This is a genomic window from Pseudodonghicola flavimaris, from assembly GCF_030164425.1.
Taxonomy (GTDB): domain Bacteria; phylum Pseudomonadota; class Alphaproteobacteria; order Rhodobacterales; family Rhodobacteraceae; genus Pseudodonghicola; species Pseudodonghicola flavimaris.
The window spans coordinates 1-113,494 of record NZ_JASNJD010000007.1; the positions used below are offsets into that span (position 1 = coordinate 1).

The 113,494-nt window shown below is 65.6% G+C and carries 105 protein-coding genes and 1 tRNA gene (1 of these 106 cut by a window edge); 59 read left to right on the plus strand and 47 right to left on the minus strand.

Annotated elements, in window-relative coordinates; genetic code table 11:
* From QO033_RS10875 to QO033_RS10890, 4 genes are all read right to left on the minus strand, one after another.
* The coding region (locus QO033_RS10875; protein WP_284480997.1) for a hypothetical protein at positions 1-877 on the minus strand (877 nt) is incomplete at its 3' end.
* Between the two features lie 716 nt (positions 878-1,593).
* A complete protein-coding gene (locus QO033_RS10880) occupies positions 1,594-2,829 on the minus strand; it encodes an NAD(P)/FAD-dependent oxidoreductase (RefSeq protein ID WP_284480998.1) in 1,236 nt (411 codons plus the stop codon).
* A gap of 13 nt (positions 2,830-2,842) precedes the next feature.
* Positions 2,843-3,190 carry a RidA family protein gene (locus tag QO033_RS10885; protein WP_284480999.1) on the minus strand — a complete coding sequence of 116 codons (348 nt, stop codon included), beginning with the start codon at positions 3,188-3,190 and terminating at the stop codon, positions 2,843-2,845.
* 100 nt (positions 3,191-3,290) lie between these two features.
* A complete protein-coding gene (locus QO033_RS10890) occupies positions 3,291-4,025 on the minus strand; it encodes a TetR/AcrR family transcriptional regulator (protein WP_284481000.1) in 735 nt (244 codons plus the stop codon).
* Positions 4,026-4,240: 215 nt separating this feature from the next.
* On the opposite strand from QO033_RS10890, the gene QO033_RS10895 reads away from it, so the two are divergent.
* From QO033_RS10895 to QO033_RS10915, 5 genes are all read left to right on the plus strand, one after another.
* The gene (locus tag QO033_RS10895) at positions 4,241-5,521 is read left to right on the plus strand and encodes a TRAP transporter large permease (protein WP_284481001.1); all 1,281 of its coding nucleotides are present in this window, start codon (positions 4,241-4,243) and stop codon (positions 5,519-5,521) included.
* Positions 5,522-5,534: 13 nt separating this feature from the next.
* A complete protein-coding gene (locus QO033_RS10900; RefSeq protein ID WP_284481002.1) occupies positions 5,535-6,080 on the plus strand; it encodes a TRAP transporter small permease in 546 nt (181 codons plus the stop codon).
* Positions 6,081-6,117: 37 nt separating this feature from the next.
* A complete protein-coding gene (locus QO033_RS10905) occupies positions 6,118-7,104 on the plus strand; it encodes a TRAP transporter substrate-binding protein (protein WP_284481003.1) in 987 nt (328 codons plus the stop codon).
* A gap of 133 nt (positions 7,105-7,237) precedes the next feature.
* The gene (locus tag QO033_RS10910; protein WP_284481004.1) at positions 7,238-8,731 is read left to right on the plus strand and encodes an amidohydrolase family protein; all 1,494 of its coding nucleotides are present in this window, start codon (positions 7,238-7,240) and stop codon (positions 8,729-8,731) included.
* Positions 8,728-9,657, plus strand: coding sequence for a CobW family GTP-binding protein (locus QO033_RS10915; protein ID WP_284481005.1), 930 nt, complete (start codon positions 8,728-8,730; stop codon positions 9,655-9,657). The genes QO033_RS10910 and QO033_RS10915 overlap by 4 nt, the downstream gene beginning before the upstream one ends.
* Before the next feature lie 4 nt (positions 9,658-9,661).
* Here QO033_RS10915 and QO033_RS10920 read toward each other — a convergent pair whose 3' ends face one another.
* The 3 genes from QO033_RS10920 to QO033_RS10930 are packed head-to-tail and all read right to left on the minus strand — an operon-like array spanning position 9,662 to position 12,952.
* Entirely contained in the window at positions 9,662-10,375 is a 714-nt protein-coding gene (locus tag QO033_RS10920) for a DUF1028 domain-containing protein (RefSeq protein ID WP_284481006.1), read from the minus strand.
* 12 nt (positions 10,376-10,387) lie between these two features.
* Positions 10,388-12,181: a gamma-glutamyltransferase family protein gene (locus QO033_RS10925; protein ID WP_284481007.1), complete on the minus strand. Its 1,794-nt coding sequence runs from the start codon at positions 12,179-12,181 to the stop codon at positions 10,388-10,390.
* Positions 12,182-12,211: 30 nt separating this feature from the next.
* The gene (locus QO033_RS10930; RefSeq protein ID WP_284481008.1) at positions 12,212-12,952 is read right to left on the minus strand and encodes a GntR family transcriptional regulator; all 741 of its coding nucleotides are present in this window, start codon (positions 12,950-12,952) and stop codon (positions 12,212-12,214) included.
* A gap of 85 nt (positions 12,953-13,037) precedes the next feature.
* Here QO033_RS10930 and QO033_RS10935 point away from each other — a divergent pair, with 85 nt between their 5' ends.
* The 16 genes from QO033_RS10935 (at position 13,038) to QO033_RS11010 (ending at position 33,293) form a co-directional block, all read left to right on the plus strand.
* The gene (locus QO033_RS10935; protein ID WP_284481009.1) at positions 13,038-14,030 is read left to right on the plus strand and encodes an ABC transporter ATP-binding protein; all 993 of its coding nucleotides are present in this window, start codon (positions 13,038-13,040) and stop codon (positions 14,028-14,030) included.
* Positions 14,027-15,025 carry an ABC transporter ATP-binding protein gene (locus tag QO033_RS10940; RefSeq protein ID WP_284481010.1) on the plus strand — a complete coding sequence of 333 codons (999 nt, stop codon included), beginning with the start codon at positions 14,027-14,029 and terminating at the stop codon, positions 15,023-15,025. Before QO033_RS10935 ends, QO033_RS10940 begins: the two co-directional genes overlap by 4 nt.
* Before the next feature lie 36 nt (positions 15,026-15,061).
* A complete protein-coding gene (locus QO033_RS10945) occupies positions 15,062-16,834 on the plus strand; it encodes an ABC transporter substrate-binding protein (protein WP_284481011.1) in 1,773 nt (590 codons plus the stop codon).
* Positions 16,835-16,906: 72 nt separating this feature from the next.
* On the plus strand, positions 16,907-17,854 hold the full coding sequence (locus QO033_RS10950; protein ID WP_284481012.1) for an ABC transporter permease: 948 nt from the start codon (positions 16,907-16,909) through the stop codon (positions 17,852-17,854).
* On the plus strand, positions 17,854-18,735 hold the full coding sequence (locus tag QO033_RS10955) for an ABC transporter permease (RefSeq protein WP_284481013.1): 882 nt from the start codon (positions 17,854-17,856) through the stop codon (positions 18,733-18,735). The genes QO033_RS10950 and QO033_RS10955 overlap by 1 nt, the downstream gene beginning before the upstream one ends.
* Positions 18,736-18,842: 107 nt before the next feature.
* On the plus strand, positions 18,843-20,492 hold the full coding sequence (locus QO033_RS10960; protein WP_284481014.1) for an amidase: 1,650 nt from the start codon (positions 18,843-18,845) through the stop codon (positions 20,490-20,492).
* Between the two features lie 89 nt (positions 20,493-20,581).
* Entirely contained in the window at positions 20,582-22,120 is a 1,539-nt protein-coding gene (locus QO033_RS10965) for an ABC transporter substrate-binding protein (RefSeq protein WP_284481015.1), read from the plus strand.
* A 100-nt stretch (positions 22,121-22,220) separates the two neighbouring features.
* Positions 22,221-23,162 (plus strand): ABC transporter permease, encoded by a 942-nt coding sequence (locus QO033_RS10970; RefSeq protein ID WP_284481016.1) that lies wholly within the window; start codon positions 22,221-22,223, stop codon positions 23,160-23,162.
* Positions 23,159-23,992: an ABC transporter permease gene (locus QO033_RS10975; protein WP_284481017.1), complete on the plus strand. Its 834-nt coding sequence runs from the start codon at positions 23,159-23,161 to the stop codon at positions 23,990-23,992. Before QO033_RS10970 ends, QO033_RS10975 begins: the two co-directional genes overlap by 4 nt.
* A complete protein-coding gene (locus QO033_RS10980; RefSeq protein WP_284481018.1) occupies positions 23,992-25,815 on the plus strand; it encodes an ABC transporter ATP-binding protein in 1,824 nt (607 codons plus the stop codon). The genes QO033_RS10975 and QO033_RS10980 overlap by 1 nt, the downstream gene beginning before the upstream one ends.
* A gap of 17 nt (positions 25,816-25,832) precedes the next feature.
* Positions 25,833-26,783, plus strand: coding sequence for an acetamidase/formamidase family protein (locus QO033_RS10985; RefSeq protein ID WP_284481019.1), 951 nt, complete (start codon positions 25,833-25,835; stop codon positions 26,781-26,783).
* 16 nt (positions 26,784-26,799) lie between these two features.
* Positions 26,800-27,762, plus strand: a complete 963-nt coding sequence (locus QO033_RS10990) for a Gfo/Idh/MocA family protein (RefSeq protein ID WP_284481020.1) — start codon at positions 26,800-26,802, stop codon at positions 27,760-27,762.
* Between the two features lie 369 nt (positions 27,763-28,131).
* Positions 28,132-30,318: an adenylate/guanylate cyclase domain-containing protein gene (locus tag QO033_RS10995; RefSeq protein WP_284481021.1), complete on the plus strand. Its 2,187-nt coding sequence runs from the start codon at positions 28,132-28,134 to the stop codon at positions 30,316-30,318.
* Positions 30,305-31,009, plus strand: coding sequence for a methyltransferase domain-containing protein (locus QO033_RS11000; protein ID WP_284481022.1), 705 nt, complete (start codon positions 30,305-30,307; stop codon positions 31,007-31,009). Before QO033_RS10995 ends, QO033_RS11000 begins: the two co-directional genes overlap by 14 nt.
* Positions 31,006-32,652: a transporter substrate-binding domain-containing protein gene (locus QO033_RS11005; protein WP_284481023.1), complete on the plus strand. Its 1,647-nt coding sequence runs from the start codon at positions 31,006-31,008 to the stop codon at positions 32,650-32,652. The genes QO033_RS11000 and QO033_RS11005 overlap by 4 nt, the downstream gene beginning before the upstream one ends.
* On the plus strand, positions 32,649-33,293 hold the full coding sequence (locus QO033_RS11010; protein ID WP_284481024.1) for a hypothetical protein: 645 nt from the start codon (positions 32,649-32,651) through the stop codon (positions 33,291-33,293). Before QO033_RS11005 ends, QO033_RS11010 begins: the two co-directional genes overlap by 4 nt.
* Before the next feature lie 16 nt (positions 33,294-33,309).
* Here QO033_RS11010 and QO033_RS11015 read toward each other — a convergent pair whose 3' ends face one another.
* From QO033_RS11015 to QO033_RS11040, 6 genes are all read right to left on the minus strand, one after another.
* Positions 33,310-34,545 carry a histidine kinase dimerization/phospho-acceptor domain-containing protein gene (locus QO033_RS11015; protein WP_284481025.1) on the minus strand — a complete coding sequence of 412 codons (1,236 nt, stop codon included), beginning with the start codon at positions 34,543-34,545 and terminating at the stop codon, positions 33,310-33,312.
* Entirely contained in the window at positions 34,542-35,195 is a 654-nt protein-coding gene (locus tag QO033_RS11020; RefSeq protein ID WP_284481026.1) for a response regulator transcription factor, read from the minus strand. The genes QO033_RS11015 and QO033_RS11020 overlap by 4 nt, the downstream gene beginning before the upstream one ends.
* Before the next feature lie 187 nt (positions 35,196-35,382).
* Complete coding sequence (locus QO033_RS11025; RefSeq protein ID WP_284481027.1) at positions 35,383-36,027, minus strand: flavin reductase family protein; 645 nt, start codon at positions 36,025-36,027, stop codon at positions 35,383-35,385.
* 5 nt (positions 36,028-36,032) lie between these two features.
* A complete protein-coding gene (locus QO033_RS11030) occupies positions 36,033-36,971 on the minus strand; it encodes a carbon-nitrogen hydrolase family protein (RefSeq protein ID WP_284481028.1) in 939 nt (312 codons plus the stop codon).
* Positions 36,968-37,909 (minus strand): fumarylacetoacetate hydrolase family protein, encoded by a 942-nt coding sequence (locus QO033_RS11035; protein ID WP_284481029.1) that lies wholly within the window; start codon positions 37,907-37,909, stop codon positions 36,968-36,970. Before QO033_RS11035 ends, QO033_RS11030 begins: the two co-directional genes overlap by 4 nt.
* Positions 37,910-37,924: 15 nt before the next feature.
* Positions 37,925-39,046: a cupin domain-containing protein gene (locus tag QO033_RS11040; RefSeq protein ID WP_284481030.1), complete on the minus strand. Its 1,122-nt coding sequence runs from the start codon at positions 39,044-39,046 to the stop codon at positions 37,925-37,927.
* A gap of 167 nt (positions 39,047-39,213) precedes the next feature.
* Here QO033_RS11040 and QO033_RS11045 point away from each other — a divergent pair, with 167 nt between their 5' ends.
* Positions 39,214-39,900, plus strand: a complete 687-nt coding sequence (locus QO033_RS11045) for a GntR family transcriptional regulator (protein ID WP_284481031.1) — start codon at positions 39,214-39,216, stop codon at positions 39,898-39,900.
* Positions 39,901-39,918: 18 nt separating this feature from the next.
* Here QO033_RS11045 and urtE read toward each other — a convergent pair whose 3' ends face one another.
* The 5 genes from urtE to urtA all read right to left on the minus strand — a co-directional run bounded on the left by urtE (position 39,919) and on the right by urtA (position 46,171).
* Positions 39,919-40,614 carry an urea ABC transporter ATP-binding subunit UrtE gene (gene urtE, locus QO033_RS11050; protein ID WP_284481032.1) on the minus strand — a complete coding sequence of 232 codons (696 nt, stop codon included), beginning with the start codon at positions 40,612-40,614 and terminating at the stop codon, positions 39,919-39,921.
* 43 nt (positions 40,615-40,657) lie between these two features.
* Positions 40,658-41,410 carry an urea ABC transporter ATP-binding protein UrtD gene (urtD, locus tag QO033_RS11055; RefSeq protein ID WP_284481033.1) on the minus strand — a complete coding sequence of 251 codons (753 nt, stop codon included), beginning with the start codon at positions 41,408-41,410 and terminating at the stop codon, positions 40,658-40,660.
* Entirely contained in the window at positions 41,407-42,639 is a 1,233-nt protein-coding gene (gene urtC, locus QO033_RS11060) for an urea ABC transporter permease subunit UrtC (protein ID WP_284481034.1), read from the minus strand. Before urtC ends, urtD begins: the two co-directional genes overlap by 4 nt.
* A 175-nt stretch (positions 42,640-42,814) precedes the next feature.
* Positions 42,815-44,809: an urea ABC transporter permease subunit UrtB gene (gene urtB / locus QO033_RS11065; RefSeq protein ID WP_284481035.1), complete on the minus strand. Its 1,995-nt coding sequence runs from the start codon at positions 44,807-44,809 to the stop codon at positions 42,815-42,817.
* A 78-nt stretch (positions 44,810-44,887) separates the two neighbouring features.
* Entirely contained in the window at positions 44,888-46,171 is a 1,284-nt protein-coding gene (urtA, locus tag QO033_RS11070; RefSeq protein ID WP_284481036.1) for an urea ABC transporter substrate-binding protein, read from the minus strand.
* A gap of 471 nt (positions 46,172-46,642) precedes the next feature.
* Between urtA and ftsH the strand changes: the two genes are divergently transcribed.
* Complete coding sequence (ftsH, locus tag QO033_RS11075; RefSeq protein ID WP_284481037.1) at positions 46,643-48,454, plus strand: ATP-dependent zinc metalloprotease FtsH; 1,812 nt, start codon at positions 46,643-46,645, stop codon at positions 48,452-48,454.
* 6 nt (positions 48,455-48,460) lie between these two features.
* On the opposite strand, the gene QO033_RS11080 is transcribed toward ftsH, so the two are convergent.
* The 7 genes from QO033_RS11080 to QO033_RS11110 form a co-directional block, all read right to left on the minus strand.
* Positions 48,461-48,883 (minus strand): PaaI family thioesterase, encoded by a 423-nt coding sequence (locus QO033_RS11080; RefSeq protein WP_284481038.1) that lies wholly within the window; start codon positions 48,881-48,883, stop codon positions 48,461-48,463.
* Between the two features lie 177 nt (positions 48,884-49,060).
* The gene (locus tag QO033_RS11085; RefSeq protein WP_284481039.1) at positions 49,061-49,309 is read right to left on the minus strand and encodes a formate dehydrogenase subunit delta; all 249 of its coding nucleotides are present in this window, start codon (positions 49,307-49,309) and stop codon (positions 49,061-49,063) included.
* On the minus strand, positions 49,299-50,117 hold the full coding sequence (fdhD, locus tag QO033_RS11090) for a formate dehydrogenase accessory sulfurtransferase FdhD (RefSeq protein ID WP_284481040.1): 819 nt from the start codon (positions 50,115-50,117) through the stop codon (positions 49,299-49,301). The genes QO033_RS11085 and fdhD overlap by 11 nt, the downstream gene beginning before the upstream one ends.
* Positions 50,118-50,121: 4 nt before the next feature.
* Entirely contained in the window at positions 50,122-53,022 is a 2,901-nt protein-coding gene (fdhF, locus tag QO033_RS11095; protein ID WP_284481041.1) for a formate dehydrogenase subunit alpha, read from the minus strand.
* Positions 53,023-53,125: 103 nt separating this feature from the next.
* Positions 53,126-54,643, minus strand: coding sequence for a formate dehydrogenase beta subunit (locus QO033_RS11100; RefSeq protein WP_284481042.1), 1,518 nt, complete (start codon positions 54,641-54,643; stop codon positions 53,126-53,128).
* Positions 54,640-55,116: a formate dehydrogenase subunit gamma gene (locus QO033_RS11105; protein WP_284481043.1), complete on the minus strand. Its 477-nt coding sequence runs from the start codon at positions 55,114-55,116 to the stop codon at positions 54,640-54,642. The genes QO033_RS11100 and QO033_RS11105 overlap by 4 nt, the downstream gene beginning before the upstream one ends.
* Positions 55,117-55,223: 107 nt before the next feature.
* Positions 55,224-56,111: a LysR family transcriptional regulator gene (locus QO033_RS11110; RefSeq protein ID WP_284481044.1), complete on the minus strand. Its 888-nt coding sequence runs from the start codon at positions 56,109-56,111 to the stop codon at positions 55,224-55,226.
* A 505-nt stretch (positions 56,112-56,616) separates the two neighbouring features.
* Here QO033_RS11110 and cyoA point away from each other — a divergent pair.
* From cyoA to QO033_RS11135, 5 genes are all read left to right on the plus strand, one after another.
* Positions 56,617-57,687: a ubiquinol oxidase subunit II gene (gene cyoA / locus QO033_RS11115; protein WP_284481045.1), complete on the plus strand. Its 1,071-nt coding sequence runs from the start codon at positions 56,617-56,619 to the stop codon at positions 57,685-57,687.
* On the plus strand, positions 57,677-59,671 hold the full coding sequence (gene cyoB, locus QO033_RS11120; protein WP_284481046.1) for a cytochrome o ubiquinol oxidase subunit I: 1,995 nt from the start codon (positions 57,677-57,679) through the stop codon (positions 59,669-59,671). The genes cyoA and cyoB overlap by 11 nt, the downstream gene beginning before the upstream one ends.
* Entirely contained in the window at positions 59,668-60,303 is a 636-nt protein-coding gene (gene cyoC, locus QO033_RS11125) for a cytochrome o ubiquinol oxidase subunit III (RefSeq protein WP_284481047.1), read from the plus strand. Before cyoB ends, cyoC begins: the two co-directional genes overlap by 4 nt.
* On the plus strand, positions 60,303-60,671 hold the full coding sequence (cyoD, locus tag QO033_RS11130; RefSeq protein ID WP_284481048.1) for a cytochrome o ubiquinol oxidase subunit IV: 369 nt from the start codon (positions 60,303-60,305) through the stop codon (positions 60,669-60,671). Before cyoC ends, cyoD begins: the two co-directional genes overlap by 1 nt.
* Positions 60,672-60,737: 66 nt before the next feature.
* The gene (locus tag QO033_RS11135; RefSeq protein WP_284481049.1) at positions 60,738-61,454 is read left to right on the plus strand and encodes an SURF1 family protein; all 717 of its coding nucleotides are present in this window, start codon (positions 60,738-60,740) and stop codon (positions 61,452-61,454) included.
* 164 nt (positions 61,455-61,618) lie between these two features.
* On the opposite strand, the gene QO033_RS11140 is transcribed toward QO033_RS11135, so the two are convergent.
* Positions 61,619-61,708, minus strand: a tRNA-Ser gene (locus QO033_RS11140).
* 124 nt (positions 61,709-61,832) lie between these two features.
* Between QO033_RS11140 and QO033_RS11145 the strand changes: the two genes are divergently transcribed.
* The 8 genes from QO033_RS11145 to QO033_RS11180 all read left to right on the plus strand — a co-directional run bounded on the left by QO033_RS11145 (position 61,833) and on the right by QO033_RS11180 (position 68,837).
* Positions 61,833-62,729 (plus strand): DUF2059 domain-containing protein, encoded by an 897-nt coding sequence (locus tag QO033_RS11145; protein ID WP_284481050.1) that lies wholly within the window; start codon positions 61,833-61,835, stop codon positions 62,727-62,729.
* A 3-nt stretch (positions 62,730-62,732) separates the two neighbouring features.
* Positions 62,733-63,554 carry a DUF2059 domain-containing protein gene (locus tag QO033_RS11150; RefSeq protein ID WP_284481051.1) on the plus strand — a complete coding sequence of 274 codons (822 nt, stop codon included), beginning with the start codon at positions 62,733-62,735 and terminating at the stop codon, positions 63,552-63,554.
* Positions 63,555-63,783: 229 nt separating this feature from the next.
* Positions 63,784-64,365 carry a 50S ribosomal protein L21 gene (locus QO033_RS11155; protein ID WP_284481052.1) on the plus strand — a complete coding sequence of 194 codons (582 nt, stop codon included), beginning with the start codon at positions 63,784-63,786 and terminating at the stop codon, positions 64,363-64,365.
* A 12-nt stretch (positions 64,366-64,377) separates the two neighbouring features.
* On the plus strand, positions 64,378-64,647 hold the full coding sequence (gene rpmA / locus QO033_RS11160) for a 50S ribosomal protein L27 (RefSeq protein WP_284481053.1): 270 nt from the start codon (positions 64,378-64,380) through the stop codon (positions 64,645-64,647).
* A gap of 184 nt (positions 64,648-64,831) precedes the next feature.
* Positions 64,832-65,368 carry a GNAT family N-acetyltransferase gene (locus QO033_RS11165; protein ID WP_284481054.1) on the plus strand — a complete coding sequence of 179 codons (537 nt, stop codon included), beginning with the start codon at positions 64,832-64,834 and terminating at the stop codon, positions 65,366-65,368.
* Positions 65,369-65,404: 36 nt separating this feature from the next.
* On the plus strand, positions 65,405-66,439 hold the full coding sequence (gene obgE, locus QO033_RS11170; RefSeq protein ID WP_284481055.1) for a GTPase ObgE: 1,035 nt from the start codon (positions 65,405-65,407) through the stop codon (positions 66,437-66,439).
* Entirely contained in the window at positions 66,427-67,533 is a 1,107-nt protein-coding gene (gene proB / locus QO033_RS11175) for a glutamate 5-kinase (protein ID WP_284481056.1), read from the plus strand. The genes obgE and proB overlap by 13 nt, the downstream gene beginning before the upstream one ends.
* Before the next feature lie 38 nt (positions 67,534-67,571).
* The gene (locus QO033_RS11180; RefSeq protein WP_284481057.1) at positions 67,572-68,837 is read left to right on the plus strand and encodes a glutamate-5-semialdehyde dehydrogenase; all 1,266 of its coding nucleotides are present in this window, start codon (positions 67,572-67,574) and stop codon (positions 68,835-68,837) included.
* Between the two features lie 68 nt (positions 68,838-68,905).
* Here QO033_RS11180 and QO033_RS11185 read toward each other — a convergent pair whose 3' ends face one another.
* A complete protein-coding gene (locus tag QO033_RS11185; RefSeq protein WP_284481058.1) occupies positions 68,906-69,514 on the minus strand; it encodes a histidine phosphotransferase family protein in 609 nt (202 codons plus the stop codon).
* 16 nt (positions 69,515-69,530) lie between these two features.
* Here QO033_RS11185 and QO033_RS11190 point away from each other — a divergent pair, with 16 nt between their 5' ends.
* The 5 genes from QO033_RS11190 (at position 69,531) to tsf (ending at position 73,368) form a co-directional block, all read left to right on the plus strand.
* Positions 69,531-69,713, plus strand: coding sequence for a DUF3553 domain-containing protein (locus QO033_RS11190; protein ID WP_284481059.1), 183 nt, complete (start codon positions 69,531-69,533; stop codon positions 69,711-69,713).
* Positions 69,714-69,830: 117 nt separating this feature from the next.
* Positions 69,831-70,595 carry a GNAT family N-acetyltransferase gene (locus QO033_RS11195; RefSeq protein WP_284481060.1) on the plus strand — a complete coding sequence of 255 codons (765 nt, stop codon included), beginning with the start codon at positions 69,831-69,833 and terminating at the stop codon, positions 70,593-70,595.
* The gene (locus QO033_RS11200; protein WP_284481061.1) at positions 70,592-71,431 is read left to right on the plus strand and encodes a lysophospholipid acyltransferase family protein; all 840 of its coding nucleotides are present in this window, start codon (positions 70,592-70,594) and stop codon (positions 71,429-71,431) included. The genes QO033_RS11195 and QO033_RS11200 overlap by 4 nt, the downstream gene beginning before the upstream one ends.
* A gap of 196 nt (positions 71,432-71,627) precedes the next feature.
* Entirely contained in the window at positions 71,628-72,413 is a 786-nt protein-coding gene (gene rpsB / locus QO033_RS11205; protein WP_284481062.1) for a 30S ribosomal protein S2, read from the plus strand.
* A gap of 79 nt (positions 72,414-72,492) precedes the next feature.
* Positions 72,493-73,368, plus strand: coding sequence for a translation elongation factor Ts (gene tsf, locus QO033_RS11210; RefSeq protein ID WP_284481063.1), 876 nt, complete (start codon positions 72,493-72,495; stop codon positions 73,366-73,368).
* Positions 73,369-73,939: 571 nt separating this feature from the next.
* On the opposite strand, the gene QO033_RS11215 is transcribed toward tsf, so the two are convergent.
* The 3 genes from QO033_RS11215 to QO033_RS11225 all read right to left on the minus strand — a co-directional run bounded on the left by QO033_RS11215 (position 73,940) and on the right by QO033_RS11225 (position 76,480).
* Positions 73,940-74,695, minus strand: coding sequence for a helix-turn-helix transcriptional regulator (locus tag QO033_RS11215; RefSeq protein ID WP_284481064.1), 756 nt, complete (start codon positions 74,693-74,695; stop codon positions 73,940-73,942).
* Positions 74,696-74,941: 246 nt separating this feature from the next.
* Entirely contained in the window at positions 74,942-75,418 is a 477-nt protein-coding gene (locus tag QO033_RS11220) for a MaoC family dehydratase (protein ID WP_284481065.1), read from the minus strand.
* Positions 75,419-75,472: 54 nt separating this feature from the next.
* A complete protein-coding gene (locus QO033_RS11225) occupies positions 75,473-76,480 on the minus strand; it encodes an NADP-dependent oxidoreductase (RefSeq protein WP_284481066.1) in 1,008 nt (335 codons plus the stop codon).
* A gap of 96 nt (positions 76,481-76,576) precedes the next feature.
* On the opposite strand from QO033_RS11225, the gene QO033_RS11230 reads away from it, so the two are divergent.
* Entirely contained in the window at positions 76,577-77,233 is a 657-nt protein-coding gene (locus QO033_RS11230) for a histidine phosphatase family protein (protein WP_284481067.1), read from the plus strand.
* 51 nt (positions 77,234-77,284) lie between these two features.
* Here the strand turns inward: QO033_RS11230 and QO033_RS11235 are convergent, their stop codons facing one another.
* Positions 77,285-78,280 carry an NADPH:quinone oxidoreductase family protein gene (locus tag QO033_RS11235; protein ID WP_284481068.1) on the minus strand — a complete coding sequence of 332 codons (996 nt, stop codon included), beginning with the start codon at positions 78,278-78,280 and terminating at the stop codon, positions 77,285-77,287.
* 165 nt (positions 78,281-78,445) lie between these two features.
* Here QO033_RS11235 and QO033_RS11240 point away from each other — a divergent pair, with 165 nt between their 5' ends.
* The 12 genes from QO033_RS11240 to QO033_RS11295 all read left to right on the plus strand — a co-directional run bounded on the left by QO033_RS11240 (position 78,446) and on the right by QO033_RS11295 (position 90,492).
* Entirely contained in the window at positions 78,446-79,597 is a 1,152-nt protein-coding gene (locus tag QO033_RS11240) for an acyl-CoA dehydrogenase family protein (protein WP_284481069.1), read from the plus strand.
* Positions 79,598-79,602: 5 nt separating this feature from the next.
* Positions 79,603-80,718: an acyl-CoA dehydrogenase family protein gene (locus QO033_RS11245; protein WP_284481070.1), complete on the plus strand. Its 1,116-nt coding sequence runs from the start codon at positions 79,603-79,605 to the stop codon at positions 80,716-80,718.
* Positions 80,719-80,732: 14 nt separating this feature from the next.
* A complete protein-coding gene (locus QO033_RS11250) occupies positions 80,733-81,551 on the plus strand; it encodes an SDR family NAD(P)-dependent oxidoreductase (RefSeq protein ID WP_284481071.1) in 819 nt (272 codons plus the stop codon).
* Positions 81,552-81,572: 21 nt separating this feature from the next.
* Positions 81,573-82,502, plus strand: a complete 930-nt coding sequence (locus tag QO033_RS11255; protein WP_284481072.1) for an SDR family NAD(P)-dependent oxidoreductase — start codon at positions 81,573-81,575, stop codon at positions 82,500-82,502.
* A gap of 7 nt (positions 82,503-82,509) precedes the next feature.
* Positions 82,510-83,169 carry a histidine phosphatase family protein gene (locus QO033_RS11260; protein ID WP_284481073.1) on the plus strand — a complete coding sequence of 220 codons (660 nt, stop codon included), beginning with the start codon at positions 82,510-82,512 and terminating at the stop codon, positions 83,167-83,169.
* Positions 83,170-83,178: 9 nt separating this feature from the next.
* Positions 83,179-84,210: a phosphotransferase family protein gene (locus QO033_RS11265; protein WP_284481074.1), complete on the plus strand. Its 1,032-nt coding sequence runs from the start codon at positions 83,179-83,181 to the stop codon at positions 84,208-84,210.
* 4 nt (positions 84,211-84,214) lie between these two features.
* Positions 84,215-85,003: an IclR family transcriptional regulator gene (locus tag QO033_RS11270; protein WP_284481075.1), complete on the plus strand. Its 789-nt coding sequence runs from the start codon at positions 84,215-84,217 to the stop codon at positions 85,001-85,003.
* A gap of 410 nt (positions 85,004-85,413) precedes the next feature.
* Positions 85,414-86,658 (plus strand): branched-chain amino acid ABC transporter substrate-binding protein, encoded by a 1,245-nt coding sequence (locus tag QO033_RS11275; protein WP_284481076.1) that lies wholly within the window; start codon positions 85,414-85,416, stop codon positions 86,656-86,658.
* Positions 86,659-86,752: 94 nt separating this feature from the next.
* Positions 86,753-87,709: a branched-chain amino acid ABC transporter permease gene (locus QO033_RS11280; protein ID WP_284481077.1), complete on the plus strand. Its 957-nt coding sequence runs from the start codon at positions 86,753-86,755 to the stop codon at positions 87,707-87,709.
* Positions 87,706-89,001, plus strand: coding sequence for a branched-chain amino acid ABC transporter permease (locus QO033_RS11285; RefSeq protein ID WP_284481078.1), 1,296 nt, complete (start codon positions 87,706-87,708; stop codon positions 88,999-89,001). The genes QO033_RS11280 and QO033_RS11285 overlap by 4 nt, the downstream gene beginning before the upstream one ends.
* Positions 88,998-89,786, plus strand: a complete 789-nt coding sequence (locus QO033_RS11290; protein ID WP_284481079.1) for an ABC transporter ATP-binding protein — start codon at positions 88,998-89,000, stop codon at positions 89,784-89,786. Before QO033_RS11285 ends, QO033_RS11290 begins: the two co-directional genes overlap by 4 nt.
* 4 nt (positions 89,787-89,790) lie before the next feature.
* On the plus strand, positions 89,791-90,492 hold the full coding sequence (locus QO033_RS11295) for an ABC transporter ATP-binding protein (RefSeq protein ID WP_284481080.1): 702 nt from the start codon (positions 89,791-89,793) through the stop codon (positions 90,490-90,492).
* Positions 90,493-90,507: 15 nt separating this feature from the next.
* On the opposite strand, the gene QO033_RS11300 is transcribed toward QO033_RS11295, so the two are convergent.
* Together QO033_RS11300 and QO033_RS11305 are read right to left on the minus strand one after the other, a co-directional pair.
* Positions 90,508-91,110 carry a 2-hydroxychromene-2-carboxylate isomerase gene (locus QO033_RS11300; protein WP_284481081.1) on the minus strand — a complete coding sequence of 201 codons (603 nt, stop codon included), beginning with the start codon at positions 91,108-91,110 and terminating at the stop codon, positions 90,508-90,510.
* Between the two features lie 18 nt (positions 91,111-91,128).
* Positions 91,129-91,737, minus strand: a complete 609-nt coding sequence (locus QO033_RS11305; RefSeq protein ID WP_284481082.1) for a glutathione S-transferase family protein — start codon at positions 91,735-91,737, stop codon at positions 91,129-91,131.
* 86 nt (positions 91,738-91,823) lie between these two features.
* Between QO033_RS11305 and QO033_RS11310 the strand changes: the two genes are divergently transcribed.
* The 4 genes from QO033_RS11310 to QO033_RS11325 all read left to right on the plus strand — a co-directional run bounded on the left by QO033_RS11310 (position 91,824) and on the right by QO033_RS11325 (position 96,425).
* Positions 91,824-92,300, plus strand: a complete 477-nt coding sequence (locus tag QO033_RS11310; RefSeq protein WP_284481083.1) for a winged helix-turn-helix transcriptional regulator — start codon at positions 91,824-91,826, stop codon at positions 92,298-92,300.
* A complete protein-coding gene (locus QO033_RS11315; RefSeq protein WP_284481084.1) occupies positions 92,297-93,058 on the plus strand; it encodes an enoyl-CoA hydratase/isomerase family protein in 762 nt (253 codons plus the stop codon). Before QO033_RS11310 ends, QO033_RS11315 begins: the two co-directional genes overlap by 4 nt.
* Positions 93,059-93,216: 158 nt before the next feature.
* Complete coding sequence (locus QO033_RS11320) at positions 93,217-94,458, plus strand: serine hydrolase domain-containing protein (RefSeq protein WP_284481085.1); 1,242 nt, start codon at positions 93,217-93,219, stop codon at positions 94,456-94,458.
* Entirely contained in the window at positions 94,455-96,425 is a 1,971-nt protein-coding gene (locus tag QO033_RS11325; protein ID WP_284481086.1) for an acetoacetate--CoA ligase, read from the plus strand. The genes QO033_RS11320 and QO033_RS11325 overlap by 4 nt, the downstream gene beginning before the upstream one ends.
* 134 nt (positions 96,426-96,559) lie before the next feature.
* Here QO033_RS11325 and QO033_RS11330 read toward each other — a convergent pair whose 3' ends face one another.
* The 5 genes from QO033_RS11330 to QO033_RS11350 all read right to left on the minus strand — a co-directional run bounded on the left by QO033_RS11330 (position 96,560) and on the right by QO033_RS11350 (position 103,531).
* Positions 96,560-97,333, minus strand: coding sequence for an SDR family oxidoreductase (locus tag QO033_RS11330; protein WP_284481087.1), 774 nt, complete (start codon positions 97,331-97,333; stop codon positions 96,560-96,562).
* A 10-nt stretch (positions 97,334-97,343) separates the two neighbouring features.
* On the minus strand, positions 97,344-98,114 hold the full coding sequence (locus QO033_RS11335; protein WP_284481088.1) for an SDR family NAD(P)-dependent oxidoreductase: 771 nt from the start codon (positions 98,112-98,114) through the stop codon (positions 97,344-97,346).
* Positions 98,111-99,859, minus strand: a complete 1,749-nt coding sequence (locus tag QO033_RS11340) for a class I adenylate-forming enzyme family protein (RefSeq protein WP_284481089.1) — start codon at positions 99,857-99,859, stop codon at positions 98,111-98,113. The genes QO033_RS11335 and QO033_RS11340 overlap by 4 nt, the downstream gene beginning before the upstream one ends.
* A 412-nt stretch (positions 99,860-100,271) precedes the next feature.
* On the minus strand, positions 100,272-102,038 hold the full coding sequence (locus tag QO033_RS11345) for a SulP family inorganic anion transporter (RefSeq protein WP_284481249.1): 1,767 nt from the start codon (positions 102,036-102,038) through the stop codon (positions 100,272-100,274).
* 275 nt (positions 102,039-102,313) lie between these two features.
* Positions 102,314-103,531: an acyl-CoA dehydrogenase gene (locus QO033_RS11350; protein WP_284481090.1), complete on the minus strand. Its 1,218-nt coding sequence runs from the start codon at positions 103,529-103,531 to the stop codon at positions 102,314-102,316.
* A gap of 103 nt (positions 103,532-103,634) precedes the next feature.
* On the opposite strand from QO033_RS11350, the gene QO033_RS11355 reads away from it, so the two are divergent.
* On the plus strand, positions 103,635-104,546 hold the full coding sequence (locus tag QO033_RS11355; protein ID WP_284481091.1) for a LysR family transcriptional regulator: 912 nt from the start codon (positions 103,635-103,637) through the stop codon (positions 104,544-104,546).
* A 234-nt stretch (positions 104,547-104,780) separates the two neighbouring features.
* On the opposite strand, the gene phoB is transcribed toward QO033_RS11355, so the two are convergent.
* The 9 genes from phoB to QO033_RS11400 form a co-directional block, all read right to left on the minus strand.
* Entirely contained in the window at positions 104,781-105,470 is a 690-nt protein-coding gene (phoB, locus tag QO033_RS11360; protein ID WP_284481092.1) for a phosphate regulon transcriptional regulator PhoB, read from the minus strand.
* 2 nt (positions 105,471-105,472) lie between these two features.
* On the minus strand, positions 105,473-106,183 hold the full coding sequence (phoU, locus tag QO033_RS11365; RefSeq protein WP_284481093.1) for a phosphate signaling complex protein PhoU: 711 nt from the start codon (positions 106,181-106,183) through the stop codon (positions 105,473-105,475).
* A 17-nt stretch (positions 106,184-106,200) separates the two neighbouring features.
* Positions 106,201-106,998 (minus strand): phosphate ABC transporter ATP-binding protein PstB, encoded by a 798-nt coding sequence (pstB, locus tag QO033_RS11370; protein WP_284481094.1) that lies wholly within the window; start codon positions 106,996-106,998, stop codon positions 106,201-106,203.
* Positions 106,999-107,015: 17 nt separating this feature from the next.
* Entirely contained in the window at positions 107,016-108,368 is a 1,353-nt protein-coding gene (gene pstA / locus QO033_RS11375; protein WP_284481095.1) for a phosphate ABC transporter permease PstA, read from the minus strand.
* The gene (gene pstC / locus QO033_RS11380; protein WP_284481096.1) at positions 108,365-109,843 is read right to left on the minus strand and encodes a phosphate ABC transporter permease subunit PstC; all 1,479 of its coding nucleotides are present in this window, start codon (positions 109,841-109,843) and stop codon (positions 108,365-108,367) included. Before pstC ends, pstA begins: the two co-directional genes overlap by 4 nt.
* Before the next feature lie 93 nt (positions 109,844-109,936).
* Positions 109,937-110,977: a substrate-binding domain-containing protein gene (locus QO033_RS11385; protein WP_284481097.1), complete on the minus strand. Its 1,041-nt coding sequence runs from the start codon at positions 110,975-110,977 to the stop codon at positions 109,937-109,939.
* Positions 110,978-111,184: 207 nt separating this feature from the next.
* On the minus strand, positions 111,185-112,231 hold the full coding sequence (locus tag QO033_RS11390) for a sensor histidine kinase (RefSeq protein ID WP_284481250.1): 1,047 nt from the start codon (positions 112,229-112,231) through the stop codon (positions 111,185-111,187).
* A 63-nt stretch (positions 112,232-112,294) separates the two neighbouring features.
* A complete protein-coding gene (locus tag QO033_RS11395; protein WP_284481098.1) occupies positions 112,295-113,485 on the minus strand; it encodes a trans-sulfuration enzyme family protein in 1,191 nt (396 codons plus the stop codon).
* Positions 113,482-113,494, minus strand: the end of a protein-coding gene (locus tag QO033_RS11400) for a gamma carbonic anhydrase family protein (protein WP_284481099.1). It continues 512 nt past the right edge of the window; 13 of the gene's 525 nt are visible here — the last part of the coding sequence; the start codon falls outside the window, past its right edge — the gene reads right to left on this strand; the stop codon is at positions 113,482-113,484. Before QO033_RS11400 ends, QO033_RS11395 begins: the two co-directional genes overlap by 4 nt.

Below are 113,494 nucleotides of genomic sequence, written 5' to 3' on the forward strand. Positions count from 1 at the left end.
CGTTGTCATCGGCATCGAGCAGCTTGATGACCACGCCGGCCCAGCCGGGATCGCCGGCATCGCGCACGCCGTCACCGTCCAGATCCTCGAACTTGACGCCGGAGATGTCGAATTTCTCGAAATTCCCGAAATCGTAGCTTTCGACCGAGCCGAGCTCATAGCCATTCGCGCCCTCGACGATGACGTAGCTGCTGCCGACGTCTTCGCGCACGACCGCATCGGGATCGTCCCATTCGTCCTGAGTGATCGCCGAGATGGTCCAGCTGCCGTCCGCGGCGGTGAGGGCGGATTTCTCATCGGCATCGAAGACGCCGTCATTGTCGGCGTCGATGAAGATGCGGATGCCCGCCAGACCGGGATCGCTTGCGTCCTGGCTGCCGTCGCCATCCTGGTCGATGTATTTAACCCCGGAGATTTCATAGAGCTTGGGCGAGGTGCCGACCTGTTTGTCGGACCCGCCACCATCGCCGTCGCCATCGCCGTCGGCATCCGGGCCGATCGACTGGATCCGGACCCCGAACTGCTGTTCCGCGAAATCGTTCAGCGACAGGTCGCGCAGCGAACTGGAAATCGTCAGCGTCACGGTGGCGTAATCGTCATGCAGGTCGGGCGGCGCATCCAGCGTTATCCCGTAGTCGAAGCCGCCGCCTTCGATCGGCAGCGGGTTCAGGCCGGGATCGACCGAGTCATCGCCGCTTTCGATGGATTCGATCGGGTCATGACCGTCCTCCAGAGCGCCGGTGATCGAAAGTGTCCCCAGCAATTCTTCGTTCACGTCGAAGTAGAGCCGGCTGAAATCGCCGATGTCAGCGCCACCGACTCCCACCTGGGTGAATTCCATGGTGATCGACCCATCTGGATTTTCAGTCAGGGTCACGATTGTATCAATGGTGCTGCCGGCGACGGCCTGAGAAAGCGTAAAAGAAAACGAGGACATGACTAAAACTCCGGATTGGGCTGTGAAAACAGATCAATCGATTTCAGCCTGCGTCTGGGGAGTGTGAGATTGTTGCGTTTCCTGTGCAGGGAACCGCTGGGGCTCTGTGACCCCGGTCTCATTGCCAGTGCCTCTTGGTGTCATGTGCCGTGACGCGGGCGCACCGGTTCCGCCGTTAATTCAGGAACAGGGAGCGCACAAAAATTATACTTTTGGTAAAAATAATGTCAAGTTTTAGGGGGTTACGCTGCGGTGCAGTAACAGTCATAGGTTGAATATGCTGGGGCGGGGCGTTTGCTCCTATTGTCCTGCGCGGGATTTATTCATGAACGGGGCCGGGGTAACACCTGCGCTGGTTCGACAATGCCGCGAAGTGATTTTCTTTTTTTCGCAGTCCTTTCGGTCCTGCCCGAAGAAACCGGTTTGGGGGTGGTATTTCCAGGGAGGTGGATCCGGATGACCGCCCGGGGCACTCGCGTTTGCAGATAGTTCGGGTAGCCGGGAAAAAAGCCGGCGCTGGAGTGCAGCATGGGGATTTCCCGCATTGTGGGCGGTAAGGAGGCGGCGAATCGCACCTGTCCCCGGGGGCCCATCGGGGAGGCGGCGCACCCGAATGCTGAGGGGATGCCGCCGCCGACGGGCCGAGCGCAGCCGGTTCAGTGGATCGCCTGGTCCGGGTGCAAAGCGCTTGCCAGATCTGAGGGGACGCCGGCCATCGTCTCGGCCAGCAGCTCCGCGGTCACCGGCCCGAGGGTGAACCCCTGATGGCCGTGGCCGAAATGAACCCAGAGGCCGGGAGTGCGCCGCAGCTCTCCCAGCACCGGCAGCATCCCGGGCAGGCAGGGCCGGGTGCCGACCCAGGGGGTCGCCTCCACTGCGTCCCCCAGATCGAACATCCGCCGGGCCCGCGCTTCGGCACGGGCGATCTGACTGCGGTTGACCGGTGCCGACATCGGCACCAGTTCGGCGCCGGTGGCGATACGCAGTCCGGCCCGCATCGGCGACATCACAGAGGATACGGTCGTGTCCATCAGCGGCAGGTTCAGCGTGGGGGCGCCCCGCAGATGCAGGTGATAGCCGCGCTTGGCCACCGTCGGTGCGCGGTAGCCGAAGCGTTTGAGCAGCGCCGGCGTCCAGGGGCCGAGCGCCAGCACCACCCGCGCCGCCTCGATCGGACCGTCGGGGCCGGTCACCCGCCAGCCGGCGCCGGCGCGGGTCAGGCTCTCGGCCTCGGCGCGGGTCACCTGACCGCCACGTCGGGCGAAGAGATCGGCGTAGCCGGCGACCAGCGCGCCGGGATCGCTGCAGGCCCAGCAATCGGTCCATTCGATGGCGCCGGGATAGCGCAGCCGCAGACCCGGTTCGGCCCGCGCCAGCGCCGCCCCGTCGAGCAGCCTGAGCCCGCGGTCATAGCTCTTTGCCAGCCGTTCGGCCTCCGGACGGGCGGCGTCGAAGGCACGCGCGGTCTCGAAGGCCACACGGAAACCATGCGGTCGCATCAGGGCGGCGGCACCGGATGCCGCGACCAGCGGTTCGTGTGCGGCGATGGCGCGGGCGGTCAACCGGGCATAGACGGCGGAGATCGCCCGATGCCGCGCGGTGCGGGAGTTGTTGAGGTAGCGCAGCAGCGCCCCCGCCTGGCCGAGCACCCCGGCGGCGGTCAGCCGCACCGCATTCTCCGCCCCCAGCGCCAGACGCAGCAAGGTCAGGGGATTTGTCGGCAGACCATAGGGTTCGGCGGCCTCGCCCTGGATCACCCCGGCGTTGCCGTAGCTGGTTTCCTGTCCCGGCGCGCGGCGGTCGGCGAGGACCACGTCATGACCCCGTGCCTGCAACGCCAGAGCCGTCGCGGTGCCGACCATGCCGGCGCCGAGAACCAGAATTTCGGCCATCTTCCCGCCGCTCTCAGGACAGATCGGCGATGACGGTGATTTCGACCCGGGCCTCCGGCAGTGCCAGACCGGAGATCACGGTGGTCCGCACCGGCAGCGGATCGCTGAAGAATTCGCTGTAGGCGGCATTGAAGGCGGCGAAATCGGCGGCGTCGGTCAGATAGCAGGTGCAGCTGATCACCTTGCTGAGGTCGAGCCCTTGCGCCTTCAGCGTCTCGGCGATGCGCGACAGGGCCAGCCGGGTCTGGGATTGCACATCGCCGGTCACCCGGCCATCGGCATCGAAGCCCAGTTCGCCGGAGAGATAGAGCGTATCGCCCAGGCGGCGGGTCTTGGAAAAGGGCAGGGCGGGGATGGACATGGGAGGACTCCTTTTGGTTCCCGGCAGCACGGCCGGACCTCATCAGGTTAATTGAACGCCGTCCAATAACGCAAGAATTATCCGCTGTTCAATAGATTCGTCAGCCTTCGTGCCCGGGTTTGCGGCTGCGCGCCGAGAGGCCCTCGATCAAAGTGTCGACAAGCATCCGGAACCCGGTGTCGAGCGGCGCTTCCGATCCGTTCTTCCAGCGGGTGACGAAAGCCCGGTTGCGCATCTTCGGATAGAGCGCGGTCAGATGCGGGTATTCCTCGGGCGACAGGGCGTTCATCTTCTCGTCGAGGCTCTGTTCCCATTCCTCCTTGGAATCCGGGGCACCGCCCAGTTCCATGGTGGTGAAGCCGACGGCGCCGCCGACCAGTGCGTTGAAGGCATCGATGGCCTCCTCGCCTTCGAGCCCGCCTTGATGCAGCGCGTCCAGGATGATCTCGACCCAGGGCGCGTTCGGGGCGCCGTTGGAGCGCATCTGAGCCCCGATCATCGGCGCCACATGCGGATGCGCGTGCATCCGGGCGCGGTAACGGTCGAACAGGTCGCGCAGCGTGTCGCGCCAGTCGTCGCTGACCTCGTCGCGGGTCATCAGATCGGCCATCACGCCGCCGCAAATCTCGCTGAAGAGATCGGATTTCGAACCGCCGATGTGCCAGTAGATGGCCGCCGGATAGACCTTGAGCCGGCGACCGAGATCCCGGATCGAGAAGCTGTTCAGCCCGTTTTCGTCGATCATCTGAATCGCCTCGGCGACGATCTTTTCCTTCGTCAGGCCGATGGCCGCTGCCCGCCCGAGGGGCTGTTTGGTCTTTTTCGCGCCGCCCATCTTTTCACCCTTCCGCTGCGTCCCGTCCGGCGGGACGGAACCAGAGTCGAAATAATTCACCACCGGACAATTGACAGGTGAATGATTTGTTGATCACTGTACAATTAATCGAGACGCAGACCCGGTCCCGCACAGACATGCTCCGCATGTTATAGCGGCCGGGCGGCAAAAAACACAACGCGGGCCGCGGCCTGCCCAAGGACAGGACCGATCTCTTGCCCGTTGTCGTCATCTCCGTTTTCTCTCTGGCGCTGCTGATCGGGGGCGCGGTGCTGTCCCATATCATCGGCACTGCCTCGATCCTGTCGTTCATCGCGCTGGGGCGGGATCGGTTCCTGGCCGCCGCGCCGCAACGCATTCTCGCCAACATTGACCTGTTCTCGCTGATGTCCATGCCGCTGTTTATCCTCGCCGGCGAGATCATGAACCGCGCGGGAGTGACGCAGGCGTTGCTGGATCTCGCCTCGGCGATGATGGCGCGGTTGCGGGGCGGGCTGGGCCATGTGAACGTGCTGACCTCGGTGTTCTTCGCCGGCATCTCGGGATCGGCGGTGGCCGATGCGGCCTCGGTCTCCAACACGCTGGTGCCGGCGATGCGGAAATCCGGCTATCCGATGGCCTATGCCTGCGCGATCACCGCCGCCTCCTCGGTGATCGGGCCGATCATCCCGCCGTCGATCACGCTGATCTTCTATGGCGCGCTGATGCAGACCTCGGTCACCGCGCTGTTCATCGCCGGCATCGTGCCGGGGCTGCTGATGGCCTTGGTTCTGTTCGGGCTCAACGCCTATATGGCGCGCCGCCACGATCACCCGCGCGGTGAACGGGTGGCGTTCGGGGTGTTCCTGCGCCGGGTCTGGGTGGCGGCGCCGGCGATGCTGATCCCGGCCATCATCATGGGCGGCATCGTCTTCGGCATCATGACCCCGACCGAGGCCGCCGCCGTCGCCGTGCTCTGTGCCATCGTCGCCGGGCTGATCTACCGGCAGATGTCGATCGAGGTGATCTTCCAGTCGCTCTATCGCACCGCCGTCATGTCGGGGTCGATCTTCATCCTGCTGGCGGCGGTGGCGATCTTCGGCTACCTCGCGGGGATCGAACAATTGCCGCGCGCGATCTCCGGGCTGATCACCGATCTGGGGCTGGACGGCTGGCGCTATCTGCTGCTGTTGAACCTGATATTCCTGGTGTTCGGCACCTTCCTCGACGTGCCGGTGGCGCTGGCGCTGTTCGTGCCGCTGCTGGTGCCGCCCGCGATCGAGATGGGGGTGGACCCGGTTCATATGGGCATCGTTATCCTCGTCAACCTGATGCTGGGGATCGTCACCCCGCCGCTGGGGGCGGCGCTCCTCGTGGTGTCGACGGTGACCAAGGTGAATTACTGGACCATCGCCCGCGCCGTGCTGCCGTTCCTGCTGGTGCAGATCGCGCTTCTGATGCTGCTGACCTTCGTGCCGGCACTGTCCACCGCGCTGCCGCGCGCCTTCGGATACTGAGAGGAGAGAGCGGATGAGAATATTCGCCAGGCTGTTCGAGGCGCTCTACGCGCTCACCCGTGGGGTCAATACCGTCGCCGGCATCTTCGCGGTGATCTGTTTTGGCGCCATGCTGCTGGTGGTGTTGCTGCAGGTGGTAGCGCGCTATGTCTTCGCCGCACCGCCGTTCTGGACCGAGGAGCTGGCCCGCTGGCTGATGGTCTGGGGCGGCATGATAGGGGCGACGGTAGCCTTTCACACCCATACCGATCCGTCGCTGGTGACGCCACGGCCCGACAGTCAGGCCCGCACCGCCATCCGCGCGGTGGCGCGGGCGGTGGCGGCCTGGGGTTTCTTCCTGCCGGTGCTGCTCTATTCCTACCCCTTCGTGCTGCGGCAGGTCGGGCGCACGTCCGAGGGGCTGGGGATCTCGACCGCCTTCATGTCGGTGGCGCTGCCGGTGGCCTGCGTCATCATCTGCCTGCATGCGGTCTCCGGCATCGGCATCTTGTTTTCCGCCCGGGTCCGCGCCCGCGAGGCGGCGACGCTGACCGAGATCGTCACCGCCGAACCCGCCTGATCCATCACAACAACACCATCCAACAGAGGACCTTTTCATGACCCTTCGTCTGCCCATTGCCGCGGCCCTCGTGGCGCTTGCCGGCACCCCCGTCTTCGCCCAGAGCGTGACGCTGGCCGAGGATACCGTGCCGGATCTGAAGAACTCCGGCACCGCGCTCTGGTCGCATACCTTCATCGAGGCGCTGAAGGCCGATGGCTGGAGCACCGAGGTCTTCCCCTACAACACCATCGGCGGCGAGGATGAGCGGCTCGACCAGATCCGCTCCGGCATCCTCGACGTGTCGATGTCGGATTATCGCGTCGCGGTGGAGTTCAACCCCGAGATGCGGGTGCCGCAGTTGCCCTATCAGTTCCAGAACGAGGCACATTATACCCGGTTCATGGAGGAGTCCGGTTTCCTGGCCGGGGTCAACGAGACGCTGGTGCCGGAGGGGTTCCAGGTGCTCTCCAGCATCCCGCTGGGGCCCTTTGCCGGCCTCTTCAACAACAAGCATGCGGTGAAGACCGCCGCCGACATGTCGGACCTGCGGATGCGGGCGCTCGACACCATGCAGATGGATCTGTTCGGTGCCCTCGGGGCCTCCGGCGTGGTGGTGCCCTGGACCGAGGTGCCCAATGCGATCCAGACCGGCATCGCCGACGGCTACATCAACCCGGTGGGGGTGCCGGTGACCTTTGGTCAGGCCGATCTCTTCGACTATTTCACCGACTTCAAGGCGGCGCCGGGGGTGCGGATCTCCATCGCCTCCACCACTTGGCTCGACGGTTTGTCGGAGGCGGAAAAGGCCCAGGTCGCGGCGGCGGTGAAAGCCGCGGATGAGGCGGTGAAGGCCTGGCTTCCCGACGTCGACGAACGGCAGAAGGCAGAGGTGGCGGCCGCCGGCATAGCGGTCTATGAACCGACTGCTGCCGAACTGGCCACCTTCGCGGAGGCCGCCGCGCCGATTGCCGAGGCGGTCGACGGTGTCGCGCCGGAGCGGTTGAAAGCCATCCTTGAGGATATCAAGTCCTACGCGGAATGATCGGCGACCCGGTCCGGGGCGTCGCAGCCTGCTGACCCCGCGCGCCGGCGACCGGCGCGCGAACCCACTTCCCGGCCGGGCGCGAAGGCGCGCCCGTGTCGGATCCTCTCTTCGGATTATCAGGAGCATCCATATGTCCGCGCAATACGACATCGTGATCCGCAACGGCCGTGTCATGGACCCGGAAACGGGCCGTGACGAGGTGGCAGATGTGGCCATCAAGGGCGATACCATCGCCGCCATCGGCCAGGGGCTGGGGGCGGGCGAGACCGAGCTCGACGCCAGTGGCAAGATCGTCTGCCCCGGCTTCATCGACCTGCACGGTCACGGCCAGTCGATCCCGGCAGACCGGATGCAGGCCTTCGACGGGGTGACAACCTCGCTCGAACTCGAGGTTGGTGCCATGCCGGTCGGCCCCTGGTACGATCTGCAGGCGGAACGCGGACGGGTGCTGAACTATGGCGCCGCCGCCGCTTGGATCATCGCCCGCATGGCGGTGATGACCGATTTCCCGCTGGAGGAATGCGTGGAGCCGCTGATGGCGATGGGCAACGCCAGCAAGGACACCCGCTGGTCGACCGATGCAGCCACCAACGAACAGGCCCATGCGATCGCCGACATGGTCGCGGCGGAACTGGCCGACGGGGCGATCGGTGTCGGCATTCCCAACGGCTATGCCATGGGCACGGGCATCAAGGAACTGGTATGGGTCTGTGATGCGGCAAAGGCGGCCGATTGCGCCACCTTCACTCACGTTGCCTTTGCCCGCAACACCGATCCGCAATCGGCGGTCGAGGCCTATGTGCGCATCATCGGTCTGGCCGGGGCGACCGGCTGCGACATGCATATCTGCCACCTCAACTCGACCTCGCTGCTGGATATCGAACATGCAGTGACGGTGCTGAAGAAGGCGCAGGATCAGGGGCTGCCGGTCACGGTCGAGGCCTATCCCTATGGCACAGGTTCCACCGTCGCCTCGGCCTCCTTCCTGCGGTCGGAGAACTTCACCGATGTGACCGGCTCGCAATATTCCGACATCGAGACGGTGCGGAACCGCCGCCGCTTCACCTCGCGCGAGGACTTCCTTGAGGTCGGTGACGAAAGCCCGTCCGAGCTGATCATGTGGCACTTCCTCAATATTGCAGAAAAGCCGGAACATCAGGACCTGCTGGATATGTCGGTGACCTATCCGGGCGGCGCCATCGGCTCGGACGCGATGCCCTGGATCAAGCCGGACGGATCGCTCTACACCGGAGAGGAATGGCCGCTGCCCTCGGATGTCTCGGCACACCCGCGATCGGCCGGCTGTTTCACCAAGTTCATCCGCGACTATGTCCGCGAACGCCAGCTGGTGCCGCTGATGGAGGGCATCGCCAAATGCACCATCATCCCGGCCTCGGTGATCGAGAAGGGCACACCGCAGATCGCCCGCAAGGCGCGGCTGCAGGAGGGGATGGACGCCGATATCCTGGTCTTCGACCTCGAGCGGCTGACCGACAAGTCCGATTTCTCCAACATGGTGCAGCCCTCTGAGGGGGTGGAGCATCTGCTGGTCAATGGCGCACCGGTGATCCGCGACGGGCTGCTGGTGGAAGAGGCGCGGCCCGGGCGGGCGATCCGGCGATGAGCCTGCCGGTTCTGGTTCTGACCGGCGCCCTCGGCGCCGGCAAGACCACGCTGATCAACCGGCTACTGACCGGCGCCCACGGGCGCCGGATTGCCGCCATCGTCAACGATTTCGGCTCGATCAACATCGATGCGGAGCTGATCGCCGGCCAGACCGAGGAAATCCTCGGGCTGCGCAACGGCTGCATCTGCTGTTCGCTGCAGGGCGATTTGCTGCGCAGTCTCAAGACGCTTCTCGATCGCACACCGCTGCCGGAGCTGATCGTGGTGGAGGCCAGCGGCGTCTCCGATCCGGCGGGGATCATCGAGGCGCTCTACGATCCGGTGCTCTTCGGTCACGTCACGGTGGAGGCGGTGGTCTGCGTCGTCGACGCCCAGGCGATCACCGACGACGGGACGGTGACCCACGATCCCCTGTGGCAGGCGCAGGTGGCCGGCGCCGATCTGCTGGTGCTGTCGAAGGCCACGGGACTGAGCGAGGCGGAACGGACCCGGCTGCATGCGTTGATGGCGGCACAGGGCAAATCGCGGCTCTATGATCCCGACCGCGATGCGGAGGAGCTGGAGCTTCTGCTGCTGGCGCCGGAAACGGTGCAGAGCGGTGCCGCCGCGCGTCTCGCCGGGCTGCCGCGGGCGCCGGTCACGGCCGACCGCTTTGCCACGCTGGAATGGACCCGGGACGGGGCCCTGTCGATGCCGCGGTTCCAGCGGGCGATCCAGACGCTGGCGCCGGGGCTGCTGCGCGCCAAGGGGTTCATCGACAGCGTCGATCACCCCGGTACGCCGCTGCTGTTTCAGCTGGTCGGCCGTCGCGCCACGGTGGAGCGCGCCGATCCCGCCACCGCGCCGGGCTGTCGTCTGGTGCTGATCGGGCGGGCGGGGCTGTTCGATCCCGACGCCGCGCGCGCCCTGCTGGAGGGCTGCTGAGCCCTCAGCGCGCCTGCAGCTCGCGTTCCCGCGCGGCGATGGCGCGGTCGATCTCGGTGCGGTCGGTGGTGCCCGAGAAATTGTCGCGGGTGCCGAAGGCCCGCGAGAAGATCAGATAGCGCTCCGAGGCCACCTCCAGCAGCCGCTCCAGCTCGCTCAGCGGATCGGGGTGGTCGTCCGAGCGGATGTCGAGCCAGGGGTAATCCTGACCGTGATGGATGCGCAGGGCGGCGGACTGGCGGCCGCGCTTGTCGCCACCGGCGGCCTCACCGGCGCGCATCGCCAGCAGCAACCGCTCGGCAAATGGGCGGTCGGGATTGTCGAGATAACAGGCCAGCGTATCCTCGATCACCGCTGGTCCCGCCAGCATGTTGCCGGCGACCGAGATGCCCTCGGCGCAGCAGTGACCGGCCCAGTCGACACAGTCGGCGCCGGTGTGGGCGGCGATCCGGTTGTCGGCGTCGATCATATGCGCCTGCCGCTGCCGGTGACCGGTATCGCGAGCGATGAAATCGGCCAGAACGGTGGCTGCGCTTTCCCCCGCCTTCAGCCGCTCGGCCCCCTCGACGCCCCACATCGGGTTGACGAAGGCCTGGGTGGCGACGGCGCCGCTGGCGTGGAGATGGGGCACGACGGCGCCGACCGCGAAGAACCGGCTGGCGACGGCGATGCCCAGATGCCCGGTGGCGGGATCGCGCGCGACGATGGAATAGGTCATCCTCTGCTCCTCCTAGCGGCCGACGGCATAGGCCTGCATCAACCGCGGCGTGGCCGCGGCGCGCAGCAGCCCGTTGGGATCGCGGGCGGCGGCGGTCAGCCGGCCGATCGCCCAGGGGTCGGAGACATCGACATCGTGGCCACGCGCGCGCAGCTCGTCGATCACCTCGGCGCCGGCGGTGGGTTCGATCATCATCCGGCCGGGGGTCGCAACCCGCGGATAGAAGGAGCCGGTGAAGTGCTGCGAGTGGAACAGCGGCGCGTCGATCACCTCCTGCATGTTCTGCTGGCCGTGGACCAGGCGCAGGAAGAAGATCAGCTGCCACTGGTCCTGCTGGTCGCCGCCCGGGGTGCCGAAGGCCAGATGCGGCCGGCCGTCCTTCAGCGCCAGCGACGGGGTCAGCGTGGTGCGCGGGCGCCGGCCCGGGGCCAGGCTGGTGGGCAGGCCCTCGTCGAGCCAGAACATCTGCGCCCGGGAGTTCAGCGCGAAGCCGAGGCCGGGGATCACCGGCGAGGATTGCAGCCAGCCGCCGGAGGGCGTCGCCGAGACCATGTTGCCCCAGCGGTCGATGACGTCGATGTGAACGGTATCGCCGCGCCGGTTCGACAGATGCGCCATGGTCGGCTCGCCGGCATCGGCTCCCACGGCGACGCTGGCGGCACCGGCGGCGCGGTCGATGGCGGCCTGGGCCAGATGCTCCAGTCCCGGGATCAGCCCCGGTCGCTGCTCAAGCGAGGCCTCGGGGCCGATCAGCGCGCTGCGCGCGGCAGCGTAGTCGTCCGAGAGGAGTTGTGCCATCGGGATATCGGAGAACAGCGGATCGCCGTAATAGGCCTCGCGGTCTGCATAGCTGAGCTTGATGGCCTCGATCACCGTGTGGATGAAATCCGCCCCCATCAGCGGCATCCCGGCGATGCCGGCGTGCTTGAGCAGTTGCAGGCTCTGGAGCAGGACCGGGCCCTGACCCCAGGGGCCGGTCTTGCAGACGGTCCAGTTGCCATAGTCGAGGGTGAGGGCGTCTTCCCAGCTGGCGCTCCAGCCGGCCAGATCCTCGGCCGTCAGCACAGCGCGGCGCCGGGCGCCGGTGCCATCCATGACGCAGGCGTCCTTCAGGTAGGCCTCGATCGCCTCGGCGATGAAGCCGCGGTAGAAACAGTCGCGTGCCTTGTCGATCTGCGCCTCGCGGCCGGAGACGGTCTCCGCCTCGCGCAGAACGCGATCCCAGGTGTCGGCCAGCGCCGGGTTGCAGAACAGGCTGCCGGGGGCAGGGGCCTTGCCACCGGGCATCCAGGTCTCTGCCGAGCTCGGCCATTCCTGTGTGAACAACTCCTCCAAGCTCTCGATCGCGCCGGAGACCCGCTCCAGCACCGGATGACCATGGCGGGCATAGGAGATCGCCGGTTCCAGCACCTCGCGCAGGGACAGGGTGCCCTTGTCGCGCAGCATCAGCATCCAGGCGTCGAAGGCGCCGGGGATCACCGTGGCCAAGAGCCCGGAGCCCGGGATCAGCTCCAGCCCCTCGTCGCGGTATTTCGCGATCGTCGCCCCGGCCGGTGCCGTCCCCTGACCGCAGAGTACCTGAACCTTGTCATCCTTCGCAGTGTAGACGATGGCGGGCACCTCGCCGGCCGGACCGTTCAGATGCGGTTCGACCACCTGCAGCACGAAGCCCATGGCGACGGCGGCATCGAAGGCATTGCCGCCCTTTTCCAGCAGTCCGAAACCGACCGAGGAGGCCAGCCAGTGGGTGGAAGTGGCAACGCCGAAGGTGCCGGCGATCTCGGGGCGGGTGGTGAATGCGGCCATGTGGGCTCCCGTCTTGGTGGTCTTGTGGTCTTAGCGTTTGCGAAGGTCGGTAAAGACCGATGGGCCCACCGCGTGATAGAGCGACGGGGTCCAGCGGCTGAGGACATGGGCGAGGTGGGTGGAAATCGCCCGTTCGGCATGATCGGCATCGCCTGAGGTCAGCTCGGCCAGCAGCGCGCGGTGCTCTGCATCGACGCCGGCCTCCTGATAGAACTGGCGCGGCACCTCGACACTGCCGAGTGTGAAGCGGTGGATATGCAGCGCGCAGCGCAGCAGCAGCGGCGACAGCAGGTCCATGCCGGCGGCGGAGGCCAGCGCGCAGTGAAATGCGCGGTCGAGCTCGCTGCCCTGATAGAGGTCGTCCTTGCGATGCGCCTCTGCCATCTGCTCGATCACCTTGTCGAGCTGCGGCTGATGCGGGGTGAAGTCGATTTCGGCGATCTTGCGGGCGACGCCGCGTTCGATGGACAGCCGGATCCGCACCATCTCGACCGCTTCGCCAAGGCTGGTTTCGGTCACCCGGGTGCCACGATAGCCGGACCGCTTGACCAGCCCGTCGTCGTCGAGCCGCAGCAGCGCCTCGCGCACGGTGCCCTGACTGCACCCGAACCGCCCGGCCAGATCCTGTTCGAGAAGCTGTGCATCGGGCGGCAACTGCCGGAACAAGATCGCCCGTTTCAGGGCCAGATAGATCAGGTCCGACTTCTTTCCGCCCACATTGGGCAGGTCCGCAGTCAATTCCCTCAGGGCCGATTGAGTGATGGTTGACATATTTTCGAGCTTCCCTCTAGTATCAATATCGATAATGATAAAAGCTCAGGCTGTCTAGGCATTTGGGTAGGGAAGCACAAAGAAAATGACGCTCCTTCGCGTTGAAAACCTGGCAATTGACGTTGCCCGCGACGGCGGCTCCTGCCGTCTGGTGCATGATGCGCATTTCTCGGTGGATCGTGGCGAAACGCTTGCCGTGGTTGGGGAATCCGGGTCGGGCAAGTCGCTGACCGCGCTGGCGGTGATGGGGCTGCTGGGCGAGGGGCTGTCGGTCTCCGGCGGCCGCATCCTGTTTGGCGACGAAGACCTGGCGCAGATGTCGCCGCAGGCCCGCAACGATCTGCGTGGCAGCCGAATCTCGATGATCTTTCAGGAGGCGATGACCTCTCTGAACCCGGTGCGGTCGATCGAACATCAGCTCATCGAAGGGATGCGCCTAAAAAAGAGGCTGAGCCGTCGGGCCGCGCGGGCGCGGGCGCTGGAGCTCTTGGCAGAGGTCGGGATCTCGGACCCGGAGCGTCGGTTGAAACAATATCCCCACCAGCTCTCCGGCGGGATGCGGCAGCGGGTGATGATCGCTATCGCCCTGGCCTGCGACCCCGAACTGATCCTGGCGGATGAACCGACCACGGCGCTGGATGTGACCATTCAGGCCCAGATCCTGGCGCTGACCTCGCGGCTGTGCCGTGATCATGGCGTCGGGCTGGTGCTGATTACCCATAACCTGGGGATCGTGGCGCGCTACGCCCAGAAGGTGGCAGTAATGTATGGTGGCCGGGTGGTCGAACGCGCCAGCGCCCGCCAGCTCTACCGTGCCCCGCAGCATCCCTATACCCAGGGGCTTCTGGCCTCGGTGCCGCGACTGGACCTGCCGCGCGACACGCCCTTGCGCCCGATCCCCGGGGCGCCGCCGGATCCGACGGTGCGCCTGGGCGGCTGCCGGTTCCATCCCCGCTGTCCCCGCGCCAGCGATCTCTGCGCCACGGAGGTGCCGCCCTTCGTCACCGATGGCGGACATGAAGTGGCCTGCTTGCATTCCGGCAGCCAGAGCTCCAAACCGAAGGGGGCCGCCGCATGAGCGAGGATCAGCCGCTTCTCGAGGTCGAAAACCTCCACGTCAGCTTTCCGATCCGCAAGGGGTTCTTCCAGCGCACCGTCGGCGCGGTGCAGGCGGTCAACGGGGTGTCCTTTTCGGTGCCGCGGGGCACGTCCTTCGGGCTGGTCGGGGAATCCGGCTGTGGCAAGACCACCGTGGCGCGCGCCGTGCTGCAACTGGTCGAGCCGACTGCCGGGGCCATCCGGTTCGACGGCGAGGATGTCGCGAAAATGGATGCGGTGGCGCTGAACCGGTTCCGTGGCCGGGTGCAGGCGGTGTTCCAGGATCCCTTCTCCTCGCTGAACCCGCGGATGAGCACCGGACGCATCATTTCCGAACCGCTGCGGGTGCACCGGCTGACCCCGGAGAGCCAGATCAAGGCTGAGGTGGCACGGCTCCTGGACATGTGCGGCCTGCCGGCGCGTTTCGCCGATCTCTACCCGCATGAGATGTCGGGTGGCCAGCGGCAACGCGTCGGCATCGCCCGCGCCCTGGCGATGAAGCCGGAGCTGATTGTCTGCGACGAGGCGGTCTCGGCGCTCGATGTGTCGATCCAGGCGCAGATCATCAACCTGCTGGAAGACCTGCAGAAAGAGCTGAACCTAACCTATTTGTTCATCGGCCACGACCTGTCGGTGGTGCGTCACATCTGTGATCAGGTGGCGGTGATGTATCTGGGGAGGATCGCGGAAACCGCCCCCTCAGACCCGCTCTTCGCGGCGCCGCGCCACCCCTATACCCAGGCGCTGATCGATGCGGTGCCCAACCCCGACCCGGATTACGAGGCCGGCCGCCATATCGCCCCGCTGGAAGGCGAGGTGCCGAGCCCGGCCAATCCGCCTTCGGGCTGTTTCTTCCATCCGCGCTGCCCGCTGGTGACGGACCGCTGCCGTCAGGAGGCCCCGCACCTCGACCCGGTGGCGCCGGCGCATTTCGCAGCCTGCTGGGAGACGGCACAGACCGTCCCCGCCGAATAAGATCACCTACGGAACAAGACCAACAGGGAGCCCAAGATGAAATATTCCGGGAAATTGACCAAGAAGATGCGCCAGCTCTGGGATGAGGCGCATGACTTCGATCCCAGCGACCCGATGCTGGGGCTGACCGGCAAGGAGCTGTCGGGGCCGAAACTGTCGCGCCGCGCCACGCTGCGACTGCTGGCCGCCGGCGGCACGCTGACCGCGGCGCATCTGATGCCCGGGTTCTCGGGCATGGCGCAGGCCTCCGGCGCGCCGGGCGGCACGCTGAGCTGCGGCTGGGCCGGCGTGGCCGAAATCCAGACGCTGGATCCGGCCAAGATCGGCCAGGTGCTGCAATTCCAGATCACCTCCAACGTGCTGTCGGGGCTGATGCATATCGATGCCTCGCTGGTGGCTCAGGGCGATCTGGCCGAGACTTGGACGGTGTCCGACGACGGGCTGGAATATACCTTCAAGCTGCGCGAAGGGGTGACCTTCCACAATGGCGATCCGTTCAGCGCCGACGACGTGATGTATACTTTCGAACGGTCGTCCAACCCCGAAATCTCGATCCACTCCAAGAACCTCGCCAATGTTGAGAAGCTTGAGAAGCTCGGCGATTACGAGGTGAAATTCACCCTGAAGAAGCCGCAGGCCTCGTTCCTGACCAAGACGCTGGAACGCGCCTCCGGCCGGGCCATGACCATCGTCTGCAAGGGCGCGCTGGAGCAGATGGGCGATGCGCAATACGGCCTCACCCCGGTGGGCACCGGCCCCTTCAAGGTGACCGAACATGTTCTGGGCCAGGGTGTCGTGCTGGAGAAATTCGCCGATTACTACGATCCCGAACGGCCGAAGCTGGACAAGGTGGTGATCAAGCCCATCGACGGGGTGGAGCCGATCGCAGCGGCGCTGGAAGCCGGCGACATCCAGTACATCGGGGGCAATCCGCTGGCAGCCCAGCTGATCGACCGGTTCAAGGCGAACTCCGACCTGATCGTCGACATCAAACCGGCGCCGGGGTTCCAGTCGGTCTGGATGAACCCGTGGCGTGAGCCGATGAAGGTCACCGATTTCGACAAGCCGATGGAAGAGTTGCTGAAGGACAAGGGCTTCATGGTGCGGCTCGCGCTGGCCAAGGCGCTGGATCGCGACACCTATGTCAAACAGGCGCATTTCGGCTATGCCGTGCCGGGCTACGGCACCATCAACCCCGCCATGGCGTTCTACTACGACGAGGCGATTGCCGATAAGTCGCAGCAGGCCTTCGACCCCGACGGCGCCCGCGCGCTTCTGGCCGAGGCCGGCTTCCCGGGCGGCAAGGGCTTCCCGGAGCTGGAGCTGATCACCACCCCGGCGCAGAAACGCAACGGTCTGGTTCTGGCCAATATCTACAAGCAGGTGCTGGGGATCACCGTCAAGGTGGTGCCGAAGGAATTCTCGGTCGGCATCCAGGACTTCAACAACTGCGAATACGACATGCGCCTGGGCGGGTCGGGCGGCGACTACGATCCCGACGACGGCATCGTCGACTGGATGATGACCGCCTCGAAGTTCAATGGCCGGACCCGGGACAAGGAGAAATACGCCTTTGGCTATTTCAGCAACGCCGAGGCCGACGGGTTGATCGAGAAACAGTCGGTCACCGCGGGTCTGGAGGCGCGCAAGGCGCTTGTGCAGGAGGCCAACCAGATCACCTCGGATCGCGTCGCTTGTGGCTTCCTCTATCACCCTGTCGACGTCCAGGTACGCCACAAGTCGGTGAATTACCCGGCCGAAAGCCGCATCCCCGGGCTGCACGATCTCGATCGTGTGACGCTGGGCTGAGGCCGAACCGATCTTCCGGGCCGGCCGCTGGGGCCGGCCCGGACCCCCTGGACTTCTGAAAGGACGGCTTCCGTGGCAAGCTATATGCTGCGTCGATTTATCGGGTCGATCATCGTCATGTGGGCGGTGGCGACGCTGGTGTTTTTCATGCTGCGGTTCGTGCCGGGCGATCCCATTGCCGCCATGCTGGCGGATGCGGGCGGCCCGGACGAGATCGAGGCGATGAAACGCAATCTCGGGCTCGACCGCTCGCTCTTCGTGCAATACGCGATCTGGTTCCAGAACATGCTGCACGGAGATCTGGGCAATTCGATCTACGGCAGCCGCGTCGCCGTCACCGCAGTTCTGGCCGAGGCGATCCCGCGCACCCTGTCGCTGTCGCTTCTCGCTTTCGTGATCGCGCTGGCGATCGCGCTGCCGGCGGGCATTCTGTCGGCGACCCGGCGCAACACCGCGACCGATACCACGGTGTCGCTTCTGGCGTTTCTGGGCCTGTCGATGCCGGATTTCTGGCTGGCGATCCTTCTGATCATCGTCTTCGCCGCCAATCTGCAATGGTTGCCCGCCATCGGCTATGCGCCGCTCTCGGACGGGTTCTGGCCCTGGTTCAGCCACCTGATCCTGCCGTCCATCGCCATCGGCACCGCCTTTTCCGCGATCATTGCGCGGATGATCCGCTCCTCTCTGCTTGAGGTGTTGAAGGCCGACTACATGCGCACCGCCCGGGCCAAGGGTCTCACCCCCTGGATGATCATGTTCGGCCATGCGCTGCCCAATGCGATGATCCCGGTGATCACCGTGATCGGGATCGCCTTTGCGCTGCTGATCTCCGGCGCGGTGGTGGTGGAGAACGTCTTTGCCATCAAGGGGCTGGGACGGGTCCTGATCGAAGGCATCCTGAACCGCGATTACCCGGTGGTGCAGGGCGCCGTTCTGGTGGTCTCCGCCATCTTCGTCTTCTCCAACTTAATCGTCGATCTGCTCTATGGCGTGATCGACCCGAGGATCCGGTTGAACTGATGTCCGATACCTCCCAAGGCTTCGAAGCAGAGCAGCGTCCCAAGCGCCGGTCGCGCTTTCAGGCGACACTGGTGCGCGACCGCAAGGCGCAGGCTGGTCTGCTGGTGCTGCTGCTGTTCGTGATCGGGGCGGTCTTCGCACCGCTGCTGGCGCCCTTCGACCCGAATGAAATGACGCTCGAGATGATGTCGGGGCTGACCTGGACCCATCCTCTGGGCACCGACGATCTGGGCCGCGATCTGCTCAGCCGTATCCTTTACGGCACCCGGGTGTCGCTGTTCATCGGGATCTCCACCGTCGGCATCGCGCTGGTGATCGGCATCGCGCTGGGGCTGGTGGCCGGCTATTTCGGCGGCTGGATCGATCTGGTGATCATGCGCTACATCGACCTGCAGTGGGCTTTCCCGAACTTCATCATCGCGGTCTATCTGGTGGCGGTTTTCGGCACCGGCCTGCTGAACGTGATCGTGGCGCTGTCACTGGCCTTCGTCGACGATTTCGCCCGGGTGGCGCGGTCGATGACCCTGTCGCTGCGCGAAGAGCAATATGTCGATGCCGCCCGGACGCTGGGGTTCTCCAAGGCGCGGACCCTGTTCATCCATATCCTGCCCAATGCGGTGGCGCCGATCATCGTCCAGGCGACGGTCAGCGTGTCCTACGCCATTCTGGGCGAGGCGAGCCTGTCGTTTCTTGGCCTGGGCGTCGATGCCTATACCCCGACCTGGGGGCTGATCCTGGCCGATGGCCGCGGCTTCATCACCCAGGCCTGGTGGCTGGGCGTGTTCCCCGGGCTGGCGATCATGCTGGTGGTGCTGGCGATCAACTTCGTCGGCGACTGGCTGCGCGACGCGCTGGATGTGCGTCAGGCGGTGACGGACTGAGCCGGACCGGGCCCCGCGCCTGAGACCAAACAGGGCAGGCGGCCGTACAGAATGGCCGCCGCCGCGACCGACTGCAGATGCGATCCAATCCAAACAGGAGCCACAGCGTGGAAGACAGGACCATTACCGAGGCCGATATCGAAGCCGCCGAACGCCTGATGGGGGTGATGTTCACGGCGCGCGAACGCAGCCAGATGATCGGCAATCTCGACGGTCAGATCGCCTCGGCCATCGATCGGCGACGGGTCGATTTGCCCAACAGCGTGCCGATGGCGCTGCGCTTCGATCCGCGTCTGCCGGGGTTTGCCATGCCCACCGCCAGCGGCGTGACCGGCAGCGTGCCGCAGACTCCGCTGCCCGAGGCCGATGAGGATATCGCCTTCGCAACCCTGCCGGAGCTGGGCGCCTGGATCGCCTCCGGCGCGCTGAGCAGCCGTCGGCTGACCGAAATCTACCTGGCCCGGATCGCGGCGCTGAACCCGCAGCTGTTCTGCTTCGCCACGGTGATGGCCGACAGCGCCCTGGCCGAGGCCGACGCGATGGATGCGCTGACCGCGCAGGGGATTTCCCGCGGGCCGCTGCATGGCATTCCCTACGGGGTGAAGGATCTGTTCGACACCCGCGACGTGGTCACCGGCTGGGGGGCAGAGCCCTATCAGGACCGCGTGCCGCAGAGCGACGCGCGCATCGTCACGCTGCTGCGCGCCGCCGGGGCGGTGCTGCTGGGCAAGACCACCGTGGGCGCGCTGGCCTATAACGACATCTGGTACGGCGGCCGTACCCGCAATCCCTGGAACACCGAGGAGGGATCCTCCGGCTCTAGCGCCGGGTCCGCCTCGGCCACAGCCGCCGGGCTCTGCGGATTTTCCATCGGCACCGAGACCCTGGGCTCCATCACCTCGCCCAGCCAGCGCTGCGGCACCACCGGGCTGCGGCCCACCTTCGGCCGGGTCAGCCGGGCGGGCGGCATGGCGCTCTGCTGGTCGCTGGACAAGGTCGGCCCGATCTGCCGCGGGGTTGAGGATACGGCGCTGGTCCTCGACGCGATCAACGGTGCCGACATCGCCGATCGCTCCTCGATCCAGGCGCCCTTCGCCTATCGCGCCGGCAAGGAGATCACCGGGCTGAAGCTGGGCTATCTGCCCGAGGCTTTCGGCGAGGGCGCCACCGCCGTCGATCACGCCGCTCTGGCCGCGGCGCGCGATCTGGGCATCGAGGTGGTCGAGGTGTCGCTGCCCGATCTGCCCTATGGCGCGCTGATGAACACGCTCTATGCCGAGGCCGCCGCCGCCTTTGAACATCTGACGCTGAGCGATCTGGACGATACGCTGACCTGGCAGGACGACGGCGCCTGGCCGAATACCTTCCGCAAGGCGCGCTTACTCTCCGCCGTCGATCACGTCCAGCTCGACCGGCTGCGCTATCTGGTGATGCAGGCGCTCGACGGGCTGTTCCAGCAGGTCGACGCGCTGATCGGGCCGTTCATGACCGGGCCGATGCTGGTGGCATCGAATTTCACCGGCCATCCCTGTCTGCATCTGCGCGCCGGGTTCGAGGATCTGGGCACCCGTGGCGCCGCCTCGCTCGGCGCCGGCAAGCTGACCACCGGCGAGGCCGACGCCAGCGGTGAAACCCATCGGGTGCCGCAGGGCATCTCGATCTGGGGGCGGCTCTTCGAGGAGGGCACCATCCTGAATATCGGCGAGGCGCTGGAACGCCGGCTCGGCGTGGCCGCCGAACGGCCGTCCCTGTCCTGACATCAACGAGACCGCCCGGTTCAGGGCGGCGATCCCCCCTCAAGACCGCGGCCACAGACGCCGCGGAGGTCCAACAAGGAGAAACACCAATGAAACGCAGAGACTTTCTGAAATCCACCACGGCGCTGATGGGCGGCACCGTTCTCTACGGGCTGGCGACGCCGGCTTTCGCGGCCACGCCGGTCTCCGGCGGCACGCTGATCTGGGGCCATTCGGAAACCACCCAGAACCTCGACATGCATCAGACCGGCACTGCCTCCACCGGCCGGGTGCTGCAGAACGTGCATGACTCCATCGTCACGGTCGACAAGGATCTGAACGTGATCCCGAACCTGGCGGAGAGTTTCGAGCAGAGCGCCGACGGGCTGGTCTATACCTTCAAGCTGCGCCCCGACGTGACGTTCCACAACGGCAAGAAGATGACTTCGGCCGATGTGAAATTCTCCTTCGAGCGCTGCAAGGATCCTGCCACCGGCGCCGTCAACTTCGAGGTCTTCAACGCGGTCGAAAGCATCGAGACCCCCGATGATCTGACCGTTGTCATCACCCTGGGTTCGGTCAATGCGCCCTTCCTGTCGCGGCTGGCCGAGAACGGCGCCGGCGTTATCATGCCCGAAGGCAGCGGCGACGTGCAGGGCACCACGCCGATCGGCTGCGGCCCGTTCAAATTCGTCCGTCGCGAGTTCGGCAACGAGGTGGAGCTGGAGCGGTTCGACGAGTACTGGGGCGGCCCGGCCTATCTGGACAAGGTGATCGCCCGCGAGATCACCGAACCCACCGTGCGCCTGACCGGCCTGCGCACCGGCGAGCTGCACATGATCAACGACATTCCGGCCGATCGCATCGCCGAGATCGAAGGCGACCCCGATCTGCAGGTGGTGTCGTGGTTCCCGCTGAACTGGGATTTCGTCAACTTCAACCACGATTTCGAGCCCTTCAAGAACCCCAAGGTCCGCGAGGCCTTCGATTACATGATCGACAAGGAGGCGCTGCTGGAAGGCGCGCTCTGGGGGCAGGGCGCGGTCACCGCATCGCCCAGCTATCCGACCTCCGCCTCTTACAACCACGACCTGAAGCAACGCCCGCAGGACTTCGATAAGGCCAAGGCGCTGCTGGCCGAGGCCGGCTATGGCGAGGGCGAGCTGTCGGTGGTGTTCAAGGCGACCACCAACTACCCCTATCACATCGAGGCGGCGCAGATCATGCTGGAGTGGTTCCGCATGGCCGGGGTCAACGCGACCATCGAACAGCTGACCTGGTCGGACTGGCTCAGCCAATGCTGGGTCGACAAGGACTTCCAGATCACCATGATGAACTTCTTCACCCTGTGGGAGCCGGATTTCCTCTATTACTCCCTTTGGAACACCGAAGGGGCGTTCAACTACCGCAAGATCTCCAACCCGATGGTGGACGAGCTGACCGCCAAGGCGCGGGTGACTGTCGATCCGCAGGCGCGGGCGGATATCTACAAGCAGGTCCAGACCATCATTCACGACGAGACGCTGGACGTGATCCTGTGGTTCCGCAACGGCACCATCGGCGCCCAGCCCAGCGTGATGGGTCTGGACACGATCGTGCACCCGAACGGTTCCAACCTGAACTTCCACAGGGTCTGGCTGCAGGGCTGAGCGATCGGCCGGGGCGCGCGATGGGGACGCGCCCCGGTCTTTTCCCGATTTTCCACAACCTCTCTGCGCCGTCTTCGGGCGGGCGAGGAAAGGGCTGGGCGTGAGCTATATTCTGAACCGCATCCTGTCGATGCTTCTGACGCTGTTTCTGATCTCGGCGATCACCTTTGCCGTGACCAACATCCTGCCCGGCGACGTGGCGATGATGATCATGGGCACCCAGTCCAACCCCGAGGCGCTGGCCGGGCTGCGGGAGACGCTGGGGCTGAACGATCCGCTGCTGGCGCAATACGGCCGCTGGATCGGCGGCATGCTGACCGGCGACTGGGGCACCTCGCTGGTGTTCAAGGAACCCATCGCGCCGCTGCTGATCCAGAAGATGACGGCGAGCGGGCTGATCGTACTGCTCTCCATGACCATTGCGCTGGTTTGCGCCGTACCGCTTGGGGTCTGGGCGGCGGTGCATCCCAATCGCTGGCAGGATACCGCGTCGAGCTCGGCCGCGCTCCTGGGGGTGAGCCTGCCAGACTTCTTCTGGGGCATCATGCTGATCCTGCTGTTCGCCCGGGCGCTGCACTGGCTGCCATCCTCGGGGTTCGTCGATCCGCGCGAAGACCTGTTGCTGGCGCTGCGCCACGCGCTGCTGCCGGCGCTGGCACTGGGGCTGGGGCTGATGGCGCATCTCACCCGGATGACGCGCGCCACGATGACCGGCATTCTGAACCAGGAATTCATCCGCGTCGCCCGCGCCAAGGGCCTTGGCGAAGGCACCGTGGTCTGGCGCTACGGGCTGGCCAATGCGGTGGGCCCGGTGATGACGGTGGCGGGACTTCAGGTCGGCTATCTCTTCGGCTCGATCATCGTGATCGAGAGCCTCTTCAACTACACCGGCATGGGCTGGCTCACCTACCAGGGGCTGCTGAACCGGGATATCCCGCTGATCCAGGCCAGCGTCTTCGTCATCGCCGCGGTGGTGATGCTGGCCAATTTGCTGGTTGATATCCTCTATGTGCTGGTCGACCCGAGGATCCGTCTGTCATGAAGCTGCCCGCCGCGTTCCGAACCTCCAAGGGTCTGATCGGCACCGGTCTGGTCATCGCCATCCTGCTGGTGGCGGTGCTTGCCCCGATGCTGATCCCGGCCGACTGGGCCACCAAGATGGACATGCGCGCCCGGCTGTCGCCACCGACGCTGGCGCATCCGCTGGGCACTGACCAGCTGGGGCGCGATCTGCTCTACCGTGTGCTGCTCGGGACCCAGACGTCGATCTTCATCGCCGGAGCGGCGGTGCTTATGTCGATCGTGATCGGCCTGCCGCTGGGGCTGATCTCGGGCTATGCCGGCGGCACCACCGACAATGTGCTGATGCGGCTGGTCGACACGCTGCTGAGCTTTCCCGCCCTGCTGCTGGCGCTGACCATCAGCGCGGTGCTGGGGCCGAACCTGCATAACACGGTGATCGCCATCGGCATCGCCTTCACCCCGTTCCTGGCGCGCATCATCCGGGGCGAGGCGCTGCGGGTGGCGCAGATGCCCTATGTCGAGGCGGCGCGCACGGCCGGCAATTCCGACAGCCGGCTGATCCTGCGCCACATCCTGCCTAACATCATGCCGGCGATCATCGTGCAGTCGACGATCAGCCTGGCCTTCGCCATTCTCGCCGAAGCCGGGCTGAGCTTCCTGGGGCTGGGCACGCAGCCGCCCGATGCCTCCTGGGGGCTGATGATCCAGGCCTCGCGCGATTATCTCGACCGCGCGCCCTGGACCGCGCTGGTGCCCGGGGCCGCCGTGGCGCTGACGGTGCTGGGCCTGAACATGTTCGGGGATGCGCTGCGCGATGCGCTCGACCCCCGCAGCAAAGGAGCCTCGTGATGCCGGACGGGCAAACCCCTCTCGTTTCGATCGAGAACCTGCGGGTCGAATTCCAGGGCGAAGACGGCCCCATCGTCGGCGTCGAAGACGTCAGCTTCTCCATCGCCCCGGGAGAGACCGTCTGTGTGGTCGGCGAAAGCGGCTCGGGCAAGTCGGTGACCTCGCTGTCGCTGATGCGGCTGGTCGAATTCGGCGGCGGCCGGATCGTCGACGGACGGCTGGAGTTCGCCCGCGACGGCGGCGTCGTCGATGTCGCTCAGGCCGATCCGGACACCATGCAGGCGATCCGCGGCAATGAGATCGGGATGATTTTTCAGGAGCCGATGACCTCGCTCAACCCGGTTTTCACCATCGAACGGCAGATGACCGACGGGCTGCGGATGCATCGCGGCCTGAGCGCCGAGGCCGCCCGCGCCCGGGCGCTGGAGCTGCTGCGGCAGGTCCGCATTCCCGAACCCGAGCGGCGGCTGAAGCAATATCCGCATGAGCTGTCGGGCGGCATGCGCCAGCGGGTGGTGATCGCCATGGCGATGGCCTGCGAACCGCGCCTGCTGATCGCCGACGAGCCGACTACCGCGCTCGACGTGACGATCCAGGCGGAAATCCTGTCGCTGATCAATCGGCTGAAGCGCGAAACCGGCATGGCGGTTCTGTTCATCACCCACGATATGGCGGTGGTCGCCCAGGTCGCCGACCGGGTGGTGGTGATGTATCGCGGCAATCTGGTCGAGGAAGGCCCGGTCCAAGAGATCTTCGCCCATCCGAAAGAACCCTATACCCGCGCGCTGCTGGCTGCGGTGCCCCGGCTGGGCGAGATGCGCGGCAAGAGCGCACCGGAACCGCTGCGCCTGGTCGGAGAGGATGAGCACCGGCTGACGCCCACCGCCCCGGCGGAGCGCGGCCCGCTCCTCGAAGTATCGCATCTGACGACGCGGTTCCCGGTCAAGGGCGGGCTGTTCCGCCGCACCGTCGCCAATGTCCACGCGGTTGAGGACGTGAGCTTCGTCATCAACCGGGGCGAGACGCTGGCGCTGGTGGGCGAATCCGGCTGCGGCAAGTCCAGCTGTGGCCGGTCGATCCTGCGGCTGTCCCAGCCGACCTCCGGCACGGTCCTGTTGGACAAGCGCGATATCCTCGGGCTGAACGACCGCGATCTGCGCCGGGCCTGGGCCGATATGCAGATGGTGTTCCAGGATCCCTTCGCTTCGCTCAACCCCTATATGCGGCTCAGTGAACAGGTGGCCGAACCGCTGACCAACTACGGGCTTGCCCGCGGGTCCGAGGTGCAGGATCGGGTCGCCGGCCTCTTCGACCGGGTGCAGCTGCCGCGCAGTTTCATGTCGCGGTTCCCGCATGAGCTTTCCGGCGGCCAGCGCCAAAGGGTCGCCATCGCCCGGGCGCTGGCGGTCCGGCCCAAGCTGATCATCGCCGACGAGGCGGTCAGCGCGCTGGATGTCAGCGTGCAGGCGCAGGTCCTGAACCTGATGATGGAACTGCAGGCGGAGCTCGATATCTCGTTTCTCTTCATCAGCCACGACATGGCGGTGGTGGAGCGGGTCTCCCATCGTGTCGGGGTGATGTACCGCGGCCGGCTGGTGGAGATCGGCGACCGCGCCCAGGTGATGGAATCCCCGCAGCACGCCTATACCCGCAGCCTGCTGAGCGCGGTTCCCATCGCCGATCCGGCGCGCCGGACCATCGGCGAGGATATGAATTTCCGCCCGATCCCCTCGCCGGTCTTCCCGATCGGCCATGAGGCCGCCCCCTCCGTCTATGAAGAGGTGGCGCCGGGCCATCTCGTGCTCAGCACCGCCTTCGACTGAAGAGAAAGCCCCTGACCATGACCCACCACCTGAAAGCCAGCCCCGAAACCTGTGCCTGGGGCTATTTCGATGCGGCCCTCGCGCCCGCCCTTGAGGTCGAGAGCGGTTCCGTCGTCGTGATCGACACCGTCTCCGGCGGGCCGGGGCAGATCCCCGATCCCGCCTCCGGCCGCCATATTCCGCCCGAGCTCTTCGATATCCACGCGCGCAGCCCGCGGCAGGAGCCCGGCCATATCCTGACCGGTCCGGTTGCGGTCACCGGGGCCCGGCCGGGGCAGGTGCTGCAGGTCGATATCCTCGATGTCACGCTGCGTCAGGACTGGGGCTGGAACATCATCCGACCGCTGTCGGGCACCCTGCCGCTGGAGTTCCCCGAGGCCAGAACCGAGATCATTCCGCTCGATCTCGATGCCATGACCGGGCAGCTGTCCTGGGGGCTGGAGCTGCCGCTGAAACCCTTCTTCGGGGTGATGGGGGTGGCGCCGCCGCCGAATTGGGGCCGGATCTCGACCATCCAGCCCCGCGCCCACGGCGGCAATCTCGACAACAAGGAACTGGTGGCGGGCACGACGCTCTTTCTGCCGGTCCATGCCGAAGGCGCGCTGTTCTCTTGCGGCGACGGCCACGGGGTCCAGGGCGATGGCGAGGTCTGCGTGACCGCGATCGAGACCGCGCTTCAGGGGCGCTTCCGACTGACCCTGCGCGACGATATGGAGCTGAGTACGCCACAGGCCGAGACGCCGACGCATCTGATCACGATGGGGTTGCACGAAGATCTGAACCGCTGTGCCGAGATGGCACTGCGCGAGATGATCGCGCTGATCGTTGCACGCACCGGGCTCAGCCGCGAGGATGCCTATATGCTCTGTTCGCTGGCCGGCGATCTGCGGATCACGCAGACGGTCAACGGCAACAAGGGCGTGCATATGATGATGGAAACCGCGCTGCTGAGCCAGGGCGCGGTCTGAGCCGGAGACGAAGAGAATGACTGTCAAAACCGCAGTGATCGGGCTGGGGATCATGGGCCGGCGGATGCTGGAGCATATGGAGCGTCACGAGGGATATGCCCCGGTGGCGATCTGGGACCCGGACCCCGAGGCCTGCCGACTGGCCGCGGAGCTTTCTGCCGGGGCCGGCGTCGCCGCCTCGCCGGAGGCGGCCATCGCCGCCGCCGATCTGGTTTATCTTGCCTGCCCGCCGGTGCCACGCAAGGCCTATGCCCTGGCGGCAGCGGAGGCCGGCAAGGCGGTGTTCCTGGAAAAACCGCTGGGTGTCGATGTGGCCGAGAGCGAGGCGCTGGTCGCCGGGCTGAACGCGGCGGGGGTGCCGGCGGCAGTGAATTTCACCCAGGCCGCGGGGGCGGCGCTGACCGATGTGCAGGCCGCCGCCCGGGCGGGAGAGCTGGGTGATCTGGCCGGCGTCGACATGGTGGTGACCTATGCGGCCTGGCCCAGGGCCTGGCAACAGGCCGCAGACTGGCTGCGCTTCCGGGCCGAGGGCGGCATGACCCGCGAGGTGATCTCGCATTTCCTGTTCTTCTCCGAACGCATTCTCGGGCCGCTGCAGGTGGTCTGGGCGCGGCCGTCCTATCCGGCGGACCCGGTGTTGTGCGAAACCCACCTGCTGGCGCGGCTGGAAACCGCCACCGGCGTCCCGGTGAGCATTCTCGCCAGCGTCGGCGGTGCCCAGCCGGACCGGCAGGAGCTGACCGTGAAGGGCAGCATCACCAGCCGGCGGATTTCCGAATTCTACATTGACGCGGTCTCTGACGGCGGGGCTTTCACCGATCTGGCGCCGCCGCCGGAGGACCCGCGCGCCATCAGCCTCAGGGCGCAGCTGGACGACCTGCTGTTGTGCATCGCCGGAAAACCGCATCGGCTCGCCACGCCGGAGGAGGCGCTGCGGGTGCAGAAACTGGTCGAGACCATGCTGGCAGGGGCCGGCTGATCCCGGCGCGGGTTCCGATTGCGGCAGGGATTCCACAGATACAACGAGAAGCGGGGCCAAAAATGGCCCTGCTTTCGGATTCCATAATGAATTTTATCATTTATTGAGGAATTTTGCCCATCAATCGGCATCAGGCATGGGCGGAGCGCCCGGCCTGGCGTTGACCTTACGAAAACCTGAAGCCGGCGGCAGCGCTGGCTGCTAGGGTACCCCCGGACGTCCGAATCCAAACCTGCGCCATGCGACACCCGGCGAAAGCCGCGGGCCGGAACGCGCGCGGGATGGGCGCCGAGCAGGGGGCGGACATGGTCGCGCCGCAGAAGTGACACCGCGGAGGCGCTTCCGCGAAGCCGAGGACGAGAGCAGGCGATGACGCGGCAGCTGGCAGAGGCGACGACGGATCCGCAGGGTCCGGATCAGGGGCGGACGGCGCCGCCGCGGCGACGGTTCTCCGTCCCGCTGAAACCGGCGGTTCTGCTGGTGGTCATGGCGCTGACGGTGCCGGTTCTGCTGGCGATCATCGACATCAACTACCGCTCCACCGACCGCGTGGTGCGCGATCACGCCACAGCGCTGGTCGAACGGTTCCGCAGCGAGGCGATCGACGATATCGTCGGAGAATTCGATCATCTGACCGGCCAGATCGCCACGGCGGCCGAGCTGGGCCATCAGGAACCGGCCTTCTTCGCGGACGACCGCGCGCTCAGCTATCTGTTCCGGGTGCTCGAACACAGCCCCACGGTGCTGAACGTCTATGTCGGGCTGCAGGACGGATCGTTCCGGCAGGCCCGGCGGATCGGCGATCCGTCGCAGCCGGTGCTGGGGCAGGTGCCGCCGGAGGGCACGCGATATGCCTATCGGCTGGTGGAACCGAAGGCGGGTGCGCCGGTTCAGGATCGCTATATCTTCCTCGACGCGCATCAGACCGAACTGGGCGAGGTCTCCGAACCCAGCCGCTACGATCCGCGCCAGCGCGCCTGGTATCGTCAGGCCGTCGCCGCCGGTGGCACGCTGACCACGGATCCGGAGCTGTTCTGGGCGCTCGGCCTGGTGGGGTTTTCCGTCGCCGCCCCCTTCGGGCCCGACGATCGGCTGTCCGGCGTGGTGGCGGTGGATGTGACGCTCGACCGGTTTTCAAACTATCTGGCGGAGAACCCGCTCAGCCCCAACAGCGTGAGCTATCTTCTGGACGAGAACGGCAACGTTCTGGCGGCCTCGGACGGCACCTCGGTCTATGGCAGCGCCAATGAGGCGGTGCATCTGCGCCATGTCGCCGATGTCGGCAACCGGCTGGTGGCGCTGGCCTATGCCAACCGCCCGGTGACCGGCAGCGCAGAGGTCTATCCCTTCTCGCAGGACGGGCGCGACTATCTGGTCGGGCTGACGGATTTCGGCGCCCGCTTCGGCAAGCCCTGGCGGCTCCTGGTGGTGACGCCGCTGTCGGATTTCACTGCCACGCTCAGCCGCCACAACCGCCAGATGGTGACCTTCGGGCTCTGCGCCGTGGCGGTGCAGCTGTTCCTGATCTACCTGATCGCCAGCCGGGTGGCGGCGCCGCTGCGCGGGCTGTCGGCCAAGGTCAAGCGTATCCGGTCGCTGGAGCCGGCCGACGATCTGCCGGTGGTCCATTCCTCGGTCCGGGAAATCGCGGCGCTGTCGCATGCGATTGAAACCCTCGATATCGCGGTGCAGGCCTTCGCCCGCTTCGTGCCGGTGGGTCTGGTGCGCCAGCTTCTGACTTCGGAACAGCGGTTGGAGGTCGGCGGTCAGAGCAAATTCCTGACCATCTTCTTCTCCGACATGGAGGGGTTTTCGACTCTGGCCGAAAAGATGGCCTCCCGCGAACTCCTCGACCGGATTTCCACAATGCTGGAGCTGGTGTCGAAATCGGTGCACCAGGAACAGGGCACCATCGACAAATTCGTCGGCGACGGGGTCATGGCCTTCTGGGGCGCGCCGGCGCCGCTGGAGGATCACGCCTGGCATGCCTGTGTCGCGGCGCTGCGTTTGCAGCATGTTCTGGGCCAGCTGAACGAGACCTGGCGCGATGCCGATGCGCCGCAGATGCGGCTGCGGGTCGGCATCCATTCCGACGCGGTGCTGGTCGGCAACGTCGGTTCGCGGGAGCGGATGAGCTATACCGTGCTGGGCGACGGGGTGAATATCGCGGCGCGGCTGGAGACGCTGAACAAGGAGTATGGCACGCTGATCTGCATCAGCCAGGACACCTTCCGCGAGGCTGGCGACCGGCTGTGCGTGCGGCCGGTCGATGAGGTGTCGCTGAAGGGGCGGCGGGCCCGGACCACGGTCTATGAGCTTCTCGGGGTCGAGGGGGCGGAGCCTGAGCTGCGCCCCTCCACCGAAGCGATCGAACTGGCCCGCCTGACCCGCCATGCCTTCGACGCGCTGACCGCCGGCGATCGTGAGGCGGCGCTGGCGGGGTATCGCGCGGTTCTGGCGCTCCGGCCGCATGACCCGGTGGCGCAGGTGCAGATCGCCCGGCTTTCGACCCGAGACACTTTCCAAATCGCAGGGCTTTCTCATGAGCAGCATTGATACCGCCACCGTTTCCGCCTTCCGGCCCAGCATTCACACCTCGGCCGTTCTCCGTCAGGTCCTGTTGCTGGGACCGCGGCTGCGCGGCGCCCGGGTGCTGGACATCGGCTGCGGCAGCGGCGTGCTGCTGGCCGCAGCCGCCGAGCTCGGCGCGGCAGAGCTCTTCGGCGTCGATGTGGAACCGGATGCGCTCGACGAAACCGGTCGGTTGCTGGGCGGCCTCGGTCTCCCGGCGCGGGTCGAGACCGGGCTTGGCCATCTCTATGCGCCGGTCGGGGCACGGCGGTTCGATCTGGTGCTGGCGAACCTGCCGCATTTCCCGATGCATGCGGCATCGGTCGATGGCCGGCTGCCGACCTGGAGCGATGGGGGCCGCGACGGCCGCCGCCTGCTGGGGCCGATGATCGCCGGGCTTGGCGAGCATCTGGCGCCGGGCGGCTCTGCCATCGTCGCCCATAACGCCTTCACCGATCTGGACGAAACCCGCGCGGTGTTGGCAGCGCAGGGTCTGACGATGGAGATCGCAGACCGGCTGCTGATCCCGGTCGCGGCGGAGAAGCTGATCTGGATGACGCCGGAGATCCTGGATCGAGAGCTGGGCCGGACCATCCATCGGATCGGCGATCACGTGTTCACCGAGGTCGCCGTGCTGCGGATCGCGGCGCCGGATGCGGCCGGGGCGGCGGCTTGATCGCGCGTCTCTTTGGCGGCTGTCTCGGCCTGATCCTGACCCTCTGGGCCGCCACTGCCACGGCGGAGACCCCCGAACAGGGGCTGGAGCGGTTGCTGGACGATCTGCGCGCCGGGATGCCGGCCACCTGCGGCGCGCCGGAACCCGACCGGCTGCTGCAGGTGCTCTGTTCCGGCAAGCTGCGGATCGGCGTGCGCGACAATTATCCGCTGTTCGCCACGGAGGCGGGCGGCCACCGCACCGGCTACGATATCGAAGTAGCGCGTGCCCTGGCGGCGCATCTGGGGGTCGTGGCCGAATGGGTGCCGGTGCGCCCCGCCACGCGCATCTCCACCCTTGCCGAGGGCGCCGCCGATGTGGTCATCGCCACCATGGGCCACAATACCCGCCGTGACACAGAGGCGCGGTTCATCCGGCCGCATTACTACCGGTCCGAGACCATCATTGTCGGCCCGCGCGATGTGGCGGTATCGGATTGGGACGACCTGCGCAGCCGGACCGTCTGCACCACCATCGGCAATTACGCCAATGCGCATATCGTGTCGCGCGACGTGCGGGTGATGCTGTTCGACAGTGCTAGCCGCCTGCCGGAGGCCCTGCGCAACGGCACCTGCCGCTTCGTCGCCCATGACGACAGCTTCTTCGCCTCTTATCTGCGCACGGGTCCCATCGCCGAGGCCTTCGACCGCAAGTTCGGCTTCGACCCGGTGCCCTGGGGCATGGCGGTGGCCGCAACCGGTAGCACCGAACTGGCCCGCGCCCTCGACCTGATCAGCGAGATCATGCACCGGGACGGCGAATTCCTCGCCCTCGCGCGGCAGAGCGGCATCTTCACCGCCTTTCTGGAGGAGCAGCAGCGGCTGTGGCAGAGCCGGGCCTGTAGCGAGACGCCGCAAAGCTGCCTGATCCCGGCGCTGAACGCGGTGCCGCCGCCCACTGCCTTCGCCCCGCGGGTGGAACAGGTTCTGGCCTGGACGGAGCGCAACCTGGGCTTCAGCCCGTCACTGCCGATGCTGATGACCCAGCCGGCCTGGGATCTGTTCCTGGCCGGGATCGTCAATTCGCTGGTGCTGGTCTTCGGGGCGCTGGTGGCGACGCTGGTGTTCTCCGTCGGTGTCGGGGCGCTGTCGGCGCTGCCGTTCCGGCTGACCCGGGCGCTGTCCTGGCTGATCGTGGTGGCGCTGCAATCCTCGCCGGTGCTGCTGACGCTGGTCGTGGTCACCGCGGTGGCGCATGTTCTCTTCACCTATTCCTCCGGCGTGGCGCTTGGCGCCGCCATCGTGGCGCTGGGGCTGATGAACGGGGCCAATGCCGGGCAGGCCATCGGCGAGGCGGCCGAGAGCCTGAGACGCGAACAGGGACTGGGGCGCAGCCTGACGCTGCCGCTGTTCGGCGCCGCCATGTCGCGGTCGCTGACCCAGATCCTGTCGTTCCTGGTCAATGCCGCCAAGGGCACGCCGGTGGCCAGCTTCACCGGTGCGCCGGAGCTGCTGGCGGCGCTGACCGATATCACCTCCTTCTCCTCCGGGCGCGGCGATACCTATGCCATCGTGCTGGTCTTCTATCTGGGCGTGGTGTCGCTGGTGGTCTGGGCCAGCACCCGCACTCGCCGCGCCATCGAACGTCGGAGGGCAGGGGCATGAGCATGATCGCCGAGCTGCTGCAGTCGGGCTATCCGCGCGATCTGGCCAGCGCCATGGTGGTGAATTTTCGCATCGCCGGCCTGGCGCTGGCGATGGGGCTGGCCCTGGGGCTGCCGCTGGCCCTGGCCCGTGCCGGGGGGCGGGCCTGGCGCCATGCGGTGGCGCCGGTTCTGGGGCTGATGCGGGCGGCGCCGACCTTCGTGGTGATGTTCTATCTGCTGAATGTGGTGCCGCGCGATTTCAGCCTGGGCGGGGTGTCGCTGGCGCCGTCGGGGCCGATGATCGTGGCGCTGTCGCTGGTGCCCTATGCGGCGGCCTATGCGGCCGACAATGGCGGCGAGGCGCTGCGGAGCCTGCGGCGCGGCTCGCTCGACGGGGCGCTGCTCTTCGTTCCCAATATCGTGCGAGCCTTCTTCGTACTGGTGATGTCCTCCAGTACCGGCGCCGCCATCGGCGTGAACGAGGGGGTGGCTGTCGTCCTGCGTGAGGCCGACCGCTGGAACACGCTTGGCGACAAGCTGATCGTCTTCGCCATTGGCGTGATCGCCTTCGGCCTGGTGTTCCAGTCCGGTTTCGCGCTGATGCGGCTGGCGGTGGCCCGCCTGGGGCGGCGTCACCGCGCCCGGATCCGCTCGGGCTGAACGTACCTGGCGCGGCTCAGCTGTCGCCGGCTGGACGGGGCGGAAAGCGCAGAGCCACCTCGGCGCGGTCCTCCGCCACCGACATCTGCAGGTCGATGCCGTTCTGCCGCGCGATGGTCTCGACTATGGTGAGGCCCAGCCCGGCGCCGGCGGAGTCGGGGGACTTGTCGAACCGGCCCGGCCTGAGCCGGGCACCCGGCGCCACCGGGTTGGTGATGCTCAGCACCGGCCCCGGGCGCAGCCGCACCGACACCAGACCGGTGCCATGCGCCTCGGCGTTGCGCAGCAGATTCCCCAGCAGGATCGCCAGCGCGTCCGGGTCGATGGCGACCCACGCGGTCTCCAGATCGCCGTCGTCGAAGCGGATCCGGTCGCGGGGCAGGTCGCGGATCAGCAGCCGCAGTACGGCCACCAGATCGGCGCGGGAGGCGGCATCGCCGATCCCGGCCTCGGCGCGCGACAGCTGCAACAGGCGTTCCACGGTATCGCCCAGCCGGCTCAGCGCCCGGGCCATCTGGGCCGCGGATTCCGGCCCGGCGGTGCCGGCGGCGATCAGCTGCGCCTGCGCCGAGGCGGCGGCAATCGGTGTGCGCAGCTCATGCGCGGCATGGCCGGCAAAGGCGCGCTCGGCACTCAGCAGGGTCTCGATCCGCGCCAGATAGGCATTGAAGGCCTCCGGCACCGGGGCCAGTTCGCGCGGCAGATCCGCAGCCGAAATCGGTGACAGATCGCGGGCATCCCGGTCGCCGACCCGGCGCGCCAGATCCTGCGCCGGGGCCAGCCCGCGGGCGATGGTGCCGCGCAGGATGAACAGGACCAGCGCCAGGAACGGCAGCATCAGCCACAGGAAGGCGCGGGCGATCTCCATCATCTCCTCGCGCCGCCAGGCCTCGCTCTGGCCCAGCTCCAGGATCACGCCGTCGGCGGGGGCGGATTGGCGCATCACATGCCAGCCGCCGCCCTCCCAATGTCCGTCGGCAGCAAGGGGGGGCCAGTCGGCGGCGCGGGTCTCGACCCCGTCGCGGATCACCCGCACGGCTTCCGCGGAATTGAGCGGCAGGGTCTCGGCCGGGCCGGTGCGGACCATCTCCAGCGCCAGCAGGCTCTGGCTTTCCAGTGTCGCATCCAGAAGCTCGTTGACCTCGTGATTGATGACGGCCAGCGCCAGGCCGAATGCGATGACCCAGCCGACGGCCACCGCCAGCGCCACGCGAACCGTAACCCGCCCGCTGAGGGACCAGCGCCGGGTCATGGCACCAGATACCCGAGGCCACGGCGCGTCTCGATCACCCCGGCGCCGAGCTTCGAACGCAGCCGCGAGACATAGACCGCCACCGCGTTGCCCTCGATCTCGGCATCGAAATCATAGAGCCGGTCTTCCAGCTGGGCCTTCGACAGCACATGGCCGCGCCCGGCCAGCAGCGCATCGAACAGCGCCCATTCGCGCGAGGTGAGGTGGATTTCCGCATCCTTGCGAAACACCCGGCCACGCGCCCGGTCGATGCGCAGGCCGGCCAGATCGATCTCGGCCGCCGGGTCGCTGCTGGCGCGCCGGGCGTTGGCGCGCAGCCGCGCCGCCAGCTCGCCCAGATCGAAGGGTTTGACCAGATAGTCGTCCGCCCCGGCATCGAGCCCGGCGATGCGGTCGCTGATCTGGTCCCGCGCGGTGGCCACCAGCACCGGGGTGCGATCGCCCCGGGCGCGCAGCCCGCGCAGCAGATCAAGCCCGGAGCCATCCGGCAGGCCGAGATCGAGGATGATCGCATCGTAGCCGACAAGCGCCAGCGCATCCTCTGCCGCAACGCAGGAGGCCGCCAGATCCACCGCGTGCCCCTCGCTGCGCAGCGCGCGGGCAACGGCATCGGCCAGATCGGTGGTATCCTCGACAAGAAGCAGGCGCATGGCGCGACAATAGGCCGGAACGCCTTGTAAGTGCGAGAGAAAATTGCCTCTGTAATCGGAATGAAATGTCGCGGTGGAGCGGTTTACCGGGGCGTCCCGGGTCGGCAAGGGAGGGGATGCCGGGCCCGCTGGGTACAGGACACCGCGCCCGAGCCGGAGAGCCGGGGCGCGGGCAGGGTGGCGAGCCTCAGTCCTTTCGCGGCGGGGGCGCAGCGGCGGGGTCGAAGACAGGGCGGTCCATATGGAACATCTCGCCGCCATGACGATACCAGCCGCCGCCATGCATGCGGGCGACCAGATCCAGCGCCGGCGTATCGACATAGCCGCGTGCCGGATCCAGCAGGAACCGGTCGGCGATATGGATCGCCACCACCCGGCCAATCACCACCATCTGCTTCGGCCCAGTCAGAACCGCGGTCAGCAGCCGGCATTCGAAGGACACCGGGGCCTCGGCCAGACGCGGCGGCGCGATCAGGCGCGACGGCGCGGTGGCCAGCCCGGCGATCTCCGCCTCGCTGTGGCCGCGCGGCGCATTCACCGCGGTCATGTTCATCTGATCGGCCATGTCGCGCGGTACCAGGTTGATCACGAATTCGCCGGTGGCCGAGATATTCTCACCGGTGTCCTTCAACCCCTTGGCCGGGTCGCGCAACAGCCCCAGTGCCACAGTGGGCGGCTCGTGTCCCATCACGTTGAAGAAGCTGTAGGGCGCCACGTTGACCACCCCGTCCTGCGACAGGGTCGAGACCCAGGCGATCGGGCGCGGCGTCACTGTCGCCGTCATCAGCTTGTAGACGAATGGCTCCGGATGCTCGGCGCAGTCGTAGAACATCGCTCTCAGCCTCCGATCCGGCGCACGGCCGCCTTGGGTCGCGTATCGACCTCAAGACTGAAGACGTCGGGGCGGGCATAGTGGCCGGCGACGTCGAAATCGAATTTCGCCCGGGCGATCCGGTCGGGGTCGAGATCGGCATAGAGCACGGTTTCGCCGCTGAAATCGGGGCCGGCCAGCACCTCGCCCAGCGGATCGACGATCATGCCGCCGCCGCGCATCATCACCGTTTCCGGATCGTCGCCCAGGGCCGATTCATGGTCGGGCCCGTAGGCCTCGCGGGTAATGTACTGGCAGGAGGACAGCACGAAGCAGCGCCCTTCCAACGCGATATGGCGCATGGTGGCGGCCCAGCTGTCGCGGTCGTCGGCGGTGGGGGCGCAATAGAACTCCACTCCCTGGGCAAACATGTGCATGCGCAGCATGGGCATGTAGTTCTCCCAGCAGATCACCGCGCCGATGCGGCCCAGCTCGGTGTCGATAACGTCCATGGTCGATCCGTCGCCGAAGCCCCAGATCAGCCGTTCGCCGCCCGTCGGCATCAGCTTGCGGTGGGTGCCGACGATGCCGCGGCTGCCGTCGATGTAGACCGCGGTGCAATAGACGGTGGCGCCGTCGCGTTCAATCACCCCGATCACCACCACCATGCCGGTTTCGGCGGCGGCCTCGGCGACCAGCGCCAGTTCCGGCCCGTCGATTCTGACGGAAGTCTCGTAATAGACACGATAGGCCTCGCGGCCCTCGGGCTTGCGGATGCCGATGGGGGCGCCGAAAGACGCCCCCTTGGGATAGCCGCCGATCAGCGCCTCGGGAAAGACGATGAGCCGTGCGCCGTTTCCGGCGGCCTCGCGCACCGTCTTGGCCGCTTTCTCTGCCGTGGCCAGAGAGTCGGTCGGGATCGACGCCAGCTGTGCGACGGCGGCGCGGAAGCCTCTCTGGCTCACGACCGTTTTCCCCCGGTTTCTGCCGGACCGGAGGCGATGACCGGGTTGCGCAGCAGGCCGATACCCTCGACGCAGGCCTCGATGATGTCGCCGGGCCACAGCCATTCCTGCGGATCGCGGCCGGCGCCGACGCCCTCGGGCGTGCCGGTGGCAATGATGTCGCCGGGCTCCAGCGTGATGCCCTTGCTCAGATCAGCGATCAGGGCAGGGATCTTGAAATACATGTGCTTGGTGTTCGAGCGCTGCTTTTCGACGCCGTTCACCGTCAGCCACAGATCCAGACCATGCGGATCCTCGATCTCATCCGCAGTGACGATCATCGGGCCGAAGGGGGCATAGCTGTCCATCCCCTTGGAATAGATCCACTGACCGGCACGGCGGTTGTCGCGGGCGGAGATGTCCACCAGCACCGAGTAGCCCCAGACATGGCCCATGGCGTCGGCCTCGGCGACCTTGGTGGCGCGGGCCCCGATGATCACCGCCAGCTCGACCTCCCAGTCCAGCTGCTGGGTCATGGTGATGTCATGCTGCACCGGGTCGCCGGGGGCGGTGATGGCGGTCGGCGGCTTGGAAAAGATCACCGGCTCTTTCGGCATCTCCTTGCCGGTGTCGAGCGCGCGGCTCGATTCCTCGACATGCTCGGCATAGTTCAGGCCGATACCGAAGATGTTCTTGCGCGGCGTCGGGATCGGCGCCAGCAGCTTGACGTTGGCCAGTGGCCGGGCGGTGCCCATCGGCCAGAGGTTGCTGCGGTCATAGATGATCGCCCGCAGCGCATCGAGGCCGGGGGTGCCGAGGTCGATCAGCTCCAGCATGGTGGCGGGAAGCGGTTCTCCGATCGCTGCCCCCAGGGCGGGAACATCGACGACGATATCGTCCAGAACAACACCGAGGCGGCCCGCCGCGTCGGGGGCAGGGCGAAAGGTAACGAGTTTCATGGTAGGGTCTTCTCCTTAGGCGGTCACAGGCTGGTGCCCGTCGTTTTCGGCCAGCGCTTCCTCGCGGTAAATCCCCAGAGAGCGCATGACCGGAAGGTCGTTGAGACAGAAGAGGCAGGCATCCTCGGTCGCCGAGCCATTGGCATGTTCATGCCAGGCCCAGCTGGGCACACAGAAGATGTCGCGTTCGGTCCAGTCGAATTTCTGTCCGTTGATGATCGAGGACCCGGACCCCTTGCAGACCTGATAGAGGTAGCTGCCGGTATGGCGGTGGGCCTTGGTCTTCTCGCCCGGGCGCAGCATCTGCATGCTGGCGCCCATGGTCTGCATCACCGGGCCGTTGTTGGTGGGGTTGACGTATTCCATCAGGATGCCGTCGAAAGGGGAGCCGTCGCTGACCGCGGCGTAATTGCTCAGCGCCTCGTAGGTGCGGTCCCATTCGTATTTGAAGAGCGGGCTGTACCCCTTGGACCAGGCGCCGCCGCCCGGGGTCAGCCCGGGGTTGCCCCAGGTCCGGGTCATGTCGTTGACCGGATGGGTGACGGCCTGATGCAGATCGGGATGCACCTCGTAGAAATTCGATTCCAGGGCATTCATCAGCGGGATGTCCAGGCCATCCTGCCACAGGCATTCGGTGCCGGTTTCCTCCACCGCATGTTCGTGCCAGGTGCCGTTCGGGGTCAGCACGAAGTCATTGGCGCCCAGCGTCATCTTATGGCCATCGACGATGGTATAGGCGCCAGCGCCCTCCATGATGAAGCGCACGGCGGAGGCGGAGTGGCGATGGGCGGAGGCGCGTTCGCCCGGCCGCATCACCTGCAGCCCGGCATAGATCCAGCCGACGGCGGCAGCGACATCGGAGCGGCCCGGATTGTCCAGATAGATCACCCGGCGCCCGGCCTTCTCCGGCGTCACCAGATCGAGCGAGCGCAGCACATCGGCACGCAGGTCCTTGTAGCGCCACAGCATCGGGACGGAGGAGGAGACCGGCTCCCACGGCTCGATCTTGTTGGCGACGGTCCAGAGCGCGCCGACGCCCTTCCTTTTCAGATCGTCGTAATAGCGGACAAGCTCGGGGGTATCTTCGACATTCGCCCGGCCGGCGACTTCTTCGCGGTACTGATCGTGCCTGGACATGGGATCTCCTTTGCTGGTTGCCCGGAGCCTGCGCGAGTCGAAGATCGAAGTAAAGCCAGATTTTCGAAAATATTGCATCACGTCGATAACCATGAAAGGTTGCGTAGATAACCGCCGTTGGTTATGCCGCCACGGCCATCGGGCCAAAGCTGGAGTTCGAAGACGCCATGACCCTGTCCAACACCGTCTATGAAAAACTGCGCGCCGATATCATCGACGGGCTGTTCGCGCCGCATCAGCCGTTGCGGCTGGAGCAGCTGAAGCAGCAATATGGCGTCGGGTTCTCGCCACTGCGCGAGGCGCTGAACCGGTTGCAGGGCGAGCGGCTGGTGGTCTCGGCGCTGCAGCGGGGGTTCCGGGTCAGCTCGCTGTCGGTCGAGGAGATGTGGGATGCGGTCAACAGCCGGATCTTCGTCGAGGGCGAGGCGCTGCGGCGGTCCATCGGTCTGGGGGACGACGACTGGGAAGCGGCGCTGGTGGCAAGCTTTCACGCGCTTTCGATCATCGTCAAACGGCTTGGCCAGGCCGATCGGGAGATCGACAAGGACAGCTTTGACGAGCTGGAGCGCCGCCACCGGGAGTTTCACGCCGCGCTGATCTCGGCCTGCGGCTCCGCCTGGCTGCTGGATTTCGCCGAGAAGCTGAACACCGAAACCGAACGCTACCGGGTGATGGCGCTGCGCTCGGCCACGCTGCGGCATGAGCGCGACGTGGAGGCCGAACACAAGGCGATCCTGGAGGCGACGCTGCGCCGCGATGCCGATGCCGCGTCCGGGCTGCTGCGCGATCATTATCACGCCACCGGGCAGTTTCTGGAACGGGTGCTGCGCGACCGCGTCGCGCGGGCCTCCTGATCCGGGCCGGCGCCCGGCTCAGACCGAAACTTTGGACAACAGCTGGTCGCGGCTGATCTCGGCCTTTGGGCCCTTCAGGATCACCTCGCCGCGGCGCATCACCACGATGCGGTCGGCCAGCCCATAGGCGAAATCGAAATATTGCTCCACCAGCACGATGGCCATGCCGCCACGGTCGCGCAGCAATTTGATCACCTCGCCGATCTGCTTGATGATATTGGGCTGGATGCCCTCCGTCGGCTCGTCCAGAAGCAGCAGCTTCGGCTTGGTGATCAGCGCCCGGGCGATCGCCAGCTGCTGTTGCTGGCCGCCGGACAGATCGCCGCCGCGCCGACCGAGGAAATCCTTGAGGATCGGGAACAGCTCGAAAATCTCGTCGGCGATGAACCTCTCCGAGGCCGGCAGACAGGCATAACCGGTCTCGAGGTTCTCCTTCACCGTCAGCAGCGGAAAGATCTCCCGCCCCTGCGGCACATATCCCACACCCTTATGTGCCAGCTGATGCGACGGCAGCACCCCCAGCGTTTCGCCGTCGAGCTCCACCGTCCCGCCGGAGCGCGGGTGCGCCCCCGACAGCGCCTTGAGCAGAGAGGTCTTGCCGACGCCATTGGTGCCCATGACGCAGGTGACCTCTCCGGCGGCGGCCTCGAAGGAGATGCCGTTCAGGATCTGGCTGTGGCCATAATGCAGGGTCAGATTTTCGGTCTTCAGCATGTCAGCCTCTCGGGTGCTGCGGGGGATATGCGATCGGCATCGCTCAGCGCCCCAGATAGACGTCGATGACCTGCTGGTTGGCGGTCACGTGGTCAAGGCTGCCCTCGGCCAGCACCGACCCCTCGTGCAGCACGGTCACCTTGCAGTTCAGCCGGCGGACGAATTCCATATCGTGCTCCACCACCACCACGGCGCGGGTCTTGGCGGCCTCCACCAGAATGTCGGTGGTCTGTTCGCGTTCCGCCAGCGTCATGCCGGCAGCGGGTTCGTCGACCAGCAGCAGCCGGGGTTCCTGCGCCAGCAGCATGCCGATCTCCAGCCATTGCTTCTGGCCATGGCTCAACTCGCCCGATTTGCGGTGAATTTCCTCGGCCAGGCCGATTTCGCTGGCCAGCTGTTCGACCCGGCCCCGATCCTTGAAGCTGGGGCGATAGAGCAGCACCGAAAACGGCCCGCGGGCGTTCTTCACCGCCATCAGCAGGTTGTCGTAAACGCTCTGATCCTCGAAGACGGTGGGGCGCTGGAACTTGCGGCCGATCCCGGCCTGGGCGATCCGCGCCTCGTTCATGCCGATCAGGTTGATGCTCTTCTCTCCCCAGAGCACATGGCCTTCGTCGGGCCGGGTCTTGCCGGTGACGATATCCATGAAGGTGGTCTTGCCGGCGCCATTGGGCCCGATGATCGCGCGCATTTCCGCCGGGCCGATGGAGAAGGAGAGATTGTTGATCGCCCGGAAGCCGTCGAAGGTGACGGAGACGCCGGAAACCTCCAGCAGCTGGCCTTTCAACTCGGTCATTCCACCGCCTCCTTCTCGCGCAGCGATCCCTGATCCGGGCCCAGATCGTCGCCATGGCGATCCGGACCGCGCCGCGCCGCGATCAGGTCGAAGAGCCCGCCGATGCCCTTCGGTGCGAAGAGGGTGACCAGGACGAAGGATAGCCCCAGCACGATCAGCCACCAGTCGACCCATTTCACGGTATAGAAGCCCAGATTGACATCGGGCGCCTGACCGCCGGTGAACCAGGTGGAGACCAGCGATACGAAGACCGCCCCGATCACCGCGCCATAGAGCCGGCCACGCCCGCCGATGGCGACCCAGACCGCCAGATAGATCGAGGCGATCGGCGCGATTTCCGCCGGGTTGATGATGCCCGCCTGCGGATAATAAAGCGCCCCGGCGATGCCGGCGATCATCGCGGTGAGGGTGAAGATCACCAGCTTGTAGCTTTCCACCGAATAGCCCAGGAACCTTACCCGCGCCTCGTTGTCGCGGATGCCGCGCACCACCGAACCGAACTTGCCCGAGACCAGCCAGGCCGCCAGCAGATACCCGAGCCCGAGGGCGAGGGCGGAGGCCCAGAGGAACCAGATCGACACCACAGCCTGCGGCACCGCGTCGAGCCCGGGCAGGTTCTGCAGGCCGGAGAGCCCGTTGTTGCCGCGCAGGCCGCTGTCGTTCTGGAAGAGGTAGAGCGACAGTGCCAGCGTCATCGCCTGGGTCAGGATCGACAGGTACACCCCGGTGACCCGGCTGCGGAAGGCGAGCCAGCCGAAGACCAGCGCCAGGAGCCCGGGCAGGATCACCACCAGCAGCAATTGCAGCACCAGGCTGTCGGCGAAGGCCCAGACCAGGGGAAATTCGCTTGATCCCACGACGCCGAAGATCTGGTTGCCGATGGCATCGACCACCTCCTGCGGTGTCGGCGGGATCGGTGCCTCGGCCAGCGAGGCCTCGACGATGCCGCGGGTGCGCTCGTACATCAGCCACATGCCGATCATATAGCCGCCGAGCCCGAAGAAGGCGAAATGACCGAGAGAGAGGATGCCGCAATAGCCCCAGACCAGATCCATCGCCACCGCCACCAGCGCCAGGCAGAGCGTCTTGCCCAGCGTCTTGACGAAGGAGGTGGAGATGAGAGCCACGCCGAACCCCTCGGAGAGCGCGGTGACCGCCAGGGTGAAGAAGGCCAGAAGCGCCAGGAAGACCAGGATCGACGGGTTGCGCAGGACGAAGGAGCGGTTCATGCCTGCGCCCTCCGGCCCCGGGATCGGTCCATTGAGTCGGTCCCCTGCCGCCCGGCCGCAGATCTCAGGCCACCTCTCACGCGGGATGAGGCCTGCGGTTTCCCCGGCACGCGCGGCGCGCGGAGGTGATCCTTGCAGGTGCTGATTTTGGGCGTGTTGGTCACGATAGACATGCTCAATCCCCCGCCGCGCGGCCCTTGAGCGCGATGATCCCGCGCGGCCGGAACTGGATGAAGATGATGATGAAGATGATCATGTAGGTCTGCGCCGCCAGCGTGTTGGACGGGTTCAGCCATTCGATGCCCTTCTGCAGGAAGCCGATCAGCGTGGCACCGGCGAGCGTGCCCCAGACATTGCCGACGCCGCCGACCACCACGGTCATGAAGCTCTGCACGATGTAATCCTGACCGAGCTCGGAGGTGACCTTGGCGAAGAGCCCGATGGCGACGCCGGCGATCCCGGCGATGCCGGAGCCGAGCCCGAAGGTCAGCATGTTGACCCGGTCGGGGTTGATCCCCATGGAGCCCGCCATCTTCGGGTTCTGGGTTACCGCCCGCGTCTCCAGCCCCAGCCGGGTCCGGTTCATGATCCAGAGGTAGATGGCCAGGAACACCAGCGCGAGGACGAAGATGGCGATGCGGATATAGGAGATCCCCACCACGTCGTTCAGCGCCCAGGCGCCGTCCAGCCACGCCGGGGCGGTCAGTGGCCGGGCCTGGGTGCCGAAGATGTTCTTGGCCAGCTGCTGCAGGGCGATGGAAATGCCGAAGGTTGCCAGCAGCGTCTCCAGCGGCCGGTGATAGAGCCAGCGGATCACCAGCCGCTCCATCGCCACCCCGGCGGCGAAGGTGACGGCGAAGGCCACCGGGATCGCCAGCAGGATCGACAGGGTGTAATCCGGCACGATCTGCTGGATCACATAGCCGGTATAGGCGCCCATCATGATGAATTCGCCATGCGCCATGTTGATCACCCCCATCACGCCGAAGGTGATGGCGAGCCCGATCGCGGCGAGGAAATAGATCGAGGCGAGCGACAGCGCATCCAGCGTCAGATCCAGCGCCTGGTTGACGCCGACGGTGGTGGAGATCGCCGCCAGCGTCTCGGCCGCCGCGTCGGTGATGGCGGCGGAGGGTTCGTCATAGACGGCCCAGAACCGGCCGGAGGCCACGGCGTCGGCCTCGGTCTGGCCCGGGGTGAAGGGGGCCACCACGCCCGCCTCGGCCAGCGCGGCATAGGCGCGGTCGCGGGCCGCCTGCGTGTCCAGCTGGCCGATCGGCACACCGCCGACCTTGCCGCCGTCGATATGGGCGATCAGCGTCGCCTTGCGCTCGGCGGCACCGGGCAGCGCAGGGGTGGCGCCGGCGGTCACCATCATCGCATGGGCCTCTGCCACGCTCAGCTCGGCGCCGCCGGGGCTGACCTGATGGGCGATATTGCCGACGGGCGGCTCGGGCGAAAACAAAACCTTGGTCGCCAGCAGCGGGTTCAGCGCGGCGCGCGCATCGACCCCGAGATCGCCCTTGAAGGAGCGGATCGCCGCCAGCCGTTCATTCTCCACGTCGGAAAAGCGGATGGTCAGCAGCCGCAGCGTGCGTTCCTTGGCGGCCTTGATCGCGGCATCCGTTTCGCCGGCGATGGATGCGGCGATGGCGTCGAGGTGCGAGGCCTCCGCATCGCGGGCGATGGCGTCCAGCGCCGCGCGGCGTTTCTCCGGGTCGGGGTCGGTCAGCTGGAAGCGCACCAGCGCCGCGCCGATCAGCCCGCGCACCCCGGAATTGGGTTTGAGCTGTTTCAGATCGTCATCCGGCACCGGCCCCAGATCGGCGCCGCTGTCGAAATCGTAAAGCTGCACGGTATCGCGGTCGATTTCCCGGCCACGAAAGAAATAGCCGTCGGTCTCGCGCTGCCACATCTCCTTGGCCTGCCAGCTCTCCAGCACGCTCTGTGCCTGGGGCAGGCCGGAGCCGGTGATGGCGTCGATCGCCTCGCCCACAGTCTTGCGCGAGCTTTTCTCGATCAGCGCGCGGTGCGCCTGCAGGACCGACTGGATCGGTCCGGCCGCGGTGTCCTGCGCCTGGCCGGGGGCCGGCACGAGGGCCGCACAGACAAGGGTCAGGCCCAGCAGCAGGCATGCGGGGAGGGCGACGATCCGGGATCGTATCGACATGGGCAGCAACGCTCGGAACAAGGGGCGGGAGGAGGTCCCGGGGACACGCACCGTGGCGGCCCCGGGTCATAAGCAGGATCAGTAGTTGGACTTGATCTGCACGCAGGTCTCGGTCTCGGTGTTGTACATACCGCAGCCCAGATCCTTCCAGTCCGACTTCAGCACCGCCGATTCCGGCAGGTAGTCGGTCCAGGCATCGCCCGGCACCGGATCGGTCTGGCTGAGGATGTCGAACTGGCCATCGGCCTGAATCTCGCCGATCAGCACCGGTTTGGACAGGTGATGGTTCACCCCCATCTTGGCGGTGCCGCCGGTGAGGTTGGGGAACTCCTGGCCCCACATATGTTCGCGCACCGCGTCCACGTCGGTGGTGCCCGCCTCGGTCACCGCGTTCACCCACATGTTGAAGCCGATGTAATGGGCTTCCATCGGGTCGTTCGTCACGCGGGTGTCGTCACCGATGAAGGCGTGCCATTCCTTGATGAAGGCGGCGTTGGCCTCGGTATCGGCGGACATGAAGTAGTTCCAGGCCGCCAGGTGGCCGACAAGGTTGGCGGTATCGAGACCGGAGAGTTCCTCCTCGCCGACAGAGAAGGCGACAACCGGGATATCGTCGGCGGAGACGCCGGCCGCGGCCAGTTCCTTGTAAAAGCCGATGTTGGCGTCGCCGTTGATGGTGGAGATCACGCCCACCTTCTTGCCGTCGGCCCCCAGCGCCACCACGTCGGCGACGATCTTGGACCAGTCGGAATGACCGAAGGGGGTATAGTTGACGAAGATATCCTCTGCGGCGATGCCCTTGGCCTTGAGATAGCTTTCCAGGATGTTGTTCGTGGTCCGGGGATAGACATAGTCGGTGCCCAGCAGCGCGAATTTCTCCACCCCGAGCTCATCCAGGAAGTAATCCGTTGCCGGGATCGCCTGCTGGTTCGGCGCCGCGCCGGTATAGAACACGTTCTTCGAGCTTTCCTCGCCTTCGTACTGGACCGGATAGAACAGCAGCCCGTTCAGCTCCTCGATCACCGGCAGAACCGATTTGCGCGACACCGAGGTCCAGTTGCCGAAGATCACATCGACATTATGGACTGTCAGCAGTTCGCGCGCCTTCTCGGCGAAGAGCGGCCAGTCCGAGGCCGGATCGACCACCACGGCCTCCAGCTCGCAGCCCAGGACCCCGCCTTTCTTGTTCTGCTGGTCCACCAGCATCAGCATGGTGTCCTTCAGCGTGGTTTCGGAAATCGCCATCGTTCCGGAGAGAGAGTGCAGCACCCCGACCTTGATTGGGCAATCGGCCGCAGCCGCCGCGGTGCTCATCGCCGCGAGCGCCGTGCCCGCGAACAGTGCGCGTTTCAGAAAAGTCATAAAATACTCCCCGCGAGGGCAAGACACAGGCTTGAATGCATGAAAATGCAACCTTAAATCTCCCCCGCAACTTCTTGTTGCACCTGTGTGGCGGCCGGTCTGGTTCCACCTCAGCATGGCCGTCACACGCCCTCCTTCATTATTTTTGTCGGGATCGCTCCCGGAGGGCAAAATCAGCGTCTGTTCAACATGGACATTCGGGCAATCCTGATGCGGGTCTGGGCGGCGTCGCGGCGGGGCGGTGCGTATTTCCTGGGCGATGGCGACGTATTTGCCCGCAAATTGATCTGAATTTGTCCGATCGCGCGGAGGCACGCCGGCGCGTACCTCCATTTGCACCCGGATCGGGCCATGGCCGGTCTGCCCCAGCCCGGGCCGCGACACGCCGCGTCACGGGCGCACAGCCAACGATCGCGGATGGCTCCTCCCTCCGCTTCGGCCTAGGATCGGCGCAAATCGAAAGGCCCGCAGATGAACGGAAAAGCAAAATTCAACATGTGGTACTGGGTCGCGGCCTTCTTCGCCGTGATGGCGATCCAGTATTTCTATGTCTCGGCAACCCAGATCGCCACGATCCCCTACAGCCAGTTCGAAACCTATCTCAAGGACGGCAAGATCACCGAGGTCGCGGTGTCGGACCGGTTCATCCAGGGCAGTTTCAAGGACCCGGTGGACGGCCGGCCGATGTTCGTGACCACCCGGGTCGATCCGCAGCTCGCCCAGGATCTGCAGCAGTACAATGTCGTGGTCACCGGCCAGATCGAAAACACCTTCCTGCGCGATCTGGCCTCTTGGGTGCTGCCGGTGTTGCTGTTCGTCGGCATCTGGATGTTCATGCTGAAACGGATGGGCGGGGGCGGCATGGGCGGCGGTCTGATGCAGATCGGCAAGTCCAAGGCCAAGGTCTATGTCGAGAGCGATACCGGTGTCACTTTTGCCGATGTCGCCGGTATCGACGAGGCCAAGGACGAACTGGTCGAGATCGTCGATTTCCTCAAGAACCCGGCCGATCACAACCGTCTGGGCGGGCGGATGCCGAAGGGGATCCTGCTGGTGGGCCCGCCGGGCACCGGCAAGACGCTGCTGGCCAAGGCCGTCGCCGGTGAGGCGGGGGTGCCGTTCTTCTCGATTTCCGGCTCCGAATTCGTCGAGATGTTCGTGGGGGTCGGGGCAGCCCGGGTGCGGGATCTGTTCGAGCAGGCGCGCCAGAAGGCGCCGGCGATCATCTTCATCGACGAGCTCGACGCCATGGGCCGGGCCCGTGGCATCGGGCCGATGGCCGGCGGCCATGACGAGAAGGAACAGACGCTGAACCAGCTTCTGGTCGAACTCGACGGGTTTGACAGCTCCTCCGGGCTGGTGCTGCTGGCGGCCACCAACCGGCCCGAGATCCTCGATCCGGCGCTGCTCCGCGCCGGCCGCTTCGACCGGCAGGTTCTGGTCGACCGGCCGGATCGGGTGGGGCGGGAGCAGATCCTGAAAATCTACATGGCCAAGGCCAGGATCGCCGCCGATGTGAAGCCCGAACAGATCGCAGCGCTGACGCCCGGTTTCACCGGCGCCGATCTGGCCAATCTGGTGAACGAGGCGGCGCTGCTGGCGACCCGGCGCAAGGGCGATGCGGTGACGATGGAGGATTTCAACAACGCCATCGAACGGATCATCGCCGGGCTGGAGAAACGCAACCGGCTGCTGAACCCGCGCGAGCGTGATATCGTTGCGCATCACGAAATGGGCCATGCGCTGGTGGCGATGACCCTGCCGGGGGTCGATCCGGTCCACAAGGTCTCGATCATTCCGCGCGGCATCGGCGCGCTCGGCTATACCATCCAGCGCCCGACCGAGGACCGCTTTCTGATGACGCGGGAGGAGCTGGAGAACAAGATGTGCGTGCTGATGGGCGGGCGCGCGGCGGAATGGGTGGTCTATTCTCACCTGTCCACCGGTGCCTCGGACGATCTGGTCAAGATCACCGATATCGCCCGCGCCATCGTCACCCGCTACGGCATGGACGAGCAGCTGGGTCATGTGGCGTTGGAACAGGACCGCCGCGCGTTTCTCGCCGGTGACCAGCCCTATTACGGCCCGCAGGAGCGCAGCTATTCCGAGGCGACGGCGGCGGCAGTGGATGCAGAGGTGCGCCGGATCATGGCCGGCGTCTTCGACCGCACCGTCGCCCTGCTGCAGGAGCGGCGCCCGGTCCTGGAACGCACCGCGGCGCTGTTGCTGGAAAAGGAAACGCTCTCAGCGGCTGAGATCAGGGCGGTGATCGACGCCGCCTGATCCGCCTCAGTCGCCGATCTTGGCCAGCCGGAACACGCCCTGGGCCCGGCTGCAGACGTCGCCGGCGGCATCGATCAGCTCGGCTTCCATGAAAAAGGTCTTGGCGCCGCCGCCGACCTTGCGGCTTTCGATCACCGCGCGGCCCGGGGTGAGCGCCTTGATGAACTGCGTGTTCATCGACAGGGTGACGCAGCGCCGACGCGGCGCGCCGCTCTCGCTGTAGGATGCACCCATGCCCATTGCGAAATCCAGCACCGTCATCGCGGCGCCGCCATGGGCGATGCCGAGGCCGTTCAGATGCTTTTCCTCGACCTCGAAGACCACCCGCGCAGCCCCCGGCGCCCAGGCGTCCAGGGTCACCCCGACCATCTGGTTGAAGGGGCCGAAATCCATCTCCGGCAGGCTGCTGTCCCAGATCTGCTCGCTCATGCTTTGCTCCCGTGTCGCGCCGACCCGACGCGTATAGGCGCAAAGCGCGCTCCGGTGCAACGGAACGTAGCGTCGGCCCGGGGTCTTTTCCGGCCGGCGAGATCACGGGGTGAGGCCGCGGCCCGAGGGCAAAGACCCTCAGGGTCCGGCCCTGTGGCTACCGCGCGCCCCCGGCGGTCAGTCCTGGAGTTCCGGCACCCGGATCGAGGGGATCGCCGCCAGCACCAGCGGCTCCAGCCCGGCGCCATCAGCGGCGGCATAGGCGCAAATCCGGGCGCGCATGCGCGGATCCCAGAAATCGTTGATGTGATCGGCGACCTGCTCGGCCTGCGTCCCCCCGGGTTGCGAGGCGAAGAAGGTGGCGATCTGATTGGCCATGGCGATCAGCTTGCGGGGGGGATTGGCATCGGCCTGATCAGGCGACATCGGTGGCTCCTGTCTCGATACGCTGCGGGTGGGCATAGAGGTCGAACCCGCCGCCGCGGGCAAAGGCGGCGAGCGTCAGACCGGCCTCTTCGGCCAGAGAGACCGCCAGCGCGGTGGGGGCGGAGACGGCGATCAGCACCGGGCAGCCGGCCATCACGGTCTTCTGCACCATTTCGACCGACACGCGCGAGGTGATGACGAAGGCCGATTGCGCCGGGTCCTGTCCGCCGCGCACCAGCGCGCCGATCAGCTTGTCGAGCGCATTGTGGCGGCCGACATCCTCGCGGGCACAGGTGATCCGGCCGTCGGGACCGAGCGCGCCGGCGGCATGGACCGCACGGGTGCGGTCGTGCAGCGGCTGCCAGTGGCGCAGCGTATCGCTGGCCTGCGCCACCTGATCGCGGTGCAGCCGCAGATTCGAGCGCAGCCGGGGCAGAGGCCGGATGGCCTGATCGATGGAATCGATCCCGCAGAGCCCGCAGCCCACCGGCCCGGCCATGCTGCGACGCCGCGCCGCCAGCACCTGGCCCTGCGCCCGGTTCAGCCAGAAGCGCGCCTCGATCCCCTTGGCGTGATGGGCAATCTCCAGTTCGGCGATCTGATCGGCGGTTTCGATGAAGCCCTCGGTCAGCGCGAAACCGGTGGCGAAATCCTCCAGATCGGTCGGGCTGGCCATCATCACCGCCTGGGTGGTGCCGTCGAAGACCATCGCCACCGGCACCTCTTCGGGCAGCGCCCGGGTTACCCGGCGGGCGCCGTCGCGCTGGACCGACAGGCCCGGGGCGGTGGAATGGGCGGGGCGGCGCATCGGCCTATTCCGCCGCCGGCAGGATGCGGCGGGATTTCTCCGCCTGGGCGCTATAGGCCTCCTGCCAGTCGCTCGGCCCGTTCGACGGGCTCACCTGCACCGCGGTCACCTTGTATTCCGGGCAGTTGGTGGCCCAGTCGGAATAGTCGGTGGTGATCACATTGGCCTGGGTCTCCGGGTGGTGGAAGGTGGTATAGACCACGCCGGGGCTGACCCGGTCGGTGATCAGCGCCTTCAGCGTGGTATCGCCCGAGCGCGAGGCCAGGCGGATCCAGTCGCCATCGCGGATGCCCCGAACCTCGGCGTCATGCGGATGGATCTCCAGCACGTCCTGATCGTGCCAGATCACATTCTCGGTCCGTCGGGTCTGGGCGCCGACGTTGTACTGGCTGAGGATCCGGCCGGTGGTCAGCAGCAGCGGGAAGCGCGGCCCGGTCTTTTCGTCCGTCGCCACATATTCGGTGATCATGAACCGCCCCTTGCCGCGCACGAAGCCGTCGACATGCATCATCGGCGTGCCCTCGGGGTGGGTCTCGTTACAGGGCCACTGGATCGAGCCTTTCTGATCCAGCAGATCGTAGGTGACCCCGGCGAAGCTGGGCGTGGTTGCGGCGATCTCCGCCATGATCTGCGACGGGTGAGTGTGGTGCCAGTCCGCCCCCATCGCATTGGCCAGCAGCTGGGTGACTTCCCAGTCGGCATATCCCGCCTTGGGGGCCATCACCTCACGCACGCGGTTGATCCGGCGCTCGGCATTGGTGAAGGTGCCGTCCTTTTCCAGGAAGGACGAGCCGGGCAGGAAGACATGGGCGTAATTCGCCGTCTCGTTCAGGAAGAGGTCATGCACGATGACGCATTCCATCGCCGCGAGGCCGGCAGCCACATGCTTGGTGTCCGGGTCCGATTGCAGGATGTCCTCGCCCTGGCAATAGAGCCCGCGGAACCGGCCCTCGACCGCGGCATCGAGCATGTTGTTGATCCGAAGGCCCGGCTCCGGATCGATCTCCACCCCCCAGGCGTCCTCGAAGATGGCGCGTACCTCGGGCAGTTTGACATGGCGATAGCCCGGCAGCTCATGCGGGAAGGAGCCCATGTCGCAGGAGCCCTGCACGTTGTTCTGACCGCGCAGCGGGTTCACGCCGACACCGGGCCGGCCCATGTTGCCGGTCAGCATCGCGAGGTTGGCGATACCCATCACGGTGGTGGAGCCCTGCGAATGTTCCGTCACCCCCAGCCCGTAATAGATCGCGCCATTGCCGCCCTTGGCGTAGAGACGCGCGGTGGCGCGCAGCTCTGCCGCCGGCACGCCGGTCAGCATCTCGGTCGCTTCCGGGCTGTGGCGCGGGTCGGCGACGAATTCGGCATATTGCTGGAATTCGTCCCAGTCGCAGCGCTCCTTGATGAAGCTCTCGTCGCAGAGCCCTTCGGTGACGATCACATGCGCCAGCGCGGTCACCACGGCGACATTGGTGCCGGGGCGCAGTGCCAGATGGTGGGCTGCCCGGACATGGGGCGATTTCACCAGGTCGATGCGGCGCGGATCGATGACGATCAGCTGGGCGCCCTGGCGCAGCCGCTTCTTCAGCCGCGAGCCGAACACCGGGTGGCCGTCGGTCGGGTTGGCGCCGATCACCAGCACCACGTCGGAAGCTTCGATACTGTCGAAATCCTGGGTGCCGGCGGAGGTGCCATAGGTCTGGCCCAGCCCGTAGCCGGTGGGCGAATGGCAAACCCGGGCGCAGGTATCGGTGTTGTTGTTCAGAAACACCGCGCGGGCCAGTTTCTGCACCAGATAGGTTTCCTCGTTGGTGCAGCGGCTGGAAGTGATCACCCCGACGGACCGGCGGCCGTATTTCTCCTGCAGCCCGCGCATCTTGGTGGCGGCGAAGCTCAGCGCCTCTTCCCAGCCGACCTCGCGCCAGGGCTGGTCGATGCTGTCGCGGATCATCGGCGACAGGATGCGGTCGGGATGGGTAGCGTAGCCATAGGCGAAGCGGCCCTTGACGCAGCTGTGGCCGCGGTTGGCCTTGCCGTGTTTCCACGGCGTCATCCGCACCAGCTGATCGCCCTGCATCTCCGCCTTGAAGGAACAGCCCACGCCGCAATAGGCGCAGGTGGTGATGACGGACCGGTCGGGCGTGCCCATCTCGATCACCGATTTCTCCTGCAGCGTCGCGGTCGGGCAGGCCTGAACGCAGGCGCCGCAGCTGACGCAGTCGGAGCTGAGGAAATCGTCGCCGGCCGCCCCGGGAGAGACGCGGCTGTCGAAGCCGCGGCCCTCGATGGTCAGCGCGAAGGTGCCCTGCACCTCTTCACAGGCGCGGACGCAACGGTTGCAGACGATGCACTTGCTGGGATCGTAGCTGAAATAGGGGTTGGAATCGTCCTTTGGCAGCCATTCCGGATTGGCTTCGCCGGAGGTGTTGCGCGCCTCGAAGTGATTGGCCAGCGCGCCGCCCTCGGGCGCGGCATAGCGCACGTCGCGCAGGCCCACGGCACCGGCCATGTCCTGCAGTTCGCAATCGCCGTTGGCGGCGCAAGTCAGGCAATCCAGAGGGTGGTCGGAGATATAGAGCTCCATCACCCCCTTGCGGATCTTGCGCACCTTGTCGGACTGGGTGTGCACCACCATGCCCGGATGCACCGGCGTGGTGCAGGAGGCCGGCGTTCCGCGTCGCCCCTCGATCTCCACCACGCAGAGCCGGCAGGAGCCGAAGGCGTCGAGGCTGTCGGTGGCGCAGAGTTTCGGGATCTGGGTGCCGATCTCTGCCGCCGCCCGCATCACCGACGTGCCCTCGGGCACCGTCACCTCGACCCCGTCGATGATCAGCGTGACCGGCTTGCCGTGTTTCTCGGGCGTGCCCATGTCGCGGGTGTCGTCCCAGGGGATGATGAAGTCTTTCATGCCACGCCTCCAACGGATTTGAGAACGACCGAGGATTGTGCCCGGCACCGAGCGGAAGCGCCCTCGCGCTCAGAAAAGAAATATGTGTCGCTGACAGAGAGGATCATTCCGCCGCCTCCTTCACCGTGCCGAACTCTTCCGGGAAGCGTTGCAGCGCCGACAGCACCGGATAGGGGGTGAACCCCCCCAGCGCGCAGAGCGAGCCGTCCTTCATCACCTCGCAGAGGTCGGTCAAGAGCGGCACCGCGCCAGTGTCACCGGCGGCAATCCGGTCCAGCGTTTCCACCCCGCGCACCGCGCCGAGCCGGCAGGGGGTGCATTTACCACAGCTCTCGACCGCGCAGAATTCCATCGCGAAGCGTGCCATGTGCAGCATGTCGGCGCTGTCGTCGAAAACCACCAGGCCGGCGTGGCCGATCAGCCCGCCCTGGCCGTCGAATTCCTCGTATCCGAAGGGGGTGTCGAAGTCGGCGGTGGCGAAATAGGCCCCGAGCGGGCCGCCGATCTGCACCGCCTTCACCGGCCGGCCGCTGGCGGTGCCGCCGGCGACATCGTTCACCAGCTCGCCCAGCGGCATGCCGAAGGCGGTTTCGAACAGCCCGCCGTATTTCACATTGCCGGCGATCTGCACCGGGATGGTGCCCTTGGACCGGCCGAGGCCGAAATCGGCGTAATGCTGCGCGCCCTTCTCGAAAATCACCGGCACGGTGGCCAGCGAGATCACGTTGTTGACCACCGTCGGCCGGCCCAGGAACCCTTCCAGCGCCGGCAGCGGCGGCTTGGCCCGGACCACGCCGCGCTTGCCTTCGAGAGAGTTCAGCAGAGAGGTTTCCTCACCGCAGACATAGGCGCCGGCGCCGACCCGCACCTCCATGTCAAAGCTGCGGCCAGAGCCCAGGACGGAGCTGCCCAGAACCCCATCGGCACGGGCGATGTCGATCGCCTGGCGCAGCAACTCGATCGCCACGGGGTATTCCGAGCGCAGGTAGACGTATCCCTTGGTCGCCCCGGTGCCGAGCCCGGCGATGATCATGCCCTCGATCAGGCAGAACGGATCGCCCTCGATGATCATCCGGTCGGCGAAGGTGCCGCTGTCGCCCTCATCGGCGTTGCAGACGATGTATTTCTGCGACGCATGGGCCATGCGCACGGTGTCCCACTTGATGCCGGTGGGAAAGCCGGCGCCGCCACGGCCGCGCAGGCCGGAGGTCTTGACCTCGTCGACCACGGCCTCTGCCGTCATTCCCAGCGCCCGGCGCAGACCGGAGAGCCCGCCATGCGCCTGATAGTCAGCCAGCGACAGCGGATCGGTCAGCCCGCAGCGGGCGAAGGTCAGCCGGGTCTGGCGGGCGAAGAACGGCATGTCCTCGACCCGGCCCAGCGTGTCCAGGGTGCGGTCCAGCAGGGCGGGAACCTCGGCCGGGGTCAGCGGCCCGTAGGCCAGCCTTTCGCCACCGTCTTCGACCTCCACCAGCGGTTCCAGCCAGACCATGCCGCGGGTGCCGTTGCGGATCAGCTCGATCTCGAGCCCGCGCGCCTCGGCCTCTGCCGCGATGGCGGCCGCGACCTCATCTGCGCCGAGCGCCTTGGCGGCGCTGTCGAGGGGGACGTAAATCTTCATGCCTCGATCTCCCCGATGATGCGGTCGAGCCGGTCGGCATCGACCCGGCCCAGCAGCTTGCCGTCGACCATCGCCGCCGGCCCGCAGGCGCAGAGCCCCAGGCAATAGACCGGCTCCAGCGTCACCGCGCCGTTCTCGGTGGTTCCGTGCCACTCCACCCCCAGGCGGGCGAGGGCATGATCGGCCAGCGCCGCCCCGCCCATCGCCTGACAGGCCTCGGCCCGGCAGATCTTCACCACGTGGCGGCCGGCGGGCAGGCTGCGGAAGTCGTGATAGAAGGAGATGACCCCATGCACTTCCGCCCGGGAAATGTTCAGCGCCGCGGCGATCAGCGGCACAGCCGCCACCGGCACGATCCCGTAGGCGTCCTGCAGGGCGTGGAGGATCGGCAGCAGCGGCCCTTCCAGATGCAGTTGCGCGTCGATGAGAGACTGGATCTCGTCCACCTCTGGCTGCGGGATGTCCCGTGGCATGATGTTTCGCACTCCGAATGTCTTGGCACTGCTCTGCGACGGGATGCCATGTGGATCAATATCCAAGTTTCGTCAGCCGATAGATGATATCTATCGTCGTGAGCGCCTCAATCGTGCCGCCGCAGCGCCTCGGCCAGTTTCAGCAGCGCCTGCAGCACCGGGGTCGCCGGGTCCTGCTGCGGCGCGATCATCCCCACGGCCGGCCGACTGCCGCGCCGCTCGATCGGGATCAGCGCCAGATCGTGGCCGGCGGCGGTGAACCGGGCCATATCCTCGGGCAGGATGGTGGCGAAAGGGCCGTTCAGCACGGTATTGACCATGACGATGGTGGAATTCGATTCCACCCGCACCTCGGGCGTCACCCCGGCCTCCATCAGGTTGCGATTGATGATCCGCCGGTTCTGCATGTCCGGGGTCAGCAGGCACAGCCGCTGCCCCGACAGCTCGGCCCAGGCGATTGTGTCGCGCTGCGCCATCGGGTGGTGCCGCGGACAGACCAGCGCGTAGTCCTCGCGATAGAGCTCGCGGCTTTCCATCCGACCCAGCGGTTCGTTGTCGAGATAGGTGATCCCGGCATCGACATCGAGGTTGTCGAGCATCTGCAGGATCTCGCCGGACGACCGCGACAGCACGGTGAAGCTGACATTGGGGTGACGCTCGGAATAGCCGGCGGTCAGCCGGGCCGCCCAGGTCAGGGCGGTGGGGATCACCGCGATGCGCAGATGCCCCGACAGCCCGGCGTGGGAGGCGCGCATCTCGTCGCGCAGGCGGCGGCTGTCGCCGACGATGCGCCGAGCCCAGTCCAGCGCCCGCTGCCCCTCCGGCGTCAGCCCGCCATAGCGCGAGCCGCGCTGCACCAGCCGCACGCCCAGCTGTTCCTCCAGCCGGCGGATCCCGGCGGAGAGCGTCGGCTGGGTGATCCCCAGCGTTTCGGCGGCGCGGCCGAAGTGCTTTTCCTTGGCCAGCGCCAGCAGCATCTCCAGCTTGTCTATCATCGCAAGGTCCTATCGAAATTCAGGTATGCGATAGTAAAATATGATGCATGGGTGGCGAACGTCCAGTGCGGTGAGGGCCGGCGCCCGGCGGGGCAGGGGCCCGCCGCCGGAACCGGCGCCGGCGCGGAGGCGGTCCGGCAGCGCTTCGATTCGGCGCGGGCGGCGGGAAATGCCGCAGCGCGGCGCCACCGCACCTTGATCCATGACAGATCCGTTCACGGCTAACGTCACGTTATCGTGAACAGCGCCGTGATCTGAGCGAAACATCGCCGTCCGCTAAAATAGGTGGAAAACCGGGGTATTTTCCCGAAATGCGGATTTTCAGCGCGTTCGGGCCCGCGCACGACGCCCGGGTCGGATCGGCGCAGGAAAAGGGGGTGCGGCGCTCCGCCGCAGTGCGGCACTGATTGCAGCCCCTTAGGCCCCGCACATTCACTCGCGATCCCGATTGCCGCTTGGCCCTTGCTTGCTCTTCGGCACTTCGGACAAGACCAAGAGGCTCAACTTGAAACTCAAGAAACCCCTGCTGGCAATCGCAGGCGCCTTTGCGCTTTCGGGCTGCCAGTACCATGTCCTCGCGCCGCGGGGTTGGGTCGGGGGTCAGGAACGCGACCTCCTGATCATCTCGACCCTGCTGATGCTGATCGTGATCATCCCCGTCCTGGTGATGTCGGTCTATTTCCCGCTGAAATACCGCGCCGAGCGGCCCGACACCTCGGATTACGATCCCAGTTTCGAGCATTCCAACAAGCTCGAAGCGGTGATCTGGGGGGTGCCGATCCTGATCATCGTGGCTCTGGGCTGGTACACCTACGTCTATACCCACCGGCTCGACCCCTATCGTCCGCTCGATCATCTGGAGGCCGGCAAGCCGGTTGAGGTCCAGGCGGTCTCGCTGGACTGGAAATGGCTGTTCATCTACCCGGAATTCGGCGTCGCTTCGGTCAACGAGCTGCCGATCCCCGCCGGCCGGCCGATCAACTTCAGCCTCAGCTCCTCGACGGTGATGAACACGCTGTCGATCCCCGCGCTCGGCGGCATGGTCTATTCCATGGCCGGGATGGAGACCAAGCTGCACCTGATCGCCGATCACACGGGCACCTATCCGGGCCGCTCGGCGCATTATTCGGGGCCGGGTTTCTCGCATATGACCTTCAACACCCTGGCGATGAGCGACGAGGACTTCCTGGCCTGGGTCGCCAAGGCCAAGTCCGAGGGCGAGCCGCTGACCCGCGCCAGCTATCTGACGCTGGAGCAGCCCAGCATCGCCACCCCGGTGCGCTACTACGGGTCGGTCGAAGACGGGCTCTTCGAACGGGTCGTCGGCATGTGCGTCGAGGACAACAAGGTCTGCATGGGTGACATGATGATGCAGGACATGATGGGGGGCGGCGGTCTGGCCGGCATCCCGAATGCCGCCGCCTATGATTACGACCGCAAGCGCGCCATCGACGGGTTCGGCAACCCGGTCGATCTGCCCTCGAACCTTCCGGAGCTGGACACGCATGCCTTCCTCTTCTCGCCCGAGGAGATCTGCAGCGTGACGCCCAAGGAGACCAAGACCAATGTCAACTGAACAGATACAACCGGCCGAGACCTTCTCGCCGATTTTCGGGCGGCTGACGCTCGATTGGATCCCCTACCACGAGCCGATCCTGATCGGCACCTTCGCCGGCATCGCGTTTGGCGGGCTGGTGGTGCTGGTGCTGATGACCTACTTCCGGCTCTGGATGCCGCTGTGGAAGAACTGGGTCACCAGCGTCGACCACAAGAAGATCGGCATCATGTACATGGTGCTGGGCTTCATCATGCTGATCCGCGGCTTTGCCGACGCGCTGATGATGCGCGCCCAGCAGGCGATGGCCGCCGGCGGGGCAGAGGGCTATCTGCCGCCGCACCACTTCGACCAGGTCTTCACCGCGCATGGCGTGATCATGATCTTCTTCGTGGCGATGGTCTTCGTCACCGGCATCATGAACTATGTCATGCCGCTGCAGATCGGCGCCCGTGACGTGGCCTTCCCCTTCCTCAACAACTTCTCCTTCTGGATGACGGTTGCCGGCGCGCTGCTGGTCAACGTCTCGCTGTTCATCGGGGAATTCGGACGCGTCGGCTGGCTCGCCTTCCCGCCGTTGTCGGGGCCGAGTTTCAGTACCGGACCGGGGATGGATTACTACCTCTGGTCGCTGCAGATCGCCGGGGTCGGCACCACGCTGTCGGGCATCAACCTGATCGCCACCATCCTGAAGATGCGGGCGCCCGGGATGAAGCTGATGGACATGCCGATCTTCGCCTGGACCACGCTGATCACCAACGTGCTGATCGTGGTGGCCTTCCCGGTGCTAACCGCCACCCTGGCGCTGCTGACGCTCGACCGCTATCTCGGGTTCCACTTCTTCACCAATGACTTTGGTGGGAACGCGATGATGTACATCAACCTGATCTGGATCTGGGGTCACCCGGAGGTCTATATCCTGATCATCCCCTGCTTCGGGGTGTTCTCGGAAATCGTGTCGACCTTTTCCGGCAAACCGATCTTCGGCTACAAGACCATGGTCTGGGCCACTGCCTGCATCATGATCCTGTCGTTCGTCGTCTGGCTGCACCACTTCTTCACCATGGGGTCGGGCGCCAATGTGAACACCTTCTTCGGGATCACCACGATGATTATCGCGGTGCCGACGGGTGTGAAGATCTTCAACTGGCTCTTCACCATGTACAAGGGCAAGGTCCGGCTCGAAGTTCCGATGCTCTGGACCATCGGCTTCCTGATCACCTTCACCATCGGTGGCATGACCGGGGTTCTGCTGGCGGTGCCGCCGGTCGACTTCCAGCTGCACAACACGCTGTTCCTGATCGCGCACTTCCATAACGTGATCATCGGCGGGGTGGTCTTCGCCGTCTATGCCGCCGTCACCTACTGGTGGCCCAAGGCCTTCGGCTTCCGGCTCAGCGAGAAATGGGGGCGTCGCAGCTTCTGGTTCTGGTTCACCGGCTTCTACTTCGCCTTCATGCCGCTCTATGCGCTGGGGCTGATGGGGGCGACCCGCCGGGTCAACATGTACCCCGATGCCGGCTGGCAGCCCTATTTCATCGTCGCGGCCTTCGGCGCCTTCCTGATCCTGCTGGGCATCGTGTCGACCTTCATCAACTTCTACGTGTCGATCATGAACCGCAAGGCGCTCGCCTGTGGCAACGACCCCTGGGATGCCCGGACCCTGGAATGGGCCACCCAGTCGCCGCCGGCGCCCTATAACTTCCCGCAGGACATCACCGTCCGCGGCCGGGAAGAGTTCTGGCGGATGAAACAGGAAGGTTTCAGCTGGTCGACCAACTATGCGCCGATCCATATGCCCAAGGGCACCGCAACCGGTGTTCTGCTGGCCGCCGGCGCCCTGGTCTTCGGCTTTGCCATGGTCTGGTACATCTGGTGGCTGGCGCTGCTGAGCTTCCTCGGCATGCTGGTGATCGGTATCGGCCATACCTTCAACTACAACCGCGACTACTACATCCCCGTCGATGAAGTCGCCGCGACCGAAGCAAAAGGAGCCATGGCATGAGCCCGCTCGACGTGACCCAGCCCGCCCCCGCAACGGGGGCCGGCGCTGCCGCGGGCCATGACGCCCACGGCGGTCATCACGCCAGCCCGACGCCGATCGGGTTCTGGATCTACCTGATGAGCGACTGCATCATCTTCGGTGCACTCTTCGCCACCTATGCTGTGCTGGGCTATAACTATGCCGGCGGTCCGGGGCCCAAGGATCTGTTCGAACCCGGCTTCGTGGCGGTGGAAACCGCGCTGCTGCTGTTCTCCTCGATCACCTTCGGGCTGGGCATGCTGCAGGCCGACAAGGGCCGGTTGAACGGCACGCTGATGTGGCTGGTGGTGACCGGCCTGCTCGGCGCCGGCTTCATCGCGATGGAGATCTACGAGTTCCGCCACCTGATCCATATTGGGGCAGGGCCGGACCGCTCGGCCTTCCTGTCGGCCTTCTTCGTGCTGGTCGGCACCCACGGTCTGCACGTGACCGGCGGTCTGATCTGGCTGATCACCCTGGTGATCCAGCTGCGCATGCACGGGCTGATCGGCGCCAACATGCGCCGTCTGGGCACGCTCAGCATGTTCTGGCACTTCCTCGATCTGGTGTGGATCGGGGTGTTCTCCTTCGTCTATCTGGTGAGGCTGATCTGATGAGCGACCATACCCAACACGCCAGCCACGGCACCATGGGCCGGCTGATGATCGGCTTCGCCCTGGCGGCGATCCTGACCATCATTCCCTTCGCCCTCGTCATGGGCGAGGTCGAGATGGAGCGCACCACGCTGATCGGCATCATCATGGGCCTGGGCGCGGTGCAGATCATCGTGCATCTGGTCTATTTCCTGCATGTCAGCGGCGATTCCGAAGAGGGCTGGACCCTCGGTTCGACGTTGCTGGCCATCATCATCCTGTTCATCGTGCTGGCGGGCTCGCTCTGGGTCATGCACAACATGAACGTGAACATGATGCCGATGCCCGACATGGATCAGATGCTGAACCTGCAGTCGCAGCAGGGCTGATCCGACGCGGACGCAATCACCGCCGGGGCCGCGCGTCGGCCCCGGCGTTTTTCATGGAGAGACCCGATGCAGAGCCTGCGCTGGCCCCGGCTGATCGTCCTGACCCTGATCGCGCTGATCGGCGTGGCGGGGTTTTCCCGTCTCGGCATCTGGCAGGTGCATCGCCTGCACTGGAAGCTCGACCTGATCGAACGGGTCGACAGCCGCATTCACGCCGATCCCGTCGCCGCCCCCGGGCCGGAGGCCTGGGACGGGCTAACCGCGGAGAGCGCCGAATACACCCGGGTGCGGCTGAGCGGCCGGTTCCTGAACGATCAGACGGTGCTGATCTATACGCCCTCGGACTACGGGCCGGGCGACTGGGTGCTGACCCCGCTGCTGCGCGACGACGGCACCATCGTGATGATCAACCGCGGCGTGGTGCCGGAGGCGCGGGCGCAGGCCGGCGACTATGACATCGAGACCGGCGAGGTCACCGTCACCGGGCTGTTGCGGATGTCCGAGGACCGAGGCTGGCTGTTTTCCCGCAAGAACGATCCCGAGAACGGCAACTGGTATCGCCGCGACATCGGCTCGATCACCCGCGCCAAGGGATACGAGCGGGCGGCGCCCTATTTCGTCGATGCGGAGCTGGGCGATCCCCAGGCCTGGCCAAGGGGCGGGCGAACCGTGGTCAGCTTCCGCAACTCGCATCTGAGCTATGCGATCACCTGGTTCACCCTGGCGGTGGTGGTACTGGCCGGCTACGGGCTGGTGATGGCCCACGAACTGCGCCGTCGCTGAGGGCAGATGGCCACTCCGGCGCCGCATCACAGCGCGCCGGAGCACAGGTCCTTTTCACGCCGCCATGCGCAGCAAAGACGGACGCACATTCCCGCCGGGCGGTGGTCTATATGCTTGAAAAGCCCAATAATACTGGAGTTTGGCACCAACGCCCCAGGGCGTTGTGGCGGAGAGACAGGGATTCGAACCCTGGGTGGGCTTGCACCCACAACGGTTTTCGAGACCGCCCCGTTCGACCACTCCGGCACCTCTCCGCGGGGGTCTGTGGGGGGTGCGTTTAAAGGCAACCGCAGACCGTTGCAAGGGCCCTTTTGGGCAGGCTTTCGCTTTTCTTGGATTTTCCGTTGCCGGGCGGCGAAAATCTCTTACCTTTCAGTCATGAGCCAGCCCCACACCGCCCGTTTCGCCCCGCTTTTCCCGCTGCCGCTGCGGCATCTTCTGCCGCGGGTCACGATGTTCGCCCTCGCTCTGGCCGTGACCCTGGCCTGCCTGTTCCTGCCTCAGGCCGGGCAGGCCGCCGACCGGCAGCGGATCGAGGCCTTTCTGAAGGTGACAGGATTCGATGTGGCGCTGGACAGTATCGCGCTCTCGGCCTCGGCCGCGCCGAAGATGCTGGGGGTAGATCCCGGTGCCTTCGGGTCGGAGTGGGAACGGCTGTCGCAGGAGGTCTTCGATCCCAAGACGATGCGCACCATGGCGCTGGAGCTGCTGGAACCGACGCTGAGCGACAACGCCTTGGCCCATGCGGCGGAGTTCTACGCCTCCGATCTCGGCCAGCGGCTGGTGGCAGCGGAGAATGCCTCGCAACAGCGCAGCGACGACCAGGCCAAGAAGGCCGAGGGCGAGACGATTCTGGACGACCTGCGGCAGAGCGATCCCGAGCGGGTCGCCCGGCTGCAGCAGATGACCGATGCGACCGGGGCGGACGAAACCAGCCTGCGGGCGCTGCAGGAGATCCAGTTCCGCTTTCTGATGGCCGCCAGCGCCGCCGGGGTGGTGGAACTGCGCACCGATGCCGACGGGCTGAGGGCGCTGCTGAAACGCAATGAGGCCGAGCTCAGGGCGGCGATCCGCGCCTCGGCTCTGGCGGGGGCGGCCTATACCTATCGCGATTTCACCACCGCTGAGATCGCCAGCTATACCGAAGCGCTGAAAACCCCGGAGATGCAAAGCGTCTACGAGCTGCTCAGCGCGGTGCAGTTCGAAATCATGGCCAACCGCTTCGAGGCGCTGGCGGCGCGGATGGCGGGGCTGCGGCCCGGTCAGGATATCTGAGCGATGCGGCGCCGGGGATCCTCCCTGATCGTGGTGCTGCTCATCGTCGCCGGGCTGGCGATGGCGCCGGCGCGGGGGATGGCGGCGGATCTGGCCCAGCTCCTGCGGCTGCCGGATCTGGCCGAGGCGCTGCGGCAGGAGGGACTGCAGGACGGTGCCGCATTGGATCGGGAGATGCTGGAGGGGCAGGGCGGCAGCTACTGGGCCTCAGAGCTCGACCGGATTTACGATGCCGGGCGGATTCAGGCGGCGATGCGCGCGGCGCTGCAGGACGGGCTGACCCCGGCCGAGATTGCCGCCACCGAGGGCTTCTTCGGCTCCGATCTGGGGCAGCGGGTACTGGGGCTGGAAATCTCCGCCCGCGTGGCCATGCGCGACCCGGATGTGGAGACCGCCGCGCGGGACAGGCTCGCCACCCTGCGCCGCGCCGGCGATCCCCGGCTCGCCGCGGTGGGCCGGTATATCGCGGCGATGGATCTGATCGACCGCAATGTCGCCAGCGCGCTCAACAGCAATTTCGCCTTCATGCGCGGGCTGTCGCGCGGCGGCGCCATCGAGGCCGGCGATGCCATCCTGCTGGACCAGGTCCGGGCGCAGGAGGCAGAGACCCGCGATCAGGTCGACAGCTGGCTGACGGCCTATCTGCTGCTGTCCTACACGCCGCTGTCGGACGCCGAGCTGACACGCTATACCGATTTCGTCGAAAGCCCGGCGGGGCAGGCGGTGAACAAGGCGCTGTTCAGCGGCTTCGCCCGGCTCTATGAGGAGATCTCCTATACCCTCGGGCTGCGGCTGGCCGGGGCTCTGGCCTCAAGCCGGCTGTAGCGGCCGAAACGACCTGCTGCCGCGCCCCGGAACACCGGTTGACATCACGGCTTGACATGGCAGGGCGATCTGTCCATAAGCGCGCATCCCGGCCCGTCACTGGCGCGCCGGGTTTCTCTATCATGACGCTCCGAAAGGGGCGCGCTGTCCGACGGTGGACCGGGATCGTCCCGGACCGCAACACCCCGGAGCGGGGACCACAGGACGCGGCAACGAAAAGGAATGACCCATGTTCGCGGTCCTCAAGACCGGTGGCAAGCAGTATAAAGTCCAGGCGGGCGACGTGCTCCGCGTGGAAAAACTGGCTGCCGATGCCGGCGAGAAAGTTCAATTCAATGACGTGCTGATGCTGGGTGGCGACGCCCCCGTCGTCGGTGCGCCCTTCGTTGCCGGGGCTGCCGTGCAGGCCGAAGTGATCGATCAGATCAAGGGTGACAAGGTCATCCACTTCGTGCGTCGTCGCCGGAAGCACTCCAGCAAACGTACCAAGGGCCACCGTCAGAAGCTGACGCTCGTCAAGATCACCGAGATCCTGACCTCGGGTGCAGACGCCACCGGCGTCAAGGCTGCCACCGGCAAGGGCGCTGTTGCCGCCTCCGCCGCTCCGGCTGCCGCTCCCGCCGCTGCCGCTGGCGACGATCTGACCCAGATCACCGGCGTCGGTCCCGCAGCTGCCAAAAAGCTGAACGAGGCCGGCCTGACCAGCTTCGCCCAGATCGCAGCCTTGTCGGAAGACGCGATTGCTGCTATCGACGCGGTCAAAGTGAAGCCCGAGTGGGTCGAACAGGCCAAAGAGCTGGCCCAGGGCTAAGGAGACAGACGAATGGCACACAAGAAAGCTGGCGGTTCTTCCCGCAACGGTCGCGACTCTGACGGTCGCCGCCTCGGCGTGAAACTGTATGGCGGCCAGGCCGTCATCCCGGGCAACATCATCGTGCGTCAGCGCGGCACCAAGTTCTGGCCGGGCGAAGGCGTTGGCATGGGCAAAGATCACACCATCTTTGCAACCACCGACGGCGCCGTGAAGTTCCACAAGGGCCTCAAGGGCCGCACCTTCATTTCGGTCCTGCCGGTGGCGGAGGCCGCTGAGTAAGCCGTAACCTGAAGGGTTCAAGAACTTAGGGGGATCGGCGAAACCGCCGGTCCCCTTTCTCGTTTCAGCCGCCGGGGCACGAGCCTGCCCCTTGCGGCGAGGACAGTGGAAAAACATATGAGTGTCACGGTTTACTGCAAAACCGGTCCCAAGGCCCTGTGATGTTCGGAGGAGGAACAGACAGATGAAGATGGATCAGATCAGTGCGCTGCCGGTCATCGAGACCGACCGTGTTACGCTGCGCCCGCTGCGGCGGTCGGACATGGGGCTTATTGCGCTCTATGCCGGTGACGCGCGGGTGGCGAAGATGACCACCTCGATCCCGCATCCCTATCCGCCCGGCGCGGCGGAGGCCTTTGTCACCCGGGCGATGTCGCCCGAGTCGGAAGCCGACGTCTGGGCCATCGACGGGACCAAGTCCGGCGAGGGTGAGCTCCTGGGCCTGATCAATCTGAAGAAGATGGATCGCAACCAGTCCGAAGTCAGCTACTGGGTGGCGCCGCTGTTCTGGAACACCGGCATGGCGTCCGAGGCGGTGGAAGGGCTGATCGCGGCCAATCCGCTGAAGAACGCCACCATGTTCGCCAGCGTGTTCCAGGACAACCCGGCCTCGGCCCGGGTGCTGACCCATTGTGGTTTTGCCTATCTGGGCGATGCCGAAATCTATTCGGTGGCGCGCGATGCCACTGTACCCACCTGGACCTACAGCCGAAAACTCTGATTGAGGCTGGATGGTCCTTTGCGTTAGGGAACGCTCATGAAATTTCTCGATCTCGCAAAGGTCTACATCCGGTCCGGTGCCGGGGGGAACGGATGCATCAGCTTCCGGCGTGAAAAGTTCATCGAATACGGCGGGCCGGACGGCGGTGACGGCGGCAAAGGCGGCTCTGTCATTGCCGAGGCCGTGGACGGGCTGAACACGCTGATCGATTTCCGCTATCAGCAGCATTTCTTCGCTCAGAACGGCCAGTCCGGCATGGGCCAGCAGCGCACCGGCAAGGACGGCAGCGACATCCTGCTGAAGGTTCCCGTCGGCACCGAGATCCTCGATGAGGACCAGGAGACGGTGATCGCCGATCTCTCCACCCTGGGCGACCGCATCGTGCTGGCGCGCGGCGGCAACGGCGGCTTCGGCAACCTGCATTTCAAGACCGCCACCAACCAGGCGCCGCGCCGCGCCAATCCCGGGCAGGAGGGCATCGACCGCACCATCTGGCTGCGGCTGAAACTGATCGCCGATGCCGGTCTGCTGGGGCTGCCCAATGCCGGCAAGTCGACCTTCCTCGCCGCCACCTCCAACGCGCGGCCGAAGATCGCGGATTACCCCTTCACCACGCTGCACCCGAACCTGGGTGTCGTCGGCGTCGACGGGGTGGAATTCGTGGTGGCCGACATCCCCGGGCTGATCGAGGGCGCCTCGGAAGGCCGCGGGCTGGGCGATCTGTTCCTGGGCCATGTCGAACGCTGCGCCGTGCTGCTGCATCTGGTCGACGGCACCTCTCCCACGCTGGTCGAAGATTACGAGACCATCATCGGCGAGCTTGAGGCCTATGGCGGAGATCTCGCCGACAAGCCGCGGGTGACCGTGTTGAACAAGGTCGATGCCCTCGACGAGGAAGAGCGCGCGCTGGCCCGGGAGATGCTGGAAGAGGCCGTCGGCGGCCCGGTCCTGACCATGTCCGGCGTCAGCCATGAGGGCGTGACCGAGGTGCTGCGCGCCCTGCGCGCGCGGATCGACGACGACCGGCTGCGCCACAAACCTCAAGAGGAGGCCGCACCGTGGCAACCCTGAGCGACGCGCAGCGCGTCGTCGTCAAGATCGGCTCCGCCCTGCTGGTGGATCGGGTCAGCGGCGATCTGCGCAGCGCCTGGCTGAAATCGCTGGCCGCAGATGTCGCGGTGCTGAAGGCGCGCGGCATGGATGTGATCCTGGTCTCCTCCGGTTCGATCGCGCTGGGGCGCGGCGTGCTGGGATTGCCCCGGGCCGAGCTGGCGCTGGAACAGTCGCAGGCCGCCGCCGCGGTGGGCCAGATCCGGCTGGCCCGCGCCTATGAGGAGGTGCTGGGGCCGCATGACATCACCACCGCCCAGGTGCTGGTGACGCTGGAGGACAGCGCCGACCGCCGCCGGTATCTCAACAGCCGGGCGACGCTGGAGACGCTTCTGGGCTATGGCGTGGTGCCGATCGTCAACGAGAACGACACCATCGCCACCGACGAGATCCGCTATGGCGACAACGACCGGCTGGCGGCTCAGGTCGCCGTCACCGTCGGCGCCGATCGGCTGATCCTGCTCTCCGATGTCGATGGCTTCTATACCGCCAACCCCAACGACGATCCCGACGCACATCGCTATGACGTGATCGAGGAGATCACGGCGGAGATCGAGGCGATGGCCGGCGATGCCGGATCCGGCCTGTCCAAGGGCGGGATGAAGACCAAGCTGCTGGCGGCGCAGACCGCCACCGCCGCCGGCTGCGCCATGGCAATCACCGAAGGGTCGCGGATGAACCCGCTGCAGGGGCTGGAAGCCGGCGCGCCGGCGACCTGGTTCACCGCGCAGATGGATCCGCAGACCGCGCGCAAGGGCTGGATCGGCGCGATGAAGCCGCGCGGGCTGATCACCATCGATGCCGGTGCCGCCCGGGCGCTTTGCAACGGCAAGAGCCTGCTGCCCGCCGGGGTCACCCGGGTGGAGGGCGATTTCGGGCGTGGCGATCCGGTCGCCATCCTCGATCACAACGGCCACAAGATGGGCCAGGGGCTGAGCCGCTATACCGCGCTCGAGGCGGAGAAGATCCGCGGCCACCACTCGGCCGAAATCGAAGAGGTTCTGGGCTACCCCGGCCGGGCGGCCCTGATCCACCGCGACGATATGGCGGTGTAAGACTGATTGATACTGCATTGAAACGAAAGGCAGATGCGATGAAAGACAGCGTGACCATCCCCGCCCTGATGGCAGAGATCGGCGCCCGGGCCAAAGCGGCCGCGGCAGAGCTGGCTTTCGCACCAGCCGCCCGCAAGACCGCTGCGCTGGAGGCTGCCGCAGATGCGATCTGGGCCCGGCGCGACGAGATCATCGCCGCGAATGCCAAGGATCTGGACTATGGCCGCGACAAGGGGCTGAGCCCGGCGATGATGGACCGGCTGATGCTGGACGAGACGCGGATCCGGGGCATTGCCGACGGGCTGCGGACCGTCGCCGCCCAGACCGACCCGGTCGGTGCGGTGGTGGCCGAATGGGACATGCCCTCGGGCCTGCACATCGAGCGGGTGCGCACCCCCCTGGGGGTGATCGGCGTGATCTACGAAAGCCGGCCCAATGTGACGGCGGATGCCGGGGCGCTCTGCCTCAAGGCCGGCAACGCGGTGATCCTGCGCGGCGGCTCGGAGAGCTTTCATTCCTCGACCCTGATCCACGCCTGTCTGGTCGACGGGCTGACCGCCGCCGGCCTGCCCGCCGATGCGATCCAGCTGGTGCCGACGCGCGATCGGGCGGCGGTGTCCGAGCTGCTGACGATGACCGATTACGTCGATGTGATCGTGCCGCGCGGCGGCAAGGGGCTGGTGGGCCTGGTCCAGCGCGAGGCGCGGGTGCCGGTCTTCGCCCACCTCGAAGGGATCGTGCATATCTACATCGACAAATCCGCCGATCTGGACAAGACGCTGAAGGTGGTGATGAACGCCAAGACCCGGCGCACCGGCATCTGCGGCGCCGCCGAATGCCTGCTGGTGCACGAGGATGTGGTCGAGACCATCGGCAAGCCGGTGATCGCGGCGCTGGTCGCGGCGGGGGTCGATGTCCATGCCGCCGGCGCCCTGGCCGAGGTCGAGGGCACCCGGCGCGCCACCGAGGACGACTGGGGGCAGGAGTTCCTGGATATGGTCATCGCCGCCAAGCCGGTGGCAGATATCGATGCCGCCATCGCCCATATCCGCCGTTACGGCTCCAATCACACCGATTGCATCATGACCGAGGACAGCGCGGCGGTGGGGCGGTTCTTCGAACGGCTCGACAGCGCCATCCTGATGCACAATGCCTCGACCCAATTCGCCGATGGCGGCGAGTTTGGCATGGGGGCTGAAATCGGCATCGCCACCGGCAAGATGCATGCCCGGGGCCCCGTCGGGGCGGAGCAGCTGACCAGCTTCAAATATCTGGTCACCGGCGACGGCACCGTCCGGGGCTGACCCGCGGCCTTGGCAAACCGGCGTGTGCGCCCCGGGCCCCAGGGACCGGGGGCGCACCACCGGGCCGGTCAGAACCGAAGGATCAGCGCCTCGTCCTGCTGCACCGCCTCGATCTGCCGGCCGGCCTGTTCGGCGGCGGCCGGCATCAGCAGATACTGGATCCGCGCCGGCACCGGGGTGACCCGATCGCCACCGCCCTCCAGCCAGGCCCAGAGCCCGGGATCGACGGCGATCCGCTCCGCCCGGGCGGTCAGGGTCCAGCGACCATGGGTTTCCGCCACCTCGATGCTGCCGCCACGGGGCAGGGCGGCCTCCAGGCACAACAGGCCGAGACAGGCCAGTTTCACCTCTGACCGGCTGCGCGCGCCATCGGGCTGCCAGTCGTAGCTCATGCGCCCCTCGCGCGCGATCTGCTCCAGCATCGCGGCGATATCCGCGCGCGGGATCATCTGGTCTCCCGGCGCGCCGAAGGCGATGCGGAAAAACCTGAGCCGGGCGCTGGCGCCGAAGGCGCTGTCCGAAATCAGCTCAAGCTCCGGCCCCGGGGCGGTCCCGGTCATCTCCAGAAGCTCAAGCCCATTGACGATTGCGCCGATCGGGCCGATCAGATCATGACAGATACGCGACGCAATCAGCGCCGACAGCTCCTGCGGGGTGAGGTCGGTGGGATTCTCCATGAGGCCAATCTGACCGATGAATGATCTGAACTCCATACTCGAACCGGGGATGCTGGTGCGCCATCCCGACCGCCCCGACTGGGGCCTGGGACAGGTGCAGTCGAATATCGGCAGCAAGATCACCGTGAATTTCCGAGAGGCCGGCAAGGTGGTCATCGACGGAACGCGGGTGATGCTGCTCCCGGTCTTCGACAGCTGAGGCGGGAGGGCCGCAGCGCCCCCCGGCTTGCCGGTTGCAATCGCGCGCCGCGATGCGCTATCAGCGCGCAACGCCGGACGTCTCATCGCGTTCAAGCCATTGCGTTCAAGGACCACCATGCCTGACAGCGGCCCCGATTTCACGGTCAAGATCGCCGAGACCGAGGCAGAGCTTCGCGCCGCCCAGGCGTTGCGGTATCAGGTTTTCGTTCAGGAGCTGGGTGCCGGCGGCGATCTGGTCGATCACCAGGCCGGGCTGGAACGCGACCGCTTCGATCCCTTCTTCGATCACATGATCTGCACCGACACCCGCAGCGGCGCGGTGATCGGCGTCTACCGGCTGCTGCGCGACGATCAGGCGGTGGCGGCCGGGCAATTCTACTCCGAGGACGAATACGATCTGAGTGTCCTCAAGGCCTCCGGCCGCAAGCTTCTGGAACTGGGCCGGTCCTGCCTGCATCCCGAGTATCGTGGCGGCACCGCGATGTTCCACCTGTGGAACGGGCTGGCGGCCTATGTCGCCGAACACGGGATCGAGGTACTGTTCGGCACCGCCAGTTTCCACGGCACCGATATCGCCGCACTGGCGCAACCGCTGTCGATGCTGCATCACAACCACCTGGCGCCGCCGGAGTTGCGGGTCAGGGCGCAACCGGCGCATTTCCAGACCATGGATCTGGTGCCGGTCGACCGACTGGATCGCCGCAGCGCCATGGTGCAGGTGCCGGCGCTGATCAAGGCCTATCTTCGGCTGGGCGGTTTCGTCGGCGAGGGCGCCTTCGTCGACCAGAGTTTCAATACCACAGATGTCTGCCTGGTGCTGGACACGGCGCGGATGAATGACCGCCAGCGGCGCATCTACAGCGGCAGCCGCAGCGGATGAGCCCGCTCTGGACCAGTGACACGCCGCCCGATCCGGTGGTGATCCCGCCCCTGGGCTGGCTACTGGCGGCGGTGCGGGCGCCGCTGCTGATCGTGCTGATCACTGTCTGTCTGATCCTGCTGCTGCTCTTGCGCCTGGTGGAGGTGCCGATCTGGGGCCGTGGCCGCCCGATCACCCCCTTCATCACCCAGTTCGTCTGCCGCAACGCGCTGCGCATCCTCGGCATCGGCTTCACCCGCCACGGCCGGCCGATGCGCGGGCCCGGGGCGGTGGTGGCCAATCACAGCTCATGGCTGGATATCTTCACGCTGAATGCCGCCAAGCGGATCTATTTCGTGTCCAAGGCCGAGGTCGCCAGCTGGCCGGGGATCGGCATTCTGGCGCGCGCCACCGGCACCATCTTCATCGAACGCGACCGCCGGCACGCCCATGCCCAGACCCGGCTTTTTGCCGACCGGCTGGCGGCGGGGCACAAGCTGCTGTTCTTCCCCGAGGGCACCTCGACCGACGGGCTGAGGGTGCTGCCGTTCAAGACCACGCTGTTCGGCGCCTTCTTTGCCGAGGAGCTGCGGCACAGCCTGCGGATCCAGCCGGTCAGCGTGATCTATCACGCCCCCGCCAGCCAGCCGGCGCGGTTCTACGGCTGGTGGGGCGACATGTCCTTCGGCAGCCATCTGATCAAGACGCTGGCAACGCTGCGGCACGGCCGTGTCGACGTGGTCTATCATCCGCCGCTGAAGGTGTCGGATTTCGACAACCGCAAGGCGCTGGCCGCCCGCGCCGAAGAGGTGGTACGTGCCGGGCTGGAGCGCTATCTGCCGCGGGCCGGGACCTGAACCGCCGCCGCGCAGGGACTGCGATCACCAGACGCGCTTAGGGGTTGCGCCCCCGGCGTAAACCGCCTATAGGCCACGCCATTCAAACCCGCAGGCGGGGTTTGGGCCGAACAGGGGAGACATCCCTGTCAGTCCGCCGGTTGGAGCATCTGCTTCTTCACCCCCGCCGAGGCGTAAACCGGAAAGGAAAATACGCATGGCTCTTCCCGAGTTCACCATGCGCCAGCTGCTGGAAGCTGGCGTGCACTTCGGCCACCAGACCCAACGCTGGAACCCGCGCATGTCGCCCTTCATCTATGGCGCGCGCAACGGTATCCACATCATGGACCTCACCCAGACCGTTCCGATGCTGGATCAGGCGCTGCAGGCTGTCCGTGACACCGTCGCCAAGGGCGGCCGCGTTCTCTTCGTCGGCACCAAGCGTCAGGCCCAACAGTCGATCGCCGATGCGGCAGAGAAATCCGCGCAATACTACATGAACCACCGCTGGCTGGGCGGCACGCTGACCAACTGGAAAACCGTTTCCCAGTCGATCCAGCGTCTGAAGAACATCGACGAAGCGATGGACTCCGGCGCCGAGGGCCTGACCAAGAAAGAGCGTCTGGGCATGGAACGCGACCAGGCGAAACTGGAAGCTTCGCTGGGCGGCATCCGTGAAATGGGCGGCGTCCCGGACCTGCTCTTCGTCATCGACGTGAAGAAAGAAGCCCTCGCCATCGCCGAAGCCAACAAGCTGGGCATCCCGGTCGTGGCCGTGGTCGATACCAACTGCTCGCCCGACGGCGTGGATTACATCATTCCCGGCAACGACGACGCCGCGCGCGCCATCTCGCTCTATTGCGATCTGGTCAGCCGTGCCGCGCTGGACGGTATGTCGGCGCAGCTGGGCGCTGCCGGTGTCGACCTGGGCGAGCTGGAAGAAGCTCCGATGGAAGAGGCGCTGGAAGAAGAGACCGCTGCTGAGGCACCGGCCGAGGCCTGAGGCCTTCTGTCACGCAATTGACATGCGGGGCGGGCTATGACCGCCCCGACGCACCACACGACTTGAGGAGAGCCAAGATATGGCAATCACTGCAGCACAGGTGAAAGAACTGCGCGAGGCAACCGGCGCCGGCATGATGGACGCCAAGAAGGCGCTGACCGAAACCGATGGCGACATGGAAGCCGCGGTGGACTGGCTGCGCACCAAAGGTCTGGCCAAAGCCGCGAAGAAATCCGGCCGCACCGCCGCCGAGGGCCTGGTGGCCGTCGTCGTCGACGGTGGCAAGGGTGTCGCGATCGAGGTGAACTCGGAAACCGACTTCGTTGCCAAGAACGCAGAATTCCAGACCATGGTCGCCGGCATCGCCAAGGCCGCTCTGGGCGTCGATGACGTCGAAGCGCTGAAAGCGGCCGATCTGGACGGCAAGACCGTCGAAGCCACCCTCACCGACAAGATCGCCACCATCGGCGAGAACATGTCGCTGCGCCGGATGGCGTCGATCGAGGGCGAGACCATCGTGTCCTACGTGCACAATGCCGCCACCGACGGCATGGGCAAGATCGGCGTTCTGGTCGCGATGACCGGCGGCGACGAAGCCTTCGGCAAGCAGGTGGCCATGCATATCGCCGCCGTGAACCCGGCCGCGCTGAGCGAAGCCGACATGGATGCCGCCGTGGTCGAGAAAGAGCGTCAGGTTCAGATCGACATCGCCCGTGAATCCGGCAAGCCGGAGCAGGTGATCGAGAAAATGATCGAAGGCCGCATGAAGAAATTCGTGGCCGAGTCGACCCTGCTGAATCAGGCCTTCGTGATCAACCCCGACCTGACCGTCGGCGCCGCCGCCAAAGAGGCCGGCGCGGAGATCACCGGCTTCATTCGTCTGGAAGTCGGCGAAGGCATCGAAGTCGAGAAAGAAGACTTCGCCGCTGAAGTCGCGAAAGCCGCTCAGGGCTAAGCGCCCGCGGTCTCCCGGACGCGTCCGGGGGCGAAGAGAGAGACAGCAAGGGGCAGGGCCGATGGGCGCTGCCCCTTTTGCGTGACCGGACAGGCACGGGCGAAGTGAGTCTGCTCCGCGCCCGACCGTACCGCCAGATCGCCGCAGAAGGGCCGATTTTCAGAACATGAGAACGCGCAGAGGGAGCCGCGCCCTGTGGCGCGGCTCCGACTGCTTTTGAAGACCCCTTTGCGATGGGGATGGGCGGGGTCTTTCAAAACCTCCGGCCCGAGGGCGGATCAATACGCACCCGAGACCGGACGGGTTAGAGGGCCCTGTCAATAACAAGGATCTTTCCCCGATGTTCCAAGGCCAAAGCCACCACTCACGGAACATCACCAGATTGCGAGATTTGACCACTCGGGAAAAGTCATGTATTCCTTACCTTGCGTAAGGTAAATCTTTCAGCCGTGCCCGCGACATTACCTAACATTCAGATTTTGGAAGGTTTTTTCGGCTTTTTCGACACTCTGGAATTGATCTTTCCGCGATCTCCAGAGGGGGAGGGAGGTTGTGTCTCGGCGCCGATTTCTCACGCCTCGATCACGAACATCTGGTTGTGCAGCGCCGCTTTCAGCACCGCCTGAGCGGTGGTCTCCACTGACAGCGCCTCACGCGCCAGGCGCAGGTGCTTTTCGACCGTGGCAGGCGTCAAGCCCATCAGCAGCGCGATATCCTGGGTGGTCTTGCCATCGCCGACCCATTCCAGCGCCTCGCGCTGGCGCCGCGTCAGCGCCCGTTTCGGGCCGCTGTTGGGCAGGGTGAGGATCTTCAGGTGGGCGACGCTGTTCATCAGCAGGATATCGGCGCCGTCGCGCGCCCAGATTTCCTCGACATCGTCCTGACTCAGCCCCTCGCGCGCGCAGAGAGAGATCGCCCCCTTGGAACGCATCGAGACCGAGCTGAAGCTGATGGTATAGCCGGCGGTGACGCCCATGCGCTGGTTGAACTCATACACCTTGCGCTCTTCCGGCGTCATGGTGTGATTGGCGCGCAGCTGGGCGATATGGCGCCAGCTGCCGGCGCCCTCATGCTCCAGCGCCCAGTGCAGCATCGGCGCATGGAAATAGAGCCCCTGGTGCAGGAAGCCGTCGACATAGGCCTTTTCGTGATTTGTGAGGATGATGAAATCCTCCGGATCGCCCAGCGAGGTCTCCGTCCGATAACGGGTGTAGCCATAGAGCAGCCGGTCGAAGCCATAGCCCGCCAACTGTTCGGTATGCCGCGCCCAGAGCTCTTCCAGCGACTTGGCGGTGCAGACGTAATGCAGATAGTCACGCACGCTCATGCCGGAACGTCCCCGTTCCGAGCCGTGGCATAAATGACCGGCGCACCCCGCGCGATCCGACGCGCGGAGAGCCCTGCCATTTCCCATGCGACTGTCTCGCCACCGGCCAAAATCAACCGGCTGGCGGCGAAGCCCACCAGATCAAGCAACATCTTACCAATTTCCCCATTCGCTGGGAAATTATAAGCTAAGATCGCCCCTGTCCAGTTGCCGAAAATGAAAACACCCGGTGTCGCGGCGAAATATTCAACTTTCGCCGGCGAAGACCATCATCCCCAGCCAGTCGGCGATCAGTGCCGGCCGGTCATGGCCCTCGATCTCCACCGTCAGTGCGGTCTCACGCAGAATCTGCGTGGCATTGCGCTGATCGACAGAGGTGAGGGTGAATCGCCCCCGCAGCCGCGAACCGGCCGGCACCGGGGTCAGGAACCGCAGCTTGTTGAAGCCGTAGTTGATGCCCATGACCTGGCCTGGCTCGACCTCGAAACAGTCGTAGGCAAAGCGGCTGGCCAGCGACAGGCTGAGAAACCCGTGCGCGATGGACCCGCCGAAGGGGGTTTCCCTGGCGGCGCGCTCCGGGTCGACGTGAATCCACTGGTCGTCATGGGTGACACGGGCGAAATCGTCGATGGTCTTCTGATCGACCTCGATCCAGTTCGACACCCCGATCTCGGTGCCGATCATGCCCTTGAACTTCTCCATGGCGGTTTCGATGGCTGACATTGCTGTACTCTCCCTGTGAGTTGAACCTGTGAAAAGACGATAACCGGCGCCGGGTCAGGCGGCCGGATCGGGGCCGACGCGCACCATGCGCTTGCCGCGGTTTTCCCCGGCCAGCAGGCCGATCAGCGCCGCCGGGGCGGTTTCCAGCCCCTCCAGCACATCCTCGATCACCTTGATCTGACCGGTGCCCACCCAATGTTCCAGCGCCCGCTGGGCGGTGGCCTCTTCCCGGGCGAAATCCATGACAATGAACCCCTCCATCCGCAGGCGTTTGACCACGACCATGCCGGGCAGGTTGCGCGGCCCGGTGGCGGCGCCGGTGTCATACTGGCTGACCGCACCGCAGCAGACCACGCGACCGCGTTCGTTCATCACGAAAAGCGCGGCCTCCAGCACCGGGCCGCCGACATTGTCGAAATAGATGTCGACGCCATCCGGGCAGGCCTTGCGCAGCGCCTTGAACATGCCGGGATCGCGGTAATCGACACAGGCGTCGAATCCCAGCTCTTCGGTAACATAGGCGCATTTCTCCGGGCCGCCGGCGATGCCGACAACGCGGCAGCCCATCGCCTTGGCAATCTGGCCGACATAGCAGCCGACCGCACCGGCGGCGGCGGAGACCAGGACGGTTTCCCCCGCAACCGGCCGGCCGACATGGATCAGCCCGTGAAAGGCGGTCTTGCCGGCGATACCATAGACGCTCATCAGATGGGTGAGCGGCTGGACCGCGGGCACCTTCTGCAGCCCGGCCGTAGGTTGTACCGCGTGACCGGCCCAGACGGTTTCGCCCACGACCAGATCGCCGGGGGCGAGGTCGGGCGCATTGCTCTCGATCACCTCGCTCAGCGCATAGCAGGGCATGGCATCGCCGGCGTTGACCGGGGCGCGATAGGTGGCGCCCTGCATCCAGGCGCGGGCTGCGGCATCGATGGAAATCAACACGGTGCGCAGCAGCACCTGTCCCGGCCCGGGCGCCGGCAGATCGACCTCCCGCGCGGTGAAATGATCCTCGGTCAGTGCCTCCTTGGGCAGCTCGACAATCGCGATCTCGGTGGTTTTCATATCCTCTCCCTTTCTCCTCCGGTCCGGACGGGCTTGCGTCCGGCGCCCGGCTGGCTAGCTTGGCGCCCGAGAGCCCGACCCGAGGAGGACCCCCGAATGACCCGCGAATACCGCCAGCATGTTTACCGCCCGCCCGCAGGGGCGGCCGATCTTCTGTTGATCCGTCATGGCGAAAGCATGCCGGCACGCCCGGGCGAATCCTTTCCCATGAAAGACGGCCACGGCGACCCCGCGCTGCACGAGAACGGCCAGGCGCAGGCCCGGGCGGTGGGCGCGCGGCTGGCGGCAGAGCCGATCGCCGCGATCTATGTCACCACGCTGCAACGCACCCATCAGACCGCCGCGCCGCTGGCCGAACGTCTCGGCGTGACGCCCGTGATCGAAGCCGACCTGCGCGAGGTGCACCTGGGCGACTGGGATGGCGGGCTGTATCGCATCAAGGCGGCCGAGAACGATCCCGCCTTCGAACGCGCCAGACTCAACCGCGAATGGGGCGAGATCCCGGGGGCGGAAACCACGGCAGAGCTGCACGCCCGGGTCCGGCGCGGCCTGTTGCGCATCGCCACCGCCCATGCCGATCAGCTGGTCGCCGTGGTGGTCCACGGTGGCGTGATCGGCGCCGCCATGGCAATGGCCGCCCAGTCGGACGCCTTCGCCTTCAACGGCGCCGCCAACGGTTCGATCAGCCGCCTCGTGATCCGGGGCGAGGAGATGACCGTTCGCGGCTATAACGACTGCGCGCATCTGAGCTGACGCCTTTCCGGGCCGCGCCCGGCGGGCGCGGCTCCGTTCCCCTAGGTCGCCTCAGTCGATGCTGAGAACAACCTTGCCCATCGCCTTGCGCGTCTCCAGCAGCTTGAGCGCCGCGGGCGCCTCCTCCAGCGGGAACCGGGCACTGATCTGCGGCTTCACCTTGCCCTCGGCATAGAGGCGGGACAGCTCCGCCATATTGGCGGCGTGGTTCTCCGGCTCCTTGCGGACGGAGGCGCCCCAAAACACGCCGACGATCTGGCTGCCCTTCAGCAGTGTCAGGTTCAGCGGAATTTTCGGGATGCCTGCGGGGAAGCCGACCACCAGGAACCGCCCCTTCCAGGCCAGCGAGCGCAGTGCCGGTTCGGCATAATCGCCGCCGACCGCGTCATAGACGACGTCGACGCCATCGGGTCCGGCCAGCGCCTTGATCTGCCCGGCCAGCGCCTTTTGCCCGTCGCGGTCCAGCTCACGCGGGTAAACCAGCGTCTCGTCGGCGCCGAGCTCGCGGCAGAATGCGGCCTTCTCCTCCGATGACACCGCAGCAATCACCCGCGCGCCCATCGCCTTCGCCAGTTCGATGGCGGCAACGCCGACACCGCTGGCGCCGCCGAGGATCAGAAGCGTCTCGCCGGGCTTGAGCTCGGCGCGATCCTTCAGGGCGTGCAGAGAGGTGCCATAGGTGAAGACGAAACAGGCCGCGTCCTCATAGGGCATCACCTCGGGAATCTTCACCACGCTGGCGGCATCGGCGACCAGATGGGTGGCGAAACCGCCGTGGCCGACCATCGCCAGAACCCGGTCGCCCGGGGCGAAACCGGTCACGCCTTCGCCCACCGACAGGATATCGCCGGAAATCTCGCCGCCCGGTGCAAAGGGCCGGTCAGGCTTGAACTGATAGAGATCGCGGATGATCAGCGTGTCGGGGAAGTTCAACCCCGCCGCACGCACCCGGATCAGCACCTGGCCCTTGCCGGGCGTCGGATCGGGCAGGTCGGTGAGTTGCAGGGTTTCGGGACCGCCGGGGGCGGTGCTCAGCATGGCTTTCATGTGTCTCTCTCCCTTGTGCCGCGCCAGATCGCCGGCCCGAAGTGCCGGAACGTCGCGGATTGTTTTCAGTCATCCAATCGCAAAACGCTGTTGTCAATCGAAATTCGAAATGCAATTCTGCACAGCGGAATTGAAATGCGTAACATGACGGGGAGGCATGTCGCGATGAGTGATGATCTGGCGCAGTTTCGCGCCACAATCAGGACGTGGCTGGAGCAGAATTGCCCTGAAGAAATGCGCGATGGCGCTGTGGGCGAGGATAGCACCTGCTGGGGCGGTAAGAACTGGAACTTTACGTCAGACGCCCAGAAAATCTGGTTGGAACGCTGCGCCGCCAAGGGCTACACCGTGCCGACCTGGCCGGTGGAGTATGGCGGTGCCGGGATGAACCGCGAGCAGGAGAAGATCTGGCTCGAGGAACTCCGCGCCATCAACGGCAGGCTGCCGCTGCAAAGCTTCGGCATCTGGATGCTGGGCCCGGCGCTGCTGCATTTCGGCTCGCACGAACAGAAGCTGCATTATCTGCCGCCGATCGCTCGCGGTGAAATCCGCTGGTGCCAGGGCTATTCCGAGCCGGGCGCCGGATCGGATCTGGCCAGCGTGCAGACCAGGGGCGAGGACAAGGGCGATCACTGGCTGGTCAACGGTCAGAAGATCTGGACCTCTTACGCCGACAAGGCCGACTGGATCTTTGCCCTGATCCGCACCGACCGCGAGGCGAAGAAACATCTTGGCATCTCGTTCCTGCTGATCGACATGACCAGCCCCGGGGTCAGCACCAAGCCGATCCGGCTGATCTCCGGAAAATCGCCGTTCTGTGAGACGTTCTTCGACAATGTTGAAGTTCCGAAGGAGCAGATCGTCGGCACCGAGAACCGCGGCTGGGATGTGGCCAAATACCTGCTGACCCATGAGCGCGAGATGATTAGCGGCTCTGGCATGCTGGCGGGCAGCGCCCGGTCGTTGGGCGCCATTCTGGCCGAGGACGGCGGGCTGGATGAGCCGGTGCTGCGCGCGGATGTGATGCGGGCGGAGATCGACGGGCTGGCCTTCGGACTGACGCTGGAACGCTACAAGGACCAGGCCGAGGCCGGCCAGGGCACCGGAGATGCCTCTGCCATGCTGAAATACATGGGCACCGAGCTGAACAAGCGCCGGCAGGAGCTGGTGATGGCGGGCGCCGGCAGCGATGCGCTGAGCTGGGAGGATGAGCGCGCGCCGCATTGGCTGCGCAGCAAGGCCAATTCCATCGAAGGCGGCACCAGCGAGGTGATGCTGAGCATCATTTCCCGCCGCATTCTGGGACTGCCGGGGTAAAGATCATGGCAAAACTTGTTAAAAACGAAGAAGAAATCATGCTGGCGGATGCCGCGCGCGGATTTCTGGACGATGCGGCACCGCTGACCAAGCTGCGCGGGCTGCGCGATGCCGGCAAGACCCATGATCCGGCGCTGTGGACCGAGATGGCGCAGATGGGCTGGACCGGGGTGCTGGTGCCGGAAGAGGCCGGCGGCTCCGACATGGGCCATGCCGCCGCCTGCGTTCTGGCCGAGGAGATGGGCAAGACGCTGGCGCCGACGCCGTTCCTGTCGACGGCGGTGATCGCCGCGACGGCACTGCGCCAGGTCGCCAGCGACCGTGCCACCGCCGCACTGTCCAAGATCGCCGATGGCACGGTGACCTATGCGCTGGCCATCGACGAGGGTAAGAAGTTCGACCCGGAAACCGTTGAACTGACAGCGGAAAAAGATGGAAACGGCTTTCGCCTCTCGGGCCGGAAGCGGTTCGTGGTCGATGGCGGTTTCGCCGATCGCCTGCTGGTGCTGGCCCGCACCGACGGCGGGCTGACGCTGTTCGATATTCCCGCCGACCGGGCCGGGATCAGCCGTAATGCCACGCCGATGATCGACAGCCGCGACGCCGCAGAGATCGACTTCGACAAGGTCGAAGCCACCGGGGAGGACGTTCTGGGCCAGGTCGACGCAGCGATGACCGTCCTGCAACCTGCGCTGGAGGCCGGCCAGGCCGCGCTGGCGGCAGAGATGACCGGGCTGGCTGCCGGCGCCTTCGGCATGACCGTGGGCTATCTGAAAGAACGCAAGCAATTCGGCATGTTGATCGGCAGCTTTCAGGCGCTGCAGCATCGCGCCGCGGATCTGTGGTGCGAATGCGAGGTGACCGCATCGGCGATCCTGCATGCCGGTCGCATGCTCGACAGCGATCCGCAGGCGGCGACGCTGGCGGTGTCGCTGGCCAAGGCGCGGGCTGCCGATACGGCGCAGCGCGCGGTGCAGGAAGGTGTGCAGATGCACGGCGGCATCGGCATGACGGATGAGTTCGACATGGGCTTTTACATGCGGCGCGCCCGCGTGGGGGCCGAATGGCTGGGCGATTACGGCTATCACGCAGGCGTCGTGGCGCGCCTGCGCGGGTTCTGAAAGGCGGATGAAGAATGACACCTGAGACTTTGTTTTCCCTCGCAGGCAAGACGGCGCTGGTCACCGGCGGCGCCACCGGCATCGGCTTCATGGCCGCCGAAGGCCTGGTCAAGGCCGGCGCCCGGGTGCTGATCGCCAGCCGCAAGGCGGATGCCTGCATCGCGGTCGCGGAAGAGCTGAACGCGATGGGCGCCAGCGGCACGGCCGAGGGCTTCGGCGGCGACGTCGCCAGTGAGGAGGGCATCGACGCCCTCGTTCGCGAGGTGAAGAACCGCACCGAAACCCTTGATATCCTGATGAACAATGCGGGGCGCACCTGGGGCGCACCGCTCGGTCAGTTCCCCTATGAGGCCTGGGGCAAGGTGATGGATCTGAACGTCACCGGCCCGTTCCACCTGACCCAGGCGCTGATGCCCATGCTGGCGGCCTCCGGCAGCGTCGACGATCCGGCGCGGGTGGTCAACGTCGGCTCGGTCATGGGGGAGGTGCCGATGGGCGACGGCGCCTACAGCTACGCGGCCTCCAAGGCGGCGGTGATGCACCTGACCAAGATCCTCGCCAAGGAGCTGGCCGGTCAGGCGATCACCGTCAACGCGCTGGCGCCGGGGCCGTTCCTGTCGAAGATGACCGCCTTTGCGCTCGCCGGCGAAAAGGAAGCCGGGATCGCCCGCAATGTGCCGTTGGGACGGCTGGGCCGGGCCGAGGACATCGCCGGCTGCATGCAGTTTCTCTGCGGTCGGGGCGGTGCCTATATCACCGGGGCGGTTCTGCCGGTCTCCGGTGGCGTCAATGTGGTGACTGCAGGCAATCTGTTCGAAGAAGGCCACGAGTAAGGTTTCAAGGGAGGAAAACCGATGGATATCCGGTTTGATGGGCGCGTCGCGATCGTGACAGGATCGGGCGTGGGTCTGGGGCGCAGCCATGCGCTGGGACTGGCCGCGCGCGGCGCCAAGGTGGTGATCAACGACCTCGGGGTGTCGACCGACGGCGAAGGGCGCAATTCCGCCGCCGCCCTGGCGGTGGTGGACGAGATCCGCGCCGCCGGCGGTGAGGCGATCGCCCATGGCGCCGACGTCTCGAACGAGGCGGAAGTGGCGGATATGGTCGAACAGACCATGAAGGAATGGGGCCGGGTGGATATCCTGGTCAACAACGCCGGCATCCTGCGCGACAAGACCTTCGCCAAGATGACGATGGCCGATTTCCGCAAGGTGGTGGACGTGCATCTGATGGGCACCGCCTGCTGCACCCATGCGGTCTGGCAGATCATGCGCGATCAGAAATACGGCCGCATCGTTCTGACCTCCTCGGCCTCGGGGCTCTATGGCAACTTCGGCCAGTCGAACTACGGCGCGGCCAAGGCGGCGATGATGGGGCTGATGAACGTGCTGCACCTGGAAGGGGCGCGCGACGATATCCGCGTCAACACCCTGGCGCCTACCGCGGCGACACGGATGACCGAAAACCTGATGCCGCCCGAGGCGCTGGAACTGCTGCAGCCCGAAACCATCACCCCGGGCCTGCTGTATCTGGTCAGCGAAAACGCCCCGTCGCGCACCATTCTGGGCGCCGGCGCCGGCTGCTATGCGGTTACCAAGGTCTATGAGACCGAGGGGGTGCTGATCGAGGGCGAGGGCAACACGCCCGAGGCGGTCGCCGCCCAATTCGATCAGATCGCCGCGACCGGCGGCCAGAGCGAGCTGACCGATGCCTTCCAGCAGACCCGCAAATACGCCAAGAAGGCGGCGGACGCGCGGGGCATGAAACTGCCCTGGGGCGACTGAGGGCAGCATGGCCGAACTGATTGTGGTCCGCCACGGCCAGGCCTCCTTCGGCGCCGGGGATGCCGGCAGCTACGACCGGCTCAGCGATCTGGGCAGGCGTCAGTCGGAGGCCGCTGGCGCGGCGCTGCGCGCGGCCGGCTGGATCCCCGACAGGCTGATCTGCGGCACCCTGGACCGCCAGCGCGAGACGCTGGCGGGCATGGGCTTCGACGGCGCGGTCGAGGAACATCCCGGCTGGAACGAATATGATTTCCACGACCTGCTGGCGGTCCGCTTCGGCGGCGATGTGCCCGATCCGGTGCGCGGAGATCGCAAGACCCATTTCCGCACCCTGCGCGAGGTGATCCTCGACTGGCAGGCCGGCGGGCTGGAGGGCGCGGCGGAGACCTATGCCGGCTTTGCCGGCCGGGTCGCGGCGGCGCGGGCCCATGCCACCGATACCACGGCAGAGCGGGTCCTGGTGGTCAGCTCCGGCGGGGTGATCGGCCAGCTGGTCGCTGCCAGCCTGGATGCCCCGGCGAAACAGATGATCGCGTTGAACCTGCAGGTGAAGAACACCTCGATGTCGCGCTTCATCTTCTCGGGGCAGCGGTTCTTTCTGCATGAATTCAACACCACACCGCAGTTCGCGACGCCCGAGGGGGCCGAGCTGCTGAGCTACAGCTGAGGAGGACAGATGAGCAATTCGTCCCAGACACTCGACCTCAAGGCGGTGGACGCCTATCTGAGCGACCATCTTCCCGGCTATGAGGGGCCGCTGGACGCGAAGAAATTCGCCGTTGGCCAGTCCAACCCCACGTTTCTGCTGACAACCCCGTCGCGCAAATACGTTCTGCGCCGTAAACCCCCGGGGGTGCTGCTGAAATCCGCCCACGCGGTGGACCGCGAATACCGGGTGCAGAAGGCGTTGCAGGGCAGCAAGGTGCCGGTCGCCAAGATGCACCTGCTGTGCGAGGACGACGCCGTGATCGGCTCGTCCTTCTACGTGATGGATTTCCTCGACGGCCGCAATTTCTCCGATCCGATGATGGAGGGCGAGAACAACGCCACCCGCACCGCCGTGATCGACGAGATGAACCGCGTGCTGGCAGAGCTGCACATGGTCGATATCGACGCCGTCGGCCTGTCGGACTACGGCCCGCCGGGCAATTACTTCGAACGTCAGGTCGGACGCTGGTCGAAGCAATACCGCGCCTCGGAGACCGAGAAAGTGCCGGTGATGGACACGCTGATGGAGAAGCTCGCCGCCGCCATCCCGGCGGAGGACGGTCAGCGGACGCTGGTGCATGGGGACTACCGGATCGACAACATGATCTTCGCCCGGGACAGCGCCGATTGTCTGGGCATTCTCGACTGGGAGCTGTCGACCATCGGCCATCCCTATGCCGATCTGGCCGCGGTGATCATGCAGTGGCAGATGCCGACCGGCGGAGAGGGCCGCGGGCTGGCCGGGGTCGACCGCGCCGCCCATGGCCTGCCGACGGATGAGGAGTTCATCGCAACCTATTGCCAGCGCCGGGGCCTTCCGGGGATTGACAACTTCGGCTTCTATCTGTCCTTCTGCTTCTTCCGCATGGCGGGGATCGTGCAGGGGGTGCTGAAGCGGGCCATCGACGGCAATGCCTCGAACCCGGAACGGGCGATCCAGCTCGGCCGCTACGTGCCGATGTTCGCCGAGCGCGGCCTGGCCGCATTGGAGCAGGGGTAAGGACATGGACCCGACCACCGGGACGGAAGAGGAGAAGGACCGCAACTTCGTCACCGCGCTGGCGCGCGGGCTGGATGTGCTGCGCTGCTTTCGTCCCAACGAAGTCGACCTGACCAACACCGACATCGCAGAGCGCACGGGGCTGCCGAAACCGACCGTGTCGCGGCTGACCTATACGCTCTGCGCGCTGGAATACCTGATTGCCGATCCGCGCACCGGCACCTATCGGCTGGGCGCCGGCGTGCTGCAGCTGGGCTTCGGCGTTCTGGCGGGGATGGAGATCGGCGATCGGGCCGCGGAAACCCTGCGCCAGCTGCACAACGGCCCGAATTCCTATGTCACCTCGGCGCTGGGGGAGCGGTTCCGCGACGAGGTGATCTATGTCGCGGTGCACAGCTCGCCCGAGGATGTGGCGCTGACCATGCATGTGGGATCGCGGCTGCCGCTGTTCCGCTCGGCCGTCGGGCGCGCGATCCTGGTGGCCAGTCCGGACGAGGACCGCGACCGCTGGTTCGAGGAAGCCCGGCAGGCCGACCCGGCAGGCCATGCCCACCGGGTCGAGCAATTCGAATGCGCCCGGGACGAGATCGAGCGTCAGGGCTATTGCACCGGCTACGGTGACTGGCGCCCGGATGTGAACGGTATCGCCGTACCGGTCTATTCGCTCAGCGGCGCGCGCGTCTACGGGCTGAATGTCGGCGGCCCGTCCTTCGCGGTGAAGAAGCGGCAGCTCGAATCCCACTACGCGCCGCGTCTGGTGGAGGCCGGCCGGCTGCTGAGCCTGCGCGCCTGACCCTGCTGCAATCCGCGGCGGGGAATCAATCTTCGCAACGAAATCGAATTCTGCACTGCGGATTTTCTGCCCCCGTGCGCCTGGCCGCGGCCCCCATGGATCGTCAGACAATTTTTGTGTTTCGCCACTCCAGAGCCGGGGTCCCGGAGGGCCGGCGCGAGACGGCGTGACGCCGCTGGCGAAATCCATTTGAAACAATGGCTTAGCTGAAGATCCCCGCAAGGGCCGAAGATGAGGTTTCGCCGCTAACCCCTTGTTTTCGTTTGCCGGGTCAAATGGCCCCAACGTCATCCGGGATAAGTGATATGTAACTTCCCTCCGAGTGCTTGACTTTACGCGGTTATGTGCAAGTCTCGGCGTAGACCGGGCGTGATGGAGGATGATCGCCGGGTCTCTTTGGGAGGAAAAAAATGCGCAAACCTATTAAGCTCGGCCTCGGCGCCGTGCTGGCCCTGACTATTGGGGCCGGCTCCGCGATGGCTGAAAACATCAAGATCGCCTTCATCGATCCGCTGTCGGGCCCCTTTGCCAGCACCGGCAGCAACGGGCTGAAGCAGTACCAGTTCGCCGCCGATGAGCTGGTGAACAAGAAGGGCGGTGTTCTGGACGGGCAGATGTTCGAGATCGTGCCCTTCGACAACAAGGTCAGCCCGAAGGAATCGCTGATCCAGCTGCAGGTCGCGATCGACCAGGGTATCCGCTATGTCGTGCAGGGGAACTCCTCCGGCGTCGCACATGCTCTGACCGAAGCGATCGAAAAGCACAACAAGCGGAACCCCGACGACCGGGTGCTGTATCTGAACTATGCGGCCGTCGATCCGGCGCTGACCAATGACGACTGCACCTTCTGGCATTTCCGCTTCGACGCCAACGCCGACATCAAGATGGACGCGCTGACCGATGTGATCAAGGAAACCCCCGAGATCAAGAAGGTCTACATCATCGGCCAGGACTACAGCTTCGGCAAGGCGGTGGCGGCAGCCGCGGTCAGAATGCTGGCCGAGAAGCGCCCCGATATCGAGATCGTCGGCAATGAGCTGCACCCGATCGGCAAGGTGAAGGACTTCACCCCCTATGCGCGCAAGATCGTGTCCTCGGGCGCTGACGCGGTGATCACCGGCAACTGGGGCTCCGATATGCTGAACCTCGGCAAATCGGTGGTGGAAAACGGCTTTACCGGCCCGATCTACACCTATTATGCCGCCGGCTCCGGCATCACCGCCGCCTTTGGTGAATCCGGCAAGGGCGTTATCCGCCTGATCTCGCAGGGGCAGATCAACCCGCCGGAATCCGACGCCGCCGCCGCCTATATCGAGGCCTTCGAGGCGAAATATCCGGATGGCAACATCGATCAGCCGCGCATCACCAATGCCATCGGCATGCTGGCCGAAGCGATCAAAGAGGCCGGCTCGGCCACCGATGTCGTCTCCGTCGCCAAGGCGCTGGAAGGCATGGAATACGACGATCTGTTCAGCGGCAAGGTCTACATGCGCCCGCAGGATCACCAGCTGATCCAGGACATGTTCATCGGTGCCCACACCGACGAAGGCGTGACCTTCGATTACGACAATTCCGGATACGGGATCGTGGTCGAACACAAGGTCGAAATGGCCGGTATGGACAGCCCGACCACCTGCAAGATGAAGCGCCCGTAAGCGCGCTTCGGGCGGCCCGTGCCTCAGGGGGACGGGCCGCGCAGGCAGGTCTCTAACAAGACAAATTCAAACCTTTTCAGCAGGGGGAAAGGGTATGGACCTTATTCTCGTCAACTTGATCGACGGGCTGGTAACGGGGTTACTTCTTTTCATGTTGTCGGCGGGGCTGACTCTCATCTTTTCGATGATGGGCGTCCTGAACTTCGCGCACGCCAGTTTCTACATGCTGGGTGCCTATTTCGCTTATCAGATCAGCATGTTTCTGGGCTTCTGGATGGGGCTGCTGATCGCGCCCATCGTCGTCGGCGTGCTGGGCGCGCTGGTCGAACGATACGGGCTGCGACGGGTGCACCAATACGGCCATGTGCCGGAGCTGATCTTCACCTTCGGGCTGGCGCTGCTGATCGAGGAGATCGTGCAGTTCATCTGGGGCAAGGACCAGATGCCCTATTCGATCCCGGAAGTTCTGAATTTCACCGCGCTGTCGATCGCCGGAAACGCGATCCCGGCCTATAAGGTCTTTATGATCTTCACCTCAGTCGCGATCTTCATCGCGCTGCTCTATGTGCTGACCCGCACGCGGGTGGGGATGATCATCCAGGCTGCGCTGAGTTATCCGCGCACGGTCGAGGCCCTGGGCCATAACGTGCCGCTGGTCTTCATGGGCGTCTTCGGCGTCGGGACCGCGCTGGCCGGCGTGGCCGGTGTGATCGCGGGGCCGGTGCTCTCCACTTTCCCGGGGATGGCGCTGGTGCTGGGCTCCATCGTCTTCGTCACCATCGTGATCGGTGGGCTCGGATCGCTCTGGGGCGCGCTGGTGGCCTCGCTGCTGATCGGCTGGATCACCACCTTTGCCAAAGCCTACAACATCCGGATGGAGGATATCCTGACCGGGATCGGTTTCGAGAAACCCGTCGACCTGAGTGAACACATGCTCCGCGATCTCTGGACCATCACCTCGCCGCAGATCGCCGATATCCTGCCCTATCTTCTGATGGTGCTGATCCTGGTGTTCCGTCCCTACGGCCTGTTCGGAAAGCGTGACGCATGACTTCTCAGACACAAAATCTTTCCCGCAGCCGTGGCCGTGCGCCGCTGGTGACGCTGTCCGGCGCGCTGCCCTGGCTGATCTGCACCCTGTTCCTGCTGCTGATGCCGCTGATCTTCACGTCGAACAGCGCGCTGACGATCATGAACCAGATGGCGATCACCATCGTCTTTGCCCTGGCCTACAACATGCTGCTGGGGCAGGGTGGCATGCTGTCATTCGGCCATGCGGTCTATATGGGCATGGGCGGTTTCATGTGCGTTCATCTGATGAATTATGTCGAGGATATGTCGCTGCCGATCCCGCTGCCGGTGCTGCCGATCTTCGGCGGGCTGTTCGGCATGGGGGTGGCGCTGATCGTCGGATCGTTCTCCACCCGCAAGGCCGGCACGGTCTTCGCCATGATCTCTCTCGGCGTGGGTGAACTGATTGCCGCCTGCTCGGTGATCGTCGTCGCCTTCTTCGGCGGTGAAGAGGGGGTGAGCGGCGACCGGACCTATGGTCTGCCGGTGTTCGGGATCGAGTTCCTGCATCAGATCGAGGTCTATTACCTGACCGCCTTCTGGCTGGTGCTGTCGGCGCTGCTGATGTTCCTTTTCTCCCGCACGCCGATCGGCCGGATGGCCAATGCGGTGCGCGACAACCCCGAACGGGCGGAGTTCCTGGGCTATTCGGCGCGCTGGGTGCGGTTCTATTCCTTCGTCGCCTCCGGCTTCTTCGCCGGGATCGCCGGTGGGCTCTTCGCCGTCAACTACGAGATCCTGACCGAGGAGAACCTGAACCTCGCCACCTCCGGCTCGATCCTGCTGGTGACCTTCCTGGGCGGTGTCGGCTTCTTCTTCGGGCCAATCATCGGCGCCATCCTGTTCACCCTGCTGCAGACCGTTCTGAGCCTGCAGACCGAGATCTGGCAGCTGTATCTGGGCGTGCTCTTCGTCGCGACGGTGATGTTCTTCCCGGGCGGCCTGGCCGGCGTCATCATGATGCACGCGCTGCCGATGCGGCTGGGCAAGGCGGGTCTTCTGATCAAACCCTATTTCAAAACGCTGGTGCCGGCAGTGATCTCGATGGCTGGCGTCGCGGCGGTGCTGGAGATCCTCTATCACATCCGCCACGCGGCGCTGGGAGAGAACGAGATGACGCTGTTCTGGGTCAGCTTCGACAGCCATTCGCCGCTGCCGCTGATCTTGGCGGTCGTCGCCATGGTCGCCGGTTTCTGGCTGGCCCGTCGCGGTGCCCCGGAGATGGCAGAGGCCTGGCACAAGGCCAATACACCTGATGGAGGCGCAGTATGAACGCCATGGGACAAAGAAGCAGGGACGGCACCCCGGCGCTGCAGATCGAGGATCTGCGCAAGAGCTTCGGCAAGGCGGAAATCATCCGCGGTGTGAACCTGTCGATCGGCGCTGGCGAACGCCATGCCGTCATCGGGCCGAACGGGGCGGGCAAATCCACCCTGTTCAACCTGATCACCGGGCGGTTTCCGCCAACCTCGGGCAAGGTGCGGCTGCATGGGGCCGATCTGGCCGGGCTGGCCCCGTTCCAGATCAACCGCATGGGGCTGTCGCGATCGTTCCAGATCACCAACATCTTCCCGAACATGACCGTGTTCGAGAATGTGCGCTGTTCGCTGCTCTGGGCCACCGGCTATCGCTATTCCTTCTGGAATATGGTCAACCGCTCGCGGGCGCTGACCGAGGGGGCCGAAGCGATCCTGGAACAGATCAACCTGACCAGCCGCCGCAACCTGCCTGCCGGGGTGCTGTCCTATGCGGAGCAGCGCGCGCTGGAGATCGGCATCACCATCGCCGGCGGCGCCAATGTGATCATGCTGGACGAACCCACCGCCGGGATGAGCCATTCCGAAACCGATTACATCATGGACCTGATCCGCAAGGTCACCGAGAACAAGACGCTGGTGATGGTGGAACACGACATGGGCGTGGTCTTCGGTCTGGCAGACAAGATCTCGGTGCTGGTCTACGGCGAGATCATTGCCACCGGCAGCCCCGAGGCGGTGCGCGCCAATCCCAAGGTGCAGGAAGCCTATCTGGGCGCAGTTCTGGAAGCGGAGCATTAAGAGCATGCTGGAAGTCACGGATCTTCACGCCTATTACGGCAAGTCGCACATCCTGCAGGGCGTCAATCTGAATATCGGCGAGGGCGAGATCGTCGCCCTGCTTGGCCGTAACGGTGTCGGCCGCTCCACCACCTGCAAGGCCATCATGGGAGAGGTCGAGCCGCGCGGCTCGGTCCGCTTCAAGGGCGAGGAAATCGCCGGGCGCAAGGCTTATGAGATTGCAAATCTCGGCATCGGCTACGTTCCCGAGAACCGCGATATCTTCAAGGGGCTGACCACACGGCAGAACCTGATCCTAGGGCTGAAACCCGGGCAGAAGGACGGGCAGGGCCGCTGGAAGATGCAGGACATGTTCGACATGTTCGAAAACCTGGCCAACCGCGCCGATGTGGAAGCGACGGTGATGTCGGGCGGCGAACAGCAGATGCTGACCATGTGCCGCACCCTGATGGGCGATCCCGATTTCATCATGATCGACGAGCCGACCGAAGGGCTGTCGCCGCAGATGACCCAGAAGGTCGCTGAACTGCTGCAGGAGATCGCCAAGCGCGGGATTGCCACGCTGCTGGTCGAACAGAAGCTGGCCATTGCCATGGACATTGCCCACCGCGTCTATGTGATGGGTCACGGCCATGTGGTGTTCGAGGGCACCCCGGACGAGCTGCGTGCCCGCGAGGACGTGCGCAAGGAGTGGCTCGAGGTCTGAGCCACTCCCGATCTTTTACGCCTGTCCGGTGAGTGCATACACCAGATCGGGCAGGCTGTCCTTGCCGAAGAACAGCTCTTCCCCCAGCAGCATGCTGGGGGCGCCGAAGACCCCACGCGCGACCGCCTGATCGGTGGTCTCCGTCAGTTTGGCCTTGATCTCCGGATCCTCCATCGCCGCCAGAATGCGCGCCTTCGGCAGACCGGCCTCGGTCAGGATATCCTCGATCACCTCCGGCCGGTCGATTTGTTGGCCGTGAATCCACATCGCATTGAAGATCGCGTCGATGTAGTCGGCCTCCCAGGGCTGGCCCCGGGCGTAGATCGCCCCGCGCAGCACCGGCAAGGTGTTCAGCGGGAAATGCGGGCTCATGTGATAGCGGATGTCGTGACGGGCGATGAACCGCTCGATCTCCTTGGTCTGATAGGCCAGCTTGGCGGGCACATCGCGAAAGGTGACAAAGGGCGGCGCATTGCCGGTGGCCTTGAAGACGGCGCCCAGAAACACCGGAGTATAGCGCAACTTGACCCCATGCTGGGCGGCGATCCCCGGCAGGACCTGATGCACCAGGTAAGAGTTGTTGCTGACGAAATCATACAGGAATTCAATCTCTTGCATTAAAAATCCCACGCGGCCTCAGAGGCTGCGCGCCTTTTGCAGTGCCGGACGCGCCAGCAGCCGGTCGGCATAGCCCGAAAGGTTCGGCAGGTCGCCGAAGTCGATGCCCAGCATGTCGCGCGACACGGTGACGGAATGGCCGGTCATGATATCGGCGGCGGAGAACTCTCCAGCGATGAAGTCGCGCCCCTCCATATGCGCCTCCACCGCCGTCAGCATCTGATGCAGCAGCTTGGAGGCACGTTTCACGTTCAGCTCGGTCCGCCGCTCCGGCGGCAGCAGGATGGTTTCCACCACCAGCGTGTTGATCGGCGGCATGATCATGCCCTCGCAATAGTGAAACCACTGCAGGTACTGGGCGAATTCTGCCGTCCTGACAGCGGGTTGCAGCCTGCCGTTCCCGTAAAGCGCCAGAACGTACTGGATGATCGCACCGGATTCGAAGATGCGGATATCGCCATCCTCCAGAACCGGGACCCGGCCCATCGGGTGAATTTTCCGGAACTCCGGCGTCCGCATCTCGGGACTGCCCAGTTCCAGTTTTTCCAGGTCGTAGTCCAGCCCCAGCTCCTCCAGCAGCCAGGCGACACGGACCGCGCGGGTATTCTGCGCGTAATAGAGTTTCATGCTGTGTTCCCCTCCACTTAAACGCGGGAATTGACATCTTCCCGCAGCTGTCGGTAGAGTAGCTTCACTTTTTGAAGGGTGTCAATATGGCGCGATCCGATCTGGCCAAGACCTGCTGTCCGGTGTCCCGCGCGATCGAACGGGTCGGCGATCCCTGGGTGCTGGTCATTCTGCGCGAAGCCTTTCTGGGCACCCGCCGGTTCGACGACTTCCAGCGCCACACCGGCGCCTCTCCGCACGTGCTGAGCCTGCGGCTCAAGCAGCTGTGTGGCGACGGGATCCTGCGCAAGCGAGCCTATTCCGAAACCCCTCCGCGGTTCGAATATCTGCTGACCGACAAGGGAATGGATCTCTGGCCGCTGATCATGGCGCTGCAGAGTTGGGGAGAGAAATGGCTGGGCGGGCAGGGGGTTACACTCACACATAAAAGCTGCGGCACCGTGATTACGCCGCAACTCGGCTGTCCGGACTGCGGCGCCCCCTTGACGGCGCGGGACCTGCAGGCAGAAATCAGCCCGGAGTTTTCCGAAGAACGCAAGCACCGCGAAGGGGGCCGCCCATGACCGATCCGACCGACCTGTTCCAGTTGACGCGCCATGAGGGCCATGTCACCGAAATCGCCCTGAACCGCGCCCCGGTGAACGCGCTGAGCCCGGCCTTCCTGATGGGCTTCGCCGCGCTGCTGGACCGGCTGGAGGCCGAGGAGGATACCCACGCGGTGGTCTTGTCGAGCCCGTTCAAGGTGTTCTCCGCCGGTCTGGACCTGAAGGAGGCACAGCAGTTCGATCTGGCGCAGGAGCAGGCCATCGTCGAGGGGCTGAACATGGGCTTCCTGCGGCTGTTCACCTTTGCCAAGCCGGTGGTCGCCGCGATCAACGGGCCTGCCATCGCCGGTGGGCTGTTCTTTGTCCTCGCCTCGGACTTCCGCGTTGCCGGCCCCCGGGCCAGTTTCGGCCTGGCGGAGGTGAGGGTGGGCGCCGATTTCCCGGTTGGCCCGATGGAGATCGCCCGCGCCACGCTGGGCCCCAACGCGCTGCGCCGGATGATGTTGACGGGGCAGCCCATCCCGGTCGATCAAGCCCGCGACGAAGGTCTGGTCGATGTGCTGGAGGACGATCGGGACCGGGTGCTGTCCCGCGCCATCGACGAAGCCGCCCGGCTGGGCCGGCTGCCGTCGATCGCCTATGCGTCGATCAAGAGGCAAATCCGCGAACCCGCTGTTTCCGCAATCGAATCGGCGGTGGCACAGGGGGCCAACGCGCCCGTCGACGGCTGGTTCAACGCCCAGACCCGCGACGCCATGCGGCGGATGATCGGCTGATGTGACGTTCCGTCACGTCGCTTGATCGGAATGGCCCGTCGCGGCTCGACTTCGCTTGGGAATCGCGGTCAGATGCGCCGGCGCGTGGATGAGGACCGCGCGCGTCACGACAGCCTGGCCGGCAGATCCGCTGCCGGCAGCAAGGGGGGAGACAATTGATGCAAGTGGCGAAACCACAGGATCGTGGCCTGGATCCGGCCCGGCTGGCGCGTCTGTCCGACTGGATGGATCGCTATGTCGCGGAGCGGAAATATCCCGGCAGTTCGATCCTGATCGCGCGCGGCGGCGAAGAGGTCTATTTCAACGCGACCGGCCAGCGCAATATCGAGGACGGCCTGCCGTTCACCCGCGATACGCTGGTGCGGATTTATTCGATGACCAAACCGGTCACCTCGGTCGCGCTGATGATGCTGGTGGAAAAGGGCCTGTTCCACCTGGATGCGCCTGTTTCTGAATTCATTCCAGAATTCAATGACATGCAGGCGCTTGTTCCGGGTGCCGTACGGATCGACCAGACCGAAGCCTGCGCGCCTCCGACCCTGCATCAGCTGCTGCTGCACACCAGCGGGCTGAGCTATCCGTTCAACCCGGGCCTTCTGGGCCGGAAGATGGATGAGGAGAAAATCCTCTTCAAACCCAACGACGGGCCGCTCGCCGATATGGCGGCACGGGTGGCGGCGCTGCCGCTGTCCTTCGTCCCCGGCACCAGCTGGGAATATTCCGTCGGCATCGACATCATCGGCCGGGTGGTTGAGGTCGCCTCGGGCAAATCGCTGGCGGCCTTCTTCGCCGAGGAGATCCTTGGCCCCCTCGGCATGAGCGAGACCGGATTTTCGGTACCGGCGGGCGCCGGCGACCGTTTCGCCTCGCTCTACACCCCGCTGGCGGGCGACGCGATGGCGCTGAATTCGGCGGAAACCGGTGGCGACAGCCTGCGGCTGACAGACCGAGCCGGCAGATCGCCTTTTGAGGCCGCGACGATGCATTCGGGCGGCGGCGGGCTGGTCAGCACGATCGACGATTACATGAAATTCGCTGAGATGCTGCGCAAGGGCGGCAGCTGCGAGGGTGGACGCCTGCTTAGCCCGTCGACAATAAACTTCATGATGCGCAACCACTTGCCGGGCGATATTGCCAGCATGGGCCAGCAGAGCTTTGCCGAACAACCGATGGTTGGCACCGGCTTTGGCATCGGCGGATCGGTGGTTCTGGAACCAGGTCGTGTGGGGGTGCCCGGCAATGTCGGGGATTTCTCCTGGGGCGGTATGGCCTCGACCTTCTTCTGGATCGACCGGGTCCTGGACCTGACAGCGGTATTCTTCACCCAGCTGTCGCCCTCCAGCTCGTACCCGAGCCGCGCCGAACTCAAAGCCCTGCTGCATGGAGCCGTCATTGCATGAGCGCCGAACATCCCGTCCTCTGGACCCCGACCCAAGCCCGCGCCGATGCCACCCGCATGGCCGCCTTTATTCGCTTCGTTGAAGACAAACATGGCCTGACCTTCGCCGATTACCCCGCGCTGTGGGAGTGGAGCGTCACCGATCTGGAGAGCTTCTGGTGGGCGATCTGGGAGTTTTTCGACATCCCCGCCAGCGTCAAGCCGGAGAAGATGCTGGCCGAGCGCAAGATGCCCGGCGCCGTCTGGGGCCCCGGCGCACGGCTGAACTTCGCCGAGGCGATGCTGCGCGCCGCCAATGAGAAGCCCGACGCACAGGCCCTCATCGTCAAGTCGGAGACCTTCCCGAGGAGGGAGATGACCTGGGGCGAGCTGTCCGGCCAGGTCGCCAGCGTCGCCGCGCGGTTCCGGGCGCTGGGGGTGGGCAAGGGCGACCGTGTCGTCGCCATCCTGCCCAATACCGAACATGCGCTGATCGCCTGTCTCGCCGCCACCAGCATCGGGGCGATCTGGTCGCTCTGCGCCCCCGACATGGGCCATGTCGCCATCCTCGACCGGTTCCGCCAGATCGAGCCGAAGCTGATCGTGGCGCAGGACGGCTATGTTCACGCCGGCAAGACGATCGACCGGCGCGAGGTGCTGGCCGAAATCTTCGCCGGCCTGCCGACGCTGGAGCATCGGGTGATGCTGCCGGTGGTCGGCGATTTGCCGGAGGGGATGATCGGCTGGGACGACCTGACCGGCGATACCGTCGCGCCCGTCTATGAACAGGTGGAATTCGATCATCCGCTGTGGATCGTCTATTCCTCAGGCACCACCGGAAACCCGAAGCCCATCGTCCACGGTCATGGCGGCATCATCCTGGAAGGCTGCAAACAGGCGCTGCATCAGGATCTGACCGGCAGCGACCGGTTCTGCTGGCTGACCTCCTCGGGTTGGATCATGTGGAACTCGCAACTGAACGCGCTGGGGCAGGGCGCGACGCTGGCCCTGTTCGACGGGGCGCCGAACCAGCCCGACATGCTGGCACTCTGGCAATATGCGGCGGATGAGAAGCTGACCTATCTGGGGGTCGGCGCCGCCTATATCACCGTTTGCATCAAGGCGGGCATCCGCCCGAAAGACAGCCTCGATCTCTCGGCGCTGCGTTCCCTCGGCACCACCGGATCGCCGCTGACGGCGGATGGCTACGACTGGATTTATGACGCGGTCGATGCCGATATCTGGCTGGCGCCGATCTCCGGCGGGACCGATCTGGCCGGCGCCTTCGTCTGCGGCAACCCGATGCTGCCGGTGCGCGGCGGCGAGATGCAGTGCCGCGCCCTTGGCAATGCGGTGCGCGCCTATGACGATCAGGGCAATGAGCTGATCGGCGAGGTGGGCGAACTGGTCTGCACCGAACCCTTGCCCTCGATGCCGCTCTATTTCTGGGGCGACGACGATGGGTCGCGACTGCACGACAGCTATTTCGACACCTACCCGGGCATCTGGCGGCACGGCGACTGGATCGAGATCACGGCCGACGGCGGCGCGGTGATCTATGGCCGGTCGGACGCCACCATCAACCGCAAGGGGCTGCGGCTCGGCTCTTCCGAGATCTACCGCGCGGTCGAGGGGCTGGAAGAGGTGATGGATTCCATGGTCGTCGATCTGGAATTCCTCGGCCGCGACAGTTTCATGCCGCTCTTCGTGGTGCTGGCGCCGGGGATGACGCTGGATGAGGCGATGACCGACAAGATCAACGGCGCCATCCGCAGCGCGATTTCGGCGCGGTTCATCCCGAATGAGATCATCCAGGTGGCCGAGATCCCGCGCACGCTGTCGGGCAAGAAGCTGGAGGTGCCGGTGAAGAAACTGCTGCTGGGGGCGAAAGCGGCTTCCGTGGTGAACCGGGATTCCATGGCCAACCCAGACAGTTTCGACGCCTTCATCGCCTATGCGGCGAAGCGGAACGCCGAAACCCAAGGCTGAACTGCGCCCCATAAATATCTGAAAGAAAAGGGCCCGGGACATCCCCGGGCCTTTTTTCGTGAACTGGTGCCTTGCCAACAAAAACGGGCCGGGGATCTGCCCCGGCCCTTTCTGGTCTGCGGCGTGTGGCCGGCTCAGGCCGGCTTGCCGCTGAACCGGCGGTTCAGCTTGCGCATGCCCCCGATCCAGCGGTCGTAATCCGCCGTCTTGAGCCGCATGTACTCCAGCACCTCCGGATGCGGCAGCACCAGGAAGGTTTCCGCCGCGATGGTCTGCAGGCAGGCCTCCGCCACCACTTCGGGCTCCAGCATGCCGTCCATGGCAGCAACGCCTTCCTCATGGCCGCGGGTCATCTCCGACCGTACCGCCTGCGGGCAGAGCACCGACACCTTGATCCCCTGATCGCCATAGGTCAGGGCCAGCCATTCGGCCAGGCCCACGGCGGCGTGCTTGGTGACCCCATAGGGCGCCGAGCCCACCTGGTTCAGCAGCCCGGCGGCCGAGGCGGTGTTCAGCAGATAGCCGCCGCCGCGCGCGGTCATCCGCGGCACAAGATGACGCGCCGCCCAGACATGGGCCATCACGTTGATCTCCCAGATCCGCTGCCATTCCGCATCGGGCACCTCGACGCCGCCGATGCTGAGGATACCGGCGTTGGAACAGAACAGGTCGATGGGCCCGATCTCCGCCTCGACCTTGTCGATCAGGCCGGCGATCTCCGCCTCGACGCCGACGTTGCAGCCCATGGCGACGCCGCCGATCTCTGCGGCCACCGTCTCAGCCCCGGCGAGGTTCAGGTCGGCGCAGACCACGCATTTGGCGCCGGCCTCGGCAAAACGCCGCGCCAGGGCGGTTCCGATGCCGCTGGCCGCGCCGGTGACGACGACGATCTTGTCTTTGATCTCCATGATCCGCTCCTTACGTCCACATGTTCGAACCGCCGCAGACGGTCAGCGCCTGCCCGGTCATGTAGCGGCTGGCGTCCGAGGCCAGAAACACCGCCAACCCCTTGAAATCCTCGGGTTCTCCCAACCGCCGCAGCGGGATTTCAGCGGTGATCTTCGCCGCCACCTCCGGCTTGTCCCACAGCTCCCGGGCGAAGTCGGTGCGGATCAGCCCCGGGCAGATCGCATTGACACGGATACCCTTCGGCCCGAATTCGGCCGCCAGATTGCGCACCAGCCCGATCAGCGCCAGTTTCGACATGCCGTAGGTGCCCAGCTTCAGCGACGGCTTGAAGGCGCCAACGGAGGAGGTGAACATCATCGATCCCTTGCCGCTGGCGATCATGTCGGGCGCCACCAGCTGTGCCAGCCAGAGGTTCGACTGCACATTCGCGCTCATGGTCTTTTCATAAGCCTCGTCAGGGATTTCCGAGGTCGGCCCGTAATAAGGGTTGACCCCGGCATTGCCCACCACGATGTCGATCGGGCCGGCCTTGGCACGCGCAGTCTGAACCAGTTCGGCCAGCTGATCCTTGTAACCGACGTTGCAGGCCACCGGGATCGCACGCTCTGCGCCAACGGCCGCATTAATGCTCTCGGCCGCGGCTGTCAGCTGATCCATCTTGCGAGCAGAGATCACCACCGTGGCGCCCTGTTCGGCCAGCGCCGTCGCCATCTGCAGCCCCATGCCTTTCGAGGCGCCGGTCAGCAGGGCCACCTTGCCGGAAAGATCGAATAAACTCATGCCAGTGTTCCTTGTTCTTCAGATTTCGCTGCGGGCTCCAGTTCGGCCAGACAGGCGGCGCGCAGAACGCGGCGGTCGATCTTGTCGGTGGCGCCACGGGGCAGGGGATCCGCCTGCATCCAGATCCGTTCGGGGATCTTGAAATGCGCAATGTGTTCGGCCAGAAACGCCTTGATTTCAGTCTCTTCCGCGCGATGATGCGGCCGCAGCTGGACACAGGCGCCCACCACCTCGCCCAGTCGCTCATGCGGCAGGGCAAAGGCGCAGGCCTCCGCCACCGCCGGATGACGGTGCAGCGCGCCCTCGACATCGAGACAGGCGATATTCTCGCCCCCCCGGATGATGATGTTCTTCTTGCGGTCGACGATGGTGATGAAGCCGTCCGCATCGATCTGGCCCAGATCGCCGGTGCGCAGCCAACCGTCCTGGAACACGGCCGCCGTCTCCTCGGGTTTATTCAGGTAACAGCGCATGTTACAGGGGCTTTTGACAGTGATCTCACCGACCTCGCCAAAGGGTACATCCGCACCCTCATCATCCAGAAACCGGATCTCCTGCACCGGCGGATAGAGCCGCCCGGCGGCTCCCGGACGGGCCAGGTAATCCTCGCCCTGCATGCCGATGCCCATGGCGTTGGTTTCCGTCATGCCCCAGCCGGTGGCGACATCCGCCTTCGGGAAAGAGGCATGCAGCTCACCGACCTGCGCCGCCGGCCGCTTGGCACCGCCAGCCCCGACGAAATCCAGCGTCTCAAGACCTTCACCCATGCGGTGCGCGGCCTGCAAAAGATCGGCGCTTTGCGTCGGAACTCCAAGAAAACGCGTGATTTTCTCCTCCCGAATCAGGGTGACGGCGGTTTCCGCATCCCAGCGGTCCATCAACACCAGCTTGGCACCGGCCGGCAGGCTCAGCAGGAATACCGGATGGGTCGCGGTGACATGAAACAGCGGCGTCGCCACCAGGCCGATGGGCCGCGGGGCAGGGTCGGGCGCCACCCGCTCCGGAAACCGCTTCGGCACGATGAAGGCATGCATCAGCCAGCTGTAGACCGCGTTGACGGCGCCGCGATGGGTCTGCACCACGCCCTTGGGCGCACTGGTGGTGCCAGAGGAATACATGATCGCAAAATCATCGTCCGGGTGGATCTCCTCCTCCGGCCACTCGGCCCGGGGATGCTCCGCCATCAGCGCGGAAAAGGCATGATCGCCAAGGGCTTCGGCATCGCGGACACCGACCAGCGTCAACCGTCTTCCGGGCGCCAGCGGCCGCAGCCGGTCCAGCCGCTTGCCATCGGCGAAGATCAACCGCACATCGGCGTCCCCAATGGCGTAGTCGAGCTCCTCGGTCGTCCACCAGGCATTCAGGAACACCGCCACGGCGCCCAGCGAAGCCGCCGCGGTAAAGACCAGCAACAGCTCCGGCGCGTTGCGCATGGCGATGCCGACACGGTCACCTTTGCCGATCCCGAAGCGGGACGACAGAACCTTTGCCACCCGTTTGATATCATTGCAGAACTCATCGTAGGTCCAGCGTTCTTCACCGAACACGAGATATTCGTCAGCGCCGTTGCCCTGGGCCTCGCGGGCGTGCTGCAGCAGCTCGCGCAGCGTTTGCGGCGTATTGCGGAACGCCTTGTAGGTGACCCCGCGGATATCGACCGGTGCGGTCTCGAATATCGGGTTTTCCGCCGTGACCGCCGCCACGGCATCCTCGAACGACAGCGGCTCGATCTTCGTTGCTGTCATAGGGTCGGCTCCCGCAGCAGCGGGATGCGCGATGCTTTGTGCATGGTTGTCCTCCCAAACAAACCAGGCCGTCGCCGCAGAACGGCGCGACTCTTGCTCCTCCGTCAGGCAGGTTAGACGGGATGATCGCGCCTGCCAATACCGCAGATCGGAATTGGATTTCGCAACTTGTCGTTATCCGGGGCCACGCCCCGGGATCCACAGCTCAGACGCCCAAGGTCTTTTTCTGGCTGCAAATATCCCCGCCGGAGGCAGGCCGCAAAGCGGCCTTGTCATCGGCCCGGGCCCGATCCCGCACATGAAAATGATACATAATACTGATTACACGATTAACGTGCATCGCAAAAAAGGGGCGCCCACATGCCTGTGGAACGCCCCTGATCCTTTCGGAAAATCTCGGCAAACCCTGCGCTTATGCAGCAGAGGCGCTCGCCTCTCCTTCACGGACCTCTTTGACCAGAGCGATGAAGGCGTCGTATTGCGACAGGAACACCTGACCGGTCAGTTCGTCGAGGAAATGGCTGGTCTTCAGCCGGTCCATCACCGGGCCCTTCACCTCCGACAGATGCAGCGTCATGCCCAGATCGGCCAGCCGGTGATTGATCGCCTCGAGCGATTCCAGCGCGCTCAGGTCGACCTCATTCACCGCCGAGCACATCAGGATCACATGCTTGATCTCATCCTTGTTGCGATACACCCGACCCAGGATCAGATCCTCCATCCGCCGGGCATTGGCGAAATATAGGCTTTCGTCGATGCGCAGCGTGACGATATGCGGATCGGTGACCACCTGATGGCGTTTGATGTTGCGGAAGTGCTGGCTGCCCGGAACCTGCCCGACCTCGGCCACATGCGGCCGCGAGGTCTTCCAGACGAAGAGCGCCAGCGACACCAGCACGCCGGCGGCCACGCCGACCTCGACCCCGACGCCCAGCGTCAGCAGGATGGTGGTGAGCACAGCGGCGAAATCCGCCTTGGAATAGCCCCAGGCGCGGGTCAGGATCGACAGGTCGACCAGAGACAGCACCGCGACGATGATGGTGGCCGCCAGCGTCGCCTTCGGCAGGAAATACAGCAGCGGCGTCAGCAGCAGCGCCGCCAGCAGCAGGCCCACGGCGGTAAAGGCGCCCGCCGCCGGGGTTTCGGCACCGGCATCGAAGTTCACCACCGACCGGGCGAACCCGCCGGTCACCGGATAGCCGCCCGACAGCCCCGAGGAGATGTTCGAAGCCCCCAGAGCGATCAGTTCCTGGTTCGGCTCGATCCGCTGCTTGCGCTTCGCCGCCAGCGTCTGCGCCACCGAGACGCTTTCGACATAGCCGATGATCGAGATCAGCACCGCCGGCACCACCAGAGAGCTGATCAGCCCCCAGTCGATGCTGGGCAGGCCCAGCGGCGGCAGGCCGGTCGGAACCGCCCCCACCACCGCGACACCGGCACCGGGCAGGTCCAGCGCCCAGGCCGCCACGGTGGTGCCGATGACGGCGAAGACCGGACCGACCCGGGCGGTGGTCGAGGCCGCCTTGGCGCTCATGCCGAACTGGTTCTTCAGAACCTTCGCCAGCCCCTTGCGCACCCAGAACAGGAAGGCCAGCGCGATCACCCCGATGATCAGCGTCGGGATATTGACGTTGGGCAGCTGTTCGACGATCGCGATCAGCAGCTCCGGCAGCGTATGGCCACCCGCCTTGATGCCAAGGATATGCTTGGCCTGGCTCGCCGCGATCAGGATGCCCGAGGCGGTGATGAACCCGGCGATCACCGGGTGCGACAGGAAGTTGGCCACCACCCCCAGCCGCAACAGCCCCATGCCCAGCAGCACCAGACCCGACAACAGCGCCAGCACCGCGGCGGCGGCGGTGTAATCCACCAGATTGTCCAGCCCCAGCGGCGCCAGCGCCGACGCCGTCATCAGCGAGACCACGGCCACCGGCCCGACGGCCAGCGCCCGGCTGGTGCCGAAGAGCGCATAGAACACCAGCGGCAGGATCGAGGCATAGAGCCCGACCTGTGCCGGCAGCCCCGCCAGCAGTGCATAGGCCAGCGACTGCGGGATCAGCATGATGGTGACGATGATGGCGGCGATCAGATCGCCCGACAGCTCGGCCCGGCCATAGCTGCGGCCCCAGTCCAGAATCGGGAGATAGGATTTCAGCCGCGCCGGGCTGAGGGAAAACATGCTCAAGGGTGGTCCTTTCCTGCTGCGCGCGCCGGAAGCGCGCCGGGCCATCGTCGGGCGCCCTGCCCCGGCTGTTTCCGCGCGCGCCGGCGTCTGGCGGGCACAACGGCAGCTCGGCATCGGGCAAATCCGGGTCTGCAATACATATTAGGTTTTCTATATATATAGATCCCCCGCTTTGTGAAGGGTCCAATCTGGGGAATTTCACTGCCTGGGGCCAATGAAAAAAGGCCGGGAAAATCCCGGCCTTTTCAAACTGTTGTGAGCGGGTCGCCTCAGAAGAACGCCTGCAGCCCGGTTTGTGCCCGGCCCAGGATCAGCGCGTGCACGTCATGCGTGCCCTCATAGGTGTTCACCGTCTCCAGGTTGATCATGTGACGGATCACCTGGAATTCCAGGCTGATGCCGTTGCCGCCATGCATGTCGCGGGCCATCCGCGCGATATCCAGCGCCTTGCCGCAGTTGTTGCGCTTGATGATCGAAATCATCTCGGGCGCCGCCTTGGCCTCATCCATCAGCCGGCCGACGCGCAGCGCCGCCTGCATCCCCAGCGCGATCTCGGTCTGCATCTCGGCCAGTTTCTTCTGATAGAGCTGGGTCTGCGCCAGCGGCTTGTTGAACTGCTTGCGGTCCAGCCCGTACTGGCGCGCGGCGTGCCAGCAGGTCTCGGCCGAGCCCATGACGCCCCAGGCGATGCCATAGCGGGCGCGGTTCAGACAGCCGAACGGGCCTTTCAGCCCCTGCACATGCGGCAGCAGCGCATCCTCGCCGACCTCGACCCCGTCCATCACGATCTCACCGGTGACCGAGGCACGCAGGCTGGCCTTGTTCTGGATCTTCGGCGCCGACAGACCCTTCATGCCCTTTTCCAGCACGAAGCCGCGGATCTTGCCGTCATGCGCGTCAGACTTCGCCCAGACCACGAAGACATCGGCGAAGGGCGCGTTGGAGATCCACATCTTGCTGCCGGTCAGCCGGTAGCCGCCATCGATCTTCTCGGCCCGGGTCTTCATCCCCGCCGGGTCGGACCCCGCGTCAGGCTCGGTCAGACCGAAGCAGCCGATATATTCACCCGAGGCGAGCTTGGGCAGATATTTCATCCGCTGCTCCTCGGTGCCATAGGCGTAGATCGGGTACATCACCAGCGAACTCTGCACCGACATCATCGAGCGATAGCCCGAATCGACCCGCTCCACTTCGCGCGCGACCAGCCCATAGGAGACGTAACCGGCGCCAATGCCGCCGTATTGTTCCGGCACGGTGACGCCCAGCAGGCCCATCTCGCCCATCTCGCGGAAGATCTCGGGATCGGTCTCTTCCTTCTCGAAGGCCTGCAGCACCCGCGGCTGCAGCTTTTCCTGCGCATAGGTGTGGGCGCTGTCGGCGATCATCCGCTCTTCTTCGGTCAGCTGATCGACCAGGCGGAACGGATCGGCCCAGTCGAAGGAGGACAGGTCCGGGGCATCCTTGGCCTTGAGCGTCGGGGGGGTCATGAGAGAGGTCTCCTCAGGTCACATGCATTTGCAAGCGGTCTATCACAGTGTTTACGCAAGAAACAGCAAGACATTCGCATGGTTTCATGAGTAAACCGCATACATGATTGCCCCGCGCCGATTCCTGCCCTCCATCGCCTCGCTGCGCGCGCTCGAAGCGCTCGACCGGCTCGGCTCCGCCTCCGCCGTGGCGGAGGAGCTGGCGCTGACCCAGAGCGCGATCAGCCGGCAGCTGCAGACGCTGGAGACCCAGATGGGAGTGAGCCTGATCCAGCGCAGCCGCAAGCGGCTGACCCTGACCCAAGCGGCGCGGGACTATGTGACCGACATCCGCCCTGCCCTGCACCAGATCGCGCAGGCCTCGATGCGGCTGCAGGTGCCGCAGACCGGCGGCGCGCTCAACCTCGCCATCCTGCCCGCCTTCGGCATGCGCTGGCTGATGCCGCGGCTGCCGGAGTTCGCCCGGGTCCATCCGGAGGTGACGATCAACATGGCGACCCGGCTGCAGCCCTTCAACTTCGCTGCCGAACCCTTCGATGCGGCCATCCACTTCGGCACCGGGGTCTGGCCTGGCGCCGACCGGCTGCTGCTGAAACACGAACAGATGCTGCCGGTCTGCGCCCCCGACCTGCTGCTGGGCCGCCCCACCGGCGATCCGGCGGCGCTGCTGCAACTGCCGCTCCTACATATCCAGACCCGTCCCCATGCCTGGCAGGACTGGTTCGCGCAAAAAGGCATCGACAGCCCTGGCGCGGTGCCCGGCACGCTTTATGACCAGTTCTCCGCCATCATCCAGGCGGCACTGCACGGGCTCGGCGTGGCGCTGCTGCCCGACTACCTCGCCGAACAGGATCTGGCCATGGGCCGGCTGATCGCCCCCTTCGGGCCGGCGGTGGAGATGGACGGCGCCTATTATCTGGTCTGGCCGCAGGACAAGAGCCGCCACGCGCCGCTTACCCTGTTCCGCGACTGGCTGGCCACGCAGGCACAGCCCGAAGATCTGCTGCCCCGCTGACCGCGAGCGCGGCGCCGGACCGATGCGCCCGATCCTTTTCTGGCCCCAAATATCCCCGCCGGAGGCTCCGACGGGGAGGCGTTTGCGACCGTGACGGTTCGGACGATACCAGACGGGGCTTTGCCCCTGAGAGGAAGGAAACGCACCGCTGCACGTTTCCAGAACGGGGCTTTCCCCGGGGCTCCGCCCGTTCGGCGCTGAAAACGATCCACCGGACCGTCTTCCGGGCGCGCCTCACCCCAAAGCGTAGCCGGCGCCGCGAACGGTGCGGACGGGATCGTCGCCGCCGTGCTGGGTCAGCGCCTTTCTCAGCCGGCCGATATGGACATCGACGGTACGGGTGTCGACATAGATATCGCGGCCCCAGACCCGGTCCAGCAGCTGTTCGCGGCTCCACACCCGGCCGGGCTTTTCCATGAAGGTCGACAGCAGCCGAAACTCGGTCGGGCCCAGCTTCAGCGGCTGTTCGGACCGGCTGACCTTATGGGTCTCGGCGTCCAGAACGATATCCTCGTACTCCAGCCGCAACCCCACGGTCGAGGGCCGCACCCGCCGCAGCTGGGTCCGCACCCGGGCCATCAGCTCGATCACCGAATAGGGTTTGACGACATAGTCGTCCGCCCCGGTTTCCAGCCCGCGCACCTTGTCCACCTCTTCCGACCGGGCCGAGAGCATGATGATCGGGATCGATCGCGTCTCGGGCCGGGTCTTCAGCCGGCGGCAGACCTCGATCCCGCTGAGATTGGGCATCATCCAGTCCAGTACGATGATATCGGGGGTGTCCTCTTCGACCAGAAGCAGCGCTTCCTCCCCGTTCTCGGCCTTCAGCACCCGGAAGCCTTCCGCCTCCAGGTTGTAGGAGAGCACCTCCCGCTGGGCCAGTTCGTCTTCGACCACCAGAACTGTCGGCTGATCCGCCGCCATCTTCAGCCCTCCAGCATGCTGATCGAGGTGTCGTCAGCCTTATTCCGGGTTTCTTCCGGCCGGTCGCCGGTGACCAGATAGATCACCTGTTCGGCGATCCCGGTCACATGATCGCCCATCCGTTCGGTGTTCTTGGCGATGAAATGCAGGTGCATGCAGGCAGTGATGTTGCGCGGATCCTCCATCATGAAGGTGAGGAATTCGCGGAACAGCGCGTTGTACATCTGGTCGACCTCGCGGTCGCGCTCGATGACATCGGTGGCCAGCTCCACATCGCGCTGGATATAGGCGTCGAGCGCGTCCTTCAGCATCAGCTCCACCTCGCGCGCCATCCGGCGCAGCGCCGCGGCCGAGCCGTTGACCGCCGGCAGCTGGGCCAGGACGCTGGTGCGCTTGGCGATGTTCTTGGCGTAATCGCCGATCCGTTCGAGGTTGCCGCTGATCTTCATCACCGTCAGCACCACCCGCAGGTCGACAGCGGTGGGTGCGCGCAGCGCGATCAGCCGGGCGGTCTCCTCGTTGATCATCACTTCCAGCTCGTCGATCGCCGCATCGCCGGCGCGGACCTTCTCGGCCAGCTCCTCGTCACGGCTCTCCAGCGAACTGGCCGCCTCCAGAATGGCGGCCTCTACCAGGCCGCCCATCTTCATGATCCGGGCCTGGATGCCTTCCAGATCCCGGTCGAAGACCTTTGCAATATGTTGATCGGTCATGGAAAATCCTGTTTCGCTTACCCGATCCGCCCGGTGATGTAGCTTTCGGTCCGGGGGTCGACGGGGTTGGTGAAAATCTGTCCGGTCTCGCCATATTCGACCAGGTTGCCCAGGTGGAAGAATGCGGTCTTCTGGCTGACGCGGGCGGCCTGCTGCATCGAGTGGGTCACGATCACCACCGAGTAGTTCTGCCGCAGCTCGTCGATCAGCTCCTCGACCTGGGCGGTGGCGATCGGGTCGAGCGCCGAGCAGGGCTCGTCCATCAGCAGCACCTCAGGTTCGGTCGCCACTGCGCGGGCGATGCACAGACGCTGCTGCTGGCCGCCCGACAGGCCGGTGCCCGGTGCATCCAGACGATCCTTGACCTCCTCCCAGATGGCGCCGCGGCGCAGGGACTTCTCGACGATCTCGTCAAGATCGGCCTTGTTCTTGGCCAGACCGTGGATGCGCGGGCCATAGGCGATATTGTCGTAGATCGACTTCGGGAACGGGTTCGGCTTCTGGAACACCATCCCCACCTTGGCGCGCAGCTGCACCGGATCGACCTTGGGGTCGTAGATGTCCTCGCCGTCCAGCAGGATGTCGCCCTTCACCCGGCAGATGTCGATGGTATCGTTCATCCGGTTCAGGCAGCGCAGGAAGGTCGACTTGCCGCAGCCCGACGGGCCGATAAAGGCGGTGACGGTCTTGTCCTCGATATCGACGTCCACATCCTTGATGGCGTGGCTGTCGCCGTAATAGACCTGCACGTTCCGCGCCGAGATCTTGGTGTCCTTCTGCTCCACGGCACTCTCCGTTTTTGCTAAGTCGTACATGGCTATTCCTTTATACCTTACCAGCGGCGCTCGAAACGGCGGCGCAGAATAACAGCCAGGGTGTTCATGGTGACCAGGAAGACCAGCAGGATGATGATCCCGCCCCAGGCGCGTTCGTAAAACGCCGGGTCCGCCCGTTTGGCCCATTCGTAGATTTGCGCCGGCATGGCCGAGTTCGGTGCCAGAAGCCCTGAGGCGACGCTGTCGGGCGCGTTGGAGGCGATGAAGCCCACCATACCGATCAGCAGCAGCGGCGCGGTCTCCCCCAGCGCCTGGGCCAGGCCGATGATGGTGCCGGTCAGGATGCCGGGCGCGGCCAGCGGCAGCACGTGGTGGAATACCGACTGCATCTTGGAGGCGCCGACGCCGAGCGCCGCATCGCGGATCGACGGCGGCACCGCCTTCAGCGCCGCACGGGTGGAGATGATGATGGTCGGCAGCGTCATCAGGGTCAGCACCAGACCGCCCACCAGCGGCGCCGACATCGGCAGGTGCATGTAGTTGATGAAAACCGCCAGGCCGAGGATCCCGAAGACGATCGAGGGCACCGCCGCGAGGTTCGAGATGTTCACCTCGATCACGTCGGTCCACCAGGTCTTCGGCGCGAATTCCTCAAGATAGATCGAGGCCGCCACGCCGATCGGTAGCGCCAGCGCCAGCACCACGAACATCATGAACAGCGACCCGACCATCGACACCCCGATCCCGGCGGCCTCTGGCCGCTGGTCGGAGGCGTCGGAGCCGAAGATGAAGGCCGGGTTGAAGGTCTTTTCGATGACCCCGGCCTGTACCAGCTGATCGGTGAAATCCAGCTGCGCCGCAGTGATGTTCTTGTCGTTCTCGATGCTGTCGCGGGTCACCCGCCCCTTCATGTAGCCGTCGACCCGGCTGTTGGCGAGAAATCGGAAGGTGACCGTTTCGCCGATGGTCTCGGGGTGGGCCAGGACGTAGTCGCGCAGCTGCGCCGGGGCGCCCTTGGACAACAGCCCGGCCATGTCCTTGGCCTTCAGCCCGCTGTCGAGTCCGAGCGCGCCGACCTTGGCCTCAAAGGCCTTCTGGATCAGCGGCGCATAACCGAAGGTCGAGACTTTCTTGATGTCGTCGAGATCGCGGTTGCCCTTCTTGTCCAGCTTCTTGGCGTCCAGCGTCACATCGAGGGTCACAAAGGTCTGGGTAAAGGCCCCCATCCCGTTGCCGACGATGTTGAAGACCAGGATCACCAGCATCAGCAGGCCGATGGCGATGGCGCCGATACCATAGGCCTGAAACCGGCGTTCGGCAGCGTTGCGGCGTTTGGTCCGGGCGGTCAGCTTCAGCAGCGTCTCGCCGTGCTTGCGCGGTGTGGAGCCGTTTTGGCTGATATCGGTCATTCGTACTGCTCCCGGTATTTGCGCACGATATAGAGGGCAAGGATGTTCAGCCCCAGCGTCAGCACGAACAGGGTGATGCCGAGCGCGAAGGCCACCAGGGTTTCAGGGCTGGCGAAATCGGTATCGCCGGTCAGCTGGCTGACGATCCGGGTGGTGATCGTAGTCATCGATTCCAGCGGGTTGAGCGAGAACTTGGCAATCGCCCCTGCCCCCATCACCACGATCATGGTTTCACCGATGGCCCGGGAGGCAGCCAGCAGCACCGCGCCGACGATGCCCGGCAGCGCCGCCGGCAGCACCACCTGCTTGACGGTTTCCGATTTGGTCGCGCCCAGCCCGAGCGAGCCGTCGCGCATCGCCTGGGGCACCGCGTTGATGATATCGTCGCTGAGCGAAGAGACGAAGGGGATCAGCATGATGCCCATCACCAGACCGGCGGTCAGCACCGAGGTCGCCCCGGCCATCCATTCGACGCCGAGCAAGCCCTCCGAGCCGCGGCCGAAGATGCTCACCAGCGCCGGCCCCACCGTCAGCAGGGCGAAGAGACCGTAAACGATGGTCGGAATACCCGCGAGGATCTCCAGCAGCGGCTTGGCGATCGCCCGCACATGCGAGCCGGCGTATTCGGACAGGTAGACCGCGGCAAAGAGACCGACCGGCACCGCGACCAGCAGCGCGATGAAGGAGATATAGAGCGTCCCCCACAGCAGCGGCAGGATCGACAGTTCACTGTCGCCGCGAAAGTTCGGTGCCCAGGTGCCACCGAAGAAGAAATCGGTCCAGCTGTGCAGTTTGAAGAAGTTGATGGTCTCGAAGAACATCGACAGCACGATGCCGATGGTGGTCAGGATCGCCAGCGAGGCGGCCAGGACCAGCAGCGCCAGCACGCCGCGCTCCACCACGTTGCGGGCGCGGAAATCCTTGTTGGTGCGCAGATAGGAAAAGGCCAGCCCGCCGAGCGCCAGCGCACCCACCACCAGCGTCATCAGCAGATGCCCGGTGGAATTGATCACCCGGTAGCGTTGCGCCGCCTTCAGCACCTCGGGCCGCACGTCAGAGCCGAGCGCCACGCCCAGCTCGCCCAGGCGCCCGCGCAGGTCGGTGAATTCGGTGCGGATCGAACCGGCCTCGGTCTCGGTCAGCGCATTCTGCTCGACCGCGATATCGAGCCCCTCGGCGACGCGGCGCACATCGCTCATCACCAGGCCGAGAGTGGAATTTTCCGGGATCGCGTCGGTCGGGATCATGCGCGAGACCTGGGTCTCGACGAGCAGCGGCTGCGCCAGCAGCCAGATCGCCAGAACCAGCAGCGCCGGCACCAGGGCCGTCAGCGACACGTTATAGCCGTAATAGGCGGGGAGAGAGTGAAGATCGCGGGCATTGCCACCGGCACTGTGCAGTGCGCGGGCGCGTCCTGCGATGTAACCAAAAGCGGCAAGCGCGAACAGGAAGACAACGAGCCAGAACGTCGGCATCAGGGGCTCCAATCGCGGCGGCGGAAGATATCGGAAAAAACAGGTGGGCCGGGGCCCGGGGAACAGCGCCCCCGGGTCCCGGCCCGAAGGCAATTACATGCTGCCGCCCATGACGACTTCGTCAGCCACGGCTTCCTGGGTCTTGGCCAGTTCCGGATCGGAGACCAGACCGTATTCGGCCAGCGGGCCATCGGAACCTGCGATCTCGTCGGAGACGAAGAACTCAGCATATTCTTTCAGGCCGGGGATCACGCCGATGTGGGCTTTCTTCACGTAGAAGAACAGCGGACGCGACACCGGGTATTCGCCGGTTGCGATCGACTCGGTCGAGGGAACGACGCCCGACATGGTCGCCACTTGCAGCTTGTCGGTGTTGTTTTCGTAGAAGGCCAGACCGAAGACGCCGATACCGTCCTTGTTGGAGTCGATGCGGGCCAGGGTCTCGGTGTAGTCGCCGTCGATGTCGACCGACTTGCCGTCGGTGCGCAGGGCGATACAGGCTTTTTCAGCGGCTTTCTTGTCGTCGCCGTTGGCGGCCTTGAAGACTTCGAAATCGCCGGTGGCTTCGCAGCCGGCCAGGATCACCTTGTCTTCGAAGACTTCACGGGTGCCGTGCTTGGTGCCGGGGATGAAGGCCTGGATCGGCTGCGCCGGGAACGCCGGGTTCACGTCGGCCCAGGTGGCGTTGGAGTTGTCGACGATCTTGCCGTCCACGACGATCTTGTCCGACAGCGCCTTGTACCAGTCGGCGGGCGTGAATTCGAAGGTGTTGCCGTTGATGTCGCTGGCGAAGACGATGCCGTCATAGCCGATGCGGACTTCCATGATGTCGGTCACGCCGGCTTCGGCGCAGGCCTTGATCTCTTTGTCTTTGATCTTGCGCGAGGCATTGGCGATGTCGATGGTGTTTTCGCCCACGCCTTCGCAGAAGCGTTTCAGGCCGGCCGAGGAGCCGCCCGATTCAACGACCGGGGTCGGGAAGTCGAAGTTTTCACCGAAGGCTTCGGCAACGATCGAAGCGTAGGGCAGCACGGTCGAGGAGCCGGCGATCTGCACCTGGTCGCGCGCGGCAGCAGCAGTGGCCGAAACAGCGCCAAGCGCCAGCGCAGAAACCGTCATTTTCACAAAGGACATGTCTGTCTCCTTGGGTAAGGTCATTAGCGATCACCCCCATGATGATCTTGCGCCCCTCCTAGTGAGGCTGCATGTGCCTTTTGTGACACCCATGTAACAGTTCGATGACAACGCGCTGGATTTCTGGTCGGCAAAAGGCGGAAAACGCCGCAGAGCGAACAACTTACCGTTGTCTATATTTCGCAGACAACTCTGCGGCGCAGCAATTTACTGAGGTAAAATAACCGTAAAAACAGCGCCTTGGCCCAGGGTGCTCTCCACCCGAAGACGGCCGCGGTGACGGTTGACGATATGCTTGACGATGGCCAGCCCCAGACCGGTGCCCCCCAGCTGTCGCGACCGGTGATTGTCGGCGCGATAGAATCGCTCGGTCAGGCGCGGCAGGTGTACCGGATCGATGCCCGGCCCCTTGTCGATCACCTGCACCCGGGCAGCGGCGGAGCGCACCGCCGGATCGCGGTCGGAGGCGGAGAGCAGCACGTCGACGCGCCCGCCGGAGCCGCCGTATTTGATCGCGTTCTCCACCAGATTGGTGAACACCTGCCGCAGCTGATCGGGATCGCCGGTGACGGTCACAGGCGTTTCCGGCGCCGAGAGGTTCAGCGTCAGCTGCTGCTCCTCCGCCAGTGGCTTGAGCGAATGCAGCGTGTCCTCCAGCGTCCGGGTCAGGTTCACCTGTTCCTTGGGCCGCACCCGCTCCTCGCTCTCGACCCGGTTCAGCGACAGCAGGTCCCCGACCAGCCGGTTCATCCGGCTCGCCTCGCCCTCCATGATCGCCAGGAACCGGTCGCGGGCGACCGGATCGTCCTTGGCGGCGCCGCGCAGGGTTTCGATGAACCCCATCAAGGCGGTCAGCGGCGTGCGCAACTCGTGGCTGACGTTGGCGACGAAATCGCGCCGCATCTGCCCCGCCTGTTCCAGATGGGTGATGTCCTGAAAGCTGACCAGCACCGCGCCCCCCTGCACGGCGCCGATGCCATGAACATAGCGGCAGGTCACGTCATAGGTGGTATCCTGGGCGCCATCGTTCGACAGATGCCGGGTCGTATGCGGGCGCTTGTCGCGCAGGCTCGACTCGATCGCATCCAGCACCTGCGGCTGCCGCAGGATGGTGGCGAAATGGCGCCCGGCGATCTGCTGGCCGAGCAGCGTCAGCGCCTCGGCATTGGCGCCGATGATGCGTTCGGACTGGTCGACCAGCAATGCCGGCAGCGGAATGGCCGACAGGAAGTCGGCGATCAAATCGTCAAACATGGTATCCAACATTGCCTTTCTCCTCCCCGGAGCTGTGGCAGGCACCATGTCGCATCAATGTAACTATGATGCGGCACGGGCCGCCGAAACAGCCTGGGAGAAGATGGATTTCAGCGCCTCGGGCTCTTCCAGCCCGACCGAGACCCGGAAGAACCCCTCGCTCAGCCCGGCGGCAGCGCGAGCCTCGGGGCTCAGCGCCCGGTGCGAGGAGGAGGCCGGATGCGACAACGTGGTGCCGACATCGCCGAGGGTGGGCGCAAAGGCGATGCCCTCGGCCGCCCGGGCGAAGGCATTCGCCGCCGGCCGGCCACCGTCGAGCTCGAAGCTGAGCATGTTGCAGCCCTGCCCCTTCAGCAGCGCCATGGCGCGGTCGCGGTCAGGGTGATCGTCGCGCAGCGGATAGAGCACCCGCTTGACCCCGGCCAGCCCGGCCAGGTGATCGGCCAGCACCGCCGCGGTGGCCTGGGCCCGGTCGAACCGCAGATCGAAGGTCAGCATGCCGCGTTCGGCCAGCCAGCAGTCAAACGGGCTGGGGGTCAGCCCGGTGGTCACCGCGAAGATCCGCAGCCGCTGCATCACCTCGGGATCGCGCGCCACGACATAGCCCAGCGTCACATCGGAATGGCCCGACAGCAGCTTGGTCACCGAATGGAGCACGATATCGGCACCGTAATCGAACGGCCGGATCGCCTTCGGCGTGGTGAAGGTGTTGTCGATCACCAGCAGGATGCCATGCGCCTTGCACAGCGCCGCGATCCCCTCCAGATCGGCCACCCGCAGCGTCGGGTTCGACACCACCTCGATCAGCATCAGCCGGGTCTCGGGGCGGATCGCCGCCGCCATATCGGCCGCGTCGCAGGGATCGGCCAGCGTGGTGGCAACTCCCAGTCGCGGCAAATCCTCGGCCATCATCCGCATCGACCGGCCATAGAGCTGGTTGCCGCCGATCACGTGATCACCCGCCTTGACCAGCCCCAGCAGCACCGCCGAAACCGCCGCCATGCCGGACCCGGTCAGCAGACCGCCCTGCCCGCCCTCCATCGCGTCGAGCCGCTGCGAGACGACATCGGCATTCGGGTGGCCTTCGCGCGCGTAGGTATAGCCATGCACCCGCCCTTCGTATTGCGCGTCGAGCGCATCGGGCGTTTCGCTGGCATAGACCACCGAGGGCGACAGCGGCGTCACCACCGGGGTGCTGGCGCTGTCAGGCAGGGAAAAGGGCCGCACCAGCGACCCCCTGGTATTCCGGGTCATTTCACTTCT

What these genes read in the sequence shown, in the direction of transcription:
- QO033_RS10880 (WP_284480998.1), bottom strand. Translation starts at nt 2,829, where the DNA reads ATGGCCGAAATTCTGGTTCTCGGCGCCGGCATGGTCGGCACCGCGACG.
- QO033_RS10885 (WP_284480999.1), bottom strand. Translation starts at nt 3,190, where the DNA reads ATGTCCATCCCCGCCCTGCCCTTTTCCAAGACCCGCCGCCTGGGCGAT.
- QO033_RS10890 (WP_284481000.1), bottom strand. Translation starts at nt 4,025, where the DNA reads ATGGGCGGCGCGAAAAAGACCAAACAGCCCCTCGGGCGGGCAGCGGCC.
- QO033_RS10900 (WP_284481002.1), top strand. Translation starts at nt 5,535, where the DNA reads ATGAGAATATTCGCCAGGCTGTTCGAGGCGCTCTACGCGCTCACCCGT.
- QO033_RS10905 (WP_284481003.1), top strand. Translation starts at nt 6,118, where the DNA reads ATGACCCTTCGTCTGCCCATTGCCGCGGCCCTCGTGGCGCTTGCCGGC.
- QO033_RS10910 (WP_284481004.1), top strand. Translation starts at nt 7,238, where the DNA reads ATGTCCGCGCAATACGACATCGTGATCCGCAACGGCCGTGTCATGGAC.
- QO033_RS10915 (WP_284481005.1), top strand. Translation starts at nt 8,728, where the DNA reads ATGAGCCTGCCGGTTCTGGTTCTGACCGGCGCCCTCGGCGCCGGCAAG.
- QO033_RS10920 (WP_284481006.1), bottom strand. Translation starts at nt 10,375, where the DNA reads ATGACCTATTCCATCGTCGCGCGCGATCCCGCCACCGGGCATCTGGGC.
- QO033_RS10925 (WP_284481007.1), bottom strand. Translation starts at nt 12,181, where the DNA reads ATGGCCGCATTCACCACCCGCCCCGAGATCGCCGGCACCTTCGGCGTT.
- QO033_RS10930 (WP_284481008.1), bottom strand. Translation starts at nt 12,952, where the DNA reads ATGTCAACCATCACTCAATCGGCCCTGAGGGAATTGACTGCGGACCTG.
- QO033_RS10935 (WP_284481009.1), top strand. Translation starts at nt 13,038, where the DNA reads ATGACGCTCCTTCGCGTTGAAAACCTGGCAATTGACGTTGCCCGCGAC.
- QO033_RS10940 (WP_284481010.1), top strand. Translation starts at nt 14,027, where the DNA reads ATGAGCGAGGATCAGCCGCTTCTCGAGGTCGAAAACCTCCACGTCAGC.
- QO033_RS10945 (WP_284481011.1), top strand. Translation starts at nt 15,062, where the DNA reads ATGAAATATTCCGGGAAATTGACCAAGAAGATGCGCCAGCTCTGGGAT.
- QO033_RS10955 (WP_284481013.1), top strand. Translation starts at nt 17,854, where the DNA reads ATGTCCGATACCTCCCAAGGCTTCGAAGCAGAGCAGCGTCCCAAGCGC.
- QO033_RS10965 (WP_284481015.1), top strand. Translation starts at nt 20,582, where the DNA reads ATGAAACGCAGAGACTTTCTGAAATCCACCACGGCGCTGATGGGCGGC.
- QO033_RS10975 (WP_284481017.1), top strand. Translation starts at nt 23,159, where the DNA reads ATGAAGCTGCCCGCCGCGTTCCGAACCTCCAAGGGTCTGATCGGCACC.
- QO033_RS10980 (WP_284481018.1), top strand. Translation starts at nt 23,992, where the DNA reads ATGCCGGACGGGCAAACCCCTCTCGTTTCGATCGAGAACCTGCGGGTC.
- QO033_RS10985 (WP_284481019.1), top strand. Translation starts at nt 25,833, where the DNA reads ATGACCCACCACCTGAAAGCCAGCCCCGAAACCTGTGCCTGGGGCTAT.
- QO033_RS10990 (WP_284481020.1), top strand. Translation starts at nt 26,800, where the DNA reads ATGACTGTCAAAACCGCAGTGATCGGGCTGGGGATCATGGGCCGGCGG.
- QO033_RS10995 (WP_284481021.1), top strand. Translation starts at nt 28,132, where the DNA reads ATGACGCGGCAGCTGGCAGAGGCGACGACGGATCCGCAGGGTCCGGAT.
- QO033_RS11000 (WP_284481022.1), top strand. Translation starts at nt 30,305, where the DNA reads ATGAGCAGCATTGATACCGCCACCGTTTCCGCCTTCCGGCCCAGCATT.
- QO033_RS11010 (WP_284481024.1), top strand. Translation starts at nt 32,649, where the DNA reads ATGAGCATGATCGCCGAGCTGCTGCAGTCGGGCTATCCGCGCGATCTG.
- QO033_RS11015 (WP_284481025.1), bottom strand. Translation starts at nt 34,545, where the DNA reads ATGACCCGGCGCTGGTCCCTCAGCGGGCGGGTTACGGTTCGCGTGGCG.
- QO033_RS11020 (WP_284481026.1), bottom strand. Translation starts at nt 35,195, where the DNA reads ATGCGCCTGCTTCTTGTCGAGGATACCACCGATCTGGCCGATGCCGTT.
- QO033_RS11025 (WP_284481027.1), bottom strand. Translation starts at nt 36,027, where the DNA reads ATGTTCTACGACTGCGCCGAGCATCCGGAGCCATTCGTCTACAAGCTG.
- QO033_RS11035 (WP_284481029.1), bottom strand. Translation starts at nt 37,909, where the DNA reads ATGAAACTCGTTACCTTTCGCCCTGCCCCCGACGCGGCGGGCCGCCTC.
- QO033_RS11040 (WP_284481030.1), bottom strand. Translation starts at nt 39,046, where the DNA reads ATGTCCAGGCACGATCAGTACCGCGAAGAAGTCGCCGGCCGGGCGAAT.
- QO033_RS11045 (WP_284481031.1), top strand. Translation starts at nt 39,214, where the DNA reads ATGACCCTGTCCAACACCGTCTATGAAAAACTGCGCGCCGATATCATC.
- urtE (WP_284481032.1), bottom strand. Translation starts at nt 40,614, where the DNA reads ATGCTGAAGACCGAAAATCTGACCCTGCATTATGGCCACAGCCAGATC.
- urtD (WP_284481033.1), bottom strand. Translation starts at nt 41,410, where the DNA reads ATGACCGAGTTGAAAGGCCAGCTGCTGGAGGTTTCCGGCGTCTCCGTC.
- urtC (WP_284481034.1), bottom strand. Translation starts at nt 42,639, where the DNA reads ATGAACCGCTCCTTCGTCCTGCGCAACCCGTCGATCCTGGTCTTCCTG.
- urtB (WP_284481035.1), bottom strand. Translation starts at nt 44,809, where the DNA reads ATGTCGATACGATCCCGGATCGTCGCCCTCCCCGCATGCCTGCTGCTG.
- urtA (WP_284481036.1), bottom strand. Translation starts at nt 46,171, where the DNA reads ATGACTTTTCTGAAACGCGCACTGTTCGCGGGCACGGCGCTCGCGGCG.
- ftsH (WP_284481037.1), top strand. Translation starts at nt 46,643, where the DNA reads ATGAACGGAAAAGCAAAATTCAACATGTGGTACTGGGTCGCGGCCTTC.
- QO033_RS11080 (WP_284481038.1), bottom strand. Translation starts at nt 48,883, where the DNA reads ATGAGCGAGCAGATCTGGGACAGCAGCCTGCCGGAGATGGATTTCGGC.
- QO033_RS11085 (WP_284481039.1), bottom strand. Translation starts at nt 49,309, where the DNA reads ATGTCGCCTGATCAGGCCGATGCCAATCCCCCCCGCAAGCTGATCGCC.
- fdhD (WP_284481040.1), bottom strand. Translation starts at nt 50,117, where the DNA reads ATGCGCCGCCCCGCCCATTCCACCGCCCCGGGCCTGTCGGTCCAGCGC.
- fdhF (WP_284481041.1), bottom strand. Translation starts at nt 53,022, where the DNA reads ATGAAAGACTTCATCATCCCCTGGGACGACACCCGCGACATGGGCACG.
- QO033_RS11100 (WP_284481042.1), bottom strand. Translation starts at nt 54,643, where the DNA reads ATGAAGATTTACGTCCCCCTCGACAGCGCCGCCAAGGCGCTCGGCGCA.
- QO033_RS11105 (WP_284481043.1), bottom strand. Translation starts at nt 55,116, where the DNA reads ATGCCACGGGACATCCCGCAGCCAGAGGTGGACGAGATCCAGTCTCTC.
- QO033_RS11110 (WP_284481044.1), bottom strand. Translation starts at nt 56,111, where the DNA reads ATGATAGACAAGCTGGAGATGCTGCTGGCGCTGGCCAAGGAAAAGCAC.
- cyoB (WP_284481046.1), top strand. Translation starts at nt 57,677, where the DNA reads ATGTCAACTGAACAGATACAACCGGCCGAGACCTTCTCGCCGATTTTC.
- cyoC (WP_284481047.1), top strand. Translation starts at nt 59,668, where the DNA reads ATGAGCCCGCTCGACGTGACCCAGCCCGCCCCCGCAACGGGGGCCGGC.
- cyoD (WP_284481048.1), top strand. Translation starts at nt 60,303, where the DNA reads ATGAGCGACCATACCCAACACGCCAGCCACGGCACCATGGGCCGGCTG.
- QO033_RS11135 (WP_284481049.1), top strand. Translation starts at nt 60,738, where the DNA reads ATGCAGAGCCTGCGCTGGCCCCGGCTGATCGTCCTGACCCTGATCGCG.
- QO033_RS11145 (WP_284481050.1), top strand. Translation starts at nt 61,833, where the DNA reads ATGAGCCAGCCCCACACCGCCCGTTTCGCCCCGCTTTTCCCGCTGCCG.
- QO033_RS11150 (WP_284481051.1), top strand. Translation starts at nt 62,733, where the DNA reads ATGCGGCGCCGGGGATCCTCCCTGATCGTGGTGCTGCTCATCGTCGCC.
- QO033_RS11155 (WP_284481052.1), top strand. Translation starts at nt 63,784, where the DNA reads ATGTTCGCGGTCCTCAAGACCGGTGGCAAGCAGTATAAAGTCCAGGCG.
- rpmA (WP_284481053.1), top strand. Translation starts at nt 64,378, where the DNA reads ATGGCACACAAGAAAGCTGGCGGTTCTTCCCGCAACGGTCGCGACTCT.
- QO033_RS11165 (WP_284481054.1), top strand. Translation starts at nt 64,832, where the DNA reads ATGAAGATGGATCAGATCAGTGCGCTGCCGGTCATCGAGACCGACCGT.
- obgE (WP_284481055.1), top strand. Translation starts at nt 65,405, where the DNA reads ATGAAATTTCTCGATCTCGCAAAGGTCTACATCCGGTCCGGTGCCGGG.
- QO033_RS11180 (WP_284481057.1), top strand. Translation starts at nt 67,572, where the DNA reads ATGAAAGACAGCGTGACCATCCCCGCCCTGATGGCAGAGATCGGCGCC.
- QO033_RS11185 (WP_284481058.1), bottom strand. Translation starts at nt 69,514, where the DNA reads ATGGAGAATCCCACCGACCTCACCCCGCAGGAGCTGTCGGCGCTGATT.
- QO033_RS11190 (WP_284481059.1), top strand. Translation starts at nt 69,531, where the DNA reads ATGAATGATCTGAACTCCATACTCGAACCGGGGATGCTGGTGCGCCAT.
- QO033_RS11195 (WP_284481060.1), top strand. Translation starts at nt 69,831, where the DNA reads ATGCCTGACAGCGGCCCCGATTTCACGGTCAAGATCGCCGAGACCGAG.
- QO033_RS11200 (WP_284481061.1), top strand. Translation starts at nt 70,592, where the DNA reads ATGAGCCCGCTCTGGACCAGTGACACGCCGCCCGATCCGGTGGTGATC.
- rpsB (WP_284481062.1), top strand. Translation starts at nt 71,628, where the DNA reads ATGGCTCTTCCCGAGTTCACCATGCGCCAGCTGCTGGAAGCTGGCGTG.
- tsf (WP_284481063.1), top strand. Translation starts at nt 72,493, where the DNA reads ATGGCAATCACTGCAGCACAGGTGAAAGAACTGCGCGAGGCAACCGGC.
- QO033_RS11215 (WP_284481064.1), bottom strand. Translation starts at nt 74,695, where the DNA reads ATGAGCGTGCGTGACTATCTGCATTACGTCTGCACCGCCAAGTCGCTG.
- QO033_RS11220 (WP_284481065.1), bottom strand. Translation starts at nt 75,418, where the DNA reads ATGTCAGCCATCGAAACCGCCATGGAGAAGTTCAAGGGCATGATCGGC.
- QO033_RS11225 (WP_284481066.1), bottom strand. Translation starts at nt 76,480, where the DNA reads ATGAAAACCACCGAGATCGCGATTGTCGAGCTGCCCAAGGAGGCACTG.
- QO033_RS11230 (WP_284481067.1), top strand. Translation starts at nt 76,577, where the DNA reads ATGACCCGCGAATACCGCCAGCATGTTTACCGCCCGCCCGCAGGGGCG.
- QO033_RS11235 (WP_284481068.1), bottom strand. Translation starts at nt 78,280, where the DNA reads ATGAAAGCCATGCTGAGCACCGCCCCCGGCGGTCCCGAAACCCTGCAA.
- QO033_RS11240 (WP_284481069.1), top strand. Translation starts at nt 78,446, where the DNA reads ATGAGTGATGATCTGGCGCAGTTTCGCGCCACAATCAGGACGTGGCTG.
- QO033_RS11245 (WP_284481070.1), top strand. Translation starts at nt 79,603, where the DNA reads ATGGCAAAACTTGTTAAAAACGAAGAAGAAATCATGCTGGCGGATGCC.
- QO033_RS11250 (WP_284481071.1), top strand. Translation starts at nt 80,733, where the DNA reads ATGACACCTGAGACTTTGTTTTCCCTCGCAGGCAAGACGGCGCTGGTC.
- QO033_RS11255 (WP_284481072.1), top strand. Translation starts at nt 81,573, where the DNA reads ATGGATATCCGGTTTGATGGGCGCGTCGCGATCGTGACAGGATCGGGC.
- QO033_RS11260 (WP_284481073.1), top strand. Translation starts at nt 82,510, where the DNA reads ATGGCCGAACTGATTGTGGTCCGCCACGGCCAGGCCTCCTTCGGCGCC.
- QO033_RS11265 (WP_284481074.1), top strand. Translation starts at nt 83,179, where the DNA reads ATGAGCAATTCGTCCCAGACACTCGACCTCAAGGCGGTGGACGCCTAT.
- QO033_RS11270 (WP_284481075.1), top strand. Translation starts at nt 84,215, where the DNA reads ATGGACCCGACCACCGGGACGGAAGAGGAGAAGGACCGCAACTTCGTC.
- QO033_RS11275 (WP_284481076.1), top strand. Translation starts at nt 85,414, where the DNA reads ATGCGCAAACCTATTAAGCTCGGCCTCGGCGCCGTGCTGGCCCTGACT.
- QO033_RS11280 (WP_284481077.1), top strand. Translation starts at nt 86,753, where the DNA reads ATGGACCTTATTCTCGTCAACTTGATCGACGGGCTGGTAACGGGGTTA.
- QO033_RS11285 (WP_284481078.1), top strand. Translation starts at nt 87,706, where the DNA reads ATGACTTCTCAGACACAAAATCTTTCCCGCAGCCGTGGCCGTGCGCCG.
- QO033_RS11290 (WP_284481079.1), top strand. Translation starts at nt 88,998, where the DNA reads ATGAACGCCATGGGACAAAGAAGCAGGGACGGCACCCCGGCGCTGCAG.
- QO033_RS11295 (WP_284481080.1), top strand. Translation starts at nt 89,791, where the DNA reads ATGCTGGAAGTCACGGATCTTCACGCCTATTACGGCAAGTCGCACATC.
- QO033_RS11300 (WP_284481081.1), bottom strand. Translation starts at nt 91,110, where the DNA reads ATGCAAGAGATTGAATTCCTGTATGATTTCGTCAGCAACAACTCTTAC.
- QO033_RS11305 (WP_284481082.1), bottom strand. Translation starts at nt 91,737, where the DNA reads ATGAAACTCTATTACGCGCAGAATACCCGCGCGGTCCGTGTCGCCTGG.
- QO033_RS11310 (WP_284481083.1), top strand. Translation starts at nt 91,824, where the DNA reads ATGGCGCGATCCGATCTGGCCAAGACCTGCTGTCCGGTGTCCCGCGCG.
- QO033_RS11315 (WP_284481084.1), top strand. Translation starts at nt 92,297, where the DNA reads ATGACCGATCCGACCGACCTGTTCCAGTTGACGCGCCATGAGGGCCAT.
- QO033_RS11320 (WP_284481085.1), top strand. Translation starts at nt 93,217, where the DNA reads ATGCAAGTGGCGAAACCACAGGATCGTGGCCTGGATCCGGCCCGGCTG.
- QO033_RS11325 (WP_284481086.1), top strand. Translation starts at nt 94,455, where the DNA reads ATGAGCGCCGAACATCCCGTCCTCTGGACCCCGACCCAAGCCCGCGCC.
- QO033_RS11330 (WP_284481087.1), bottom strand. Translation starts at nt 97,333, where the DNA reads ATGGAGATCAAAGACAAGATCGTCGTCGTCACCGGCGCGGCCAGCGGC.
- QO033_RS11335 (WP_284481088.1), bottom strand. Translation starts at nt 98,114, where the DNA reads ATGAGTTTATTCGATCTTTCCGGCAAGGTGGCCCTGCTGACCGGCGCC.
- QO033_RS11340 (WP_284481089.1), bottom strand. Translation starts at nt 99,859, where the DNA reads ATGACAGCAACGAAGATCGAGCCGCTGTCGTTCGAGGATGCCGTGGCG.
- QO033_RS11345 (WP_284481249.1), bottom strand. Translation starts at nt 102,038, where the DNA reads ATGTTTTCCCTCAGCCCGGCGCGGCTGAAATCCTATCTCCCGATTCTG.
- QO033_RS11350 (WP_284481090.1), bottom strand. Translation starts at nt 103,531, where the DNA reads ATGACCCCCCCGACGCTCAAGGCCAAGGATGCCCCGGACCTGTCCTCC.
- QO033_RS11355 (WP_284481091.1), top strand. Translation starts at nt 103,635, where the DNA reads ATGATTGCCCCGCGCCGATTCCTGCCCTCCATCGCCTCGCTGCGCGCG.
- phoB (WP_284481092.1), bottom strand. Translation starts at nt 105,470, where the DNA reads ATGGCGGCGGATCAGCCGACAGTTCTGGTGGTCGAAGACGAACTGGCC.
- phoU (WP_284481093.1), bottom strand. Translation starts at nt 106,183, where the DNA reads ATGACCGATCAACATATTGCAAAGGTCTTCGACCGGGATCTGGAAGGC.
- pstB (WP_284481094.1), bottom strand. Translation starts at nt 106,998, where the DNA reads ATGTACGACTTAGCAAAAACGGAGAGTGCCGTGGAGCAGAAGGACACC.
- pstA (WP_284481095.1), bottom strand. Translation starts at nt 108,368, where the DNA reads ATGACCGATATCAGCCAAAACGGCTCCACACCGCGCAAGCACGGCGAG.
- pstC (WP_284481096.1), bottom strand. Translation starts at nt 109,843, where the DNA reads ATGCCGACGTTCTGGCTCGTTGTCTTCCTGTTCGCGCTTGCCGCTTTT.
- QO033_RS11385 (WP_284481097.1), bottom strand. Translation starts at nt 110,977, where the DNA reads ATGTCCTTTGTGAAAATGACGGTTTCTGCGCTGGCGCTTGGCGCTGTT.
- QO033_RS11390 (WP_284481250.1), bottom strand. Translation starts at nt 112,231, where the DNA reads ATGTTTGACGATTTGATCGCCGACTTCCTGTCGGCCATTCCGCTGCCG.
- QO033_RS11395 (WP_284481098.1), bottom strand. Translation starts at nt 113,485, where the DNA reads ATGACCCGGAATACCAGGGGGTCGCTGGTGCGGCCCTTTTCCCTGCCT.